The organism is Brevibacterium aurantiacum, assembly GCF_900169065.1.
In the GTDB taxonomy this organism is placed as follows: domain Bacteria; phylum Actinomycetota; class Actinomycetes; order Actinomycetales; family Brevibacteriaceae; genus Brevibacterium; species Brevibacterium aurantiacum.
This window is the reverse complement of record NZ_FXZB01000003.1, coordinates 1-112,614: the sequence shown is the minus strand read 5'-3', so window position 1 is coordinate 112,614 and position 112,614 is coordinate 1. Positions and strand designations below refer to the sequence as shown.

Here is a 112,614-nt window from a genome sequence, read left to right as displayed (position 1 = left end):
TTCTGCAACAGGTCCTGGTCGACGTCTGCGACGTCGTACTGGCCCTCGCCCATGATGCGGATGATCATTGCTTGTCCTCGCCTTCAAGCGACTGCTGCTGCTTGTTCGACGAAGCCGGCAGGGACTCACGCATCCGGTTGAGCTCCATCTCGACGTCGTTCTCGCTCGAGAGCGCATCGAGCTGCGAGCTGATGTCGTCCTTCGAGGAACCGGTGACATCTTCGAGGGCACCCGAAGCGATCAGTTCATCGACGGCACCGGCACGTGCCTGGAGCGAAGCGGTCTTGTCCTCGGCACGCTGCACGGCGAGTCCGACGTCGCCGAGTTCTTCGGAAATGCCCGAGAAGGCTTCGCCGATCTTCGACTGTGCCTCTGCCGCGTTGTACGTGGCCTTGATCGTTTCCTTCCGTGTGCGGAAGGCATCGACCTTGGCCTGCAGCCGCTGTGATGCCAGAGTCAGCTTCTGCTCTTCGCCCTGCAGCCCTTCGTGCTGTCCCTGCAGATCGGTGATCTGCTGGTCCAGGCCCGACTTCCGGGTCAGGGCCTCACGTGCGAGGTCCTCGCGGCCGACCTCCATGGCTTTCTGGGCCTGACCGCTGAGCTTGGTCTGCTGCTGTTCGAGCTGGGTCATCTGCAGTTCGAGGCGCTTGCGGCTGGTGGCGACATCGGCAACACCGCGGCGTACCTTCTGCAGCAGCTCAAGCTGCTTCTGATATGAATAATCGAGGGTTTCATTGGGGTTCTCGGCTTTGTCCAGTGCCTTGTTGGCCTTGGCGCCAAAGATCGCCGCGATCCTTTGGAAGATGCTCATCCGTAGTCGACTCCTGCATTGGTCTTGACCCGACGCTGCAGACCGATCGTCTCCGAACCTGGAGAAACCCGTCCAGCACCGCCGCGAACTATCGCTATCAGCCTACTAACAAAGGCTGACAATTTGCCAGACGCGGACAGAGAACTCTAACAGACGATCCGGGTGGGATTCGGCAGTCACAGTGTGCCTGTGACTCGAGCCGCCGACGGGTGCCGGTGACCTGTGCCGCCGGCTGATGTCGATGACTCGACGCTTACGGAGCGAAGAGCCGAGAATTCGCTGCCTCCACCTCCGAGTACTGCGCAGCTGCGGTGTTCAGGGCTCCGTGGATCGAGGTCAACGATTCGAGCAGCTGCTTCTGTGCGCCTTCCCACTCATTGATGACCGTCTGAAAATTCTGTGCCGCACTACCCTTCCAACACTCCTGCAAGGCCAAAAGATTCCTCAGCATCGTGTTTGATTCCGCGACAAGGGTGCGGGAGGTGCCTGCTGTGGCGGTGGCAGCGGACGATACGCGCTCGGCATCGACTTCGAAACTCATGACTTCTCCTAACGATGGGACACCGGAGCTCGGGACGAAGCGCCGGGATAGGCACTTAAGCATCGCGGTTGCCCTGCGCAGGCAGAAGCCCAGAGAAAGAGGGTGTGGATAGCGCTTGGCTGTCCACACCCTCAACGCACCCGAGTGAGATCGTCATCCACAGCGTTCTGCACTCAAGTCCGACGGATTCTCTACTGCGGGATCAATGTCATCACTTCAGGACCAATGTCGTCTTCAGCGTCTGTTCCTGACCGCCGCGCACGACCGTGAAGTCGACGGGGGTGTTCGTCGGCTGCGCACGGACGAGTGCACGCAGAGCGATGGCATTGTTGACCTTGGTTCCGCCCACGGCCACGATGTCATCGCCGTCCTTGAAACCCGCCTTGTCTGCCGGTGACCCGGACTGCACAGACTGCACTTTCGCGCTGCCCTGGGTAGCTCCGCCGCTGTTGATCTGTCCGTCCGTCAGCGTGATCCCGAGGAACGGATGCAGTGCCTTGCCGCTGGAGATGAGCTGGTCGGCAATCATCACGGCCTGCGAGGAGGGGATGGCGAACCCGATGCCGATCGATCCTGACTGGCCTCCTTCGCCGGCTTGGCTCAGCGAAGCCGCAGCGGAATTCACACCGATGAAGTTGCCATCACCGTCGACCAGCGGACCGCCGGAGTTGCCGGGGTTGATCGCCGCATCCGTCTGGATGGCGTTCGTGATCGTCATCTCCTTCTCCTGCGAGGTCGCGTCCTCGCCGATGTTCTCCGTAGAGACCGGCCGGTCGAGGGCCGAGACGATGCCGGTGGTGACCGAATCCGCAAGACCCAGCGGATTGCCCAGTGCCATCACCGGATCTCCGACCTTCATCTTCTTCGAGTCACCGACGGGGAGTGGACCTGCGTCCTTGGGAACTTGGTCGAGTTTGATGACGGCGATATCCGTCGAGGGATCGCGGCCGACGATCTCTGCTTTCACCGTCCCCCCGTTCTTCATCGTCACAGCGATCTCGCCGGAGGGTGTGTCGGCAGGAGCCACCACGTGGTTGTTCGTGATGACGTGACCCTGGTCATCGTAGATCGAGCCTGAGCCCAGTCCCTGCACCTGTCCACTTGTGCCGACCTGGATCGAGACGACACTCTGGGAAGTGTCCTTGGCGACCTCGGTCCAATCCGGGGTTTCGATGGTCTGATCAGCGACCTTGCGTGAGTCCTCGCCGCCGAGAGCGTTGACGGCGTAGCTACCGCCGAAGGCTGCACCTCCGCCCAGAAGCGCTGCGACCGCGGCGATCGCGATGGTGGCGATCCAGCCCGGTCCTCGCTTCTCTCGCCGAGGTGGTGCTTCGACTCCGTACGGTCCTGGACCGTAAGGACGGCCTGGACCACCGGGTCCATTGGGGCCACCGGGTCCGTTGGGTCCGTTGGGGTCGCCGGGGGCTCCTTGGCCGCCGGGGCCGGAGTAGAAGCCTGCGGAACCGGTCTGGGGGTAGCCGCCGTGATTCTGCTGGCTGCCCATGTGACCGTAGGCGGCTGCGCCCGCGGCACCCGCACCCGCACCCGCTGCGGCTCCGGCACCGGCTCCCACCGCAGCTGTACCTGCGCCTGGGCCAGACCCTGTCCCGGGCTGCCCGGCTCCCTGCGCATACGGCGTGCCGTAGGGATTCGTGGCAGTGGAGGAATTGGGGTCAGCCTGTGATGCGCCGTGGGTTGTATCGGTTCCGGGATAGGGATAGCCGGAGTGACCGCCGACGCCGTTGTCTGGGCCGCGATCATAACGCTGGGTGCTGCCGTAGCGCTGAGTGTCACCATAGGGCTGGGTGCCGTCGTACGACTGGTTCGCACCAGCGCCGGGACCCTGTGGAGGCTGGCCCTGCTGTCCCGACTGACTCTGCTGGCCTGGCTGCCCCTGAGGATTCTGATAACCCTGTTGGCCTTGATAGCCAGCTGCCCCTGATTGGGTGGGAATTCCGGATTGCGCGGTGTGGTCGGTCGACGCGTTCACAGGGGGTTGAGCACGAGTCGGCTGCACCTGGGAGGGATCCGACTCTTGGCTGCGCCTCGGGTCCTGGCCTTGCCACGGAGCCTGACGTTGTCTGGGATCCTGACCCTGCCACGGTGTCTGGCCCTGCTCAGAACTGTTCGAACGGGACGATGGCGCGACCGGAGGACTGACCCGCGCAGGACCACTCGAGCCAGTCGTGTTGTTCGGGAAGGTACGGGGGACCTCGGCAGAACGGCGGGACTTGTCTGCAGGGCTTTGGGATCCTGCTGCCGAGCTGCGGGGGTTGTCTGAGGATTCGCGTGAGCCATCGGTGGGGAACGTACGGTGATCCTGATCCCCGTGCCGGCCCCTGTAGTCGGAGTTGTTGCCCTGATTGTTAGGGTCGTTGCTGCTCATCGCTCGTCCTTTCGTGCGTCCGGAGCGCTGTCTTCAGTTTCTGAGATGGGCAGATCGATGCGGAACGTTGCACCGCCGCCCGGGGTCTGGTGCACTGATATCGCACCGTGGTGGTTCTCTACGATCGCCTTGACGATGGACAGCCCGAGACCCGACCCGCCGGTATCGCGAGTCCTGGACACGTCGAGGCGGTAGAACCTCTCGAAGATCCGGGGTACAACCTCGGGGTCGATTCCATCGCCGTGATCGCGAACTTCGATCCTGACTCGTCCGTTGGGGAATCCGCGCAGCGAATCGTCGACCGTGATCGACCCGGCCGCTGTCATATCCGGCACGATTCCTGCAGGCGCCTGGGCGTCGTTCTGATCGTTGCCGTTCGAGTCGCCTCGGCGGAAGATGCGTACGCCGCCGGTGACGAATCCGCGCTCGCGGGACTTGTCCTTGGCCGCAGCCTTGTTCGCCCCGGTCTTGTTGGCACCGGTCTTGGACTCGGTGTCCTGACCGTTCGACGCCTCTGCTGACTCCGCGCTCGCCTCGGCGCGGCCGCCGACGACGCCGACGGCGAACTCGATGGCGGTGTGCTCGGGGGTGTGGCGGACAGCGTTGCCGGCGAGGTTGACGACGACCTGGCGGATCTTCGATTCCGAGCCCCTGATCATCGGCACCGGCTGGGCGTCTTCCCCATCGAGTCCGATGAAGCTGATGTCACGGTCGGGGGCCTGAGCGGCTGCGTCGGCGGCGGCGTCGCGGGCGATCCGGTGGAGGTCGACTGGACCGATCTCAGCGGGTCGCTGCTCATCGAGACGGGCCAGCACTACGAGGTCGTCGACCAGGACGCCCATACGTTTGGCCTCAGACTCCATCCGCTCCATGGCATTTCCGATGTCATCGGATTTCGTGATCGCGCCCTGCCGGTAGAGCTCGGCATAGCCGCGGATCGTGACCAGTGGTGTGCGCAGTTCGTGCGAGGCATCGGAGACGAACTGGCGGATGCGCTTCTCCGACCGCGTCTGTCCGTCGAAGGAGTCCTCGATTCGCCCCAACATCGTGTTCAGTGCGCCCGACAGACGACCGAGTTCGGTGTTGCGGGGGAATGTCGGCACCCTCTGACTCAGGTCACCGGCGGCGATCCGTGAGGCGGTCGTCTCGATGTCGCGCAGCGGCCGGAAGGTGTTGTTGATCGCCCAGTATCCGACTCCTGCCACCATGGCCAGCGCCAGCAGTCCGATGCCGATCATCGTATTGCGAGCACGCTCATTGATGTTGTCGATCTCGCGGTCGAAGGGCACAGCGATCGAAACGAGCACGTCCGTGTTCTGAACTTTCATCGCCCGAGCGCGCCACTGCGAGGTGGTCCCGGGGACGGTGAATGGCTCTCCGCCCTGCGCATAGACCTTCGACTCGTTGATCTTCGGCAGAACCGGGCTGTTACCAGGCTCCGGAGCCACAGGATCGCTGAGCGGCTTGCCGTCCGTGTCATAGAACTGGACGTAGAAGCCACCAGGCATCAGAGTCTTGAGCTCGTCCCAGGAACTCGAATCGATGGTGGTGGGAGTCTCGGTGGAGGAATCCGACCCGTCGCTGCCGTCCGAGTCCGCTGACTCGTTCTTGTCCGACGACGAAGACGACTGCAGCTGGGCAGGCTGGAACACATCCTGGTAGGCCTGCTTGGCAAGCGTCTCCGAAGCATTGATGAGTCTCTCATCCGTGCGTTCGACGAGACTGTATCGAAGGTTCTCGAGTACCCAGGCGCTCGTTCCGGAGAGAACGAGCAGCATGAGCAGCATCATGATGGCCAGCAGCTTGGTGGTCAGCGACCATTCTTCCCAGAAGCCGGGTCGGGTGGGACGGGATTCTTTTGCCACGTAAGTAATCTAGCGCCTGAGCTTGTCCGACTACTTGGATTCCGGTGTGCGCAGCATGTAACCCACACCGCGCTTGGTCTGGATCATCGGCGTCCATTCCATCTCGACAGGGTGTCCGGCGGCGTCAGTCTCCGGTGTGACATCGATCTTGCGACGCAGGTAGGAGATGTAGGACTCGACGATTCCGGTGTCGCCGCCGAAGTCGTATTCCCAGACATGGTCGAGGATCTGGGACTTCGAGAGCACACGGTTGGTGTTGAGCATGAGGTAACGCAGCAGTTTGAACTCGGTGGGGGAGAGATCGATGAGGATTCCCGAGCGACGCACCTCGTGGGTGTCGTCATCGAGTTCGAGATCGCCGGCCATGATGACGGCGTTCTCTTCGTCCTCGAGGCTGCGGGTCCGACGCAGCACGGCGCGGATGCGGGCGACGACCTCTTCGAGGCTGAAGGGCTTCGTGACGTAGTCATCGCCGCCGACGGTCAGGCCGGTGATCTTGTCCGAGGTGTCATCACGGGCGGTGAGGAACACGACCGGAGCGTTCATGCCGATCTGGCGGAGGCGACGCGTGACGGTGAAGCCGTCCATGTCCGGCAGCATCACGTCGAGGACGAGGAGATCGGGGTTGGTCTGCTCGGCCAGACGAAGAGCTTCGGCGCCGTTGGCAGCCGAGACGACGTCGAATCCTGCGAAGCGCAGGCTGGTCGAGAGGAGTTCGCGGATATTGGGCTCATCGTCGACAACGAGGAGTGTGGCTTCGATGTCGGTATCGTTTGCTGTAGTCATGCATCCAGTCTGAAGCTCAATTCTGAGAGTGGCTTGACAGTTCCCTGAATGCGAATGTGACGTGAGTCACTAAAAAACTCTCAGAAAAGTCCCGTGGGGACCGAAGTGCCGCATGCGTTCACAGGAACGCCACCACAAATTGAGGGTTATATGTGCTCGCGCACGTCTATTGCACAGAAATGTCGATGCGTGCTCGCTGGCCATCGCCGAGGCGGGGCTCCGGCTGTCGTATTAGGACTCCGGTCGTTGTTCCAGGGGGCTGATCTCTCAGGAGTCTGCCTGCCGGGCGCGGAATGCGGCCACGTGCGTGCGGTTCGCGCAGTTGCCGGTATCGCAGAAGCGCTTCGAGCGGTTGCGGCTGAAGTCGGCCAGGTAGGCGTCGCAGTCCTCGGCGGCGCAGCGGCCGAGACGGTCGAGGTCTCCGCTGCGGATGAGGTCGATGAGGACGAGTGCGACGTCGGCGGCGACGCGATCGGCCAGGCTCGCCGACTCGCCCACCCCGTGCAGGTGCCAGTCCCATTCCCCGTGCTTGACGAGCAGGGGCAGTGCATTGGCCTCGCGGAGTGTGAGATTGACCTCATTGACGACGCTCTCTTCGCCCGCCGCGACCTCGGCAGGTGTCACAGCGTCGAGGCTCGCGTCGAGCGCAAGAGCGAATCTCTCCCGCAGGCGACGCGTCTCATCGACATCGGATTTCGTGGCCCGAATGGGGCCCGAGAAGTCGTGCCGGGCCGCGAATCGGCGGAGTCCGGCGGTTGTCGTCAGCTCGTCTCCGTCCTCGGCGAGTGCTCCGGAGGTATTGAGGAGGTCGACGAGCATCGTGAGATTCGAGCGAATGTCATAGGCAAAAGGCATGGTGGGCACATTCTGCCACAGCGATGTAAGGACCAAAATGCACTTGACTCATTTCACGGGCGTGTTCAATACTGGATTCAGGCGGCAGACCAACGTCAGAGTCCTCCGGGACTGGGCCCCACCTCGGCGAGGGTGCCGGCATGTGCCCCACTCCCACCGCACTCGGATCACATTTCCACCAGCGCGTCCATCATCGTTTCAGCAGTCATGCACTTCAGGAGGTCAAGAATGAGTCGTACCGTCGTCATGGGGTTTCTCCTCACGCTTGCCTCGGCATTCTTCTTCGCGGTCTCGGGACCGATCGCGAAGACGATGTATGAGATCGGGTGGACCCCGGGCTCGGTCGTGCTCATCCGACTGGCCGGATCGGCCGTTCTGCTGCTCGTGCCCAGCATCATTGCCCTGCGCGGACGCTGGGACGAGGTGCGCAGGCATTGGAAGACTGTGCTCACCTACGGCCTCGTGTCGATGGCCGGTGTCCAGGGCTTCTACTTCGTCGCCGTCGAGCATCTCACCGTGGCGGTGGCGCTGCTGCTCGAGATGACCGCACCGATGCTCATCGTCTTCTGGATCTGGGCGCGGACGCGGACTCGTCCGGCGACGGTGACCTTCATCGGTGTGGTGGTCTCGATGATCGGGCTCGTCCTCATCCTCAATCTCCGTAACTCCGATATCAGCATCTTCGGTGTCGTCATGGCTCTTGCAGCTGCGGTCTGCCTGGCCAGCTACTTCCTCGTCTCGGCGAAGGACTCCATCAACGTCCCACCGGTTGCACTGACCGGGTTGGGCATGGGCGTCGGGGCCCTGGCGATGTCGCTCATCGTCTTCACGGGAGTCATGCCGGCCGGTGCGGTCGCTGCCGATGTCGATTTCGGCGGCTACAAAGTTTCGTGGATCCTGCCTATGGCGATGATCGTCGTCTTCACCGTCGGCGCCTACATCACCGGCATCCTCGGCCTGCGCTACATCGGTGCCACGGTCGGCTCCTTCGTCAACCTCATCGAGGTGCCCTTCTCCGTCATCGTCGCCTGGCTGATCCTGTTCGAGATGCCCGCACCCATCCAGCTCTTCGGCGGTGTCTTCATCGTCGCCGGCGTCGGGTTCATCAAATGGGGCGAGGCGCGTCTGGCCCGCCGGGTCGCTTCCCGCGAGGTCGTCGTCACGTCCGAGGAGCTCGTCTCGGTCTGAGCCGCAGCAACCTGGCGCTCAGGTGCTGAGCCACGTGGCGCAGGCTGACTCAGCGGACCTCGATGTCGTAGCTGTAGCCCTGCTCGGTGAGGAAGCGACGACGCTGGGCGGCGAAGTGCTCGTCGACGGTGTCGGCGGCGACGACGGTGTAAAACGTCGCGGATCCGGAGTCTTCCTTCGGCCGCAGAATCCGCCCCAGGCGCTGGGCCTCCTCCTGCCGGGAGCCGAAGGCACCTGAGACCTGGATCGCCACGGAGGCCGCCGGCAGGTCGACGGAGAAGTTCGCGACCTTCGACACCACGAGAACCGGGATCGCGCCGGACCGGAAGTCGCGGAAGAGCTCCTGGCGCTGCGATTCCGGCGTCTGACCGGTCAGCACAGGAGCGTCGAGTTCGCGCCCGACCTCTTCGAGCTGATCGAGGTACTGGCCGATGACGAGGATCTGCGCCTTCGGGTGGTCGGCGACGAGCTCACGCACGATCGGCAGCTTCGCATCCGACGTCGCAGCCAGCCGGTACCGATCCTCACCATCGGCACGGGCATAGGCGGTGCGGGTTCCTCCGTCTAGGCGGACCCGGACTTCGTGGCAGGAGGCGGTGGCGATGTAGCCCATGCGCTCGAGTTCCTTCCACGGCACCTCGTACTGCTTGGGCCCGATGAGGGAGAACACCTCGTCCTCACGTCCGTCCTCACGGACCAGAGTGGCCGTAAGCCCGAGCCGCCGCCTGGCCTGCAGGCTCGCGGTCAGACGGAAGATCGGTGCCGGCAGCAGGTGGACCTCGTCATAGATGACCAGACCCCAATCCTTGGCATCAAGGAGCTCGAGATGCAGGTAGGAGCCTTTGCGGCGCGTGGTCAGCACCTGATAGGTAGCGATGGTGATCGGCCGGATCTCCTTCGTCGACCCCGAGTACTCACCGACCTCGTCCTCGGTCAGCGAGGTGCGCGCGAGGATTTCGTCCTTCCACTGCCGAGCGGCCACGGAGTTCGTCACGAGGATCAGCGTCGTCGTCTGCACCCGCGACATCGTGGCCACTCCGACGATGGTCTTGCCAGCACCGCAGGGCAGAACGACGACGCCGGACTCGCCGCTGAGGGAATGGTCGATCGCTTCCTTCTGATAGTCACGCAGGTGCCACTGCCCGCCATGGGCGTCATCGGACAAAGCGATCTCGTGGGCCTCACCGTCGACGTAGCCGGCATGGTCGGAGACCGGATGGCCCAGCTGCAGCAGCGCATGTTTGAGCTCTCCGCGTTCCGACGGGTGGACGAGGACGGATTCGGCGTCGAGGGTTTTGCCGAACTTGCCCACCAGGTCCGGCTGGGTGATGAGCGAGGCGAGCAGATCCGTGTCTGCCGAGGTCAGGGTCAGTCCGTGGATCGGATTGTCGACGAGGGTGAGCACGCCGAAGCGGTCCATGATGTCGACGATGTCGACGAGCAGCTCATGAGGCACCGGGTACTTCGCGAACTCGAGGAGGACGTCGACGACGGACTCCGCGTCATGGCCGCTGGCCCGGGCGTTCCACAGCCCCAGCGGGGTGATCGTGTACGTGTGGATGTATTCCGGGGTCCGCGACAGCTGCGCGAAGGGTGCGATCGCCACAGCCGCCTCGACGGCCAGGGGATGCCCCGACTCCAACAGCACAGTCCGGTCGGACTGCACGATCAACGGACCGTTCATATGTGTTCCTGCTTCTTCCCACGCCGAGGTGACTTCCGAGGGCACAACGCATGTGTCCTCAGGATTGTTCCTCCGCACCATCGGATTGAGCACCGGCCACATCGACACTGACGATGCGCGCGATCGACAGGGACGCCTCGGCGCCGGTGGTCTTGACCGTGCCCCGCACGCGGCCGCCGTTGACGGTGGCAGGGAGCATCTCGATGACGCGTTCCTTCCCGTGGGAGTCGGCGAGCGTGATCGTGACCTGCTGGCCCGCACTGGCGGCTTCCCGGAGACGATCCATGTGTCCCAGGGGTTCGTCGGTGCTTCTCACCGGGGCCGCGCGGGCCCCGGGGGAGCGGAGGATGCGGATGTAGTCGTCGAGGTGGTTATCTGTGACCCGGGCACGCTTGCGCAGATGCACCTCCGGCTCGGCCTGCGTGATGACCCTGCGTTTGCGCACCGGACCCGAGGGCGAGTGCAGCATGGCGTGGTGCTCGGCGGACTCTAAGAGATGCATGGTGCGTTCGGGGCCCAGCTGCCCGATCGCCACGGTCGGGGCCAATCGTTCCAGACCGGCCGGCAGCATGGCCTGGTCGGAGAGGATGACGTCGAGGTCGACGGGGTCATCGACGACGAGGACGGCGCGGGCACCTGCGACCTGGACCCGGCGCAGCTTCGACGCCGTGTTCTCGACGAGGAAGTTCAGGGTCGAGGGCAGAGCCTCGGCACTGATCTCTGCGAGTTGGGCCAGGGCATCCTCGGCATTGATGCCGGTCTGCATGCTCGCCTCGATCGTGTCGGCGTCGATGCGGTACACGGTGCCCTGCCCACGTGCCTCGACGACGGCGAACTTACGCAGAATATGGTGGACCCTGGGTTCGATGGGCCCGGTCGCCACGGCGGTGAGATCGGACTGGATGAGGACGGTGTCGACCTCGTCGACGAGCCCGCCCCGAACCTCGTCGACGACATCGCCGGGCACCTCGAGACTCTCGAGGCTGAAGTTCACAGGGGCGATCGAAGGATCCTGCGCAGCCTGGGCACGCATCGCCGAAGCCAGGCCTGCGGCGAGGAGGACGCCGAACCTGCTGGGGCCGAAATGCTCAGAGTTCTGCAGCGGCGTCGTCGCCAGACCGAAGGCGCCGGCGGTGTGCAGGATCGCCTCCGTCATTGCGAAGTCATGGGCGGGAATGAGCGGTCGCCTGGCCAGGACCTGCGCGTGGATCCACTGCGCCGAGCGCGAGGATCCCTGCCCGATGTCGTGGAGTATCTCCAGGATGGTGAAGCGCAGCAGCGGCATCGTCGGCTGCGACTGGCTGAACCCCTTGAACAGGGACTTCTTCGGCGAGGCGAGGACGGTGAGGCGTTCGTTGGCGCTGGCCCCTGCCGCCAGTTGGGTGACATCGAGAGGTTCACGCAGCCAGGAGGACACCAGTGCTGCCCACAGCTGCGCCCTGTCTCCTTCGAGGACATCGGCGGCGTCATCGCTGGCCGTCCACTGCGGATCCAGCGGGTCATCGAGGACGCCGATGAGGTTGAGCGATTTCGCCGCGAGCAGCAGGGTGATCGTCTGTTCGAGTCCCAGATCGATGGTCTTCCCGATCCGCGTGACATCGCGTTTGGAGATTCCGCCGCTGGTCAGACGGGAGATGGGGGAGCTGGCCAACTCATCGACGAGCCCGCGCAGGGAGGAGATGACCTCTGCCACGGCGGCTCGTTCGCTGTTGTGGATGAGCGACGTGGGGATGGTCTCGGTGCTCGAATCGAGCTCGGCCGATCCCGCCTGCCACGGAAGTGCCCGAGCGGATTCGGCCGCCGAGGTGGGCAGGAGTGTGATGGCCTCGGACTGGATCCGCCAGGTGGACTTCGGCGACGATGCCGTCTCGCTGGGGGCGGCCGAGGGCCAGGCCAGGCCCAGGTCGCGCAGTCGGGGGAGGACAACCTCGGCGAGGGCATCGTCGATATGACGATTCTCACCCACGTTGATGTCCGTGGTGGTGCGTGCGGCCTTGGCCAGGTCGATGAAGACGTCGAGCTCGGTGGCGCTGAGGGCTTCGATGCCCCGGGAGACGCCGATGCGCGAGGACGCGGCCGCGGCCAGCGAGGGAATCGTCGGGGACTCTGGTTGGAGGAGATCGCGACGGGTCCGGACGAGGGACTCGAAGTCGGTATCGGCACTGTGGGACAGCCACTGGCTGAAGGTCATTGACATCGCTGTTCAGTTTAGCGTGAGGGGTACAATAGGTGGGCAGAACAGGTTCGCAGATCTCGGAAAGGACGAGCATTGTCAGCCAAGCGTGTCGACTCGACCATCGTCGTCGTGGCCGTTGCCGCCGCCATTGTCGGAGCGGTCGCGCTGCTCGGCGTACTGGGGCAGGCCTGGATGGGCTACGCCCCCTCGCACCTGCTGACATACCTGCCGATGATCCTCCTCCCGATCGCCTTCGCCTTGGTCGCTGTGGCCCTGGTCAGAGCGGCACTGAGACGCAGACAGACCGAGGTGGGCCAGAGCTGAAACTCGGCCGCGGGCGCAGCCGACGGCACACGCACATCCGCTGAGGCAAACGCCTGAGACGGGGTGGCCGTTGAGTCAGCGTCGGGCACTTTCCCACCATGACGGCACCCACGCCGAGGTTGGCCGCAGTCAGCGTTCGTGTCCCGGGCGAATCGAGTGGCCACGGCCGGAATCTCGCACAGTATCGTGACGTTGAACCACTGAGATGGCACGCACGAGGACGGGCGCGGAGCAGGTTCCGGAGCTTGACCCGGATCGGATGCCGGATCGCGTCAGTGCAGGAGCGGTCGCAGACGGCGACGCGGACTCTGGGTCAGATGCAGGTCTTGGCGCGGTCACTGGTACAGGCGCCGATACAGGCGTCGGCACAGACGCAGACTTAGCCACAGACGCAGACGCAGACGCAGACTTAGCCACAGACACGGTCGAGCGAGGCCGCCGCACCACTGAGCATCACCGAATACGAGCTTGACCAGTACGAACAGCAACACCGACGAGCAACACCAACGACGAGCAGCAACAGGAAAGGACACCATGCCAACCGGACGCGTGAAATGGTTCGACGTCGACAAGGGCTTCGGCTTCGTCATCGCCGAGGACGGCTCCCAGGCCTTCCTCCACTCCTCGGTCCTGCCCGAGGACGCCGAGGTCACCAAGGGCACCCGCCTCGACTACGATGTGGTCGATTCCCGCCGCGGAGCCCAGGTGCTTAAGGCCAGACTGCTGTCGGGCCCGACCAAGGTTGCGAAGGTCCGCCGACGTCCGGCCGAAGACATGGCGGTTATGGTTGAAGATGTCATCAAAGTACTCGATGACCTCAACAACGGACTGCAGCACGGCCGCTACCCGGATCCTTCCCACGGGAACAAGGTAGCCTCGCTGCTGCGGGCAATTGCCGACGATTTGGAGTCCTGATGTCATCACTCTTCAGTGATTGGATGGCCGGCCAGAGTGCCGAGCCGACGAACGACCCTGCGCCCACAGAGGCGACGTCGGTTGCTGAAACGACGGCCCAGGCTGAGGCGTCTGCGGCAGCTGAGGCACCTGCTTCGGCTGACTCGCCGGTTCAGGCTGACTCGTCGGCGCCGGTGAAGCCGGCCAAGGCCCCGCGTGCGACGTCTGAGAAGGTCGTCCTCGACACCCAGCTGGCTGCGGCGATCGACACCGCTCGTTCCGCCATCACCGAGGTGGCCGGCAGCTCCGTGGTCGGAGATCACCTGGGGACACTGGCCGAGGGCACTCGCCTGGTCACCCATTACTTCGCATGCACCGACCCGACCTACCGTGGTTGGCGCTGGATCGCAGTGCTCGCTCGTGCGCCCCGGGCCAAGAAAGTCACGGTCTGCGAGACCGCACTGCTGCCCGGTCCTGACTCACTCGTCGCACCGGAATGGGTCCCCTGGGAACAGCGGCTCGAACCCGACGATCTGACTCCTCGTGACACACTGCCGAAGGTTGAAGACGATCCGAACCTCCAGCAGGGGTTCGAGCAGGTCGAAGAGACCTCTGACGGCAATCTGGATGAGATTCCGAATTTTGAGTTCGGGCTCGGCCGTCGTCGGGTCCTCTCAACCGAGGGCATCTCCTCGGCGGCCACCAGGTGGGCCGAGTCGGAGACCGGCGCGGAGTCTGAGTTCGCGGCGAAGGCCTCGGCGCACTGCTCCAGCTGCGGTTACCTGATGCCGTTGGCGGGATCGCTGCGGCAGAAGTTCGGCGTCTGCGCCAACGGCTGGTCCCCGGCCGACGGCAAGGTCGTCGCACTCGACTTCGGGTGCGGAGCCCATTCTGAGACCGACGTCAGCAAACAGAGCACAGAGCCTGCCGAGGCCGTTGTCGATGACTACTCCGTCGGCGAACTCGAGTTCCAGGAGGGCTGACACACTCGATGGCCCACACGTTCCGGTCACTGGCAGAACCGAACTACCGACATTGGTTCGCCGGTGCCCTGATCTCGAACACCGGAACGTGGATGCAGAGGACGGCCCAGGACTGGATCGTCCTCACCTACCTGACGAACAACAATGCCTCGGCCCTGGGCATCACCATGGCGCTGCAGATGGGCCCACAGCTCATCATGTTCCCCTTCGCGGGAGCGATCGCCGACAGGTTCTCCAAGCGCAGACTGCTCATGGTCACCCAGACACTGTTGGGGGCCGTGGGCCTGTTGCTGTTCGTGCTCGTCATCACCGACGCCATCGAACTCTGGCACGTCTACCTGACGGCTCTGGCCCTGGGCATCCTGGCCACCCTCGACAACCCCGCCAGGCAGGCCTTCGTCTCCGAACTCGTCGGTGAGAAGCTGCTCCCCAATGCGGTGAGCCTTAACTCCGCATCATTCAACGGTGCCCGCATGATCGGTCCCGCGGTCGCCGGTGTCCTCACCGCGGTCATCGGTGCCGGGCCGGTGTTCCTCATCAGCGGGCTCGGGTTCGCCGCGACCCTGACGGTGCTCATCCGGCTGGATCAGACCCGACTTCACCCATCGAGTCGCCGGGGCACGGGTGGGATCCTGGGCGGATTCAAATACCTGCGCCAACGTCCCGATGTGACGATCGTGCTCGTCGTGCTCTTCATCGTTGCGACCTTCGGGTTCAACTTCAACATCTACACCGCCACGATGGCCCGAATCGAGTTCGGCAAGGACGCCTCCGGCTTCGGTCTGCTCAACTCCGTCATGGCGATCGGATCGGTGACAGGGGCGCTGGCCTCGGCGAAGCGGGAGAAGCCGAGGCTGCGCTTTATCTTCGGTGCCGCAGGCGGCTTCGGTCTCGCAGTCGGGACAGCGTCCCTGATCCCCAACTACTACGTCTTCGCAGCCTCACTTGTGCTGGTCGGCTTCGCATCGCTGACGATGATGACCTCGGCCAACGCCTATGTGCAGACGACGACCCCACCGCACTATCGCGGTCGGGTCATGGCGATCTATGCCGCCGTCGTCATGGGCGGCACCCCCATCGGTGCGCCGCTGGCAGGGTGGGTCGCCGACCTGTACGGACCACGGATGGCGATGGTCGTTGGGGCCGCCTCGGGGATCATCGCCTTCGCAGTCGGGCTGGTGTGGATGATCGTGGCGAAGAACCTGCGGCTGCACTACGACCCCAAATCACGCATCCGTCTCCACGTGAGCTATCACGGACGGCCATGAGAGTCGGGCCGGACGCTCATGAAGGTCGGGCCGGACCCTCGTGAGGGGCAGGTCGGCAGGCGTCTGCCATCCTGAGTGCTGCGCAGAACTTGGTCCCTTAATATGAAAAACCCTATGAGCAACAGATCGGACACACAGTGAACGCGGACATTCTCACCTCGGTGCTGGTCGGATTGGCGATCCTCGTCGGCTGCCTCGGCATCATCTTGCCCGTGCTGCCGGGTTCCATCCTTATCGCGATCGCCGTGCTGGTGTGGGCCATCGTCATCGGTGGGCCGATGGCCTGGATCATCTTCGCCATCGTCGCTGTCTTCGTCGCCGCCGGTATGAGCGCCTCCCTGGTGCTCACGGGCAGGAAACTCAAGGCGATGAAGGTCCCCAACAAGTCCGTGCTGCTGGCAGGTCTCCTCGGCATCATCGGATTCTTCGTGATCCCCGTCGTCGGTCTGCCGATCGGCTTCATCGCCGGCCTCTACCTCGCCGAATACCTGCGGCTCAAAGAGGCGAAAGAGGCCCGGGACTCCAGCTGGGAATCACTCAAGGCGATCGGCATCGGCACCGCCCTCGAATTCCTGCTTGCGCTGCTGGCAGCCATCACCTTCGGCATCGGAAACCTCATCCACTTCCTCGGCTGAGGAGCGGGGGACGGGGGCCTCGTGCGGGTTCTTTCCACCGCATCACGCACCGGTCGTCGCACGTCCTCCCGTGAGCTGCTTCGCCTACAGATAGTTCAGCACCCCGCCCTCGCAGCTCTAAAACGCCTCGTTGCAACGGGGTGTTGAGACACTGCGGGTGCGGGGTGCTGAAAGCTATTGCCGGGAACGGCACCTAACCATTGGGCGCCGAAGCAGCTGGCGCCGAACCACTTGGTGCTCACCTAGCTGGCGCCTAAGCCGCCCGAGGTATCAGGCCAGGGCGTCGATGACGAAGTCGATGCTGGCCAACAGCGCCTTGACGTCCTCGGGATCGACGGAGACGAAGGTCGCGATGCGCAGCTGGTTGCGGCCCAGCTTGCGATAGGGCTCGACGTCGACGATGCCGTTGTTGCGCAGCACCGAGGCGACGAGGGCCGCATCGACCGAATCGTCGAAGTCGATGGTTGTCACGACCGACGAGCGATCCTCAGGGTTCTCCACGAAGGGATGAGCCACCTCGGCGGCATCGGCCCAGTCGTAGACGAAACCGGAGGTCTCACGGGTGCGAGCGGTGGCCCACTCGAGGCCGCCGTTGCCGTTGATCCAATCGATCTGCTCAGCCAGGAGCACCAGGGTCGTCACAGCAGGAGTGTTGTAGGTCTGGTCCTTGCGCGAGTTCTCGATCGCGGTCACGAGATCCAGCGATGCGGGAATCCACCGCCCCGAGTCCTTGATCTCCTGGGCACGGGCGATGGCCTTCGGCGACATGATCGCCACCCACAGGCCGCCGTCGGAGCCCATGTTCTTCTGCGGCGCGAAGTAGTAGACGTCGGTCGCGGTGATGTCGACGGGCAGACCGCCGGCACCCGAGGTGGCGTCGATGACGACAAGCGAATCCTCGTCGATGCCCTCGGGACGCGTGATCGTGGTGGCCACACCGGTCGAGGTCTCGTTGTGCGGCCAAGCATAGACGTCGGCCGTGACATCGGAATTGCCTGTCGCCTCGGCGAGGGCAGCAGGGGAGGGGACGGCGGAGGTGCCGGGCTCGGCCTTGAGGATGAGGGAATCCTGCAGATGCGGGGCCTCGTCAGTGGCCTTGGCGAACTTCTGACCGAATTCGCCGAAGGTCGCGTGGGCGGCGCGTTCGCGCACCAGCCCGAAGGCGGCGACGTCCCAGAAGGCGGTGGAGCCGCCGTTGCCCAGGACAACCTCGTAGCCGGAGGGCAGGTTGAAGAGTTCGGCCAGGCCGGTGCGGATGCGCCCGACCAGGTTCTTCACGGGTGCCTGGCGGTGGCTGGTGCCCAGCACATCGGCGGCGGCAGAATTCAGCGCCTCGATCTGGGCTTTGCGGATGCGGGCCGGACCGGCGCCGAAGCGTCCGTCGGCGGGCAGGAGTTCGTCTGGGATCTCTATATTCGTGGCAGTCACGCACGACAGTCTACGACGCACCTACCTGTGCCCGATGGCCGGCACCGTCATCTTGAGTCATGTCGGCCTCGGCGAGTCGGCATCGCCATGTCTGTATCTGCGCGAGCGTTGTGTCACTGGGTCGCCGTAGAGTGAAGGTATGAGTGAGCCAGTCGACCGATTGCCGCAGACGCGGAAGTCCTACGAGTCACCGACCTTCGACCATCCCCAGGTCTCGCCGCTGGAGCTGTTCAGACAGTGGTACGACGAGGCCGCCGGCCACGTGCGGGAACCGAACGCGATGACGGTCTCGACCCTCGACGAGTGGGGTCCTTCCTCGCGGATCGTCCTGCTCAAGGGCATCGACGAAACCGGTTTCATGTTCTTCACCGACTATGACTCTGCCAAGGGCCGGCAGCTGCGCGCCGATCCCAGGGTGGCCGTGAACTTCCCCTGGCAGGATATGGAACGGCAGGTCAGGATCAGGGGCCTCGCCGAGGTGGCCGCCCCCGAGGACTCCGACGCCTACTTCGCCGTGCGCCCCCGCGGATCACAGATCGCAGCCTCCGTCTCGAAGCAGTCCCAGCCGGTCAGCGGTCGGGAGCAGATGCAGGCAGAATACGATGCCGCCCTGGCGGAGTATGAGGACAAGGACGTGCCCCGACCAGAGCACTGGGGCGGGTTCAGGGTCCGTGTCTTCGAGATCGAGTTCTGGCAGGGGCAGAAGAACCGGTTCCATGACAGGTGGGTCTTCCGCCGTGCCGACGGCAGCCACGAACCTGCAGATCTCTCCCGGGCGGAAGAGTGGAGTCCGGTTCGCCTCTACCCCTGATCCGGGCTCCGTCTCGAGTGGGGTCTTAACCGGGGTCTTGCTGAAATATTCGTCGTGCCGCCAGCGTTATCCGGAAGACAGGGTGACTACGACAGGCGAGGCCGGCGGCAATGCACTGAATGAGGGCCTCGGATCACACGAGCCGGTGGACTTCAACTCTGCTTGAAGGCACGTGATCATGTGTACGCGGGATAGGATTGAGGCTGAGAACGCCTGAAATGGTCGAATGGGCCTGAAGACGAAGAGTGGAGTGGCTGGTCTGAAGTGAACGACCTCATTGATACAACTGAGATGTACCTCAAGTCGATCATCGAGCTTGAGGAGCAGTCGATCGTGCCGTTGCGAGCTCGCATCGCTGAACGTTTGGATCACTCCGGTCCCACCGTTTCACAGACTGTGGCGCGCATGGAACGCGACGGTCTGCTGCATGTGAGCAATGACCGACACCTGGAACTGACGGCAGAGGGGCGTCGTATCGCCACCGAGGTGATGCGCAAGCACAGGCTGGCAGAACGACTCCTCGCCGACGTCGTCGGACTCGAGTGGGAACTCGTCCACGACGAGGCATGCCGGTGGGAACACGTGATGAGCGAGCAGGTCGAACGTAAGCTCGTCACCCTGCTCCCCGAGATCGCCTCGGGCCCGTATGGCAATCCGATCCCCGGTCTCGACGTGATCGGTGGAAAGCTGAACAACGGCACGGAGGTCGTCGATCTGGCGACCGCAGTGGCTCGCGACGGAGCGAAGGAGCTTCGGATCGCCTGGTTGGCAGAACCACTCCAGGTCGACATCCATCTGCTGCAGCAGTTCCAGGTCGCAGGCGTCCTGCCCGAGAGTGATGTCGAGATCTCACGCAACGGTGAGTACATCACTGTTCAGGTCCCCGGTGCGCAGGACGTGCTCGATCTGCCGCTGGATACCGCCTCGCACGTATTCGCCTATAAGAAGTAAACCTGGCCAGGGAGTGAGCCCGGCCGAGATGTGAGCCCGGCTGCCGAGGCATTGCGGTGTCACGGTCACGAGACTGCGCGGTCACGGTCACGAAACGTTGCCGGTTACGGTCAAAGGTCTCGACTCGGGCCAGTTTGTTACAAAGCATCGCCGAACACGGCCCAGAGAGCGTCAGATCGCTCCCTGGGCCGTGTCGTATAACGAGCAAATGTTACGAAGATTTATCGGGAATTCACGCCTCTGACCTGCACCTTTATGGAAAACCTCAGGTGTTTCCCCCGTGGTTCGTGACAGAAACGTGACAATCGGTCACTGATTAGTTACAGTTGTGGAGGTCGTTCACGAAAGTGGCGACTTTGCATCGAGAGCCGCACGCCACGCTCGATGTGATATCTCTGAGGACCGAGAGTGGCGGTTGGGTTTCTTCCAATAGGTGACGAGAGGGAAACGTGGCAACTAAGCAGCATGGCCGCCGCGCCGCTGAAGCCAAGGTCAAGACACCATTGACCGAACTGACCGAAATCCTGAATGCCAACTCCGCCGTCTTCGGACGCCGTGCAGCCGTCGTTGCTGCCAGCGGTGGACTGCTCACCGCAGCCGTCCTTCCGGCAGCAGGACAGGGAGCCGACGAGAACGTCGCAGTCTCCGCCGAGTCAGAGGCTCACACCCAGGTTGAGTACAAGAACCAGACGGCGACCGTCACTGCTGGCGACGAAGACCAGGACAAGGACAAGAAGCAGGATTCATCCTTCAGCGCCGACGTCCAGACCGTCACCGCCAAAGCTGCACCAAAACCAGAACCAAAGCCCGTTGAGACCGCTGAAGACACTTCAGACGATGACTCCGCTGATGCTCCGACCGCCGGTTCCTCGGATTCCGGTGACAAGGACAAGAGCGAGAGCAAGGACTCCGGGTCCGACGATGCCGGCTCGATCGACGGCTCCAAGGCCGAGCAGGTCATGGGCTGGGCTGCCAAGGGCGTCGGCACTCCATATGTTTACGGTGGAACTTCGCAGAGCGGCTGGGACTGCTCCGGTTACACCTCGTGGGTCTATAGCAAGGTCGGCGTGAACCTGCCTCGCAGCTCGGGCGCACAGAAGGCCGCTGGCCAGGTCGTCTCCCAGTCGGAGGCCAAGCCCGGTGACCTCATCTGGCACCCAGGCCACGTCGGCATCTACGCCGGTGGCGGACAGATGTACGATGCCGGTTCCCCAGGTTCAGGCACCTCGAAGCGCAGCTACAGCTGGATGGGCAACGTCACCTTCATCCGCGTTCTCTGATCCAGTTCACACACAGAAACTCCCCGCCCGGCTCGACGGTCCTCGAGCCAGACGGGGAGTTTTTGCGTACCCGATTGCATCAACTTCCCGCAACGCACCTGTGGTGCCAGCCTCGACACCGGTCCTCACGGCCCTGAAAAGTGAACGACAGTGAAAGAATCCGTGACGCGAGCGGTATGAATTCGGTCACAGGGGAGAGTCGGCGTTAGTCTTAATAAGATTGAGTTTGGCGTAAGTGATGGGGAATCAGATGGGCCACAGTCGAATAGTACGAATAGCCGCTCCAGTTTCTGGCGCGGAGTACATATCTGTGTCTGTCCCTTCTTTCAAGGCGTTGTGCTGCGGCACAGCGCCTTTTGCGTTCCCAGGGCCCGTGTCGATCGACCGGAACCACACTCACACGAAGATGAGGGGCGGGATATGAAGACTCTTGTGCTGAATGCCGGGTACGAACCACTGTCGATCGTTCCGTTCACCAGGGCCGTAGTCCTGGTGCTGACGGGCAAGGCGACGGTTCTGGCCGCCGAGGACGTTCCAGTGAGATCCGAGCACCTGAACCTCGACCAGCCATCGGTCATTCTGCTCACACGGTATGTGCGGCCGCCCCATGACCGTCGAGTCTCACTCTCCCGACGGGGAGTGCTCCGGCGCGACAATCACCGCTGTGCCTACTGCGCGAAGCCTGCGACGACCGTCGACCATGTCGTTCCCCGCTCCCGCGGCGGAGTCAACAGCTGGGAGAACCTCGTCGCCTGCTGCCGCGAATGCAACAACCGCAAAGGCAACAGGTCACTGGCGGAGATCGGGTGGAAGCTCAGCTTCCACCCCCAGGAGCCGCGAACAGGTCAATTCTGGATGCGCGGGATCGACAAACCGGTCGAGCAGTGGCGACCGTTCCTGGAGCTCTCCAAAGCCGCCTGAGACAGGCATCGTTCCAGCTGGTCGTCGTGGTGTCCGCACTGAGACGCAATTCGGATAACGATGTGACATAGGCCCAGGCCTGCGATCGATTCTGATTTAGGGTGGAAGCGAGAGAAGTTCACTTCAAGATGAGGAGCTTGCTATGAACGAGCAGGACCGACCCCAGAACGCCGAAACAACACCCCCAGGGGAACCCGACGCCGTCATCGTCGGCATCGACGGTTCGCCACCCAGCCGCAATGCGCTGGCATGGGCGATCCGCGAAGCGAAATATCTGGACAAGCCGATCCGCCTCGTCGGTGCCTACACGATCCCCAGCGTGGCTGCGGCTGCGATCGACGTCTCCTATGTCCCGATCGATGACACCTCAATCCGTGCGGCAGTGACCAACACACTCAAAGAAGCCGCCGCCGAGGTGAAGGCCGCCGGTGTGCCCGTCGAAGCCGTCATTGAGATCGGCGACGCCGCCGGTGTCCTCATCGACGAATCGAAATCGGGGAGCCTGGCCGTCGTCGGCTCACGCGGACGCGGGGGATTCGCCGGACGCCTGCTCGGCACCGTCTCCAGCGCACTGCCAGCCCACTCCGCCTGCGCGACCGTGGTCGTTCCAGCCTCGTGGCAGCCAGATGTGGAAAGGACCGCTCACCCCACATCCTCCCGGCCCATCCGCCAGGACGGCATCGTCGTCGAAGAACCCGACCCCAATGTCGACGCCATCGAAGGGCTGCGTTTCGATGGCAAGGTCGTTGTCGGAGTCGATTCCCTAGGGGCTGAGTCTCCCGCGCTGTGGAAGGCTGCTCGACTGGCTGTGCGCCGTGGATCGCCGCTGCACATCGTCGCCGTCATCACCACGACAGTGATCGGCCCGGAATGGCTGCCCAGCACAGCGGACCTCGAGCGACTGGTCAATGAAGGAGCCGACAAGCTCGTCGTAGCCAAGCAGCGCCTGCAGGAGGAGTTCGCAGACCTCGACGTCACCTGGACCCTCTTCGACGGTCAGCCCGCCGAGGTGCTCGTCCGGGCCTCAGACACCGCCGAGGTGCTTGTCATCGGTTCTCGCGGACGCGGCGGCTTTGCGGGACTGCTCCTGGGTTCGACCTCGCAGTCGGTTCTGCCGTATTCGCAGTGCCCGACGATGGTCGTCCGCGTCACCCGCGACCATAACAAGCGTCGACACGATGGCGAGGTTCCCGAGCCGGGGCTGTGATACTGGGACCGCTGCCTCGCCTTTCGGCTCGGTTGGTCATCGCCGGTCAGCGATCGCCTCGATGACGACGTTGTCGGCTGATCGACCGGAGCTGCGCTGCAGGCACGTGAGAATGACGAGGCGGCCGGGTTCATCGGCCCACACACGATCATCACCGGAGATATCAGCCTTGGGCACAGTGTAGGCGTCGGTCACCGTGTAGTCGCGGTCCTGGAGAGTGATCGACTCACCCTTTTCGACAGTCGGCTCTCCTGCATCGACATCGATGAGTGTGTTTCCTGGCAGCTCGGCTCCTTGTACGGAGTGGATGGCGACATAGGTCGTGCCGCGTTCGGGGTGGTCGGGAGTGCCGTGATTACGCACAACGTAGCCATTGCGCAGCCCGGGGGGATTGATCGCACCGTTGACCTCGGACATTGTCTCCAGCCCGGTATCAAGTCCGACAGAAGGGATCTGGAATTCTCCGTCGAGGGCTTCGATCTGCATCGCCTCGACGTCGGTTTCGCTTGGGGGCTCTTCAAGCTGAACATCGGCCTGACTCCCGGCGGTGCTCTGTTCGTCGGTGAGGCCATGGGTGAGCATCCATGCACCTGAGCAGATGAGCGCAATGATGACAACTGCGGCGGGGACGGACCACCAGTCACGAAATATTCGTGCCGTCATGGGTTCCTTTCATATGTCGGTGGCGGCCACCGAAGCAGTGGCCGCCACCGAGTCATGACTGAATCGTCAGTTGCCCGTCATGCGACGCCGAAGTGCACCGATGATGAGTTCTCCGGCCACGGTCAGAAGTCCGATGCCGCCGAGGAGGTTCCAATTGGGTCCGGCGTCGGCCGAGTCAACGTACGCACCGGTTTTCACTACCGGGTTGTCGTCTGGCTTATCGGCCTCGGGAATGGCGATTTCCACGGTCTCCGAGGGCACACCGTAATCATGAGAGAAGGCTTCGTTCGATTCGGAGGCAGGAGCCGAGGCCACGAATGTCACAGACTTCTCTTCGCCGGGCTTCACGAAGTCGGCATCGAGTGTGAGCTCGTCGGTCTCGAAATCGACGGTCCCGTCTTCCTCACAGGTGACATCGGGAGTGAAGGTTTCAATCAGTTCCGCATCCTCGGGGGCAGTCTTGGACTGAGTGACGGTTCCGTCTTCGGCATACACCTCGACCTTGGCATCTTCGATGGTTTCACCCGGTGCACAGTGGTCCAGGCGAACCTTGTCAGTGACCTTGGCCGGGAGCTCAGTGATCTCTTCGACCGAGACCTGCGAAGATACCTTCGGGGTGTAGAGGCCCTGGTAGGAATCCGATGCCTGGACCGTTGTCTCCTGCCCCTCAACGACAGCTTGCAGGCTCGCACGATCATATTCATCAGCGTCGAAGTCCTTGGGGTTCCACTGGGTGACCGAACCAGTCGGCATTCCCGAGAAGGTCACTGATACAGAGACATCGGGAACGTCGTCGGTGAAATCGAGGGGCACCTCGACCGACGATGTGTCGGATGTGATTTCCGTCGTCTCAGGCTTGGCGCCGTCGACAGTGAGCTCACCGTGGAATCCGGGAACGCTGACGCCCTCGGAGTTGACCAGCGAGACAACCGCAGCCGATGAGTCCTCGTCAATGGTGACTTCGGCCTTATAGGTGCCGTCTCCGGCATACTTCGCGGCTTCGTCGCCCATGAGTGCCGAGAGGTCGTATGCGTCGGGAAGTACGTCATCGTAGAACGCGTCCGCGCCGATGTCCTTGAGATTCTGAGAGTCCTCGTTCCACCCGATGCCATCGGTGACCTCTTGCAGACTGCGGTCCTCGAGAATATCGCGGTGGTCTATTTCATCAGAGCTGTGTACGTGCTCGCCGATTGCCATGTCATGAGCCATCTGATCGGCCTGGTCGTCGCGGGGCTCGTCCCACTTCGCGAGGATATAGGCCAGCTCGGGGGCTTCGACCGATGATCTTCCACTTTCGTCGTAGCCGTTGCCCATGGGCTGGTTCAGGCCCCGGTCGATGCACCAGACACGGTTGCCGGAGAGGACACCCGACGATGGAATGTAGGCACCGTACATGGTGGCATTGTCGACGCCGCCCTGGTTGTCAGTCTCAGGGTTTGTGGTGACGCCGGTGAAGTCTGGTTCGCCCTCGTATGCGCTGAGCTGGGGGCCGAGTTCGGGCGCAGCCATTGCCGGAGACGAAAGGAGAGTGCTCCCGGCGATCAGTGCAATCGTTGTGCCGACTACGGGGAGTCGTCTGCGGAGTTGCCGCATGTTCTGGTCCTTCCTGGGGTGCGCCACGTGGTATCGGCCTTCGACTCCGCGTGGTTTGGCACAAGGCGGTTTGCCGTCGCTCGCTCCCACCTGGACAGCATAGACGCAGCAAGGATTATTGTCTTGTTGAGTTGACGATGTTCTCGGCATTCGGGTGCCGGTGGCCATTGTCGTTGCAGTTCAGGGGTGTACTCGGACATGCGACGGCGCACGCGGGCATCGCCGTATCGTCGATTACCAGGCGCAGATGAGTGAGGGTGATTGCCGCGGCGGGTCCGGGAATGCGATGCGATGAAGCAGATTGACCATGCCATGCGATGGGCCTGAGTGCAGGTGCGCAATGTGCGGCGATCGAAGGCGGGTATGCGGCCGAGAATCGGCCTGATCCGCAGTGGTGATGGCGCCCCCGGGCAGATTCGAACTGCCGGCACCCGCTTTAGGAGAGCGGTGCTCTATCCCCTGAGCTACGGGGGCGATGTGGCCTTCTTCAACCACGACCACCAAGTGTAGCGTAGAAGAAACCTGGATGTTTCACGGTGTGCCAGCACCTATTATGTGTAGTTTCTCGTTAGGGTCGAAGTGTGCCAGATTCCGTTGTTGACGATCAGTTCCCAGAACTCGACGATGTCTACGCCGAGTGGAAACAGCAGGCTGCCCATCTGGGCGGTCGCGACACCATGCTCCATTTCCGGGACTCGCGTGATGGCAGCATCGATCTCTCCGGAGCACATCCCTCTGGGCTAGCCCAGCTCCTGGCCGGTCGCGCCACGCGACTCTCCAGCCTGGTTCGTGACCACGAAGTCCTCGCCGACGCACGCCGCCGTGCGAAATCGATCCGATCGAAGGCCGAGCAGCTCGATAACGAACGCGGAATTCAGGCCGCACACCTGGCGATCGGCTTCGCCTCGTGGACGGAGAAGGACTCCACGTACAAGTTCAACGCACCGATCGTGATGCGTCATGTCACGCTCGTTCCCCGCGGTTCCCGCGTCGAGGACTTCGAAATCGTGCTCGGCGACGGGATCATGATCAACCCCGCCTTGGTCCAGCACCTGTCTGAGGTCTACGACCTCGAGGTACCCGTTGACGAATGGGTCGATGCCACGGGCGGACCACACGGCTTCGATCCGGGTCCTGCGCTTGATCGCCTCCGTGACCTTGCGCAGTCCGTGCCCGGTCTGCGCATCAACCACCGCTTCGTGGTGTCGACGTTCGCCAACATTGCGAGCCCATTCACCACCGACTATCTGCCCACTCAGCACCCGATCCTCCGCGCCCTCGCCGGGGACGAAGAGGTGCGCGGCGCACTGGGCGGCCCGTCCTACTCACCGACCCCACGCCAGCATGGCACCCGTCAGAGCGACGCTGCCGTCTCCGACGAGCAGGGTAGTCGAAACACTCAGGCTTCATCTGAGCATGATCCGGCGACTGCCGACGACGATGAGTTCTCACAACCCACGGTTCCGATCACGGACGGCTCCCTGCCAGGGGCTGCAGCGGATCGAACCGGAACCGCGACTGCGGGTGAGACTTCAGGCTCCTCCGCATCTGCGGCTGCGGCACCGAAGGACGCCAAGCCTGGCGTCACTCAGCCAGTCGATACCAAGTCGGGCGACGCTAAGCCGGAAGACACCACCTCCGCTGACGACGTTGCCTCGGGCGACACTAAATCTGCCAGCGCCACACCTGCCGACACCACGTCTGCTGGCGCCACACCTGCTGACGACACTGTGGCAATCGCCGATGACACGTCGACTGCCGTCGGCTCCGAGGCGAGCCGCAGCGAATCCGACAAAACACCGTCGGCCTCCACCAGCTCAACTGCTGAGAAGACTGCGAACGAACAGGCTTCGGCGAAGGCTGCTGAGAGCGATTCCGGCACCCCCTCAGACCTGGGCACAAGCAAGAGCACGGCCGAGAACAAAGGCACGGCCAAGAAACCTGAGTCTGCCGCAGCACAGGGCAAAGAAGCTGCCTCCGCGACCGCTCACGGGCCTACAGCTTCCGGACGTGAGGATGTCGCCAAAACCGGAACTGCGAAGTCCGAACCGACCGTCGATGCCGACACTGCAGATGCCGAGAAATCAGGCACCAAGCCGCCGGTCGCTGCCACTGCATCCGGCCTGGACAAGGACGCAGCCGCAGGTACAGAGACACCTGACTCCGACGAGGACGAGGTCGTTCCGGCTGCACTCAAGGAGCCCGTCACACCACTTCCTGATCGCAAACCTCAGGAAGAGTTCCTCGTCATCGACGTCGACGGTGATCAGCAGGCCGTCGTCGACGCCGCAGTCTCCGGACAGTCCGTCGTCGTTGACACCCCTCCCGGGACCGGTGCCACACAGGTCGCCGTCGCGGTCGCCACAACCCTGGCCCACACCGGCAAGAGCGTGCTCTTCCTGGCGCAGACCGCCGATGCTCTCGACGACTTCTCCTCCCGCCTCGGTGAGGTCGGGCTCTCTGAATTCGCCGTCGACACCCGTCAGGGCACCGGTGCGATCAGGAAGCAGCTCGTCGGCCTCATCGGTTCGGCCGAGAGAGCCGAGCGCCCGGACCTGTCCGGTCTGCTCAACGAACTCAACGAACAGCGCGAGACGCTCAACGAGCACGTGTCCTCACTGCATCGTCGTCGTGAGCCCTGGGACGTGTCGGTCTACGAGACGATGCAGCATCTGGCGGAACTGACCTCCGGCGAGGATTCTCCTCAGACTCCTGTCCGGTTCGGTGAGGACCTTCTCGGCGCCAGCGATGACCGTCGCGATGCGCTGCGCGGAAAGCTCAGCGAACTGGCGTCACTGGGTGCCTTCACCCTCGACGTCGAGGACACCGTCTGGTTCGGTGCCGACCTCAAATCTGTCGAAGAGGCCGAAGCTGCGCGCACTGTTGCCGAACGTCTCGGTCGGACCATTCCCGACCTGGTCAAGTCTGTCGAACCGGTCCTGTCCAAGGCCAAACTGAACCCGCGCCGCAACCTCAATGACTGGTCACGCGCCATCAAGGTGCTTCTGCGGGTGCGCACGACCCTCGATAACTTCGCCCCCGACATCTACGACCACCGCCTCGATGATCTCATCGCAGCAACAGGCAGCTCAGAATACCGCGCCGAGGCCGGCGTGGAGATGGGCATGCTCCAGCGCAAGCGTCAGAAGAAGGCCGCGAACGAGTTCCTCCGTCCAGGCGCTGACGTCTCCGACCTGCACGCGGCGCTGATCGACGTCCGTTCCCAGCGCATCGTGCTTGAGGATCTGGCTGGCCACGACGGTCGTCCGCAGATCCCGCGCGGCGTCCTCGAGGCCGATGCGATCCTGCAGACCGTTGAGGCCGACGTTGCCAAGATCGCACCGATTTTGGAGACCACCCCCGACGGCGGCGACCTGGGCCTCATGCTCATCGAGGAGCTGCAGGCACGCACCGAAGCCATGGGTCGTGACTCGGAGAATCTGGCCGAACTGCCGGAGCGGTCCCGACTCCAGCGTGAGCTGACCGACGAGGGACTGTCTGATCTGCTCACGGATCTGCGTCGTCGCAAGGTCGACACCACCTTGGTCGGACCTGAGTTCGACCTAGCCTACTGGGCATCGGTTCTGCAGCGGATGGCCAGTGAAGATCCACAGGTGGGCCGCCACGACGGTGCCGAACTGCATCAGGTGGCCGAAGGCTTCCGTGAAAACGACCGTGCCTTCGTCGCAGCGGGCGCTGGTCGCCTGCGTTACAACCATGCACAGGCATGGAAGCGGGGAATCGACAACGACCCGATCTCCGCTGGTGTCATCAAGCAGGAGCTGCTGTCCCCGCACACCTCGGTGCAGACCATGTCGACGCGGGCCCCAGAACTGCTCACCACTCTGGCACCGGTCTGGATGGCCAGCCCCTACACCGTGCCTGAGCTCTTCTCCGCACTGCCGCTCTTCGATGCCGTGGTCATCGCCGATGCCGGACGTCTGTCGGTCCCCGACGTGGTCCCGGCCATCACCCGCGCCCGACAGGTCATATCCCTGGGCGACTCCCGCCTGCTCGGACCGCGCCCGTTCTCAATCGCGGTCGATCGCTGGGGCATGGACGATGGGAATCATCCGAGCTCAGTCCAGGAGCGCCTCGGCGAGTTCCTGCCTCGTATGGAACTGTCGAACTCCTACCGGCAGTCACCGGTCGGACTCATCGATCTGGCGAACCGGCACTTCTACGATTCGACGATCACGACGATGCCGACCGCCCACACAGGCGAGGGCACCGGGCTCGAATTCTCCTATGTCGCTGACGGCAGAGGCCCAACCGATATCGGCACCGGCCGTGTCGAGAGCCCCGATGCCGAGGTCAAACGGGTCGTCGAGCTCGTGCTCAGACACGCACGCAACCGATCCCGCGAGTCCTTGGCCGTCGTCGCGCTCACCGCACATCAAGCCCAGCGCGTGGCCACCGCGATCTCCCGGGCCATGAAGGACCTGCCCTACGTGGCGGCATTCTTCAACGATTCGAGCAAAGAACCCTTCGTCGTCACCGATGCCGAGCGAGTCCAGGGCATGTCCCGCGACGCCGTGATCTTCACCTTCGGCTACGGACGGACCGTCCACGGCCGAGTCATCCACGACTTCGGGGCACTCTCGGGTCCCGACGGCGAACGGATCCTCGCAGCGACGATGACCCGGGCACGCAAACGTCTCACCGTGGTCTCGAGCATCGAATCCGATGACTTCGAGACGCACCGGCTCACCGGGGGAGCGGTCCTGCTCCCACGGATCCTCGACGAGGTCGCCGCCGGAGGCATGAGGCAGCCGGGGCCACACGGTGAGATCTACGACCCTCTCTTCAACGACATCGCCGACCGTCTGCTGCAGCTCGGCGTGGTCGCTCACGAACATTACAACGGCATCGATCTGGCCGTGGCGAACTCGACCGAGGACGAACACGGCATGATCATCGCCGTCGCCGGAGACGGGCCCGAATACGCTTCGGTCCGAAGCCTGCGCCAGCGCGATCGCGTCGTGCCCGAGCAGCTGGCCCGTCGCGGGTGGAAGTTCATGCGCGTGTGGTCCACCGATGCCTTCGTCGATCCGCAGACGGAGACTGAGAAGATCTTCGGTGCGTGGAAGTCCACGGTGGAGAAGATGAGCCCGCAGGCCGTCCTCAACGCGGCACGTGCGGCCTCCGTGGTCGTCGGCCGTACCGGCAGCCGACCCAAACTGGTGCCGGGCCTGCCCATGCACAAGTATTCGGACTCCGGCCTTGACGCAATGATCGACTGGGTTCAGTCCGATTCCGTCGTCCGCGGTGACGGGGAGATCAAGGATCTGCTCCGCACGGCACTGGCGCAGAAAGGCAGCTCCACCCGCGGTGACTCCCAGCTCCAGGCCGCCGTTGACCGTTACCGTCAACGGCATACACAGGCCAAGCGAGTCACCGGCGCCGAGGTGCTGGTGCCCGAATCTCAGCAGCACAGTCCCATGGAGGACGAGGTCGTGCCCACCTTCGACACGGGAAAGATCCGGGCCGATGAGCTGCGTCAGGCCGGTCTGATCGAGACCGCAAGCAACGATCAGGTGCCCGGCCCCGTCGAACGGGATGCCCTCGGAGACAGGACCCAGGCGCCCGCAGACACCGAGGATGCGTCCGCAGACACGACGACAAGCCCGCTGGAATCTTCCGAGCCCACCGCCGATGCGCACACGACGCCGACTCGTGACCAGGATGCGGAGAGGAAGCGTCCGCGTGCGGCCGATGTCGAGCCGCGCGAGGATGACTCACTGCGAGATGAGTGACGACGACCTCGAGACACCATCCGAGGGCGAGCACGAAACCGCTGAGCAGAAGGAAGCCCGTCTTGAGGCAGTGCTGCGCAAGTACCGGGCCACGCTGCGCAATGAAGCCGAGACCGAGGCCGGAGGCTTCAGCGCCGACTACTACAGATCGCAGAAACCTCCGCACTGGTGATCCGGCGGCAGTGTGCGCCCACCTTGAGGCGTGCCCACTTCGAGAAGTGAGCGGCTGAGGGACCTGAACTACTGCGCCCGACCATGACGAAGGCCCGCTTCCCCACGGGGGAAACGGGCCTTCGTGACGCTTGTGCGAATCAGTGGCGCGGGGGCTCGGTCGACTCGGTGTCGTCGAACGGGCCGGCCGTGCTGGCAGGGCCTTCGCCCGGGCCACCGGCGGTGGTGGCCGCCTGAGTCCGGAGGATTTCGCGGATGTCGCCGAGGAGGTCCTCGGTGGTCGGAGGAACTTCTTCCTCGGGTGCTCCGCGCTTGCGCAGTTCGTTGAGCTTGTTCATCGGGACGATGATGATGAAGTAGACGATGGCGGCGACGATCAGGAAGTTGATCGCTGCTGTGATCACGGCGCCCAGATCAATGGTCGTCTCGGGGACGTTCTCCTTGATCTGGAAGGACAGAGCAGGTCCTTCCGCACCGCCGACAGCGGCGATGAGCGGGTTGATGATCTTGTCGGAGAAGGCCGTCACGATTGCTGTGAAGGCGCCGCCGATGATCACCGCAGTTGCGAGTTCGACGACATTCCCCTGGAGAATGAAGTCTCTGAATCCTTTAAGCATTAGAGGCACCCTTTCGGCGTATTTGTAAACAATAATGCGATGTGAAAATCTTCTATTACCGTTACATGATACACACAGGTAACTCGTCTACACGCCGAAGACATGCACGCTATTCTGACGCGAAAGATCCCGGCGAATACGGCTCTAACCGGCATTGCGACGTCAGTCCCGCGTCATCGAGAAGTCATTGATGGGCCATCAGGGACCCACCAGAGAATCAGTCCGGAAGAATCGCAAAGCTGATCGGCATCCCGGCGAATTCTGCGATCCGAGCTGCATCACCCGAGGACAATATCACCGAAACAAGCTGCCCTGATTCTGCTGAAATGCCTTCGCCTTTGTCGACCAGCCGGGCTATTGTCACTTCCTTCACGACGATGTCAGAACCTCCATCGGGCAGGGAGCTGAACAGGCGGATTCTCTGTCCCGGCTGCAGCAGTGCCGCCGACGCATCGTCGGCCAGACGCACTGGCATGAGGAGGTCCGTACTGCCGTCGGGCAGAGCCTGCTGATCAAGGACCGCCGACTGTGTCAGCGGCGAACCTTTGGACAGGCCCGCCGAAGTGCGTTTGTGATCGGCATCCGAGACCGAGGTGAAGGCCTTGTCTGGCACGAGTCGTGCCGGAAATTCGACAAGGGTCAGGTCCTGAGTTCGCAGCTGCGATCCCGGCGGCAGATTCCGGTTGGCGACGACGATGGGTGTCCCACCCGGATCAGGGGTGAGCACCCACACCACGAGCGCGCATGCACACGCGAAGCAGACAGCGGCGATGATGCGCTGTGGTTTGACCCGTGAGGACTTCGACCAGGTGGAGATGCCGGCTCTGATGCGGTGAATGATTCCCATGCCCAGAGCTTTGCTGTGCTCACAGTCCTAGGCCAAGGGCACGGATTTGGCATGTGGATAGCCGGTGTGTGTCCACAGGGGAATCGCACACTAGTGAACGCAGAGTTCACAGGGAAGTGCGGTGAAGTCAGTCGGAAGAGGCGCTGCTGCTTGCCGCGGCACTCTTGGCCGGGGAGCTGGAAGTCTTTGAGGACGAATCCGATGAACTCGAGGATTCCTTCGAAGAACTCGATGACGAGTCGGAATTCGACGAGCTCGAAGAGGAGGGCACTGTGCTCGAATTGCTCGCGCGGGAGTCAGTGGCGTAGAAGCCTGAGCCTTTGAAGCTGATGCCCACCGTGCCGAAGACCTTCTTCAGGCGTCCCTGACATTCGGGGCAGACCGTGAGCGAGTCATCGCTGAAATCCTGGTGAATATCAAAAGCATGACCACAGCTCTTGCAGGCGTAGGAGTAAACGGGCATTCGAGACCTTTCTTCGACGAGAAGATTATAGTCCACTGGCCTCGCACACTGATAACGCACGGGGTCAGGTGCCCGCAACGCTGTCGTCCCATCCACAAGTGCGTACGCGCCAGTGACTCCAAGGAACTCGGTTCAGTCGAGAGTGTGGACGCCGTGATCGGTGACGGCTTGGGAGATCTGCAGATCCCACGGCTCAATGGTGAGGCCCGGGAGGTTGAGCTCGGAAGAGAAGCAGACACCGTAGATAGAGGCAGGCTCAGTGCGTTCACCATCAGTGCGAGCGCCGTCTGCCAGCGGCTCCTCGTCCTCCGCTCCGGACAGCGGCACCTCGCCCTGGGGGCCGAACGTACGGTCGTAGAATCCGCCGCCGTTGCCCAGTCGGGCACCACCGGGCCCGAACCCGAGGGCGGGGACGAATATCAGGTCGGGGGCCACCTCGGCGGCCAGAAGAGCAGACGCGGTCAGGGAAGGGGACGGTTCACGGATGCCCCACTTACCGCGAGGTTCGAGGGTGGACATGGAGCCGGTGACAGCACCGAACATGAGTGCGTGACCGACACTCGTGACCACGGGTAGGTAGACGGTGCCGCCGTGGGCGAGGAACCGGTCGATGGTCGGATCAAGATCGGGCTCGCCCGCCAGGGCGGCGTAGGCGAGCATCGAACAGCCTGTGAGATCGAGGTCCGGTCGCAGGCTCTTGACCACCTGCCACGCGGATTCGGCGATCGACGAGACGTACTCGGCGCCCGACGATTCGGCCTCCGCCGCAGCTCGGGCCGCACGTTCGGAACGTATGCGCTTCCGCAATTGCGCCTTTGAAGTTTCTGCATCCACACGCATAAGCTTAATCGGGGCCACCTTCCATGGTTAAGATGAACGACATGAGTGATGAATCGCAGCGCACAGTGCGCAAGGCCGTGATCCCCGTGGCCGGCCTGGGTACCCGTTTCCTCCCAGCCACCAAGGCGACTCCAAAGGAGATGTTGCCAGTCGTCGACAAGCCTGCCATCCAGTACGTCGTCGAAGAGGCGGCCGACGCGGGACTGCAGGACCTCCTCATGATCACCGGTCGCAACAAGCGACCCTTGGAGGATCACTTCGACCGGGTCGACGGGCTCGAAGCCGCACTGGCCAAGAAGGGCGATGACAAGAAGCTTGCCGCCGTTCGTCACGCTTCCGAACTCGCCGATATCCACTACGTCCGCCAGGGAGACCCCAAGGGTCTGGGCCACGCCGTGCTCAAGGGCCGCCAGCATGTGGGTAAGGAGCCGTTCGCGGTGCTGCTCGGCGACGACCTCATCGACGAACGCAGCCCGATCCTGCCGAAGATGATCGAAGTTGCCGAGGAGACCGGCGGCAGCGTCGTCGCACTCATGGAAGTCCCACCGGGGGCGATCCACCTCTACGGCTGCGCCGCCGTCGAAGCGACCGACGATGACGAGGTCGTCAAGGTCACCGGCCTGGTCGAGAAGCCTGAGACGGGGGAGGCCCCGTCGAATCTGGCGATCATCGGCCGCTACGTCCTGGCCCCGGAGATCTTCGATGTCCTGGAGACGACCGAACCTGGCCGCGGCAATGAAATCCAGCTCACCGACGCCCTCCAGGTCCTCGCCGAGCAAGAGGGCGGAAACGGCGTCTACGGCGTTATCTTCAAGGGCGCCCGCTACGATACGGGCGACAAGCTCGACTACCTCAAGGCCGTCGTGCAGATCGCCAGCTCTCGTGAAGATCTGGGGGCTGACCTCAACAGCTGGCTCAAGGAATACGTGGCGACGCTTCCCTGATGGAGCACCCAAGAGCGGAGGCAGCCGTTTGTGGCCAGTCATCCTGACTGATCAGCAGTCCGACATCGTGCTGCGCCCGCTCCACCGGCGCGACGAGAATCAGTGGCGAGAAGTCCGCAGGCACAACCGTGATTGGCTGCGCCCCTGGGATGCGACGCTGCCGATTCCCGGCCAGCAGCTGCCGGGCTTCCGCACCATGGTCCGCATGTATGACAAGCAGGCCAAGCGGGGACAGTCCGTGCCGTTGGCGATCGAGGTCGGCGGTGCCTTCCGCGGCCAACTCACCGTCTCCAGCATCAGCTGGGGGTCCATCCTCAGCGGCCAGATCGGCTACTGGATCGATTCGCGCGTTGCTGGCCGCGGCATCACCCCCATCGCCGTGGCCATGGCCGTCGACCACTGTCTTTTCGCCCTGGGCCTGCACCGCATCGAGATCAACATCCGCCCCGAGAACACGGCAAGCCTGCGGATCGTCGAGAAGCTCGGGTTCCGGGACGAGGGTCTGCGTGAGAAGTACATGCACATCGACGGCAGGTGGTGTGATCACCGCACGTTCGCCCTGTTCGCCGAGGAGGTCCCACAGGGAATCCTCGCCGCCTATCGACACAGCCTGAGAAAGTCGTGAACTTGACACCTGTTTGACCGACACACCACCGTCCTTCACGTCGTTGCTGATCCGGGCACTCTAGGGTTGCAGTGTGGACACCAGCATCATCGTCGTTATCGCCATCATCGTGGTCTTCGTCGTTGTCGTGCCCACAATGATCCGCAAATCAGCGACGGAGCTCTCCCGAGTCGAGATCGACACCGTCCCGGATCGGGCACAGGTCATCGCCGCCGACCCCCAGATCCCCGGCCACGACCACACCGAACGAGCGAGAGTCTTCCACTCCTCGGCCACCATCGAAGCGAGCGTTCCCCGACCCGCTATCGCACCGATGACCGAGGCACCGAAGCTCAGCCTCTCCGCCAAGGCCCCCGAATTCGCCGTCATCGACGGACACGCGAACTCCAGTTCGACGACCACAGATTCCGCCAGCGCCGAGGTGGACGAGACCCACCAGCGCGCCACCCTTCCCGTGGCGGTCGGTGAGACCCGCTCCACGTATCTCGACAGTCACAGTCGTCACGAGGCATCCACCTCGGCGATGGCCGACAACGTTCGGATGCTCCACCCGGCAGTCCACGCCGTGTTCAACCAGTCCCAGCAGGGATCGGGCGGCCACGGTTCGACAGGACGCGGTACCGGAATTTCCAGCCACCTCGGCGGGGATTCCGGGACGGTTCCGATCCGGCCGGGACGCACCCAGCCCCGGTCACCGCAGCGCCGATCCGGCGAGGCCGTCACCACAGGCACAGCAGAGACAGACAAACGAGGTACACAGATTCCCAATCCGACTTTCGGAGCCGATGAGGACCATTCGATGACTGAGAAAGCAACGACACTGCGCGAGTCGATGAAATCGCTGGGCACAATGACGCGAGGATTTGGCCTGCTCTTCCTCGCGTCTGTCTTCGGCGTGCTGGTGACGAGTGTGCTCGCGATGTTCTCCGTCGTCCACATCGCCCTGGCCGGAGTCTTCCTCGGGCTCGCGATCGTCTCCCTGGTCATCGTGCGCACCCTCAACCTGCGCAGGCGTGAACTCAAGACCCGCCTCCGGAAGATCGAGGGCCGGACCGCGAAGACCAAGACAGCTGCACCACAGACCAAGGCCGTACCACGGACGAAGGCTGCACCTCGGACCAGCAACGTGCCTCGGACCAGCAACGCGCCTCAGGCGAAGGCTGCTGCGAAGCCGGCCACCACCTCGGCGACTACGGCCTCGAAGACCGCAGGATCCGGGACTGCTGAGGCACGGTCGGCAAGCTCGACCAAGGCGGCCCGGGCGCGTGCGGTCATGGAGCGCAACGCGAGCGTGAAGCAGAGCAGGGAAGAAGCCGACACCGGCGAGATCCCGGTCGTGCGCATCCGCAACGAAGCCGCTGAGGGCCACACCACCCGGCAGGTGCTGCTCACCGGACCGATCCCCATCGTCGAAGAGGCCTCACCCGAGGGCACAGCCACTGGCGATGAGGAAGCAGTCGCAGCCAAGACCGACTCTGCCGAAACAGCATCGGCAGCCGAGTCGGCACCAGAGACTTCAGCCGCGACCGATGATGACTCTGCAACCGCGACCGAGGCTGAGTCTGCGGACAAAGACGACTCCGCAGACAAGGACACAGACACCACCGCCGAGGTTGTGGCGGCCGCGTCGAATGTCGACATCGTCAAGGTCAACGATCCGTTCATGCAGCGGCTGCAGGCACGCGGCGCATGGTCGCCGACACCCCTGCCGATCCCCAGCTACGTGGCCGCCCCAGAGGCTGAGCACCCGGTCCCCGAAGCGAAGGCCGCCGATGCGTCCTCCTACGAGACCGAGGCCCGCAGCCGCGAGGACATCGCCGCGCAGTTCGCCGCCGAACTCGGCTACCGTGCTGAGCTCAGCGACTCCGCCCGCGAGGACAGCCCGCTGGAACATGGCCGCAAGGCGATCCGGACCAACAAGGCTCCCGAGCTGGGCGCCGTCGACGACGTTCTCGCTCGCCGCCGCGCCTGAGCAGCGACAACTGTCCTTCGCCGCTCACCAGACTCAGTCAGTGTCGAAGACGAACCAGCAGATGGAATTGCGTCGGCGCTGATCGGCAAGCACGAGGCTGCGGACCTGATCGGGCAGCTGCGCTCTCTGCCAACCACGTTCCTTGTTTCCCGCAGCGGGGTCCTCGGGACTCGCACTGCTGGCGGCCTTGATGGCGTAGGCAGCCGCGCCGAGATCGTGTTCGGCAACGTGTCCGACGCATGCCGCCTGCCCTGCCGAATAGGCGGCGAACCGTGCAGCCCCTCGCAGAGGCCGGGCAGCACCCATGGCATGCCCACCGGCGGCGCGCGCCTGCATCATCGGCATGGTGCCGCCCGCCCATGCACGTGTGGCAGCGAGGGCATCGCGGACACGTGTATCCCCGGGGACCTCGGATTCGAAGAGATGCATGACGTGCTCGGCGCAGCCGGCTGCCCACAGCGCCAGCAGTCGGTGATCGTCATCGCTGAGAGTTCCACCCCGTCGCACGGTGACCATCGCCGGGTCGCGAACCTCGGGCAGAATCATGGTCGCTTCCCAAGCGGCTCGAACAGCCCGAACGGCTCAGGCGTCGTGCCGGCTCCGGCTGGCTCGAGCACTGTGCCTTTGACGCCGTCAGTCGGCGCGGCCACCGAAGTCCTCCGCAATCGAGGCCGCAACGCGCTGCAGACGGGGGACAAGGTCGTCTTCGACGGAGAGCCCGCGCAGATGAGACGTATGCAGGGAGACATTGAGCGCGGCAAGGGTGTTGCCACCTCGGCGAATAGGAACCGCTAGGCCGCGGAGGCCGTCATCGAGTTCCTGGGACACCAAGCACCAGCCCTGCTTGCGGATTCGGTTGAGTTCCTGGCCGAGTTCGTGAGCCGATGACACGGTGTGATCGGTGAACGGCGAGATCTCGACGCGGGCGAGGAACTGCTCCTGGAAGGACTCGGGCAGCTCGGCGATGAGCATCCTCCCCATGGACGTGGCCCAGGCAGGGAGCCGGTTTCCCAGATTGACGGTGACCGCATGAAGTCGGGGCGCTGCGGCCCGCGCGATATAGACGACGTCGTCGGCGTCGAGGATGCTCAGCGTCGCAGATTCGTCGAGGTCATGAGCCAGGTCGTTGAGGTGCGGTTGGGCGACCTTGGGCAGATCGAGGCCAGCGAGGAAGCCCGCTCCGATGTCGAGTACCCGAGGAGTGAGTGCGAAGTGCGAGCCCTCCGTCGACAGGTAGCCCAAATCGACGAGTGTCAGGAGGAAGCGTCGAGCCGCGGCCCGGGTCAGCTGGGTGGCGGCGGCCACCTCGGTGACGGTGCGATAGGGGGTCTCGGCGGTGAAGGCGAGGAGAACGGCCAAGGTCTTCTCCGCAGACTTCACATAGTGGGCGCCCTGCGACGGCTCTTCGGCGGGACTCATCTCTGACTTCACCTCTCCAGGGTAACGGTCGCAGCCACGCGCATCCTCCATGGAAGACGACAGCGACGACTCAGACAACGTCCGAGCGATCATATTCGTGTGCGCATAGTGCACATCTGTGCGATAAGCGTACAGCGTGATAATGTGATCTGCGTTAACCCGAACCGACAGCACTGCCGACGACCGACAGCTCCACCATTCGAAGGAGAATGACATGTCCACAGGACAGCCCCAGACGACAGCGAGCCCCGAGGCCATGAAACGCGCCCGCCGGGCAGCGGCGGGATCATTCGTCGGAGCCGTGGTCGAATGGTACGACTTCCTGCTCTACGGAATCATTGCCGCTTTAGTCTTCGGTGAACTCTTCTTCCCCGGCTACAGCGCCCACGCCGGCACCTTGGCCGCCTTCGCCACATTCGGAGTCGGCTTCATCTTCCGGCCCCTGGGCGGAATCATCTTCGGACACTTCGGCGACAAGCTCGGACGCAAGGCCATGCTCATCTGGACCATGATGATCATGGGCGTCGCCACTGCCGTCATCGGCATCCTCCCCACCTACGAAACGATCGGCTGGTGGGCTCCGGCCCTGCTCGTGCTCCTGCGCTGCATCCAGGGAGTCGCCGTGGGCGGCGAATGGGGCGGAGCTGCACTGATGGCCGTCGAAAGCGCTCCCTCGAAGCTGAAGGCCTTCTTCTCCAGCGGCGTCCAGATCGGATACTCCGTGGGTCTTCTGCTGGCCACCGGACTCGTGGCCTTTCTGAGCGGAAACTTCTCACAGGAGGCCTTCCTCGCCTGGGGCTGGCGAATCCCTTTCATCTTCAGCGCCGTCCTCGTTCTCGTCGGGCTGTGGATTCGTTCGGGAGTTGAAGAGTCAGAGGAATACCTTGAACGCGTCAAGAACGCCAAGGAGGACAAGGTTGCGAAGCTGCCGATCCTCGAAGCTTTCAAGCGCTACCCGGCACAGATCTTCCAGATCATCGGCATGCGGTTCATCGAGCTGCTGACGATGTACATTGTGACGACCTTCGCCCTGGCCTACTCCACCGACGAGCTCGGCTTCGATCGCCAGATCATGCTCAACATCACCCTCCTCGTCGGCGGGCTCGGCATCATCACGATCCCCATGTTCGCCTACCTCTCCGACCGGTTCGGGCGCCTGCGCGTCTACCTCACCGGCGGAATCGTCGGCCTCGTGTGCGCAATCCCGTTCTTCTTCGCCCTCGAGAGCGGCAATATCGTGGCCATCGTCATCTTCGCGGTGCTGCTGATCAACATCGCCCACGATGCCGTCGTCAGCGTGCAGCAGCCGCTGTTCGCCGAGATGTTCAGCCCCGAATTCCGCTACAGCGGTGCCGGAGTCGGATACCAGCTGGCCAGCGCCATCGCCGGCGGCTTCACCCCGTTCATCGCCACCTTCCTCGTCGGCGTCGGCGGAGGCTCCTGGTACCTCGTGGCCGCCTACCTGGCCGGCGGCTGCCTCATCTCGATCGCCATCGCCATGTACCTCGTCCACCAGTGGCGGGTGGAGCGCGATGCCGAGCGCGCGGCGACGAGCACCAAGACGGCAGCCCAGCTCTGATGCGCTCGGCGGAGATCACAGCACGCGGCCGCGTCGAGATCGTCGACCGCAGCCTGCCGCAGGGCCTGGTCGGCAGGGGCGATCTCCGCATCCGCATGCTCGCCGTGGGCATCTGCGGGACCGATCAGACCCTGGCCACCGGCCGGCGCACACCGCCGCAGCTTCCGTGGCGGCTGGGCCACGAAGGCATCGGTGAAATCGCCGAGGTGGGCCCCGGTGCCTGCGGATTCGCCGTCGGCGACCGGGTGGCCCTCGAGCCGAACATCACCTGCGGCCGGTGCGAATACTGCCGGCGCGGCATGACCTCCGCCTGCACCTCACGATTGAGCGCGGGAGTCCTGACGCAGCCCGGCTTCCTCGCCGAGGTGGTCGACCATCCCAGCGAGTTCTGCCACCGGCTCGATGCCCATATGAGTCTCGAGCGTGCGGTGTGCGCAGAACCGTTGGCCGTCGCTGCCTCGGCGATTCGCCGCACGGACCTCCAAGGGTCGGAGACCGTGCTCGTGCTCGGGGCCGGTGCCCAGGGGCTGCTGTCGATCCTCACCCTCGTCGCGCAGGGGCATCACCCGTATGTCAGCGAACCCGACGATGAGCGTCGCCAGTTAGCCGTCGAACTCGGTGCGCAGGTCTTCACTCCGGGGCAGAGGCCTGCGCCCGAGGTCGTCATCGACGCGGCCGGAGTGCCGGAGGCACTCGGTGCCGTCGTTGACCATCTGGCTCCATTCGCAGCCGTGACCCTGGTGGGGGAGGACCACCACCACCTCGGCGCCTCCAGCTTCAGCATTGTGCAGCGGCAGCTGCGCATCAAGGGCTCATTCATCTACGAGCACCCGCAGGACATGGCCGCGGCCGTGCATCTCCTTGAGGAGATGCCCACGGAGGCGATCATGGGTCCGGCGATGGCACTCGACGAGGTGCCCACGGTCTTCACCGCAGGCACCCGGCCGCGGGCCGGCGTCAAGCAGTGGGTCGATATGCGGCTGTGAGCCGCCGACAGCACCGACGGCCCTGGTAGAGGTGTTGTCTCAGGCGCGGGGCAGGGCCACGTACTTGACCTCGAGGAACTCCTCGATGCCCACGCTTCCGCCCTCGCGCCCCAGGCCGGACTTCTTCACGCCGCCGAAGGGCGCGGCAGGATTGGAGACCAGGCCGGTGTTGACGCCGACCATGCCGACCTGCATCTTGTCGGCCAGGTTCAGCGCCCGCTCGACGTTCTCGCTGAACAGGTAGCCGGCCAGGCCGAATTCGGTCTCATTGGCTAAGGCGATGCCCTCTTCGTCGGTGTCGAAGGTGACGATGGGGGCCACGGGCCCGAAGATCTCGGTGGTGCGGATCTCGGAGTCCAGTGGCACATCGGTCATGACGGTCGGGGAGTAGAAGAAGCCCTTGCCCTCGATCTTCGACCCGCCGGTGAGGACCTTCGCACCCTTGGACACGGCGTCGTCAACGAGACTGGCGACCTTGTCCAGAGAATCCTGATCGACCAGCGGGCCCACCTCGGTGCCCTCGTCGAGACCGTTGCCGACGGTCATCGAGCCGATGCGCTCGGTCAGCTTCGTTGAGAATTCCTCGGCGATCGAGGAATGGACGAACAGGCGGTTCGCCGAGGTGCAGGCCTCGCCGCCGTTGCGCATCTTCGCCTGGACCGCACCGGTGACGGCCTTGTCGATGTCGGCATCATCGCAGACGACGAACGGGGCGTTGCCGCCGAGCTCCATCGACGTCTTCATGACATTGTCGGCAGCCTGCTTGAGCAGACCGATGCCCACCTCGGTGGAGCCGGTGAAGGTGACCTTGCGGGCGATTCCGGACTCCATCCACGGGGTGACCACGCGGCGCGCGGATTCGGAGGTGACGACGTTGAGGACACCGGCGGGCAGGCCGGCCTCGACGAGCACGTCGACGAGCATGAGCGAGGTCAGCGGCGTCAGCTTCGCAGGTTTGAACACCATGGTGCATCCGGCGGCGATGGCGGGACCGATCTTGCGGGTGCCCATGGCCAGCGGGAAGTTCCAGGGGGTGATGAGGATGCAGGGCCCGACCGGTTCGCGAGAGACCATGACGCGGGTCTTGCCGTCGGTGGACTGAGTGTATTCGCCGCCCACGCGCACGGCCTCCTCGGAGAACCAGCGGAAGAATTCGGCACCGTAGGTGACCTCACCCTTGGACTCGGCGAAGGGTTTGCCCATCTCGGCGGTCATGACCGCAGCGATGTCATCGGCACGTTCGATGAGGAGCTCGAACGCGCGGCGCAGGATCTCGGCGCGTTCGCGTGGTGGGGTGGCGGCCCAGGATTCCTGGGTGTCGCCGGCGACCTTGATGGCTTCGGCGGCATCGGCGGCGGTTCCGTCGGCGACCGTGGTGATGAGGTCACCGGTCGCGGGGTTCAGGACGTCGATGGTCTTTCCGCCCTCGGCCTCACGCCACTGGCCATTGATGAACAGTCCGGTGTTGAGCTTGTCGATGATCGGGGCGATGTCCACGACAGATCCTCCCTTGGTTGTCGTTCGGTTATTGAAAAGATATGACTGCGGAGTGGCCGATGGGCACGGCAGAGAGCAGTCTTCACACAGTGTAGTGGTGATAACCGCTGCAAGTCATTCGAATTTCGTTGTCTCAGGTGCGCTATTCGGCGGGCTTCGTGGCATGGCGGACAGGGAGGCGTGGACGAGTGCGCTGGTCGTGATGAGCAGTCTGTTGTGCATCGTAATGCCGCGCATCACCTCGATGCAGATGCGATCTCTGCTCAGATCATCGGTGATCGGGCTGGTGTTCTTGCTGGCGACCTCGGCCAGGGATTAAATATGGCGACGAATCGTATCCGGTCCCACCTGGTATCCCGAGGCGCTGAGTTCATCGAGAACACCGGCCATCGAAGCCACTGCGGTCGGCGAGATGTCCGGCCATCCCAGTTCGTGAAGTACCCCACGAATATCGTTTTCGACGGATGAGGATTCAGGGGCGGGAGGTGAAGCCGGGTCAGCAGACTTCAGGACGTTGCTCGCCTCCAGAGCCAGCCTCTGACAGATGCCCATCAGTTCGATGTTCTCCAAGGACTCGTCATCGATGGACCGAGTCAGTGCGGCGATGGACTCGATCGGGGACCCGAGCTCTCGTCGCAGCCAGGTGATGAGGGCAAGGCGATCGAGATGGGCCTGGGAGTAGACGGCCGTGGTCGCATTCCGCTTCCGGCCGGGGGGGGAAGGATGCCGACGTGGATGTAGTACTTGATGCTGGCGGTCGAGACCCCGGACTCTGCGGCCAGAGCGCTGAGTTTCATGCGAATCCCCACATCCTCGAACGGGTTGGAGCGCCAGTGGTTCGGCGACTCAATCGGATAGCAGATCCGACTCTGCTATCTACGTTGCCGACCTTGGTTAGTGGAACTATCTTAAGTCTATGACAACGATGTTCATAGCAATCCACGCGCTGGCCGCCTCGGGTGTTGTGCTTCTGGCGCCGGTTCAGCTCATCCGACGAACCAAGGACCGCAAACACAGATGGATCGGACGGTCATGGGTCATCCTCATGTACTTCGTATGCATAAGCGGCATGTTCATCTACACCCTCAGCGGAAGCTTCACGGTCTTCCATGCGCTCGCGATCTTCACCTTCGCAACCACGACCATCGGCGTCATCTCGATTCGCCTCGGCAAGGTCCGCAGGCACGTGTCGATGATGGTCGGATCGTGGCTTGGGGCGTTGGCGGCGGGCACCTTCGCTGCGATCATCCCCAGCCGCGACATTCCGCAGCTGGCGGTGGCCGAGCCCGGTCTGCTGTGGGGCGCCGTCGCCTTCGTCGTCATCGCCGCGACGCTCTGGGTGGGCTACGTCCTCAGGTTCGTGCCTGCTCAGGCCCGCATCTCGTCGAACTCGGGGTTCTTGCGGAAGAAGTCCATGACATAGGAACAAGTCGTACGGAAGGCCAGATCCGCCTCGGCGCTGGTCTCCAGGGCATAACGCACCAGGTGGGCGGCGATGCCGCGGCCACCATAGGCGGGGGACACCTCGGTGTGGGTGAAGGTGCGCACCGCGGATTCGGACGTGTCGTCCGGGCCGGCCTCGCGGTCGATGTAGTCGACGTGACCGATGGACTTGCCGTTGTGGCTCACCGTGAAGCGGGCAGCCGCCTCATCCTGGGCGAAAGTGTACGTCTGATCCGAGATCACGAGGTCCATGCACGCTCCTCAAAGGCGAAGCTGCCGGTCATTTCATACCGGCAGGCGAATGTGTCAGTCCTGATACGTGAAACTATAGTTGTGTTCGCGCCCGAGCGACTAACCTGTTGAGCAACCCGTTCTTTCGGCCGTTCCCGGCGACGGTCAATCATCCTCAAGGAGCCGACCTATGTCCACCCATGCCCCCGCCACCATGGTCGATGCTCACACTCTGGTATTGAACGAAACAGGCTTCGATGTCAGCGAACTCGGCCCAGACGATATCGACGACTATGTCGCGTTGGTCGCCTCCGCGTACCGTGGCGAACCCTCGAAACAGGGGTGGACGACCGAAGCGGATCTGCTCAGCGGTCAGCGACTCGATGCCGATATGGCCCGCGAAATGCTCGCCGAATCCGACTCCTCGATGATCTTGGTGCGCTCGGCGGAGGGCTTGGCCGTCGGCAGCGTCTACCTGCGCGAACCCGTTGACGGTACCGCCTACCTCGGCGTGCTCGCAGTGTCCCCGGAAGGTCAGGGACAAGGTGTGGGATCGGCCCTGATGAACCTCGCCGAGGCATGGGTGGCCGAACGCTGGAACGCGCGCTGGCTGCGGATGAGCGTCATCAACAAGCGTGCCGAACTCATCGCCTACTATGAGCGCCGCGGCTACGAGCGCACCGGCGAGATCGAACCCTTCCCCTACGGCGACGACCGGTTCGGGGTGCCGCTGGTTGATGATCTCGAGTTCGTCGTCCTGGTCAAGGAACTGCGCTGACCTGAATGAAGCGACACACAAATGGTGCCCAGCGAATTTCGCTGGGCACCATTCGTATGTCGGTCGGCGGCTGCTGCGCTGACGTGATGAGAACTCTGTGGTTCGAGCGCCTCAACGGGCCCGGACCACAGATTCCTCAGAAGAACATGGCCGGGACGACGAGGCCGCCGACGAGGACGATGGGTCCGATGATGACCATCGACATACCGAACTTCACGAGGATGCGCGTGAGCCTGGCCTTGTGATCCTGCGGGGCGGTGGCCACGACAGTGGCACCCAGTGTCGAGAACGGTGAGACGTCGACGACGGCCGAGCACACACCGAGTGCCGCGATGAGCGCCCAACCGGGGACTCCGCCGGCGGCGATGAGAGGCAGCGCCAAGGGCACGAGTGCCGCGAGGATGCCTGTCGTCGAGGCGAAGGCGGAGACGAGTCCGCCGACGATGCACAGAACGAAGGCTGCGATGAGCGGCGAACCGATCGCTTCGGCACCCTCGCCGAGGAGGTCGACAGCGCCCATGTTCTGCAGAACACCGACGAAGGTGATGATGCCGCCGACGAGCAGAACCGTCGACCAGTCGATCTTGGGCAGAGCGGCCTTGCCTGTCTTGGGATCGGCGAGCGAGAGGATCGCACCGAAGAGGAAGCAGAGCAGACCGATGTCGGGTTCTTTGCCGAACGCGGCCAGAACCACGACCGAACCGATGAGGCCGACCATGAGGACCACTGTGAGGATCTGCACGAAGGTGAAGGGCCCCGACTCGGCACTTGCCGAGGAGTTTGAGGAGTCGAACAGGGCTTCGTCCTCGTCATCCTCACCGAAGGCCACATTCGTCGCCGAGGCGGATCCGCGGGAGATCGTCGAACCGGCAGCGTCGCCGGTGGTTCCGAATTCGTTCGTCGCAGTGGCGTGTGTACCGGAGTTCCCTGATCCTGCAGCGGCCATGGCGGACTTCCGGCCGAAGAGTTTGCGGCCGAACATGAAGTAGGCGACGGCGAGCATCACGAGGTAGACGACGACCGCGATGCCGAAGAGCAGGAAGGGAGACAGATCGATTCCCGCATCATGGGCGGTGCTGTAGGTGACGATGCCGTAGAGGCTGGTCGGGGCGAACCCGCCGGCGCCGATGGCGAAGCAGATCGCGAGACCCATCAGTGCGTAGTCGACTCCGTACTTGCGGGCCACCTGCATGCCGACCGGCATCATGACGAGGCCGGCCAGGGGTGCACCCATGGAGGCGATGCCTGCCGTGATGACGAAGAAGACGATCGGCAGGAGGACAGCAGAGGATCCGACCTTCTCCAGCGCCCAGTCGATGATCTTGTCGACGGTCCCGTTCTCCTGCGCAATGGCGAAGAAGTAGGTGACCCCGGCCAGCAGGATCATGATGGACAGCGGGAACTCCGCAATGATCTTTTCGACGGTCATATCTGTCAGGAACAGGCCGGTTCCGGCGGCGCCGACGAGCATGAGCACGCCGATCTGCACACCCCGGATCGCGCCGATTGCGAACAGGGCGACGAAGATCAACAACGCAATGATTTGTACGAGCATAATTTCCCATTCAGGCTGAAATTTCGCTGAGCGAAACTGGTTGACTCGCTGAGTGACACTACCAGTTCGGCAGGGTCAGTAGCGGTTGCCGCAGCCCGAATGTTCAGTATTTCTCATCTACCGGCACTCGCATGTGTTCAGTCGAGATCAGCCCATCACATTGCCGCTGGTTCCTGCTGGTGTGCGCAGGCGGGAGAAGGTGCCCAGGTCCAACTCTTCGCCCGTGAGATTGAGTGGTATCCGGACAGGATCATTGTCGTGATCGTGGCCGGCTTCGACGGCGTCGATGAGGCCTGCCATGAGCTCACCGACCATCGGTGCGTTCTTGAACTGATTGCCGCTGGTGCCGACGGCCTGATAGAAGCCATCTGCCTCTGACTGATCGTAGATGGGCGTCCAGTCCGCGGCGACGTCGTAGACGCCGACAACTCCGCGCGCTCGGTTCGGGATCGTGATGTCGTTGAATCGTTTGGCTGCGCGCAGGGACTGCGTCTCGAACTGCTCGGGTCGAACACTCATCGACACCTCGTCGGGGTCATCCACCCATTCGAGTTCGTCGCACTCGGGTTCTGAGCCTCCGATGAGCAGCTGCCCTCCTACCTCGGCGCGCATATAGGTGCCGATGCCGGCATCGAGGAGTGCAGGGATGCGGGAGCCATCGGCGCGGATGACGGTCGATTCAGCCGGCAGAGTGTGGACCTCCTGGCGCAGCGGAGTCAGCGAGACCCCGTGGTCCGATCCGACGCCGGCGAGCTCGTTGAGTCTCGAGGACCAAGGACCGGCTGCGTTCACCACCACAGCGGCATCGAGGACCCGGCCGTCGGCAAGGTCGATGCTCCAAGCGGCGCGTCCCTCGCTGGAATCGCCTCCTTCGTCAGGTGCGCCTGCTTTGCTAGGTACGCCCTCGGTCACGTCTTCGGGCGCGCTGCCGACAGTCTGCTGTCGGTCGAGGACTCGGTGGTCTAGGGCGATGACTTCGGCGTTGTAGAGGAACTGTGCGCCGTGTCGTTGGGCGGCGCGGACGAAATTCTCCGTGGCCAGGACGGGGTCGGAGATGTACCCGCCGTCCGGTGTGTACAGGGCATTCGCCTCCTCAGCACTGTCGTCGAGGAACGCCGGATCATCGGGACGCACGGGCGGGTGGTAGTTCGAGACGTCGATTCCGGGCAGCTCCCGCGAGAGCTCGACTGCGTCCCATTCGGCGTAGGGGATTGCGAGATCGTCGAAGTGGGACCGGAGGGTGGGTGGAAGCAGTCCGGGAATGTCGATGACGGCCATGCCGGTGCGGATGAAGTCCGCCACCGGCTCCGCTTCCGGTGCCTGGAGGTGGTCTCGGAGGTTCTCCCACAGATGCTTGGACTCCCAGGCCATGGCGATGGAGTCTCGCAGTGAATAGGTGAAGCGAACGATCGCACTCGTGGCCCCGGTCGATCCCTGGGCCGGTCCCGATTTCTTGTCGACGACGGTGACCGCGTATCCGCGTCTGGCCAGTGAATAGGCGATCGAAGCCCCCATCACGCCGCTGCCGATGACTACCGCGTCTGCGCTCATTGCTGCATCCTTCGCTCACCTAGGCGTCGATCGTGATCTCGGCCGACCTTTTGATCTCAGCCGTCCGCGGGATCGTCTCCCGATCCGACTTCTGCACATCGTATCGAGATCGGGCTGTCGGCAGGGCAGGCTTCCAGCATGTGTGCTCAGGTCAGTGCTCGCTCAGGTCAGCAGAAGGGCTCCGCCAAGTCCGATCACGGCAACGATGAGAGTCGTCGTCGCGGCCAGCCCGATGGGACCGGCGCCGAGGTTGCGCAGCGAACGCCATTGGACGCCGCGTCCCAGGGCGAACATGGCCATGGCCAGGCACACGGTCTGCAGCCAGCCCAGACCGGAGACTGCGAACTCGGGCAACAGGCCGAAGGTGCGCAGGCCCGCCATGAGAAGGAACCCCACGACGAAGAGCGGCACGATGGGCGGACGTTTCGTCGCTGGCGCCGGTGGCTTCCCACCCGAAACTGACTCCCCGGAGGAAGACTGGGCAGTCGACGCTGACTCAGCCGTTGACGAGGACTGCGGGGCCACCTCGGCGGGAGACGTCACCGAGGCCTGGGCCCGGCTCTCCCGGCGACGCATCACCATGCTGAGGACGGCGACGGTCGGGGCGAGCATGATGACGCGGGAGAGCTTGACGAGGACGGCGACCTGCAGGGCGGCGGGGCCGATGATGCCGCCGATCGCGACGACCTGGGCGACCTCGTGCGTCGAGGCCCCACCCCACATTCCGGCGGTGTCCGGGGCCAGCCCGAAGGCGATGCTCAGCGACGGGATCACGGCGATCATCAGCGTGCCGAAGAGGACCACAAGGCCGATCGCCGCTGCCACGTCCTCCTTCTTCGCCTTCAGCGTCGATTCGACCCCGGCGACAGCGGCGGCACCGCAGATGCCGAACCCGCACCCGATGAGCAGCGCCAGATTCGACTCGACACGGAACGGACGTGCCAGGAGCAGTCCGGAGACGATGCCGACGCCGACGACCACGGCGGCGAGGACGAGAACCAGCCAACCGAGTTCGAGGATGTCACCGAGAACCACCTGCGCGCCGAGGGCCACGATGCCCAGACGCAGGAGAGGCTTGGCTGCGAAGTCGAGGCCGGGTCGGAAGGTCGGCGGCAGCTCGGGGAAGACGTTGCCCACGACGATCCCCAGGACGATGGCGATGAGGAGTGGGGAGAGGACGGGTGCCAGCAGGGAGATGGGCCACGCGATCGCGGTGGCGGCTGCGGCAACCCCCAGGCCGGGGAGGAGACGGACAATGTGCTTCATGGAATCAGTCTGTCAAGCAGGCGCGGGAAGCGGTAGCCGCTAAAAGTCGAACAACCCATATCGGGATGATATGGCATAATCGGGCCATGCAGGAGCTCAGCAGGATGCAGGATTGGCCCGAGTTGCCGGCTCTCGGGCTGCTGGTGACGCTGAGCGCGAGCGCTCAATCCATCGGGCAGGCCGCCGAGGCGATGGGACTTGCCCAGCCGAATGCCTCGCGCAGTCTGCGCAACCTCGAGCGGGATCTCAAGGTGCCGCTGCTGCGGCGCTCGCCTCGAGGGACTCAGCTCACGGCCGAAGGCCACGCGGTTGCGCAATGGGCTTCGAAGGTCATCGACGCCTATGCCGATCTCAATGCGGGCACCCGCGCCATCCAGGATGCCCGGGCCGGCACCGTGCGCGTGTCCGCCTCCCTGACCGTGGCCGAATACCTGCTGCCGCGTTATCTGACGACGTTCACCTCGACGCATCCCGACATCGATGTGGGCCTGGCCGTCGAGAACTCCTCGGCAGTCATCGCGGCCGTGCGCGAGCAGCGCTGCGACCTCGGGCTCATCGAATCCGTGTCCCTGCCGGAGGGCTTTCCCGCCGAGGTGGTCGGTCATGACCGCCTCATGATCGCCTCCGCACCTACCTTCGCCGAGGCTTGGACCCACCCGATCAGCGCCGAGGAGTTGGCGACGGTGCCGCTTCTGGTCAGAGAGGTCGGTTCGGGAACGCGGGAGGTCCTCGATGCTGCGTTGGCACAGTTCGGCGGGGCGCGCGTGGCGGGGGAGTACGGGTCGAACTCGGCGCTGAAGATCGCCGCGGCCACTGGACTCGCGCCGGTCGTGCTCTCGGAGCTGGCCCTGCGCGATGACTTCAGCGCTCGCCGACTGGTGCCGCTGCCTGTCGAGTCCGGAGTCGCCCTCGACCGCGAACTGCACGCGGTGTGGTCGCCCGGGCGTCGGCTTTCAGTCGGAGCCACAGCATTGTTGGAGCACATGGTCAACGTGCACGACTGAGTCATCGATGCACCGCCGCCTGCGCACGACATATATTGGGCAAATGACCACACGAGATTCCTCCCACGCGCCAGAGACCGTCGTCGTCGAAGCGGGTCGTCCGCAACGCTCGAACGGGTCCTCGGTCAACCCTCCCATCGAACTGTCCTCGACTTTCGTCGGCAGCGGCGAGATCGATCATTCCGACTATGTCTACGGTCGGTTCTCGACTCCGGCATGGACTCCGTTCGAAGAGGCGCTGGCTGAACTCGAACATGCCGAACTGCCTGGACTGGTCTTCGGTTCGGGGCTGGCCGCGATCGCCGCGGCACTCAGCCTGGTCCCTCGCGAGGGCACACTGATCATGCCCCGGCACTGCTACCAGGGGTCCCTGGAATCCGCGGCTGAGGTCGCCGAGCGCAATGGATTCACCCTCACCACCGTCGACATCGCCGACACAGAAGCCGTCGTCAGCGCACTCGATGACGTGGCAGCCGCCTCGGCGGTGCTGTGGATCGAATCTCCGACGAACCCGATGCTCGAAGTCGCGGACACCCCCGCGCTCATCTCCGCCGCACGCGAACGCGGCATCCTCACCGTCGTCGACAACACCTTCGCAACCCCACTCCTGCAGACGCCACTGGATCTGGGCGCCGACGTCGTCGTCCACTCCGTCACCAAATACCTCGCCGGTCACTCGGACGTCGTACTCGGTGCTGCCCTGACCAGCAGGGAAGATCTGCACAAGCGGCTGCACAGCGAACGCTCACTGCGAGGAGCGATCGCCGGACCCTTCGAAGTCTGGTTGGCGCTGCGCGGCCTGCGGACACTGTCGGTGCGCATGGAACGAGCCCAGGCCAATGCCGCGCTGATCGCCGAACGCCTGAGCACGCACTCCAACGTCGTCGAGACCCGCTACCCGGGGCTGCCCACCGACCCCGGCCACAAGCGTGCGGCAGCCCAGCTCTCGGGATTCGGTGCGGTCGTCGCCTTCTGCACGGAGACCGCGGAACAGGCCACAGCCGTCGCCGAGGCGGTCCGGGTGTGGACTCCGGCCACGTCCCTGGGTGGGGTGGAGTCCCTCATCGAACGTCGTCGGCGCAATACCTCGGAACCGGAGTCGGTTCCCGACGGGCTGCTGCGTCTGAGCGTGGGCATCGAGCATGCCGAGGATCTGTGGGCCGATCTCGACGCGGCTATCAAGGCCGCTCACAGCGCCTGATGGCTGAGCCGTTCGTGCTTGACCGTCCGGGTCTTGAGGACCTGGATGAGATCTTCGAGATCTACGGCGACCCCCGCGTGTGGACGCACTTTCCCAGCGGCAGGATGATCAAGCGGGAAGAGGCCGAGGCCTACCTGCTGACGCGCATCGCTGATTGGGAGATCGACGGGCTCGGATCATGGATCGTCCGCGAATCCGAGGGCGGCCCGGTGCTGGGAATGTGCGGCTGCGGTGTCAGGCGCATGCCCTTGGTCGATGAATGGAACCCGGATCGGATTGAGGCCTATTGGAACTTGGGCTACCGCTTCCGTCCCGAGGTCCAGGGTCGCGGCTATGCCAGCGAGATCTCTCGTCTGGCCATCGCTCGAGCCCAAGAGGTCAAGCCCGAACTGCCGGTCATCGCCTACCTGCTCGAACACAATGAGGCCTCCCGAAAGGTGGCCGAGAAAGTCGGCCTGAGCCTGCAGTATCGCGTTCCAGATGCCGGCAACCCCGATCCGCAGGCCATGCGCCTGGTCTTCGCTGACCGCACCCTGACCGGGACGCAGCTGGCGGCCGCCCTGATCTGAGCGGGAGACGGTTGGCCTGAGTGTGAGACGGCTGGGTTGAACGAGGCGCTTCAGCGGCTGCGTGCGCCCGGTGAGACGTGTGACCCAGATCAACTTATCGTGCGTTAAGGTTGGGGTGAAACATCAGTCACCCAGCGCCAACTATGAGGAGTCGCTTTGACCTCGAGTGTTCTCACCGATCTGCAAGACGGGGTCGTGACCATCACGATCAATCGCCCCGAAAGCCTCAACGCGCTGACCAGGGAGGCCATCGAAGCGGTCGGGGAATCCGTCGCCGAGGCGGCTTCCACGGCCCGTGCGCTCATTCTCACCGGCAATGATCGCTCCTTCAGCTCGGGAGCCGATCTGCAGGGCTCGGTGCAGAACGGGGGCCTCGGCCTTGACCGGGCCAATGAGATCATCCGGTCGATCATCGACCTGCCGATTCCGACCATCGCCGCGGTCTCCGGGCCGGCCGCCGGCATCGGCTGCTCTCTGGCTCTGGCCTGTGACTACACCGTGATGAGCGAAGAGTCCTACCTGATGCTGGCCTTCACCAAGATCGGCCTCATGCCCGACGGCGGAGCAACGGCACTCGTCGCAGCCTCGGCGGGGCGGCATCGAGCCATGAAGATGGCGCTGACGGCACAGAAGGTCTGGGCGAAGGAGGCTGCGGATTGGGGCCTGGCGAGCCTGGTCACGCCGGCGGGCGAGCACCTGAACCGGGCGCAGGAGATTGCGGCGCAATGGGCGCAGGGTGCACCTCTGGCCTTCGCTGCTTCGAAGGAAGCCATCAATACCGCGACGCTGACCGAGCTCGACGATGCATTCGATCGGGAACTCAAGGGGCAGACGGACTTGCGAGCCAGCAAGGACTTCGCCGAAGGCGTTGCAGCGTTCATGGAAAAGCGCGGCCCGAACTTCACCGGCGAATAACCGATGGCCGGTGAGCGCACGGCCTACCCTCACCTCGGCGCCCACATGTTTCTAATTGGTAACGTTGCGGCAAAAGTTGTGAGCGGCATCACTTGCCGGGATAGTCTGACGATGAAAATAGTCCGGATACCTACACGCCCCCTCTGATGCAGCAACACGAACACATCCCAGCACGAATACACCCAGCACGACCATCATGACCAAAGGAGTCTCATGCTTACAGGCATTCCATCCACCCTCGGTGACAGCTACCAGCTCAACACCACAAGTCTGATCCGCCATGCCGCGACGGTCTTCGGCGAATCAGAGGTTGTCTACCGCCGGTCCGATGGCTCCTGGGGTCGATCGAACTATGCCGACGAGTACAAGCGGATGGCTCAGTTGGCACACGGGCTCGACGAACTCGGTGTGGGCGCGGGCTCCATGGTCGGCGTCATCGACTGGAACTCCCGTCGTCACCTCGAGCTCTACTTCTCGGTTCCCGGCGTGGCCGCGACCATGCTCCAGCTCAATCTGCGCCTGGCACCTGAAGACCTCGCCTACGTCGTCAGCCACTCGAAGTCCGACTGGATCTTCGTCGACGAGTCCCTCCTCCACGTTGCCGAGGCACTTGCCCCGAAACTCGACGTCAAGGGCTGGGTCGTCATGACCGACAAGCCTGCATCCGAGATCGAGACGAGCCTGAACAACGTCGTCTTCTACGAAGACCTCATCGCCGACAAGCCCGACACCTACGACTGGCCCGTCGTTGACGAGAAGACCGCTGCCTACGCCGGATACACGACCGGAACCACAGGCCGGCCCAAAGGCGTCTACTACTCCCACCGCTCGATCTACCTGCACACAATGGGCGGACTGGCAGCACTGCAGGCGACCTTCGATGACTGCGTCATGCCCATCACTCCGATGTTCCACGTGCTGTCCTGGGGCTTCCCGCAGAACGCGGTCGCAGCCGGCGCCAAACTCGTCCTGCCCGGCAAGTTCGCCGCCGAGGAGTTCGGCGCCATCAGTCAGGCCTTCATCGAGGAGAAGGTGACGCTGGCCAACGGTGCGCCCGCGATCTTCACCCCGATGCTGGCGATGATGAAGAGCATGCCGACCCCGCCGGACCTCACCGGAGTCCGTCTGGTCTCCGGTTCTTCGGAGCCGCCGCTGTCGATGATGCGCGGCTTCAAGGAGGTCACCGGCGCCGAGGTGATCCACGGCTACGGTGCCACCGAGACCACACCGCTGGCGACGACGAACTGGCGCATCAAGTCCGGCATGAACCTCAGCGACGAAGAGAAGTGGGACCTCAAGCGCTACCAGGGCCTGCCGATCATCGGCGTCGAGGTCAAGATCGTCGACCCCACCGGTGAGGAGATGCCTCGCGACGGCAAGTCGGTCGGCGAGATCGTCATGCGCGGTCCCTGGATCACCGAGTCCTACTACCAGCTGCCCGACAACGCCGACCGTTTCCTCGACGGCTGGTGGCGCTCGGGTGACGTCGGCGTCATCGATGCCCACGGCTATCTCAAGATCACCGACCGTCTGAAGGACGTCATCAAGTCCGGCGGCGAATGGATCTCCTCGATCGACATGGAGAACGCGATCCTCGACAGCCCCAACGTCAAGGAGGCCGCGGTCATCGGTGTCCCCGACGAGAAGTGGGACGAGCGTCCCGTGGCCTATGTCGTGGCCAATGACGGCGCCGAGGTGACCCGCGAGTCCATCGTCGAAACGCTCAGTGAGCGCTTCGCCAAGTGGCAGATGCCAGATGAGGTCTATGTCGTGGACGAGATGCCTCGCACCTCGGTGGGCAAGCTCGACAAGAAGCTGCTGCGCAAGAACTGGGAAGAGAAGTAAGAATCAAGTCCAGAAGTTGGGCTTAAGCCCGCGCGGCCTGGCTCGAGCTGGCTGCGAGATCGAAACAACGCTGGAGCGCCGAGGCGGCTGTGCACGCACAGTGGCCACGGCGCTCCAGCGTTGTCTCGCCGGGATCTCCTATGAGTCATTGATCGCTGAGTCGATGGCCCACTTGATCTGGGCGAAGATGTTTGGCCGGAAGAGGTCGCCAAACGTCAGGTTGAACACCTTGAATCCTGCATTGACGAGGTTCATATTGCGTTGGTGATTCTCACGGGCGGCGGCATTGGGGCCATTCGGATGCATGTAGTACTTGCCCACCCCATGAACTTCGACGATGACCTGCGCCGTTTCGTGTCGAAAGTCATTCCTGCCGATGAAGTTGCCTGTCGGCGAATAGGTATTGACCTGGGGCGTCATTCCAGTGACACCGTGGCGACGGAATTTGACCGCGCAGAATGCCTCCGCATTGGACTCGTAGGCTGCATTGGACAAGGTCAGCGCCAATTGAGCGCGCTTGAGACCCCGTGATCCTGCGGCGAAGTGGAGCTTGATCATCTCTCTGGTTGCGCGGCCCTCCCGCATTGCCTCCGATATCAGCGGAACCGATACCTCGAGCGAATGGTCATGCGCGATGTCCGCAAGCGTTCTGGGCAGACTAGTCACGGGGTAGCTGAGGCTGCGGTCGACATCTTCGCCGGCGATTGTGCGGTCATAGAGAGTCAGGTCCGGGTAACTGCGAGAGTATGCGCTCCTTGAGACCTCGACCTTTTTCGTCCCTGCGACAACAGGATCGAGTCCATGGATCAGTGCGGCGGAAATATGTGAGAAGACATCGCTCGGTAGCACCGAGTCTCTCCGTGATGCGATGCGAATCCGCAGCTCCTCGACCTCGTCCCTGATGTCGCCGTGGAACTGCGGAAACGTGATTCCGGGTTCGTGTGCCAGGGCCCGGATGAGTTCAAAGTGCGAGTGGGTGCAGTCCGCCATAATGATGTATTTGCCGCGGCGTACTCTGCGCAAGCAGCATTTCAGAGCCGCAGCGAGATCGGCGCGAGGCATATCGAGTTCGGCGAGGTCGCTTCTCGTCACGATCCGAAACATGCGACTATTATGCAATCATATGAATCCAAACGCAATCAAACTACATCAAAGCACATAACTGGAGAATGGGTGACACGGCTGGATGCTGTGAGATGAGCCCTGAGCCCTGAGCCCTGAGTGCTGAAGGTGGAGTACTGGACACTTTGGCTGACGCAGCTTTTGAGAGTAACTGCCCGTGTGGAAGCGCTGCTGTCAGGCGACGGAGGTTGGTGTCCTGTCCAGCCTCACTTTTGCGGGCCAGCAGTTCGTCCGCGGCAACGGTGGAGCGTCGAGACCACTTGGTGTGCACGGTGGCTCCGGCGCTCCAGCGTTGTCTCGACAGATGAAGGATATGGGAGACCTCGGCCCAGGTTCTAGCCAGGTTCTGTCCTGCTCGAACGCTGAGCGGCTGTCGTCAGTGGTTGCCCTCGGCTGCCGCTGATCGGGTCAGGCCGAGGGCACCATGATCCCGGAAAAGAAGTCGACGAGCTCGGCATGGGCATCGAGCGGCAGCACCTGGGCAACATACTGATCCGGGCGGACGATGACCAGGGCACCCGCACTGCGGTCGATGCCGCGGACGTCGAAGATGTCCGGACCTGTCCGCAGGTCCGCGCAGAACATCTTCTCGTAGTCGATGAGGCCGAAGCGTCCCTTGCGCGGCAGCAGGAACTGCGGCATCGCATCGACAGACAATTCGCGATGGCCCTGTTGGAAGATCGCGCGGACGTCGAAGACCGCGTCGGGGTCTGCCCCGGCAGGCGTGTAGCGGCGAACCGGGGACTCGGGTGACTCAGCGAGGAAGTCGCAGAGTCGGCGGATCGCCGAATTCGTCGAGGCCGGATCTGCGTCGTCGGCGAAGGCATAGAGTCGCCAGCGACCATCGGCCTGCGCCTGATGCCCGATTTCGAGGGGCTTGGCGTCGGCGAGGCGGATGGTGGGGGCCGAATGGAAGCGCTCGCCGATCGGGAAGCCAGTGGCCAGGTGTTCGTGGGCGTCGTCACCGGTGATCAGGTTCGGCGGATAGTCGGTGGCGAAGCCGGCAGTGAACCGTCCACCCGCGGTGAAGATCTCCTGCCGCTCGGCAGCGCTCATGCCACCCGCCTCGGGATCATTCGGATCGGCTGGCTTCGCGGCCATAGCCTCTGACCAGGTGAGATCGAAGTCGATGACCTCCTGGGCAATGGCCTGACGCTCCTGGGCGTAGGTGCCGAGGAGCGTGCTCGGGCTGCGGCCCCGCAGCACTGCGGCGAGCTTCCATCCCAGGTTGAACCCGTCCTGCATGGATACGTTCATCCCCTGGCCGGCCTTCGCCGAATGGGTGTGGCAGGCATCGCCGGCGATGAACACATGCGGTGAACGGGTGCCGCGCTCCGCCTCGGCGACGTCCTCGAAACGGTCAGCGATGCGCTGGCCCACCTCGTAGACCGACCACCAGGCGATGTCCTTGACCTCGAGCGAGTAGGGATGGAAGATCCGCTGCGCGGCTTCGATGATCATGTCCGAGGTGAACCGACTGCGGGCACCGGAGTCGTTGGGATCGAGATCGCCGAGGTCGACGTAGAGGCGGACCATGTAGCCGCCCTCGCGCGGGATGAGCAGAATGCTGCCGCCGGACGCGGACTGGATCGCCGACGTCGTCCATGCGCCCGGTGCGAGTGATCTGTGCCGGGTCAGCCTCTGCCGGCCCCCAGAAGGTCGTCTCGTTGACCCAATAGGCTTCGCGCACGAGGCGTTCGGCCAGGCCGAACGCGCCGAACATCTCTACCGTCCGGCAGGCGACCCCGTCGGCATGACCCAGCTCGAGTGGTCCCTCACGGCGTTCGATGACGCGAGTGGTGATGTCGGGGAACTCGGCCAGCTGTGCGGCGAGAACGGTTCCGGCCGGCCCCGAGCCGACGACGAGGACATCGACTTCCTCGGGGAGCTCAGGTGACTGTGCCGGGGTGCTCGGCGAAGCCTTCTCCGGGTCGCCGGGCTGGAATCCATTGAGGTAGAACTGCATGCTGCTCCTGTCGTCTGCAGAATCGTCATCGATCAGTGACGTGTCTGCTTCCACTGTGGTCGCCGTCACCATCAAGGAGCAAAAAGATTCTGCTATGTGGAAAAGCTGCCGTGGTGGGGCATTACGATGAGGGAATGGAACGTCGTGTGGTGGCCCAGGCGCCGGCTCATCTGCTCGGCTCGGTCGACAACGCGCTGCGTCTGCTGCAGACGCTGCGAGACACAGGGGCCGTCTCGATCACCGATGCCGCAGCCGATCTGCAGGTCAGTCCCTCGACCGCGCATCGACTGCTGAGCATGCTCGTCTACCGTGGCTTCGCCGTCCAAGACGAGTCGCGTATCTATCACCCTGGGCCGGGGATCGTGGCCAATGTCGAGGCCCAATCGGCCCATCGCAGTCTGCTGCAGATTCTGCGCCCGCATCTCGACTCGCTGTCAGAGACGACGGGAGAGACCTGCAATCTCCTGGTCCGCGTCGGCACCACAACGCGCTTCCTGGCCAGTGCTGAGGGCTCCGATCGATTGCGGATCGGCAGCAGAGCAGGGGAGATCCTGCCTGCGCGCCTGACCTCGGGTGGGCAGGTGCTGCTGGCCGACCTCTCGCCGCAGGTTCTTGCCGGTCTCTACACCTCGAACGCAGCCCGCACCTCGGGTGAATTCCTCGACGCCGAGGCGTTCGCTCGCTTTCGCCGCCAGCTCGACCACATTCGCAAGGTGGGCTCGGCGCTCAACCGGGAACGCACCGAACGTGGAGTCTCCGCTCTGGGGATGCCGGTGCGGGGACCCGAAGGTCCGATGGTGGCCGCGATCAGTGTGTCGGTTCCCAGCCCACGGGATGAGGCCCTCGGCTCGGAGAGAATCCGATCGGCGTTGAGTTCTGCCTGCCAAGCAGGAGCCGCCGACCTTGCGGGTGGTTGATTCGAAGCCAGAAAGTGATGCCGCCGGCTTCAGGGGTGGTGGAGCAGGTACGTTCCGCCCTTGAGGCAGGTGTCGAGGACCCAGCCGTCGGCGACCAGTGCGGTCAGCGAGTCACGCAGTGCCGTCCGCCACCGTGAGGCGAGATCGGCATCGTGGCCGCGCAGCGCCTCGATGTCGGAGGGAAAGTCGAGGGAGACCAGACTGGCTTCCTTGGGCACCTCGGCGACCAGCGGTTCACCGTTGTCGTCACTGCGCAGGCACTCGAAGGCGCCGTCCGCCTCGGCGAGAGTGGACCGGGCCGGCTTGTCGAGCGGCCAGGAGACGACCATACGGTCACTGGCCTGACCAGCGTTGACGCCGTCGCGCATCTGTCCGTAGAAGTCCTCGAGGTATTCGACCATTCCGACGCCCAGGCGCTGGAAGTTGAAGTAGGCGTTGCGTGCCACCAGCGGGTCGAAGGTCCAGGTCATCTCCGTGATGCCGAGGTTGAGGCACCACAGGCGCTGGTGCAGCTTCATCGCCGACCCAGCTCCGCGACCGATGACCTGATGGCGCACGCCGGCGATGTGAGAGTGCATGACCGTGCCCAGGGGCTGTCCGAAGAAGCCGATCGTCACTCCGATCATCTCGTCGGGTTCGTCGAGGCTGTAGGCGGCCGAGACGTAGTTGCCCGCGTGGGCGAAGGCGACGATGAGTCCGGGTTCGAGCACATTGGTGCCCGTCTCGTCGACGCTCCACACCTCGTCGAGCAGAAGGGCGGCTTCGGCGGCCTCGGCGGCGGTGTGGATCTCCCGCACCTCGATCCGCGCTGACTCGGCCGCGGCCGCGTACTCATCCTCGGCCAGGGCGATGATCTCCGAGTCCACTGTGGTCAATCCTTCTCGCGGTGTCATGGTGACATTGTGCCACCGAACCGAGCGTCTGGACGTGGCCGAACGTGGATATCTGGAGCATCAGTGCTGGTGTCGGCGTGCGGCATCGAGGAGCGATCGGCAGGTATAGCCTTAAGAATATGAGCTTCTGCGTTGCTGTCATCGGGGCCGGGACGATCGGCCGTTCATTCGCTTGGCTGTTCGCCCGATCGGGCTACCCGGTCCAGGTCTTCGACCCCAGACCCGACCTTGCCGAGGTGGTCACCGAGCTGCAGGCCGAGGTCAGTGCCGATGCTGCCGCCCACGACATGCTCGCCTCCGAGCTTGGAACCATCAGCCTCGCCGAGTCCGTCGAGACCGCCGTGGCCGGAGCCTCCTTCGTGCAGGAGTCAGGGCCCGAGGATCCGCAGGCCAAGCCGAAGCTGTTCGCCCAGATCGCTGCGGCGGCCCCGAAGGATGCCATCTTCGCGACCTCGTCGTCGACCATCCCCGCTTCATTGATCGCACGGCATCTGCCGCCGGAAGTCGCGGCCCGCGTCATCGTCGGACACCCGTTCAACCCACCTCACCTGATGCCCCTGGTAGAGGTGGTTCCGGCCCCGGCGACGAGTTCGGACACCGTTGAGCGCGCCCTCGAGTTCTACCGCAGCTGCGGACGTGAACCCGTGGCGCTCAATCGTGAAGTCCGCGGCTTCGTCGGCAACCGCCTGCAGAACGCATTGATGAAGGAAGCGATCTCACTGGTCGAAAACGGCGTCATCTCGGCACCCGACCTCGATTCGGTGATGAAGAATTCCCTGGGCCTGCGATGGTCCGCGGTGGGCCAGTTCGAGGCGATGCACCTCGGCGGGGGAGACAAAGGCATCCGCGGTTTCATGGACCACATCGGGACCTCGTTCGTTGAGATCGGCGAGCTTCCCCTCGATCTCAGCGAGGCGGGAATGGCCGATGTCTATGCTCAGGTGGAGCAGGCCTACGGTCAGACGCCGAGCCGAGCGGGTGCCCAGACTCGGGACCGTGCCCAGCAGGCTGTGCTCGAGGCGCGCAGGCAGCGTGACAGGCACACCCCCCCCCCGCAGTGAAGCCGGACCCTGACTGAGACTCCGGACGCTCAGACCGCGGCTTGGTAGAAGTAGGTGGTGCGTTCGGCGATGAGGCCCTCGGTGTCGAAGAGGAAGAAGTCGGCGAAGCCCACGGAGGTCTCGGTGCCGTCCTTGAGACGGCCGGTGAAGACCCCGCGGCTGGAGGCGCGATCGCCGTCGACGAGGATCTCGGTCAGGGAATGCGCACCCGATTCGATGACGCGTTCACCGTGGTAGAAATCGGTGATCTGCTGGCCCACCATGGTCGGATACCCGGGGCGATCGTAGTGGCCCTCGGCCGCGAACAGCGCCGAGGTGGCGCCGGCATCCCCAGCGTCGACGGTGGAGTAATAGCGCTTCACGAGTTCAGTCACACTGTTCATGGCAACACAGTAACAGCGATCACATTCGAGGCTGTGTTCAAGGGGTGGGACAGGGAATTGCCGCCGAGGTGATTGGGCCATAGCGTGGGAGATGAATCCACTCGTCGAACGGTGCCGGAGGCTCGGTTCCGCGCCGTTGGATCGGTGTCAACAACCCCTGCAGAAATGAGGCTCGACATGTCCACCATGTATCGCGTGACCAACCCGGCAACCGGCGAAGTGGCCGAAGAATTCGCCACTGCCACCGATTCGGAGATCCTGGCCGCACTCGACCGATCCGCCACCACATTCACCGAATGGAGCCAGACCAGCGTCGCCGATCGTGCAGCGATCCTCGTTCGCGTCTCCGAAATCTACGCGGAGCGAGCCGAAGAGCTGGCGAAGGTCATCCAGCTGGAGATGGGCAAGGCTGTCCCCGAAGGCAAGGGCGAGGTCGGACTGAGCTCGGCCATCTACCGCTACTTCGCCGACAACGCCGAAGCATTCATGGCCGATGAGCCGCTGCGCGGACCCGAAGATGGAACCGCAATGATCCGCCGCAAGCCGGTCGGCTCACTCCTGGGCATCATGCCCTGGAACTTCCCCTACTACCAGGTCGCACGCTTCGCAGCCCCCAACCTGGCACTGGGCAACACGATCCTGCTCAAGCACGCCCCGCAGTGCCCGCGCTCGGCTCAGATCATGGAAGAGATCTTCATCGAAGCCGGGCTTCCCGAGGGTGCCTACATCAACATCTACGCGAGCAACGAGCAGGTCGCAGACATCATCCTGCCCGACCCACGCAACCACGGTGTGTCCCTGACCGGTTCGGAGCGTGCAGGTGCGGCAGTGGCCGCCGAAGCAGGCAAGAACCTCAAGAAGGTCGTCCTCGAACTCGGCGGTTCCGACCCCTACATCCTCCTCGACACCGCCGATGTGTCGAAGAGCGCGAACACGTTCTTCAAGACCCGCATGGGCAACACCGGACAGGCCTGCAACTCGCCCAAGCGCATGATCGTCATGGACGACGTCTACGACGAGTTCCTGACCTCCATCACCGAGGCGGCCAAGAAGTTCACACCAGAGGCCCCCGATACCGAAGGTTCCCGCCTGTCCCCGCTGTCATCGACGGCGGCCGCTGACCGCTTCATCGAGCAGGTCCAGGACACCGTCAAGGACGGTGCCACCCTGCTTGCCGGCGGCAAGCGCTACGACGGTGGCGGCGCCTACGTCGAGCCAGTCGTCCTCGCCGATGTGGAGAAGGGCATGCGCGGCTACTACGAAGAGCTCTTCGGCCCCGCCGTCATCGTCTACAAGGTGAGCAGCGAGGAAGAGGCCGTCGAGATGGCCAATGACACCCCTTTCGGCCTCGGTGCCGCTGTGTTCTCCAACGACCTGGAGCGGGCAGAGCGCGTCGGGTCCCAGATCGACTCCGGCATGGTCTTCCTCAACGCCCCCGAAGGCACTCGTGAGTACCTGCCCTTCGGTGGAGTCAAGCGCTCCGGCGTTGGTCGTGAACTGGGACCGCTGGCCATGGATGAGTTCGTCAACAAGCAGATGGTGTTCACGAAGAACTGATCCACACACACTGACTGGTCAACAGTCGCTGGCCTTCAGGGCGCTGTCCGCAGTAGCGGTCAGCGCCCTGATTGTATGCTGAACCCATACACAGCTATTTCTCAGCAGGAGGATCTCATGTCGGCACAGAAGCCGTCGACCCAGGTAAACGCCGCCGCATCAAAAGGTCTCATGCGTCCGGTCAACCGCTTCCTCGAACAGTGGATTCCGTCAGCGCTGACGTTCGCCATTGTTCTCACACTCATCGTCGCCGTTCTGGCATTCATTCTCACCGATGCCAGTCCCACCGAGGTCGTCACCGGCTGGGGCGAAGGGCTGGCCGGGCTGCTAGCGTTCATGACGCAGATGTGTCTCATTCTTCTGCTGGGACACATGCTTGCGAACACAGGCCCGGTACGGAAACTGCTGACCAGATTGGCCAGCGTTCCAGGCAGCCCGGCATTCGCCTATGTCTTCGTCTTCGTCGTCGCCGCTCTTGCCAGCCTCATCACTTGGGGCCTGGGTCTCGTCGTCGGTGCTCTTCTGGCACGTGAGATCGCAGTGCAGGCACGCAGCCGCGGCCTTAAGGTGCACTTCCCGTTGCTTGTCGCCGCCGGTTACTCTGGTTTCATTGTCTGGCACATGGGATATTCCGGTTCTGGACCGTTGACGGCAGCCACTCCCGATTCCTTCCTGGCTGAGTCCCTCGGGGGAGAGATCATTCCTGTCAGTGAGACCATCTTCTCAACCTGGAACCTGCTGGCCATCCTCGCAGTCATCGTCGTCTGCGCCGTCTTGTTCTTCCTCGTCGCACCGAAGAAGGATGCCCCAGTCTACGAACTGCCCGAGTCGATCGCTTCCGAATCGAGAAGCACCGTCGACGAAGAGATCGTCACACCTGCCGACCGCATCGACGCATCACGGGTCCTGACCCTCATCGTCGGTCTGGCACTCGTCATCTACCTCGCCGTCCACTTCGCCCAGGGCGGGGGACTGACCCTCGACATCGTCAACTGGTCCTTCCTCGCACTCATCTTCCTGCTGGTGAAGAACCCTTTCGAGCTCATCCACTTGACGAAGGAAGCCGCCTCCAATGTCGGCGAGATCCTGCTCCAGTTCCCTCTGTATGCGGGAATCCTTGGGATGATGAGCACCACCGGTCTGATCGCGGTCTTCTCCGATGCGCTTGTGTCCATTGCGAATCCCACGACGTTCGGTGTCCTCGCTCTGATTTCGGCAGGCCTGGTCAACTTCTTTGTCCCCTCCGGTGGCGGACAGTTCGCGGTTCAGGGTCCGATCATGCTCGATGCCGCCAACCAGCTGGGAGTCGATCCTTCAGTTGCCATCATGGCAGTCTCTTATGGAGATCAGTGGACGAACATGCTGCAGCCGTTCTGGGCCCTGCCTGTCCTGGCCATTGCGGGACTCAAAATGCGCGACATCCTCGGCTATACCTCGGTGATTTTCCTTGGTGCTGGTGTGGTGATGGCCGCCGCGTTGATCTTCGTCTCATTGTGAGGTGCAGGTACGAGAATCGATCCGAGACGAGGAGGCAGATCTGAGCCAGGCACCCGGGGCAGTTAACGATGGTTACGTTATGGTAGCCTCCTTGGTTGGTTGCATCCGGTGAGGCCGGGTGCGGGGAAACAGTCAATTCGAGTCGGGCGCAGATTTGTCCGTTGAAGGAGAGAGCAGATGTCAGCCGCAATAGACAAAACCACAGATAAGCCGGAGAAGGGAGTGAAGAAGGTCCTCCCGCAGTTGAACAAACCAGTATTCATATCTGCAGCAATCGTGACATTAGCCGTTACGATGTGGGCATTCTTCGCGCCCACTAATGCCCAAGAGGTTCTCGGCAGTGTCGTGGGGTGGATCTCGACCTGGTTCGGATGGTTCTACGTCCTACTTGTCGCCGCCGTCCTGGTTTTCGTTATCTACCTGGCCGCCTCGAAGTACGGGAACACGAAACTTGGTCCCGAACATTCGAAGCCGGAATTCGGTCTCCTTGCTTGGGCTTCCATGCTCTTCGCCGCCGGAATCAGCACCGACCTCATGTTCTTTGCCGTGGCTGAACCGGTCACCATGTATCTTGATCCGCCCAGTACGCAGCCAGAGACAGTGGACGCGGCCCGCGAAGCTACCGCGTGGACGCTGTTCCACTACGGAATCAGTGGTTGGGGGCTGTATGCACTGATGGGCATGGCCCTGGCGTATTTCGCCTACCGGATGAATATGCCTCTGGCGATCCGGTCAGCGCTTGCTCCTATCTTCGGAAAGCGGGTGCAAGGAACTCTCGGCGATGGTGTGGACTTCGCCGCATTGGTGGGTACGGTCTTCGGCGTCGCCACCTCCTTGGGCATCGGCGTAGTCATGGTCAATGTTGGTCTCAACACTGTCTTCGGACTGCCGGTCAATGAGGTCTCGCAGATCGGCATTGTCGTCATCGGAGTCGTCGTGGCGACATTGTCCGCGGTATCCGGTGTCGACAAAGGGATCAAGTTCCTGTCGATGCTCAACGTCTTCCTTGCGATCGCATTGAGCCTGTGGGTTCTCATCGTCGGCAAGACGGAGTTCCTCCTCAACGCCATGGTCCTCAATGTGACCGACTTCGTCAGGCTCTTCCCCAATATGGCTGGTCAGACCTTCGCCTTTGAAGACACCGGCACATGGATGACTGACTGGACCCTGTTCTTCTGGGCGTGGTGGATCGCTTTCGCCTCATTTGTCGGTCTCTTCCTTGCCCGCATCTCTCGTGGACGCACAATCCGTCAGTTCGTGCTCGGGACCCTGACGATCCCGTTCATCTACATCTTCATGTGGATCTCGATCTATGGAAACTCCGCACTCGACCTCATTCGCAGCGGAGACAAGAAATTCGGCGAAGCGACAATGCTCAGCCCCGAAGGTGGATTCTACGACCTGCTGTCGAACTATCCGGGATTCTTCGTGATTGCAGCCTTGGCCACACTCACCGCGCTGCTGTTCTACGTGACGACAGCTGACTCCGCGGCTCTGGTGATGGCAAACTTGTCCTCTCGTCTGCCGACACCCCAGGACGATGGTCGACCAGGTCTTCGTATCTTCTGGGCAGCGCTCACCGGTGCATTGACCGTAGCCATGCTCATCGTCGGTGGGATTGGGGCGTTGCAGAGTGCCACGATCATCATGGGGCTGCCGTTCGCCTTTGTCGTTATTCTCGTGATGATCGGGCTCTACAAGGCACTGCGCGTCGAAGCACATCGAGTCGACAGCATCGATCAGAGCCTGCCGGCGTCGCTGGCGCGGCGCTCCCACACAGATACCGGACACGAAACCTGGCAGCGTCAGTTGGCGCGAGTTCTGTCCTTCCCCAGCGGCAGTAAAGCGCGAGACTTCGAAACCGATGTCCTGGTGCCCACTTTGAACGAAGTCGCGGCGGAGTTGGTTGAGAAAGGCGTGTCGGCACACTGCGGTCGAGTGGACGCAGAGGGGCAATCCGTCGAAGACGGGGAGCTCATCCAACTCGAAGTCGACGGGGAGGGACAGTTCCCCTTCCGTTATCAGGTCTGGCCGCACAAGGTGAACGTGCCTTCGTTCGGCGGACGTGTGCCGCGTGGAACGGAGGACTACTTCCGCATGGAGGTTTACCTCGACGGCGGTGCCGGGCAGGGCTACGACGTCATGGGCTACACCAAGGAGCAGCTCATCGATGATGTCCTCGACAAGTACAGTCGTCACCTTGAGTTCCTGCAGCTGCAGGAGAACATCGCCAACCCCGACGACTGACTGACGGCACCTGGAGACTGAGGCCCGGCACCTCAAGTCTGAGGCCTGGTACCTCACGGCTGAGGCCAGTCCATGCCGAAGGGTTCTCTGAGCCAGATATCCGATTTGCTGAGTCCGGCGCTTGCCCCACATAGGGCAGGCACCGGACTCAGTTGCGTTTGAGACCTGCCAGACATGTCCGCAAAGTTCGCGTGACTGACAGTGCAGTGAGGCCGCTGGTGGCAGGATTCTCAGGACTTGGCGTCGATGAGATTGAGAACTCAAAGACTCCCGCTGATCCTGCGGCCGTGATGTGATGGTGGGAATCCTCTTGGCTCAGGTCAGCCCGGATCTCGACTCGAGTGCGTTCGAGAGCTGTCTCCATGAGTTCGTCATCTGCTGCCGCGTCGACTCCGAGCCCCCGAGTCGCCCATGCCAACGCCACCGTGATGTTGACGTTGGCGGGGAACTTCACGATGGCTTCGGCCGGGGTCCCAGTGAAAATCGTCAGTGGTTCATCGGCAGCGCTCAGCTGATTCAGGCGACGGACCTCCTCGGCGTCCATCCACGGTTGCACGAGGCCACCGGGTGCCTTCGCAGTCGTGATGGACACAGAGTCAAGGGCGTGTGCCTGAGCGGCAGCTTCGAGGACGTCAAGCCCGCCGATAGCCCCGTTCGTCACGTGGAGGTCTCCGGGCCGGTCAAGGAGCGCTCGTCGGGTCGGACGATCGGCGAGAGCCCCGACGCTGGTGAGGACAAGTGGAATGCCAGCGGCTGTGGCTGCGGGGCCGTAGCTCTTGGCGGCTAAAACCCCAGCGCATTCGACTACGACATCGATGACGGACCCGGCCATGAGCTGGGCCCAGTTCGGGTCCTGCGGTCCCTCAGCCTGGACCAGCTCGGCCCCCAGATTCCGGTGACCAGCATGTTTGTCGAGGTCCCGGACTAAGGCGGTGAGTCTCAGCCGACCACTCGAGATCTCGGGGTGCAGCAGCGCGGCAACATGACGACCGATCGCCCCGAACCCGATCATCAGGACTGATTTCACTTCATCAACTGGCCTCATGAGATCAGGGTACACATCGACACGGTCATGCCATGTCAGCCCGCCGAGGTACTGTGACCATGTGGACGACCGGAGCAGGGGAGCAGCACAGATGACCGAGACCAAAGTAGGCGAAAGCCCCGATGGCGATGGTGCGGTGGTGGGTGAGGACGGGATCGCGCGGACCCCGTGGGCCTATGGCGATCCACTGCTTCTCAGCTACTACGACACCGAATGGGGTATACCTGTTCGCGACGAATCCGGGATGTTCGAACGCCTGAGCCTCGAAGGCTTCCAGGCGGGTCTGTCATGGTTGACGATCCTGAAGAAACGCGAGCGTTTTCGTGAAGTCTTCAAACAGTTCGACGCCGAGGCGGTCGCTGAGTTCGGCGAGCCCGAGATCGAATCGCTGCTCGATGATCCGGGAATCATCCGGCACCGAGGAAAGATCGAAGCCTGTATCGGCAATGCCCGAGCAACATTGGCCCTGCGTGACGAGGGCGGTTTGGTCGACTTCATCTGGAGCTTCCAGCCCGAAGATACGCCTCGACCTCGCACGCTGAGTGAGGCGCCCACAACAGGGCCTGAGTCGACGGCACTGTCGAAGGTGTTGAAGAAGAAGGGGTTTCGGTTCGTTGGGCCGACCACCATGTACGCGCTCATGGAGGCGGTCGGTATGGTTGACACGCACGTCCTCGGATCCCATCGCCGAGGTGCGTCCGGAGTCTGGCACGACTGACCCTTCCGACGACTGCCGTGATGACGGACCGAGTTTACCGTCTGCGCGCAATGACCACGCCGATGAGAGGCTGAAATGAACGATATTCGAGTCAGTGCACTCGCCCTGCTGCACCCGTTTGAACCGCTTTTGCTCATGGTGCGCAAGGAGGGCACGACGTCGTTCATGCTTCCCGGTGGTAAGCCCGAAGCTGGGGAGACCGCCGAAGAGACGATCGTCCGGGAGATCAGCGAAGAGCTCGGGCTCAGCCTCGAGACCAATCGTCTGTCCCCATTGGGAACCTTCGCTGCAGATGCAGCTAACGAAGCAGACCACCAGGTGATCGGGGACGTGTTCCGCTATGACGGGCTGCCCGCCGAACTCAACGTGGATCGCATCAATCATCAGGCCGAGATCGCTGAGGCTGCGTGGTTCCCGTATGCGCCTCTGCCTGCAGACACTGATTCTAGACAGTTTGCTCCACTGACGCGGCTGCAGGTCATACCGGCACTTGCAAAGCACGGTCTGCTCACTGAGTGAACGAACGTGGTGTTCTCATGGGGTGACGATCAGACGCCTCGGCGCTGGAATGCCAGTTCCATGATGAACAGGTGGACTCCATGCCCGAGGGCCAACCCTGCCGTGAGGAAGCTGAGCACGATATCGAATACCCCGACGTCCGTGTAGGGCGGAGGATCGACATGACCAGGTGACTGCAGCAGTGTGGATCCGACGACGGTGGCTGCCATGAGGATCGTAATCAGACCGCTTGTCGGGATTTTCCGACGGCGGCAAAGGCCAGCAGCACTGCGGCAAGCAGGAGGACCAGCAACGCCATGAAGTCATAGCTCGGATCATCTGTTCGGGCAGAGTCTTGCCTTGGCTGTCCTTACTGTCCGTCATTGGGATTCAACTTCCGTGGCTTCTGCTTCACGACGGCTGTTGCTGCTGCAATGACGACAAGCGCGAGCAAGCTCAGTCCCACACCGGTCCTCAAGTGCATGAGGCGGTCGGTTCCTGGGCGAGGGTGCTGGACATCCATTACAGTCCCGTTTTCAAGGACCATCGGCGTGACTGCTTGCCGGAGGCATCGAAGTATCAACACCTGGTCCACGAATACGGACTTGTTGATCGTTACGATTCGGAAGAAGCACGGATCGCGCTCAACCATCTGTGGAGAGCTGTCGATGATCGATTGAACTTCTTCACGCCGACGCGGAAGCCGGTCACCTGGGTCAAGGACTCTTCAGGCCAGCGCAAACGGATCTATGACGAACCGGCCACACCCTTGGATCGTCTGAGTGAAGCGGGTGTGATGTCACCCAGCCAGGAGTCAGAGCTGATCACGTACCGCAACAGCCTCGACCCTGCTCAACTTACGTCTGAGATCGGCCATTGGCAGGAACGGCTCAAGTCGATTTCGACGCTCTGAGTGTGACCTCGGCGTAATGGGTTGGACTGACGGTCGACAGCCCGCAGGGTGGCTCGACGGGCACCCCACAGGCGATTGTAAAAATTTCAACTTTAGCAGGGGTGCCTGCTATAAATCCACCCTTGATCGAACTCCGAGACGGGAGATTCTCTGGGGGTTACATTCGCGTAACTTCCAGGTACAGTGAGTACCGATTGTGATCTGACGAACCTTCTGAGCTACGACACAACGATATGTGTCGCCCCACGCCTGAGACGCATTCGCACGTGTGTGGAGTGGTACTTCAGTGGGGATTCACCGGGGTTGGAGACGACCACCATCGCTGAGGGTGTCGGTGTGCAGCCAGGCCATCCTCAAGCACCGGAAGAACTGGAACGTCAGAACAGCATCTTGGGGGATGGATATGGAACTGTGCGCACTGATGGAAGAGACTGACTGGTGAGGGCAAGCGGAAGTGCCCTGCGGCGCGGCCGCTGGGAGCGCTCATGATTCAGATCATTGCAATTTCCCTGATCGCCTATGCAGGGATCGCCATGTTCATCATCATCTTGCTGTTGTCGAAAGCCGATTACGGGCGATCATGGCGTGATCGCAGAGACGCTGCGCGCATGGGATTCTTCGTCCCAGTCTGGCCGCTTCTGGTGCTCTATCTGATCTACCGCGCTGTCTCACGACTATGGCACTTGGCCGAATGGAACATGCCCGCTGATCGGCAACACCGCTGAAGAAATGGGGAGCGGAAAAACGGGCACGTTGAAAGTCAGACGGGCTGAAAAGCAGGCACGCCGACGGTGCGATGCGCCTTGGGATAGACGGGCATCAACGCCCAACCGCCTCACCTGAGATTGCCCACCCGCTCCCTCTTTCATGTCAGGTATTTGGCTGGCGTGAATAGGCGATGAGAGCCCGATACAGATCGAGTGGTGCGCAATTGGCGCCCTTCGCCAGTGATTTCACGAGTTTCCGATAGGACTGGTAGTCCGTCTGGTTCGGGTTGGCCGAGTCGAGCAGGTTGTACTCGTGGAGGACACCGGTGGCGCGAGAATCCATGATGGAGTACTTTTTCGGGTTGAACACTGTCAGCAGGGTGCTGGCCAGTGGCCCGCCGACCCCGGGAAGTACTTTGAGGAACGGCAGTCGCAGGTGATTGGGTGTGTCCTCGTCGAGGGCCACAGCGGTCACATACTCGATGTCATCGGAGTTGATGTTTTCGAATGTCGCCTGCGCCGCGATAGCCTTCCACTCGGCAACTTTGAGGAATTGCTTGTGTTTGTATGACTCACGTTTGACGACCTTGGGCCCGAGGGAATCAAAGATCTCTGCTTCGGTGTCCGTGACCGTGTACTGAGGCTCGAATCGCAACACGAATGCCGTGTCGATGACGCCGCTGGAATTGTTTTCGTGAGAGGAGGTCATGTCGTGATTGTACAGAGGAGGCCTGACTTGAAGATGAATACTTGAGGCCGCAGCGTCGCCCAGCACCCCGGCGATGAGCATGGCTTCCATCGTTGAGACCATGGCCTCAGAGTGCAACCGTCGGATCACCTCTCGCCGGGATTGAATGTGAGTCTCGCGTGGTGTTGTGGCAGCGCCGGGCAGTGACTCCGAGCAGTTACGATGTCTTCGTATCGCACTGTCCCCAGCAGAGTTCCCCAGCAGCAGTTCCTAGCACCGTTTCCCAGCAGCAGATCCCCAATGGGTGATTCGAGAATCCAGGAGATTGTCATGGCAGAGAATATCCCCACTCGCGCCGAGTCATTCGCAGCTGAAGACGGGTCGTCGGCCCCAGCCGGTGCCTCTGCCAGGCGCGATCGGGCACTGAGTCACCGCCTGCGGACGCCGGAGCGAGGCAAGCGGCACATTCTCACCAACACGATCCGTCACGTGGTCAACGACGAAGGCCTTGACCTGGCAGCGGGACTGGCGTTCTACGCACTCCTGTCGATCGCGCCCGCGGCCCTCGCTCTTGTATCGGTGCTTGGTGTGCTGGGTGAGGCGAAGTCCACCACCGAGGCAGTCCTGGCCCTGGTCTCGGATCTGTCGTCTGAGGTCGCCGAGGCGATCCGTCCGATCGTCACCGACCTGGTGTCGACACCGGCGGCAGGTTTCACCCTCGTCGTCAGCCTTATCGTGGCGATCTGGTCTTCCTCGAAATACGTCGGTGCCTTCGGCCGAGCAGCGAACAAGGCCTACTCGGTTCAGGAGAGCCGGCCACTGTGGAAGCTCAAGCCGACGATTCTGCTCATCACCCTGGGATTGCTGCTGCTGATGGTCGGACTGGGACTGCTGCTGGTGGTTTCGGGCCCCATAGCTGAATATATCGGCAAGCTCGTCGATCTGGGGCCTGTGGCGGTGATGATCTGGAGTATCGCCAGGTGGCCGGTGGTGATCGTCTTCGTCATGCTCGTGATCGCCATCCTCTACTATGCGACCCCGAACGTGACGAAGTCGCGGTTCCGCTGGTCGAGCCTGGGAGCACTGATCGCGCTCATCGCGCTGGCCCTCGTATCCGTGGGTTTCGTCATCTATATCAACAATTTCGACAACTACAACGCCACCTACGGTGCCATCGGAGGTGTGATCGTCGGATTCGTCTGGCTCTGGATGGTGAACCTTGCCCTCATCTTCGGCGTCGAGCTTGATGCTGAGATCGAAAGATCCCAGCCGTCTGACTGACAGCACCAACAGCACCAACAGCACCAACGGCACCGACAAGACTGCGACGCCCGAGAGGACCGGACTTCGGCCCCCGGTGCCGCGTGCCGTATGGTCACAGCATGAGTTCTGACCGGTCTGCTGCTTCGACGTTCACGCCGGCCCTGTTGGGGCTGGTGTGGACGGCCATGTTCGGATTCTCGGCCTTCTTCTTCAGCTATTCGACGATGGTCTCGATCGCTGCCGTCGACGGGCTCTCCACAGTCACCGGTGGTACGGTGCTGACGACGACGATGATCGGTGTCATCGCAGCTCAGCCTTTCGCCCCGTGGGTGGGGCGGGCTATGGGACTCAAAGGCGCTTTGTTCTTCGCTCTCGGGCTGCAGCTGTTGGGCCAGATCCTCGGGCTGACGGTGCCTGCGCCGCTGCTTGGTCTGGTGTTGGCGGGGCTGTGCGGGGGAGTGGGCTTCGGGCTCTTCGTCGTCTTGGCCAATGCCGCCGTGCCGTCCACGACAACGCCGGGCCGCATCGGCAAGGCCTTGGGATTCTTCGGCGGCATCACCTCCTTGGCCGCGGCGATCGGAGCTCCACTCGGACTATGGCTGGTCGGAGCGGTTCCCGTATGGACCTTCCGGGTGATTGTGTGTCTCTCACTTCTTCTCGCCGTACCGACTGTCATCAAGTATCTGCCGGGTCGTGAACCCAAAGCAGAGAAGCTGTCCGATGGTGACTCCGGGGCCACAGTCCACGGCCGCACGGAGGACCGAGGGCGAACGGAGGGAACACCTCCACGCCAGACACAGCGCCGAGGCGGGCGCAGCCTCGGCGAGGTCCTGTATTTAGTCATCATGCTCTCCCCGTTTCTCATCGGCATGATCGTCTTCGGCGTCATCATCGGGTTCGGGCCGGGCGAAGATGTCGCTGGTGCCGCCCTGTACATCGGTGCGATGCAGATGTCGGCCGTGGTCGGACGGTTCGCGGCCGGGGCCATCGCTGACCGTTTCTCCCCATTCGCCCTCAATCTTCTGGGTTTGGCCCTGGCGATCATCGGACTGGTCGTCACCGTCATCGTGTCCGGCGGCATGCTCTTCCTGGCCATGATGATCATCGGACTGGGATTGGGCACTCTGCAGTCAGCGAGCTTGGTGATGGCGTTTTCCAATGTCAGCACACCCGCGAAGGCCAGCGTTGCTTGGAACATGAATTTCGATATCGGTTTGGCCATCGCCGGAGTTCTCGGCGGGCTCGGCTTCACCTACCTCGGCGACTCTGCGACGTTCCTCGTCTGTGCCGCATTGCTGCTGCTCACTGGTGTCCTCTCCTTGATATTGCGTGCTCTGCGACGCTCACGGTGAGCGCAGGGTCTGTTCCTTTCGTCCCCCGCAGGTGGTAGGAATGCCACATGAGCGATGAACAGAGCACGAAGAATGCGCCACTGGACGAGTTGTCCTTCACGGTCATGGGCTACATTTCGAAGTCTCCACATGAGACCTTTGAAGCCGTGGCCGAGCCCAAGCAGCTCTCGAAGTACTTCACCACGGGAGGTGCGCACGGACGACTGGCACCCGGCGCCGAGGTGACGTGGGACTTCGCGGATTTCCCGGGCCGGTTCCCGGTCGAGGTCATCGATTCGGTTCAGGATGAGAAGATCGTCGTCGCGTGGGCCGGAACTGAGCACGCCACAGCCGAGAACACGACGACGACCTTTGAGTTCTCGCCCGTCGACGATGGGACCCGGACGCTTGTGACCGTGACCGAGCAGTCGTGGAAGACAACCGTCGGGGGAGCCGAGGGCGCTTTCGGAAACTGCATGGGCTGGACCGGCATGCTGGCCGCGCTGAAGGCCTGGATCGAATACGGCATCGACCTTCGCGAAGGCTTCTACAAGTAATCAGCCCGGCGTATTCTGCCCGTGCGAGTTCTTGATGAAGAAGGAACCGACGATGCCGAAGATGCCGACGACCGCGGCAACGAAGAACGCGACGTCGGCGCCGTGAACCAGCCCCTCGACTCCGTAGACTTCGGGATCGCGCGTCGTGGAGACCATGATGGTGACCAGGACTGCGGTACCCACCGAGGCCGCGATCTGGCGGAAGGTGTTGTTCAGTGCCGTCCCGTGTGGGATGAGGCTCTGCGGCAGCTGATTGAGTGCGGCCGTCGTCACCGGCATCATCACCATGGCCACCCCGAACATGCGAATCGTGTTGACCACGGCGAGGTAGGTGAACGAGGTGTCGGCCGAGAGGTCGGCGAACATGAACGTGGTGACGGTGAGCAGTGTGAACCCAGCGACGGCCAGCCACTTGGCACCGATGGCGTCGAAGATGTGTCCGGTGACCGGCGACATCAGCCCCATCACCGCTGCACCCGGCAGAAGGACCAGGCCTGATTCCATGGCGGTGAAGTCGTTCATGTTCTGCATGTAGAGCGGCAGGATCATCATGCCGCCGATCATGACGATGAACACGCACATGCCCAGGGCGGTGTTGAGAGTGAACATGCGGTAGCGCAGCACCCGGAACTCGAGCATCGGCTGGTCCAACTTGAGCTGGCGTGGAATGAAGATGGCCAAGGCGATCACGCCGATGGCGAGGGGGATGATGACTTCGAGGCTCAGCCATCCCGCGTCTCCGGCAGTTCCGAAGCCGAAGAGCAGTCCGCCGAAGCCGAACGTTGAGAGGATGATCGAGGCGACATCCAGCTTGGGATACGTGCGCTCGGTGACGTTCTTGAGGATGAAGTAGGCGACGATGATGTCGATGATCGCAATCGGCAGCATCATATAGAAGAGAACCTCCCAGGGGAGGTGGTCGACGATCCAACCCGAAAGGCTTGGCCCGATAGCCGGGGCGAAGGCGATGACGAGACCGAAGGTGCCCATTGCCGTGCCGCGCTTCTCCACCGGGAAGATGGCGAAGAGGATGGTCTGCATCAGCGGCATGATGATGCCACCGCTCGACGCCTGGATGACGCGTCCGAGAAGAAGGACGGGATAGGTCGGTGCCAACGCGCAGACCAAAGTGCCGACGATGAACAGCAGCATCGCGGTGAGGAAGAGGCCTCGGGTGGTGAAGTTCTGGATCAGGAAGGCCGTGATCGGAATCATGATGCCATTGACGAGCATGAAGCTCGTCGTCACCCACTGCGCGGCGCTGGCCGTGATGTCGAATGACTGCATGAACGCAGGCAGTGCAGTGTTGAGCAGGGTCTGGTTGAGGATGATGACGAAGGCCCCGGAGACGAGAACCGCGAGGACTACATTCCGATTGATCGGTGTGCCATCGGCAGTTGTGTAATGGCCCTTGTCCTCGTCTGTCACCGAGATTCCTGCTTTCCCTCAACCGCCTGTGTGCACCGGCGCGGTCGGAAGGCAAAGCGAATCTGTCCGCTTGCACTGTCTGTGTGCCTACCGCGCCGTGCGAGTCTACTCTCAAGGACTCGCGCTGTGTGAACAGGGTATCGGCACGTGGCAAGCGGGGAGTGGCGCAGAGGTGTCCTTGAGTCGACGGTTCATCCACCGCCGAGCCGACCCCTGAGATCATCAGTCTCGCCTCCGGGGCGATTCCTGAAATCCTCAGCAATGGCTGACACGGTAGGTTGCAATCGTAGAAAGGGGCGCCAGATGATCTTCGGCAGATGGGGGACGTTCGCTCGGTTCGTTATGCTCACGACCGGTATCGGTTTGGCCACCAGTCTGACGTGGTCTCTGTTCACCCTCGAAATCGGCGGGTGGGACCGGAGTGGCGACGACGTGACAACCTTTTCATTGATCGCTGCCATCGGCGCGGGGCTCGGCCTCGTCATGGGATTCCCCTCCTATTGGGTGGTGCGGCTATTCGTGCGCTGGATGACCTCGCGGGCAGGAACTGTGCTCTTCTTCTTCCTGCTTGCCGTCGCCTCGGTGATGGTGGAAGTCGTTGTGGTGGTCATAGTGGCTGGAGGCGACGTCGGTGAAATCGCATCATTCTTCGTCATCCGTGGTGCAGGAGATCTGATGGGCCTACCCGGGATCGCACTTTCGGCGGGTGTGTTCGCCGCTGTTTGCGCTCCGCTCGTGCTCCGGCCCATGCCAGATTCGCTGCGAGAGGCGGATTCTCCGCGGCCCGCTGGAAGTGGAGTTGCTGGATGTGGGGCTGCTGGTGCTGATGAAAATTGACAAGCTAGATCACAGGTGCAGAAAGGGTGTGCAGGATGGTTCTCGGCAAATGGGGTTCGTTCGGACGATTCGTGTTGTTGACGACAGGTGTCGGTGCCGTATCCGCACTGGGGATGTATGTATTCAGTTCGCCTCCCGCAAGCTTCTTCGAGGTGTTGGAGGGTGCGGCGTTTAGTCTGTTCTTCCTCGTGCCGGGTGCCGGGCTGGGGCTGGTTGTCGGAGTACCGGCCTATGGGGCGCTTCGTCTCTGTCTTCATGCGTTGCCCGGTCGGAAGTCGGCTCTCGCCTTATTCTTCGCTCTTGGCATCTTTTCGGCGCTGACCGCCTTCGTCGTGGTCCTCGTCCTGACAGGAGGCCCGTCAACGTATACCTATACATCGGTAGGGGATCTGGTGGCGGCACTCGGGTGGCCGGCCTTGACGGCTGGAATTCTCACCGCTGCTGCCTCATTCCTCATAGTTGAGCCAGCAGGCAACGAAGCACGGCCGGCCCCGCTGCCCAACTGACTCAACTCAAAGAAACAGTCACACGATCCGGGTCGGCGGCGACTTCGTCTTCGATGGATCCGTGACAGGCCGATCACCGAGGGCATCATCGATGCGCGCGAGCACCTCGGCGTCGAGTTTCACGCCGGCTGCGGAAACATTCGACTTCACCTGCTCGGGACGCGAGGCACCGACGAGCGCGGTCGCCACATTGTCGTTGGCAAGCACCCAGGCGATGGCGAGCTGGGCCATTGTCAGCTCCAGGTCGGCCGCGATCGGCTCGAGCTTGGCGACGGCGTTGAGAGTTTCGTCGTTGAGATAGCGGTCGGTGATCGTCTCCTTGCCGCCGTTCTCATCGGTCGCACGCGAGCCTGCGGGAGCGGGCTGGCCGACCTTGTATTTGCCGGTGAGCACACCCTGGGCGATCGGGGACCAGACGACTTGGGAGATGCCGAGTTCCTTCGACGTCGGAATCACTTTGGGCTCGATGACGCGCCAGAGCATGTTGTACTGCGGCTGGTTCGACACGAGCTGGATGCCCAGGTCGCGGGCCAGCTGGTGTGCGGCACGCAGCTGGTCGGCGTTCCACTCGCTCACGCCGATGTAGAGCGCCTTGCCTGCGCGCACGATGTCCGCGAAGGCCTGCATGGTCTCTTCCAGCGGAGTCTCGTAGTCGTAGCGATGCGCCTGGTAGAGGTCGACGTAGTCGGTGCCCAGGCGGGACAGCGAGCCGTTGATGGACTCCATCATGTGCTTGCGGGACAGCCCAGTGTCGTTGTGACCCTTGGGCCCTGTCGGGAAGTACACCTTGGTGAAGATCTCCAGGGATTCGCGACGCTGACCCTTGAGTGCATCGCCGAGGACCTGCTCGGCCACGGTGTTCGCGTACACGTCGGCGGTGTCGAAGGTGGAGATGCCGTTGTCCAAGGCGGCATGCACACACTTCGTTGCGGTGTCGTTCTCCACCTGGGAGCCGTGCGTGAGCCAGTTTCCGTACGTGATTTCCGAGATCTTCAGGCCACTGTTTCCAAGATATCTGTGCTCCATGGACCCAGCCTACTGCGGGGAGGCAAGCCCTGTCAGTGGTTCCCGAGCATCGTCGATTCGAATGCCGTCGATGTCCTCGCCGAGGTAGCCGTGGGCGGTGCGTTCTCCGCTAAGTGTCCGCGCAGGGTGTTTGCAAACCCGGTGGAGTCTCCCGTACGCAGGTGTTCGACCAGAGAGGCGTGCTCGGCGATGATCTCCTCGCACCGGTCCAGGAGCCTATCGCCGGAGGCGAAGAGGATGAAGCGATGTCGGTCGGAGAGCTGTGAGTACAGTTCGAGCATCACCTGGTTGTCACCGGCTTCGACGAAGCCGCGATGGAACTGCAGGGTCAGATCGATGAAGGCGGCGATGTCACCGGCGTCAAAGGCCTCACGCTGAGCATGAATCGAAGTGTCGAGTGCATCGGCCAGCTTCTGTCGCAGTGCATCCGGGGCCCGGTCGACTGCGGTGGTCTCAAGCACGAACCGGGCATCGGCGAGCTCGGCGACGGTGCGCTCATCGACTCCTTGGACGATGGCTCCGCGCTTTGGGTAGATGATGATCCACCCCTCATCCTGCAGCCTGGCAAGAGCCACTCGCACCGGAGTGCGGCTGACGTCGAGATCGGCTGCCAGGCCAGCTTCGCCCAGCATGGTTCCCGGCTGGTGAGTCCCATTGAGGATCTGAGCGCGGATGAGCCGATAGGCACGCTCGGCTGCGCTGGTCTTCTCGTTGCTGCTCGTCATAATCGCACGCTCCTCTCCTGACTTAGCTTTCCTGATGTCACAGGTGGACTCGTCGCCCGCAGTTGGACCCGTGGCCCACAGACGGACTCGCGATCCACCAGGTCGATCATCTCACTCAATGCATCTGCGAGGTCTCCGCAGCGTCATCCTTAGTCGCCGTTGGTGTGTGGTGCCGGCCCGGCCAGTGCATGAGCGGCACGGCCCGGATCGAGAACGCCAGGGTGATGAGAAGGACGACGGTCGCCATCAGATTGATCCACAGGAAGCCGCCTGCCTGCAGCACCGTTCCGGCCATCGCGGCCATGAGTGCACCGCCGAGGTTCATCGCCGCATCCGAGGCTCCTTGGAGAGTGACCTTCGCATGCTGCGGCACCGAGGCAGTCAGCAGGGCCGATCCGCCGATGAGGAACATCGACCAGCCGATGCCGAGGAAGATCAGCGCAATGCTGAGCAGGACCATGGACGACACCTCGGCCGTGGCATCGATGACGCCGAGGATGATCGCCGTAGCGAAGACGAGGACGCCACCGGCGATCACGGTTCCCGGTCCCCACCGGTCGGCCATCCAGCCGAAGACAGGGGAGAGGGCGTACATACCAGCGATGTGCACGCTGACGACGATGCCGATGGCCCCGAGGGAGAACTCCTGGTGGTCCATGTGCACGGGAGTCATGACCATCACGTTGGTCATCATCATCTGCCCGGCGATGATCGTGACCATCGCGAACAGCGGCACCGGGCGGGCAAGCGCGAAGCGCAGTGCCGGGCCCAGCTTCATCGTCGGCGGTTCGACGGCGGAGTCACCGGACTCAGCGGACTCCGTGGACTCGGGGACAGCCTCGGCGGCACCGGGTTTGATCTTCTTGGTCAGCGTCGACGCGACCAAGGTCGCCAGCCCGAAGGCGGTCATCGAGATCAGGTATGGCCCGGCCAGTTCGTTCATGCCCAGTGCCGCGCCGAGGTGCGCGCCCGGTGCCGTGAAGCTGGGCCCGAGCACGGAGCCGACCGTGGTCGCCCACACGACCAGCGACATGGCCCGCCCGGCATTCGCGGGATCGACGAGGTCGACTGCGGCGTAGCGGGCCTGCAGGCCAGAGGCCGTCGCGGAGCCACACAGCATCATGCCCAGCATGAACAGCGGCAGGAACTGCAGGGCGACGCCGAGGAGGACGACCGTCGCACCGATTGTGCCGATGCCGAATCCCAAGGTCAGGGCAGTTCGCCGGCCAGCTTTGCCAGCCAACACCGCCAGCGGGTAGGCGATGAGACCGGCGCCGAGGATGACGCTCATCTGCGCGATGCCCGCCATCGAGGTCTTGCCGGTGATCTCCTCGGCCAGCAGACCGCCGACCGCGTAGCCGGAGGCGATTCCGGCACCGGAGAGCAGCTGTGCGGTGATCAGCTTGGCCTGTGCACGCGTGCGGGTCTTCATCGACGCCTTCCGTTGTCTCAGTCGTGTACCCACACAACGTATCTTGGATCCATCTTGGATACAAGATGATCTCAGGGCCGCCGAGGTGGCTCCGAGGCGATCGTGATGTGGCGGTCCGTGCCCGGGGACTCGAGTTCGTCGATGACTGCCACTGCGAGGTCCTCGGCGCTGATGTGCGATCGCCCCTCGTGATCGGTCAGCAGCGTCGTCGTGCCGCGTCGGTAGGAGCCGGTGCGAACTCCGGGTTCGAGAACGGCTGGAGGACTGAGATAGGTCCAGTTCTCATTCGAGTGTTCGCGGCAGGCCGTAAGTTGGGCGACGCTGGCGGCGGCAGTGGTCCGCCACCTTGCGGGAACGAAGGCGGGGTCGTCGACAACGAGCCGATCAGGATCCTTGGGTGAGTGCAGCGGCCCGGCGCCTCCGACGACGAAGAGGGGGATGTCGGCGCTAGCGCTGGCGGCAAGGACCGCCTCGATGACGGTGATGAAAGCATCCTCCTCACCGGGCACGACACGGACGGTGAGTACGGCCGCATCGGCAGGCTCCAGCACAGGGGCGAGGTCGATGGCATTGCTCGCATCTGCCTGCGTCGACGTCACCCCGCTTCGGGGTTGGTGAAGGGCTGTGCGTGAGGCTGCGATGACGTGATGGTCACGGTCGGCCGCCTCGGTGACGATGCGAGACCCGACCATTCCGGTGGCTCCGATGACAGCGATTCTCATTTTCGTTCTCCATTCTCAGTGCGTGGGCTCAGCTGACCGCAGAACAAGGCGGCCAGGGCGAGGGCGAATCCGGCGAGCTGGACGAGGTTGAGCGACTCCCCAACGAAGGCGACGCCCACGGTGGCTGCGACCAAGGGCGAGAGCAGGCCGAGCAGGGCCGTTGCCGTGACGCGGAGTCTGCCCAGCCCCCGAAACCACAGGGTGTAGGCCAGGAGTCCGCCGATGAGGCCCAGCCACAGGTAGCCGAGGAGGCCGGCGCCGTCGATGGTCTCGGGAACTCCCTCGATAAGCAGGGTCGGGACCAGTAGGACGAGGCCGCCGGCGCTGAGCTGCCAGCCGGCGAAGCCCACCGCGCTGACCCCGGCTGGTCGACCCCAGCGTTTGATGAGGATGACCCCGGTGCCCATTGATGCCGCCCCGCCGATGCCTGCGAAGATCCCGACCGGGTCGAAGCCGGCACCCGGACCCAGCACTACCATGCCCACGCCTACCGCACCGACGAGTCCCCAGGCCAGGCGCCACAGAGAGAGGGCCTCGCCGAGGACGATGACTGCGAGGAAGGTGACGAGGATCGGCTGCGTGGCGCCCAGGGTAGCGGCGACCCCACCGGGCAGACGCTCGGCGGCGACGAAGAGCAGTGGGAAGAAGATCCCGATGTTCAAGGTGCCCAACACGAGGGTCTTCCACCACCAATCTCCGTGGGGCAGTCGACGGGCGATGAGCAGACCCAGGAGCCCTGCGGGGAGGGCGCGCATGAGCGCTGCGAACAGAGGATGATCGGCGGGCAGGAACGCTGTGGTCACAAAGTAGGTCGTGCCCCAGACGGCCGGGGCCAGTGCCGTCACCGCAGTCACCAGGGCCGCCCCACCTGTGGCCTGGCCGGTGACCGGAGCAGGAGAGCGTGTCGTTGTCATGACTCCAGCATCGAACGCGGCAGGTCTATGAGTCCAACACATAGTTTTCATCCCAACGATCATCTGTCACGATAGATGAATGGAATTGCAGCAGCTGCGCTATGTTCTCGCCGTCGCCGAGGAACGCAACTTCACCCGCGCGGCCGCGAAATCGCATGTCGTGCAGTCCGCGCTCAGCCACCAGATCAAGACCCTCGAACACGAACTCGGCGTCCAGCTCTTCGCCCGAACCAGCAGACGCGTCGAACTCACCGAAGCCGGTGCGGCCTTCCTGCCCGCAGCCCGGGCCACTCTCGACGCGGCCCAGCGTGCCATCGCCGAGGCGACCTCGACCATGGGCGACCTCCGCGGTCGGCTGCTCATCGGGGCCATCCCGACCGTGACGACCGTGGACGTCACCGCCGCGCTCGGGGTCTTCCATCGCGCCCACCCGAACGTGGAGATTGGACTGACGGCCGGTGGCAGCCTCGACTTCGTCACCGCGATCCGAGAGTCATCCATGGACGTGGCGGTGCTCGGACTCCCCGATGCCACAGCCCCGACGGGGGTGTCGACCGAGGTGCTCGCGCACGAGCGCCTCAGCGCAGTGATGTCACCCGAACACCGGCTGGCCTCGCGTCGCGGACTTCGCTTGGAGGACCTGGCTGCCGAGACCTTCGTCGACTTCCCGTCAAGCAGTCCGGGCCGGTCCCAATCCGATCGAGCCTTCGCCGCTGCCGGACTGAGCCGATCCGTGGCCTTCGATGTCATGTCGACCGAGGTGATGCTCGATCTCGTGGCCCAGAACCTGGCCGTGGCCCTGCTGGCACCGGACGTCGTGCCCGAAGACAGCGGGCTTTCGACTGTGCCGATCACCGATGGTCCGACGCGGATAGAATATCTCGCTTGGAGTGAATTCAACCCGAGTGCAGCGGCGCTGGCCTTCCTCGACATCCTTCGCGCCACCTCGGCGCAGAAAGTGAGCCCTTGATGATCCGACGCACCCGCAGCGACGATGGGATCCTCACGATCACGATCGACAACACCACCAGTGCGAATGCGCTGCGCCCGGGCATGCTCGACGCGCTCATCTACGCCTTCGAAGCGGCATCGGACAATCAGGAGCTGCGCGGAGTTCTGCTCACCTCGGCGGGTCACAAGGGCTTCTCCGCGGGAATGGACACCTCGCAGTTCAAGCATGCGAATGCCTCTCTTGCCCACGTGACGATCACTCGGCTGGGGCAGGTGTGCGAGGCGATCAAGAACTGCGATCTGCCCGTGGCCGTCGCCATCGAAGGCTACCGCATCGGGGGAGCGGCCGAGATCGCTGCAGCAGCCGACTTCCGGGTCGGCGGCACCAACTCCTGGTACTCGATGCCCGAGGTGCGCATCGGCATCCCCTCGGTCCTCGAATCTGTCAATCTGCACCGACTCATGGGGTGGACGAAGGCCACCGAGCTCATCCTCACCGGCAGCCGTTTCACCGCGGCTGACATGGATCGATGCGGCTTCCTCAACACAGTCGTCGAGGACAATGCGGTCGAGACCCGAGCGCTGGAGTACCTGCACGAGACGATGAAGGCCGACCGCGCGGTCATCGCCCAGCAGAAGCGCCTGCACCGGACGTGGAAGAACAGCTTCGAACGCGAGGCGCTCGCCGACAGTCGCAAGGAGTTCGCGCTCGCCTTCGCCCGGAAGAACGACTGACCGACGAGGCCCCAGGGGTTGCCCGCCGAGGTGACGGTGGGGTGAGATAGGCGAGTGGACTTTCTGGGGTTGGTGCTCGTCGGCGTTCTGGTCGGATTGACCACTGTGCTGTTCGGATTCGGCGGCGGCTTCGTCACCGTCCCGATCATCACCCTCGTCCACGCCGACCTCGGCAGTGACACGGCACAGGTGGCCGCAGCCACCTCGGCGCTGGTCATGCTCGTCAACGCCGTCGTCTCCACGCTCTCCACGAAGCGCGAAACCCTGGCCCACCTCAAAGGGGAGTGGTGGCTGTTCATCCTCCTTGCCGCCGGTGGGGCCTTCGGGGCATTCTGCGCCAAATTCGCTCCCGAGCCCCTGCTGAAGTGGGGCTTCGTCATCTACATCGCAGTGACCGCCATCGACCTGCTCGCCCGTCCCGGTTTCTTCCGCCGAGGTGGTGCGAAGGTCCGCGATGAGAACCTGAGCGACGGCGGTCGCGGCATCGCCGCCCTGTTCGGATTCCCGATCGGTGGCCTGGCGTCATTCCTCGGCGTCGGCGGCAGCGTCATGACGGTGCCGATGATGCGCCGATCCGGGTCGACGATGACCGTGGCGACCACCCTGGCCAACCCGCTGACCTTGGTGATCATGCTGCCAGCGGTCCTCGTCACGATCACGACCCATGCCTCCACTGCGGTTCCGGGGATGGTCGGCTCGGTGGACCTGCGTTCGGCGTTCGCCCTGCTCATCAGCGCGATCCCGCTGATCGTGCTGCTGCGTCGCCGAGTGCCGAAGATCCCGGAGATCATCCACGCCTGGGGCTACTTCATCCTGCTCATCATCGCCGGAGTCGTCGTCGCGGTGTCGTGATCAGTTGCCGTCTTGACTAGGCCGCCGTCTTAACCAGGTTGCGGAGTCTTACGCGTCCCGGCGACGGCTGCGCAGTACGTCTGGAAGTCCGAAGTAGATCGGCGGGCGGGTTGCTGCACTGTCCGAATCGCGTGGAGCTTCAGTCTTGCTCAGGTTGTCAGAGGTGTCGCTGAGTGCCCATGCGCTTTCCCAGCTGATGAGCTCGCCGGCGTGGCAGACGGGATCGCCGCCGCTCGAGGGAGGCTCGGCCCATAGCCAGAGGTTGATCCCGTACTCGATGAGGGTGAGCTTCTCAGCCCGTTCCCGGACCGTGTTCTCTTTGACCAATGCCGCACGCACCCTCGCCGAGGTGGTCTCGAGTTCCGTCCACCCGTCCTGTCGGTGCGGGAGGAAGACCCACGTCCCCGCGGCGACGTCGGCAGGCACAACCTCCTCCGCGGTCATGATCGTGATGAACTCGTCCGTGGCACGGGTGCCGGTGACTGGGTCAGCGCTGTCAAGGAGATCGGCGAAGCAGGTGCGGGCCACCTCGGCGGTGGGGGAGACTATGAGGATGTGAGGCGCTTCGGCCCGGACCTCGGCAAGACTGAGGCAGGTGAAGGCATTTGCGCGCATCGTCGCCAATACCTGGATCCAGAGACCTGGGATTGGGGCACCGGTGATCAGACGATTCGACTCAGGACGTTCTGCATCGTGTCGCACGATCAACTCCCTTCCTTCGTCACCGACGAATTCGTTCTATTCCACCATGGCACGAGTCAATGCTGAGTGACGTGGGCCAATAACGAATCCGTCTCATTGTCCCCAGCCAGCGTGCTTTCGGTGCGGCGCCACCATATTATGACTGTAGTGGATCGCGACGCGGCATCTTGGCCGCGCACGGTCCACGACCACGTTCTCACCCTTTTTGCACGACTGGACACCCATGACTCATTCCGCCTTCCTCAACCATGCCACGACACGTTTCCGTGCAGGCATGGTCTTCGTCCTCATCGCCTTCCTCAGCCTCACTCTCCTCTCTGCCTGCGCCGACGGCGGAGATGTCGAAGCCAGTGCTGACGATGCTTCCTGGAGCTCAGAGACAAAGGCGGCAACCGAAAAGACTGCGCAACCCGAAGCCGAGCCCAAGACCACGGCCCCGAGCGAGGATGCCGAGAGCAGCGAAGGCCAGAATGAGTCGGGGGAAACCGAGCAGGGCAGGGCTGGCGGTGCGACTGCCGGTACAGCTCTGGCGATGCTTGAGGAGTTGGAGGTCAAGGGGCGCGCACCCAAGACCGGCTACGACGCGGACCTGTTCAAATGGCGATCCGATGCCGACCACAACGGCTGCGACACCCGCAACGACGTGCTGCGCCGGGACCTGAACGACATCACCCTCAAGGCAGGGACGAAGGGCTGCGCCGTCATCGCCGGCGACCTGGACGACAGATACAAGGGCGAGACCTACGCCTTCGACCGGGACCCGAACAACATCGACATCGACCACATCGTTGCCCGCTCCAACGCCTGGCAGACCGGTGCCGCGAAGTTCGACGAGGACACTCTCAAGGAATTCGGCAACGACCCGCTCAACCTGCTTGCCGTGAGTTCGAGCCTCAACCGGCAGAAGGGCGACGGAGATGCCGCGACCTGGCTGCCGCCGGCCAAGAGCTACCGCTGCGAATACGTCTCCCGCCAGATCGCGATCAAGCACAAGTACGACCTGTGGGTCGTGGCAGCGGAGAAGTCCGCGATGAAGCGAATCCTCGGCGCGTGCGATGACCAGCCCGCGTTCACGAAGAACGTCGCATGGCCCGATCCCGGTGAGGGCGACAATGCGAAGACGGCAGAGGACACCTCAATGAAGAAGAAGTCGAGCTCCGGTTCGGAGTCGTCGTCGGGGTCGAAGTCGGGCTCCGGTTCGACGAGCGATTCGGGCCAGAAGTCGACGTCTTCCGGCTCAGGGTCCTCGGGTTCGGTCTACTACAAGAACTGCACCGCCGTCCGTGACGCCGGAGCCGCACCCGTTCGCCGAGGTGACCCGGGGTATGCGTCTCACCTCGACCGTGATGGTGACGGAATCGGCTGCGAATAGTCGCCGAGGTGGCTCAGCGTCCACGGTTTATGACAGTTTCGTTTTCAACTTATAACGAATCGATTACCGATTGGTCAGCCCCGTTCCCTATAGTGACAACCTGCCCTAACATTTCAAGCGTGCCCAATTCGATGAACTCCGCAGTCGCTACTCGCAGCACTCGAATTCGGGCAGTGTCCCTTCTCGCCATAATCGTCTTCGCATTGCTCTCCGGATGCGGAAGCGACGGCACGAGCCAGATCAACGGAAACGATGTGGCATGGTCGACCGGCGGAGGCGGAACCGCGGACTCCGACCCGGTACCCTCACGACCGTCAGCCTCGGCGGCACCTGCCCCGGGACCGCGATCGCACAACGACTCGGAGGCGCCCGCAAATTCCGGTCCTGATGTCTCCACGCAGAACGAGTCGAAGCCCGCAGCAGACGGTGAAGACGGCAGCGATTCTCCACAGCGCGGCGCAGACGGCGCGGAATTGGGCGCGGCACGGTCGATGCTCGACGAACTCGAGGTCAAGGTCAAAGAGCACAGGACCGGTTACGACCCGGAACTCTTCGACTGGAGCGCCGATGTCGATGACAACGGCTGCGATACACGCAACGATGCGCTCAGGCGTGACCTCAAGGACCTTGAGATCGAGGCGGAGACCAACGGGTGTGTAGCCATCGCGGGGGAGCTCGATGACGACTACCTTGGCGAGTCGTATGCCTTCGAGCGCGGATCCGCCAATGTCGATGTCGATCAGATCGTCTCCAGCTCAAATGCCTGGCAGACCGGGGCCTCAGACATGTCCGTCGATGAACTCCGCGAGTTCGGAAACGACCCTCTCAACCTGCTGACCGTGAGTTCGAATGTCATGCGGCAGAAGGGCGGCGGGGACGCGGCCGCATGGCTGCCGCCGAACGAAGCCTTCCAGTGCGAATACGTCTCCAGGCAGATTGCCGTCAAGCACAAGTACGGGCTGGCGGTGGCCTCCGCGGAGAAGGACGCGATGGAGGCCGTGCTCGGCACGTGTGCGGATCAGCCAGCCTTCACCGAGGATGTCGCCTGGCCGGAACCGGGTGAGGGCGAGACCGCCAGGGCCGAATCGGCCACCGAGAAGAACTCGACGGAGTCGTCGGGTGAACCTTCGGAGACCAACTCATCAGAAACCCCAACGAGCCCGAACGACGGCGACACGAGCCCGACTGACGGTGGCGCCACCTCGGCGGACGGCGACACCAACTCGGCGGACGGCGACGAGGATGGCTCGACCGGCGACTCATCGTCGCCTGAACCGACGGAATAGTCCGCGAACAATCGCCGAGGTGGTCGCCGGGCAGCCGACGATCACGTCGTCGATCACAGCCGCAGGGCCTCGCCTACTTAGTCTCCAATGGGAAGGCGAGCAGGCTGCCCGATGCGGTGGCGACCGTCTTGCCCTTGTTGTCGACGACTTCGCCTTCGGAGAAGATCACTCGGCGACCAGGCTTGACGACTCTTCCTGTGGCGACAAGGGGTCCGCTGTCCTTGGTGACGGGGCGCAGGTAATTGACCTTGATCTCAATCGAGGTATAGCCGGTGCCCTTCGGTAAGGTGGTCTGTGCGGCGCACCCGAGCACCGAGTCGAGGAGGGTGCAGACCAACCCTCCGTGGACCATGCCGATCGGGTTGTAGTGGGACTCATCGGGATGGCAGTGGAACGTGACCGTCCCCTCACCCACCTCGGCGATCTCCATACCCATATGAGATCCGATGGGTGCTCCGGGGATGTCGCCGGCGGCGATCTTGCGCAGGTAGTCGATGCCGTCCAACGTCGGCAGGAGCGCCAGACCCTCTGAAGGGTCGCTCCAGGTCACCGTGGTTTCGCGAGTGCTCGAATCAGTGCCCATCTCAGTTGGCCTCCTTCGGCATGGGGACGTTCTGCAGGCGCAGCTGGCCGCGGGCCAGGACCTTGTCCGATGAGGTGTCGGTGATGATGACCTCCCACAGCTGCTGGGTCCGGCCCTGATGCAGGGCGGTGCCCTCGACTGCAACGCGGGCGCCGGCGGTCGGGCGCAGAAAGTCGGTGGCGTTGTGGATGCCGACGGCGAACTCGCCGCGCTCGCCCACAGCGTGGCTGGCACCAATGCTTCCCGTGCTCTCCACGAGCGTTGTGTACACGCCGCCGTGGACGACGCCCCAGGGCGTGTGGTGGTCGCTGCCCAGATCGGCATGGCCGCGGACGCTTGTGTTCGTGACCTCGTCGATGACGAGCCCCGAGGCGGCGACGAAGTTGCTGGCTGAGGCAAGTGAGACATTCGGAAGTGCGTCCGACTGCGGATTCATGAGTTCCCCTTCGAGCTGGCTGAATAGTTTGAAGTTAGCCTACAATGGATCAGGCGGTCAAACGAAGGAGCGCATATGGACTGGTTGGGATTCGACACTGCCGAATGCTCGATCCAGAAGACCATGGATGTCATCGGGGAGAAGTGGACCGTGCTCATCCTCCGAGAGGCGTTCAACGGAGTGCGCCGGTTCGACCAGATCCGTGACCATGTCGGAGTCTCGGACCCAGTGCTCTCCGACCGGCTGCGCAAGCTCGTCGCCGCTGGTGTCCTTGAGGCCACGCCCTACCGCGAACCCGGCCGGCGAGCACGCAAGGAATATCGACTCACGGGCAAGGGGATCGACCTCTACCCGGTGATGATCTCTCTGCTGCGCTGGGGCGACAAGCACGGCGCCGGCCCCGACGGCGGCACTGGCCCCGATGGCGGTTCGGGTGGCCACGACTTAGGCTCAAGCAGCCCGCCGCTCGAAGTGCTGCACCGTGACTGCGGCGAACCGGTCAAGGCTGTCGTCGAATGCGCCGCGGGCCACGCCATCTCCTCACCGCGGGAGAGTCTGACCCGTGCAAATACCTCAGCCAAGACGCGCGGAGACTGAGGTAGTCGCCACCATAAAAGGCCGAGAAAGAGTCAGGGCACCGAAGCGCCCTCCCTCCTCACGAGAAGAGCGTGATCCCGAAGATCGCGAACACGACGAGGTGGGCCGCACCGTGGACGGCTGTGACCTTCTTCGCCGCGAACGTCGTCACCGACAGCAGCAGCGTGACCGCGAACAGAAGCAGATTGGCTGGGGATTCCGCGAGCACGATCGGCTGATCGGTGAGCAGCCCGATGAGCAGCACGGTCGGAATCGTCAGCCCCACCGTTGACACCTGCGCCCCGTGACACAGATTGCTCACCCGCTGGATCTCACCCTGCCATGCGGCCCTGATCGAGGTGATCGTCTCCGGGAGGAAGACGATGAGCGCGATGACGACACCGGACAGAGCCACAGGAGCGCCGAGGCGGCCCAATCCGTCATCGAGCAGCGACGCCATATCGTGGCTGAGCAGCACGATCGGGGTGACCGTGGTGATGAGCAGAGCCAGACGCACGATGATCTCGGCGCGGTGGGCGGAGATGATCGCAACGATGCCCTGCTTCTGCGTGGTCGCGACTGTGGTCGAAGCGGACTCCGGAGCCACCTCGGCGGGCTTGGTCAGACGCGGATCGACCTCGTGGAAATCGGCGGCCTGAGCACCCATCTGACGGTAGAGGAAGAAGGCATAGATGCCGATCGTCAGCACGATGATCGGGATCTCCTGCCACGTTTGGTAGCTGCCATTCGTGCCGATGAGTGCCGGCAGGGCGAAGGCGAGGGCGGCGAGGACGATGATGAGTGACAGATACGTTGAGACGCCCGTGCGATTATGGGCGAGACTCCCGTGCCGCAGCCCCGCGACCAGCAGGCACAGTCCGATGACGGCGCCCAGGATGATCATCGACACGGCCATGACCGAGTCGCGGGCGATCGTCGCGTGCTCGCCCGGGCCTAAGAGGACGGCGCCGATGAGCACCACCTCGATGAGCACGATCGAGAGGGTGAGCACCAGCGAACCATAGGGATCGCCGAGGCGGCGGGCCAGATGCTCGGCCTCGTGGACGACTCCGAAGGCGCAGATGAGGATGACGCCGACGATGGCGATCAGGGCAGTGACGAGGAGTGGGCCTGCAACGGGCGGAGCCAGCAGAGAGCCTGCTAAGAGGAGTGCTGCGAAGGCGCCCCACCCGAGGACCAGGCGAATGATGGCAGTGGGAGTGAGAATGCTGCGAACGGCGGCAGTCATGACGGGAATTCCTGTTCTTCGAGGCCGTCCTCATCGTGACTGATTGCGTTCGGGTCGTCCCGAGCGTTTCTTGCTACTGTTGCTTACTTCCCAGGATATCGGGCCGAGCTCATGGGGGACAAACAGTGGCCCGGCTTGTCCGAATGACTCAACGAAATTGTTCGAAGAACGGAGTCTGCTTGCGCTGCGTGCGAGTCGCTTGGGGATTCAGCGACGTGGACCAAGGCGGGTAGAGACGGAAGCCTCGCTTCCCTGTCGAGCGTTGTGACGAGTAGATTCCCAACTTGATCAGGTCCGCGGTGGGAAACTTGAAGAGGCCGAAGAACCCTTCGTCTGAGACGAACACGAGAAGCCCCGCACAGGTATCGTCACCGGAGAATGGCGCAGTACTCCCCTCTGGGGTGCGTTCCCAGACGGCTACGAAGGCACCTGGTTTGGTCGGTGTGATGCGTGCTGTCCGGACTCGCCACCAGGTTCCCTCGAGCTTGGCGCATCCCGACTCATAGTCGCTGTTCTGTTCCTCGGGGACCACCGCTGCCACAGTCAAGCCCACGGTTTCTGCGTAGTGTTCCAAAGCCCCGAATCCCATGAGTGTCAGCGTAGGCGATGTCCTTATGTGTGCGTGCAAGAGGGTGCATCGGCATACGTGCCAGGTCGAAGCGAGTCGTTATTGACCTTGACACGACCTCAGTGCAAACGGTCATGCCTCAACCACAGTCACGAGACGACAGTGATCACGAGACGATCGAAGCATCAATGAGCACCGGTCCGGTCGCGTCGAGTGCCTCCCGATAGGCGGCCGCAAACTCGGCACGGGTGGACGTCTGCTTTGCGGGGACCCCGTACCCCTTGGCCAGGGAGACGAAGTCGATGCTGCCCAGTGCCAGTCCGGGAACTTTGGGCACGCCCATGCGCTGGGCGAAGCCGGCCAGGGCACCATAGCCGGAGTTGTTGATGATGACGAACACGGTCCGCGTCTGCAGTTGGGCCGCCGTGTACAGTGCGGTGATGCCGTAGTTGGCCGAGCCGTCGCCGACGGTCGCCACGACCGTATTCTCTGGTGCACCGATCGACATTCCCACGGCGACAGGCAGCCCGAAGCCCAGGCCGCCAGAGGCAGGGAAGCTGTACATTCCAGGCCGGTCGATCGCGACCCGTTCGAGGTAGTCAAGGTCCAATGTGGTGGTCTCGTTGACGTAGGACACCGAGTCGTTGACGTGCTCATTGAGCACCTCGAGAATTTCGCCACCCGTCATCCCCTCTGCCGAGGTGGCCGCTGGGCTCATGATCCGTGAACCGCGCTCGCCGCGCCGGGTGCCACGATCGGTGACCCCATCAGCGAGAGTCGCAGCGGTGCTGGCGACATCGGTGATGACGGCCCTGCCGAACGGCGCCCGAGTGGCCTCGCGCGGATCCTGGGTGATCTGAATGACCTCGGTGCCGGGGCTCAGATAGTTCGAAGGCTCCCACCGGTGATACCTGAACACGGCAGCACCCAACACGAGGACGACATCATGGTCGGCCAACCGGTCACGCACCGACCCGATCCCAGGGACCATCACACCCTCGAAATTCGGGTGGGTCGTGGGGAAGGGGCAGCGAGTCGGAGACGGTGCGACATAGACAGAGGCATCGAGCTTCTCCGCCAATGCCTGCACTGCTTCTAAGACCTCGGGATCAGATACAGCGGCGGCATCCACCTGGGGTCCGACCACGAGCGCGGGACGCTTCGCCCCATCAAGAGACGCGAGGAGCTCTTCCTGCAGCTGCGGGTCGAGACCACGCCCGGTCGACACTGTCCGAGTCGTCAGCAGGTCATCGTCATCGAGCGCCTCCTCATCCCAATCATCCAAGGGAACGGAGACATAGACAGGTCCGCTGGGCTGAGTGGTCGCTTCGAAGGCGGCTTGGGACAGAGTTCGCGGGACGTCCGTGGCAGACAAGGGCTCGTGGGAGTACTTCACCAACGGTGTCGGCAGGGTGGCAGCATCGGCGCTGGCCAGCATGGTCTCCTGACCCACCGTCCGACGGACCTGCTGCCCGGCGAGGACAACCAGGGGAACGTGGCCGTAGTGAGCGTTGGTCAGCGCTCCCATCCCGTTGCCGGACCCGGAAGCGGCATGCAGGTTGACCAGGACCGGACGTCCGGTGGCGCGAGCAAAGCCTTCAGCCATGCCGACGACGACCTGTTCATGCAGGCCGAGGACGAAGCGGAAGTCATCGCCGAGTCCTGCCAAGAACGGCAGCTCGTTCGATCCCGGATTGCCGAAGATCGTCGTCATTCCATGGGTGCGGAAGACATCCAGACTTGCCTGCAGGACAGTCTTGCCAGTCGCAGTCATTGACCTCACTGCTTTCGTCGGGGGGAGTGGCGCGGTCTCATTTCGGAGCGTACCCCGATCCTGTCCGGCGGTGCGAAGCCTCTCGAAGCGCGGTCGCAGTGTGCACGGCGCCAGACGGTGGAACTATGCAGGGGACAGGAACGCCGCGATGCGCTCCAAAGTCTCTTCTGCCATTGAGTAATACGACCAGATGCCGCGCTTCTCACGGTGGAGGACCCCGGCGTCGACGAGGATCTTGAGGTGATGTGAGACCGTGGGCTGGCCCAGCCCGACCGGGTCGATGAGATCGCACGCGCAGGCCTCGTTGTCCTCGTGCGCGGCAATGAGTGAGACCAGGCGCAGGCGAGTCGGGTCGGCGAGTGCCTTGAGGATCCGGGCGAAGTCCTGTGCCTCGTCCAGGCCCAAAGGCTCAGCGGTCAGAGGAGTGCAGCAGGCCGCCGAGGCGGGTGCGGGCAATGTCTGTTCAGCAGTCACCTCTCCATTATGCCCACATATTGACAGTTGTCGATATGTGGTGGTTGAATTCGTATCGATACCCATCGATGTCTCAGGAGTCAGATGAGCACCCCCGCCCCAGCCGCCACCACCAGCGAGCCTGCCCAGGCCAAACTCTCGACCCTCGACCGTTTCCTGCCGGTGTGGATCATCGCAGCGATGGTGCTCGGCCTGCTGCTTGGCCGCCTCGTGCCGGGACTTGGTGCGGCGTTGGACTCGATCAAGATCGCCGACGTGTCGCTGCCGATTGCTCTGGGGCTGCTGGTGATGATGTATCCGGTGCTGGCCAAGGTCCGCTACAACGAGACCGGCCGGGTGCTCGCCGATAAGAAGCTGATGATCACCTCCCTGCTTATCAACTGGCTGGCAGCACCAGCATTCATGTTCGCCCTTGCCTGGATCTTCCTGCCCGACCTTCCCGAATATCGGACGGGACTGATCATCGTCGGCCTCGCTCGCTGCATCGCCATGGTCCTCATCTGGAACGACCTCGCCTGTGGTGACCGCGAAGCCGCCGCAGTCCTCGTCGCGATCAACTCGGTGTTCCAGGTCCTCGCCTTCGGTCTTCTCGGTTGGTTCTACCTGCAGTGGCTGCCGAACCTGCTGGGACTGCCGACGACCAGCGGCGAATTCTCCTTCTGGGCGATCACGCTGAGCGTCCTCGTCTTCCTCGGCATCCCGCTGCTTGCCGGCTTTCTCACCCGCACCATCGGTGAGAAGACCAAGGGACGCACCTGGTACGAAGACCGATTCCTGCCCAAGATCGGGCCCTTCGCACTCTACGGTCTGCTGTTCACCATCGTCCTGCTCTTCGCTCTCCAGGGTGATGAGATCACCTCGAATCCATTGAATGTCGCCCGCATCGCGCTGCCACTGCTCATCTACTTCATTGTCGTCTTCGCCGTCGGCATGATCGTGGGACGTGCCCTGCACCTCGGCTACGAGAAGACGACCACGCTTGCGTTCACCGCTGCCGGAAACAACTTCGAACTCGCCATCGCCGTGGCCATCGGCACCTACGGAGTCGCCTCCGGGCAGGCTCTTGCCGGTGTCGTCGGCCCCCTCATCGAGGTCCCCATCCTCGTCGCCCTCGTCTACGTGGCCCTGTGGTCACGACGCCGCTTCTTCCCCGAATTCGCCGGAGGCCAGATGGCCCCGAACCGACAGGAATCGCACTCATGACCTCAACCGAAATGAAACCCACCGTCCTCTTCGTCTGCGTGCACAACGCCGGCCGGTCACAGATGGCTGCCGGTTTCCTCCGCGAGCTCGGGGCCGATCGAGTTGAGGTCCGCTCCGCTGGCAGCGAGCCGAGGGACATGATCAACCCGACCGCCGCCGAGGCGATGGCTGAGGTCGGCATCGACATCACCGACCAGCAGCCGAAGATTCTCACCCCGGACACGGTGAAGACCTCGGATGTGGTGATCACCATGGGCTGCGGCGATGCCTGCCCCATCTTCCCCGGCAAACGCTACGAAGACTGGGAACTCGACGACCCGGCAGGTCAGGGAATCGAGACCGTGCGCATCATCCGCGACGACATTCGCGCTCGAACTAAGGCTCTGCTGAACAGCCTGGAGGATGCATCATGACTGAGTCCACGCCGCTGGCTGAACTTCCGGTTGTCATCATCGGTGCTGGCCCTGTCGGGCTTGCCGCCGCAACGCACGTCGTCGCTCGCGATATGGAGCCGCTCATCTTCGAAGCTGGTTCGAGGCCTGCCGCGGCGGTGAGTCAGTGGGGCCACATCGGTCTCTTCTCACCATGGAAGTACAACATCGACCAGGCCGCCCGCGCCCTACTCGATCCGACAGGATGGGTCGAGCCCAATGGCGATTACCTGCCGACCGGGGCTGAACTCGTGGCCGAGTACCTCGCACCCTTGGCCGCGACGCCACAACTGAGCAACACGATTCGCACTCAGACACGAGTCATCGCAGTCAGCCGCGTAGGCAAAGATCGCACGCGGACCCCGGGCCGTGGTGATACTCCGTTCCTCGTTCGCACCCAGAACGTACAAGGGGAGATCGAAGACCACCGCGCACGTGCCGTCATCGACACCTCCGGCACTTGGGAGTCGCCGAACCCTCTCGGCCAAGCAGGACTGCCAGCCATCGGGGAACCAGCGGCCCGAGAAGCTGGGCTCGTCACCTCGCCGTTGCCCGACGTCCTCGGCCGAGATCGAGCACAGTTCGCTGGCCGGCACGCACTTGTCGTCGGGGCCGGCCACTCGGCAGCCAATACTCTGCTGGCACTGGGGGAGCTCCGCGAGGCTGAACCGTCCACTCGCATCAGCTGGGCCATTCGCGGAACTGATCCTGCCAGTGTCTACGGCGGTGGCGACCAAGACGGGTTGCCCGCACGTGGGGCGCTGGGCACGCGACTGCGCAACCTCGTTGAGGCCGGAGCCATCGAGGTTCACACCTCGACGACCATTACGGAACTGCGCATCGCGGCGCAGACGAACTCTGACTTCAGCACCACCTCGGCGACGGATATCCCAAGCGCACTCACGATCACCGGGACCACCTCGGCGGGCGCTGCCTCGCTCGACGCGGACCTGGTCGTTCCGACCACAGGTTTCCGGCCAGACCTCAGCTTCCTGCGCGAGATTCGACTCGATCTCGACTCGATCGTCGAGGCGCCTACGGGTCTTGGGCCACTGATCGACCCGGAGCACCACAGCTGCGGAACCGTCGCACCACACGGCGCTCGCCTCCTGTCCCACCCAGAGAAGGATTTCTACATCGCAGGGATGAAGTCCTACGGGCGAGCGCCCACATTCCTCATGGCTACCGGCTACGAGCAGGTTCGTTCGATCGTTGCCGCCATCGCCGGTGACCAGGCGGCCGCCGATAAGGTCGAGCTCGTGCTTCCGGAGACCGGAGTCTGCTCGGCTGACATCGGTTCCTCGTGCGACGTTCCATCGGCTGCCTCTGTGGCTGACGATGATGGCGGATGCTGCGGACCAGCGCCGGTGGGCGAGGCTGAACCTGCGGCTGAAGGCTCCGGCTGCTGCGGCTCGACCCCGCAACCGGTCACACTGGGCATTCCCACCGGGCTGGAACACGGTCGCGGCGCACACCAGGATGCACGATGAACTCACCGGGAGACACGATGAAAACACCACCTCACGTCCTCTTCGTCTGTGTGAAGAACGGCGGAAAATCACAGATGGCCGCCGGCCTCATGAACAACATCGCCGGCGACTCGGTCGATGTCGCCTCCGGCGGCACCAAGCCCGGCACCTCGCTCAATCAGCTTTCGGTGGATTCTCTGGCCGAATTGGGCATCGACATCAGCGAAGGAAGCCCGAAGCCGGTCACCCCAGCCGATCTGGAAGCAGCCGATGTCGTCGTCACCTTGGGGCGAGAAGCGAAAGTGCACGCGCCCGACGGAACCAGGCTCGAGACCTGGGACACCGACGAACCTTCTGAGCGCGGCATTGACGGAATCGAGCGCATGCGTTTGGTCCGCGATGACATCAGCGAACGCGTCAAGGACCTGCTGAGCCGCCTGCAGTCATAGCTCAGCTCTGCCCTGCCTTCTGCGCACCGGTGACGGCCGAGCTGCCCAGGTCTCCCTTCGGCAGAGGCTCCTGAGCACTGAGCGCTTGGCTCCAGGCATCAGTCGTCGCCACGGCGGCCCAGTTCGAATGCAGAACCGCCATCAGGGTTGTATGCACGGTCTTGGCATCGGCGAAGCCGGCATCATTGGCGATGTTGATAGCACCGGTCGCGTCCGAGAGCACTTCCGTGGTGAAGCCAAGCACCTCGGCACTCGCCGCTGAGGAGAGGATGCAGTTGTTCGTCATGTACCCGACCAGCGTCACGGTGTCGACGTCTTTCTCGCGCAGCCATGATTCCAGGTCGGTGTCGGCATAGACGGAGCCGTACTCCTTGACCACTGACTTCCAGGAATCAGTCTGGCGCTGTGCGACCTCGGGGTGGAGTGCGAAACCGGGCTCGTTCGGATTGAACACGGGCGACTCAGTGCCCATGGTGTGCTGAATGACGGCGACGGGGATGTCCGCGGCAACCGCGGCGTCGATGGCCGCAGTGATCTTCGGCAGTGACTGGTCATGGCTCGGGTACTGGATCTCCAGCGGGCCGTCGAAGTACTGCTGCTGCACATCGACGAGGACAAGGGCACGGCGCGCGGTAGGCATAGCGAAGCTCCAAAGTTGTGATGAGTGAAGAAGTGGCGCGAATCCGCGGCACATCTCCAGTGTGCAAGAGCCGACCGAGGGCTGCCAGCAGCATAAATGCTCATCTACGATGGAATTACGCCAAACTGATTCCAGCCAATCAGTAAGCAGTCATCGGGAGGAGCCTGCCGTGCGCATCGCCATCTACGCCTTCACCGGCATCACCATGTTCCACCTGTCCGTGCCGCAGATGGTCTTCGATGAGGTTGCCCGCCAAGGCCTCGCCACGTGGGAGACGATTCTGTTCTCCGACGACGCCGAGCCGATCACGACGGCGGAGGGATACCAGATCACCGGGGTGAGTGGGCCGGAAGCGGCATCCGGCGCCGAGGTGGTCGTGGTCCCGTCCTGGTACGACGATGGTCGCCCGGCTGGGCAACCCCTGCGAGAGCTGCTGGTTGCCAGCCATGACCGGGGTGCTTCCATTGCCGGACTGTGCCTGGGCACGTTCCCCATCGCGGATGCTGGTCTGCTCGCCGGCCGCAAGGCGGTGACGCACTGGCAAGGGTTCGACCAGCTCACGGCTCGGCATCCGGATCTGGAGATCGATGATTCGGTTCTCTACATCGATCACGGCGATGTCATCACCTCGGCTGGCACCGCCTCGGCGCTGGATGCCTGTCTGCACATGGTCCGGACTCGACTGGGTGCCGCCGCGGCCAACCAGGTGGCGCGCAGTCTGGTCATTGCTCCGCATCGCGACGGTGGGCAGGCGCAGTACATCCAGCGACCATTGCCTGAGCGTGCCGATGATGATTCGATCTCGGCGGTGCTCGATTGGGCGGCGTACCACCTGGACGAAGACCTGTCGGTCGAGAGATTGGCCGAGGTCGCACATATGAGCCTGCGGACCTTCATCCGCACCTTTCGGGCATCGACTGGGGCGACACCTGCTTCATGGGTGCGGATGCGCCGCCTCGATGAGGCCAGGCGGGCACTGGAGGCTACGAGCCTGTCGATCGATCAGATCGCCGTGAATTGCGGCTTCGGCAGCGTGGTCACGCTGCGGCAGAACTTCGCTGCCGCGTTCAATGTCACGCCGTCGGAGTATCGACGTCGCTTCGAAGCGCAGCCGTCTTCCCCTTGAATAGGAACCGGTCGACGCTGAAGCGGCCCGGACCCGTGGCAGCCAGCAGCAGAGCGCCTGCGGCCAGAGCGGCGACAAGTTCCCAGCCGCCCTGATCGACGAACGGCACAGGGGTGAGGTGGACGATGACCAATGCGCCGATGAGGTTGGCGGCCAGCAGGATGCCGACGATGGGAGTCAGAGCGCCGAGGATGAGCAGCGCTCCGCCGATGAGCTCGACGAAGGTCGCGAACGGTGCCGCAATGTCTGGCAGCGGCACACCCATCTGAGCGAAGGACTGCGAGGTACCCGAGACGGTCCACTCATTGAACTTCTGCCAGCCGTGGGCAATGAAGATGACGCCGAGGGTGATCCGGGCGAAGACGGTGATGATGTCGCGGGCGATGGTCGGGAATCCAGTCGTGGCGTACACAGCGATCTCCAAAGTTGGTTGAAATTGCAACTACAGAGTATTCGCCGCGTTTGGCAGAACCCTGGCAACAGCCTCACTTGTCGTCTGGGACAATCGCGAGCGCTCAGAACCCGTAGGCGGCGTCCTTGGCCTCCCGGATCGAGGCATAGGTCTGCGTGAGCACGAGAGTGTCCTCGACGAGCCGGTCGAGGCGCGCGATGACATCGTTGTTGACGATCTGGCCCCGCAGCAGGTCCTTCTCCTCGATGAACACATAGGGCTGGACGACCTGCGCCTTCATATAGGTCAAGATCGGCTGCAGCTGCTGTTGGGGAACCATATAGTGCTTGGCCGAACCCGCGGTCGCGACCATGGCCACGACCTTGTCCCGGAAGGCATTGACCGGCAGCAGGTCGAAGATGTTCTTCAAAGTCGCCGGTATCGAGGCTTGGAAGATCGGGGTGCCGATGATGATCACATCAGCGTCCATGAGAGCCCGGGTCACGCGACCGGTATCGCCGGTGTATTCGGTGAAGTTGCGGCCGTCGCTGAAGACCATGTCGACCTCGGCGAGGTCGATGAGTGTGGCCTCGACGTTTGGGTCCTGGACCATCACCGTCTGGGTGAGGTGTTCCATGACCGTGCGCGTCTTCGTGCCTACGTTCGAACCGGATAGAGCGACGAGCTTCATCGGGCAACCTCCTCGGCTGTGTTCGCATTCATCGCCGAGGTGGCCTGGGGAGTCGACGAGACCGTGTACTTCTTCACGGCGGGAATGACCTCAGAGCCGAGGATCTCGATCTGCTTCATCACCTTCTCGTAGGGCATGCCGCCGAAGTCGATCTGACCGAGGTAGCGCTGATGACCGAAGACCTCGTGCTGGTGCAGGACCTTCTCCACGATCTGCTGCGGGCTGCCGAGGTTGACGATGCTGTGCGGGTCAACGGCCTGGGCGAAGAGCTGTTTGGGCATGCCCTGCCCATTCGAGCGCTTCATCCCCTCATTGATGTGCGGGTAGAGCCCGCGCAGCGCCTCCTGCGAGGTTTCGGCGACATGGAGGAATCCGGCGTTCGCGATCGGCAGGGTGGCGGGATCGAAGCCCCGGTGACGTGCCGCTTCCCGGTAGGCATCGACCGTCGGCTTGAACGACGAGGTGGTCCCGCCCAGGTGGGCCATGACCATGGGCACTCCGGCCAGGCCCGCCTTGATCGCACTTGTCGGGGCGCCGCCCACGGCCCGCCAGATCGGCAGCGGGTCCTGTGCGGGACGGGGGAGCACCTCGGCGCTGTTGAGCGGGGCGCGGAACTTCCCGCTCCAGGTCACCCGCTGCTCCCGATTGATCCGGCCCAGCAGCTCGAACTTCTCCTCGAACAGCTCTTCGTAGTCACGCAGGTCGTAGCCGAGGAGTTCGAACAGGCCGATCCGGGAGGCGCGGCCGGCGACGAGTTCGGCGCGACCGTTTGAGATGTGATCGATGGTGGAGAAGTTCTCGAACACGCGCACCGGATCCGAGGTGCTCAGGATCGTCGAGGTACTGCCGATGCGAATCGTGCTTGTGGCCTGGGCGATCGCGCCGAGGATGACGGCATGGGCCTGCGAGGCGAAGTACTCCTGATGGCTCTCACCGACGCTGAAGAAATCGAAGCCGGCATCCTCGGCCGCCTGGGCGTAGCCGATGAATTCGCGGATGCGCTCGCCGGCGTCCACCCTGGACCCGTCGGCCGGATTCGGCAGATGATCGCCGAGGCTGTACATCCCGAACTGCAGTCCCTGACCGGAGGTGAATCCGAGGTGATCCATCATGTTCGTGGCTTGGGCCTGCTCAGTGGGCGCTGTCTGCTCAGGAGGTGCAGTCTGGCCGGTGGTTTCGCTCAATTTCTCTCCTCAGTGAAATGTCATTTGCCATGTCAACTGATAGTGCCGGAGAAATATTCCCTAGGACTGCGAATCGTCCTCGCGACGGGTGATGCTGTGCTCGTAGAGCTTCTTCATCAGCGCATGCAGCTGCGTCTTCTCGTCCTCATCGAGGACCTCGTCGAAGAGTGAAGCCTGCTGCTCAAGCTGGGAAGGATAGGCCCGCTCGAGGAGCTCGGTGCCCTTGTCGGTCAGCGAGATGTGCTTGGTCTTCCAATCCTGCTGCCTCGAGATGAGCCCCTCGGATTCGAGACGGGAGAGCATTCTGGAGATGCCACCTCCCGTGACGGTGAGACCACGGGCCAGGTCGGTCTGCGTGATCGGCTGAAAATTGCGGATATGGGCCAGCGCTTCGAATTGGGCCAGGGTGAGATCGAACTGCCGCAGATGGTCATTGGACAGCTGATTGCTGTTCTCGACGAAGCGCACCATGCGCAGCCAGACCAGCGTGCTCAGCGACAGATCCTCCATCGCGCCTCCTCCCTGCGGGGTGTCTCTACTTTACTGGGTATGTGCTGAGGTCATCACCTAGCCACCGATAGGAAAGAGTTGTAAGAACGAGGCAGTCGCAGACGTGAATATCATTGCCATGGCATCTGGCTGTCAGGAGTTCCTGTGGAGGACAAGGGAGTCCGTCCAATGAACTCTTCTGGCGTTCCTGATTCAGTATGCGAGTTGTAGAAGCCAAGGTGAAAGCTGATTTCGAACGCGTCGTGATTGAGGTCGTAGAAGGCCCGCCATATCAATGCGAGCTGCTGAAAATCTTGGTCGTCGACCTCGGTGTACACCTCCGAGGGCTGCGTTCCTTTTTTGTGTTTGAAGACCTGACCGGTCGGATGGCCGTCGGCTCCAGTGCCTCTGATGCCATGAGTGGCAAAATTCCGCTTGTCGTACCAAGCGTAGTATCTTTCCCCGAGCTTGCTGAAAATCGGGCTCTTGCAGTGCTCGCCGATCTCGGTGAGCTTATCCTTTAGTGCCTTTCCGCTTTGCCCGTGTATCTTTTCCGGCGAACGGCCGAGGATGAGGTACGCCGTCGTCGCCAACCCAGCGAGTGCGACGTCGCACTTGGCGGCCTCCGTTACGACGCGGCCCACATAGTATGCGTACTCCTCTTCTCGCCATGGAAGTGAGTTCAGTTGTGGTCCAGCATGATTGAGGGGGAAGAGGTCGAGCCAGAGGTTTTCGAGGTACTGCGCATCTTCCACGGATATGTAGTGGGGCCACCTGGTCCGGAAGTTCTCCGTTGCGACATTGGTTGTGGTGCACAGTTGAAGACCGCCCGTGTTTACCGACCGTAGCGCACGGATATTTCGGCTTCCCACGTCCAGGACAACTTTCCCCTTCTCGTTGACTAGCTGGATATTGTTGAACCCGATCACAAGCACCTGTGGGTGGCCGTCCTCGTCCAGTCCTGCTGAGGCGGTCAAGGTCTTGTCAATATTGTGACCAATTCGTCTGAGGAAGTTCGTGCCGGCTAGGAGGTGATCGTCTTCATCACCGAATGCTTCATTAGAGTCTGATGGCATACGCAGATCATATGCACGATGACTGACATCAAGTCGCTGAGCAATTCAAGGGCCAGTTAAAGACCGTTGACCTAAGTCACCGCTATGCAGCTACCTTCCTGTCCGACGTACGATGGCATCGTGAGCAGTGAAACGAATGGGGCAGCACAAGCCCAGGCGACATCCCAGGCCGATGACCTCCTCGGCGCGGGTCGGTCTGCTGCCGTCATCATCGCCTCCACCTCGGCGGCCAGGGGAGAGGCGGCCGATACGACCGGCCCGATCCTCGTCGACTGGCTGCGCACGCGCGGCTATGAGACGCCCGATGCCATCGTCGTCCGCGACGGCGAACCCGTCGGCCAAGCCTTGCGCGCCCTCCTCATCGACACCCCGGAAGACGAACGCCCTCGCATCATCGTCACCAGCGGCGGCACAGGTCTGGCCCCCGATGACCGCACCCCGGAATTCACCGCCGAACTCCTCGAACGACAGTCCCCGGGACTCGTGTACGCGATGTGGCGCAAAGGACTCGAATCGACCACCTCGGCGGTGATGAGCCGTGGGGTCGCCGGGGTACGTGGCCGCAGCTTCGTCATCAACTTCCCCGGGTCGAAGGGCGGGGTCAAGGACGGCATCACCGTCATCGACGACCTCCTCGAACACATCCAGACCTCGATCGAGGACACCACCGACCACGGACCACGGGTCTGATCGGCATGGTGCAGCGCAGAGCCGTCCGTGCCCGGGTCCATAAATTCGACGCCACCGGTGAGATCTCCGCGGGGCCGGACTCCTTAGCCGGCGAGGAGCCGCTGGAGATTCAACTCAACGGCGAGCAGTTCTCCGTCACGATGCGCACACCCGGCAATGACGTCGAGCTCATCGCCGGCTATCTGCTGTCCGAGGCGGTCATCACCTCGATGGACGACATCGAAGAGATCGACTTCTCCGCCGGGCTCGCCCCCGACGGGTCCCGGAACTACAACGTCGCCAAAGTGCGCCTGCGACCCGGAATCTGGAGCGCCGAGGCGGCCCCCGCCCGATCCGTCTACACCTCGTCCTCGTGTGGGATCTGTGGAACCGCGGCGATCGACGCGGTGACGAAGACCTCCGCCTATCCTCTGATCCCGGCGTCGTTCCCGGTCGACCTCGACGAGGAGTTCCGATTCCCGCAGCTGCTCTCGGCCGCCCGGATCGGTGAGCTGCCGGATCGTCTGCGCACCCAGCAGGAAGTCTTCGACAAGACCGGGGGAGTCCACGCCGCCGCGCTCTTCGCCGTCGGCGACGACCCTGCTGCTGAACCCGAACTCCTCATCGGACGCGAAGACGTCGGCCGCCACAACGCTGTGGACAAGGTCATCGGTTGGGCCATGGCTAATCGGGGGCTGCCGCTGAACCGCACAGTCCTCCAGGTCTCCGCCCGGGCCTCATTCGAACTCGTGCAGAAGTCAGCGATGGCAGGCATCCCGATGATGTCGGCCGTCAGCGCACCCTCGGCGCTCGCCGTCGACCATGGCAAGAGCCTGGGGGTCAGCGTCATCGGCTTCAACCGCAGGGGCCGCTTCAATGTCTACTCGTACCCAGAACGGGTGGCCTAAGCCCAGAGCGCATCGCCTGAGCCCGGAGCCCATCGCCTCAGCCCGAGGGGCGTGTGAAAAGCCGAAGGCTGACTCCGCCGCACGGCGGACCGGGAAGTCGATCCTCAGGGGGACGCGGACGAAGACTGGTCGCGAATACGCTGAGACAAGGGCCTCCTGCCCTCCTTGAGCGAAGGAATCAGCATGACCGCAGTCACCGTCAACAACAGGCATCTGACAATTATCTTTCCCGGGTGGGAACGGCTGATGACCCGACGCCGCTTTTATTCTGTTCCGCTTGAGGCGATCAGCGCGAGGCAGGTGACCGAGTGGACGTTCGAGTTCCTCGGGCTCCGATATGGGTTGGCGATCCCAGGAGTCCGCACTCTTGGCACTTATCGGCATCCGGACGCCGCCGAGGTGGAGTCTGAGCTCTCGGTCTGACTTGCTCCAGCCGGACCTTTTGCTCGAATGGTTCGTGGCCACCAGTCGGACTCATCCCACTTCAACCTCGCCAGGGCCTAACATGCTGGAGTGGGATGCGAGGAGGGTGGCAGGTGAACGCGAGCGAGCAACGGGGACCGGGTCTCGGGCTTCTGACCGTCCTCACCGGTGCCGTCGGTGCCGGACCGCTGCTGCTCTACGGGCTGAGCGCGACGAGTGATCGGATCATCTCCGACCTGGGCATCACTGAGGCGCACTTCGGCCTGCTGGCCACCGTCTGCTTCGGGTGTGCCGCGATCGGCAGTGCGACCTTGGCCCGCCTCGCCGACAATCGGTCCGACCTGCTGCTGATGTCGTCGATCTTCCTGCTCGCAGCCGCGAGCTTCGTGTTGGCGGCGCTGCCAGCGGGGTTCGGGCTGCTGCTGGTCGCCGCAGGCCTTGCCGGAGTCGCCCAGTCCTTCCCGAACGGTGTGACGAATCGGATTCTCCTCGAGCGTGTTCCCGGCTCCCGCCGGATCGGCTGGGTCGGCATCAAACAGTCTGGGGTCCAGGTCAGCCAGCTGGTCTCGAGCCTCGCCTTCCCCGCGTTGGCGTTAGTCATGGGGTGGAGGGGCGCGGCCCTGGCCATCACCGTCATCCCGATCTTCCTCCTGGTGATGACCTGGCGCTCACTGCGCTCGACCCCGCTGTTGGCGGTGGCGGCTTCGCCGACGACCGATAGCGCCGAGGCTGCTGCTGGCACTGGTGCGCAAGATCCGGAATCCTCGCGCCCCTCACACCCATCGAAACCTCCGCGCCATCCGGGCATGGTGTGGGCCATGGCGGCGTTCGGTCTGCTCAACGGCATCAGCGTCCAGGCCACGAACGTCTACATGCCGCTCTTCGCCGTGCGTGAGCTTCACTTCTCACTCGTGCTCGGCGGTGCCACTGCTGCCCTGGCCGGAATCATCGGCGTCATCGCCCGAGTGAGCTGGGCGAGGCTCATGGCCCGTGGTGCTTCTGGGCTGCGACTGCTGCTCGTCCTCGCGCTCATCGCACTGGCAGGGGGAGTGCTGTTCTTCATTGCCGATGTCAGCGGTCGGGCCTGGCCTCTGTGGGTTGCAGTCGCCTTGCACGGAATCTCGGCGCTCGGCGTCTCCGTGGTGCTCATGAGCGCGCTCATGCGATCGATCCCTTCGGCATCGATGGCCTCGGCCAGCGGAATGGTCACGGCAGGCATGTTCACCGGATTCGCCCTGGGACCGTTGGGCATGGGACTGCTCATCGGCTCGGCCGGTGGATTCCGTGCGGGCTGGATCGCCGTCGCGGTGGTGTATCTGCTCTGTGCCGTTCTGGCTGCGATCCTCATTCAGAGGGTGCGCGGACAATCGCGATCTGCATAGGAACACAGATCTCAGCTGGCGACGCCGCGCGGATGCCGGCCGCAGCCATGCCGACAGTGCTGTTGGCTGAACGGCCTCCCCTTGAAGGGGTACCATGTCAATACTTTTTGCTCTTGTAGCTGGCACACTGACGTGCATAGACTTCCAGCAGCAAGTCGTCGAGGCGATACAGCGAGGTGTCTGGTGAACAGAGATATCGAACTCGGAACCATCACCACAGACGTTCCGGCACGCATTGACCGACTCCCGTGGGCGCGATTCCACTGGATGGTCGTTGTCGGCCTGGGCAGCGTGTGGATCCTAGACGGTCTCGAAGTCACCATGGTCGGCAATGTCGCCGCCCGGATGACCGAGGACGGCAGCGGAATCTCAATGACTGCCGGTCAGATCGGCACCGCGGGAGCGATCTATGTCCTCGGAGCCTGTGTCGGTGCGATTGTCTTCGGCCAGCTCACCGACAGGTTCGGGCGTCGAAAGCTATTCCTCATTACCCTCATCCTCTATCTCGTCGCCACTGTGGCCACCGCGTTCTCCTTCTCGCCCTGGTACTTCTTCCTGGTCCGTTTCCTCACTGGAGCCGGAATTGGCGGCGAATACGCGGCCGTGAATTCGGCGATCGATGAACTCATCCCCGCACGAGTGCGCGGTCGTATCGACCTCATCATCAACGGCTCCTACTGGCTCGGTGCTGCGGGAGGGGCGGCGACGACGCTGTTCTTCCTCAACACTGACATCCTGCCGCAGATGATCGGTTGGCGACTGGCTTTCGCTGTCGGTGCGCTGCTGTCGATCTTCGTCTTCGTCGTCCGCAAGAACGTGCCCGAAAGCCCGCGCTGGCTGTTCATCCACGGGCAGCAGGACGAAGCCGAACGCATCGTCGAAGGCATCGAGTCCGACATCGAGGAGACGACACGTCAGAAGTTGCCCGAACCGGATCGGACCATCACGATCCGACAGCGCAAGACGATCTCCTTCGCCGAACTCGCGAAGGTCGCTTTCAAGGTCTACCCGAAGCGTGCGGTCCTCTGTCTCGTGCTCTTCGTCGGCCAGGCGTTCCTCTACAACGGAATCACCTTTAACCTGGGTACGATCTTTCACGGGTTCTACGGCGTAGCTGCCGGGACTGTGCCGATCTTCATCATCCTGTGGTCGCTGAGCAACTTCGCCGGACCGGTCGTCCTCGGCAGGCTCTTCGATACGATCGGTCGCAAGCCGATGATCTCGTTCAGCTACATAGGTTCGGCTGTCGTAGCAGTCGTCCTTGCGTTCGTCTTCAACGCTGGCATCGGCAACGCCTGGCTCTTCCTGATCATCCTCGCCGCCTGCTTCTTCCTTGCCTCATCGGGTGCCAGCGCTGCATATCTCACGGTTAGTGAGATCTTCCCGATGGAGACCCGGGCACTGGCGATCGCATTCTTCTACGCCATCGGCACCGCCGTCGGCGGCATCGCCGGACCGTTGCTCTTCGGCGAGATGATCGAATCCGGCAACCGCTCCCTGGTCGCCATGGCCTTCTGCATCGGTGCCGGAGTCATGGCATTGGGTGGCATCGCGGAGATCTTCCTCGGCGTCAGGGCCGAAGGTGCCAACCTCGAGGACATCGCCCGCCCCCTCACCGCCGATGATGCCGATGAGACCAAAGGGGCGGTCGAAGCGAAGAAGACCGCCGAGGCGGGTGCCAGCCAAGGCATGGGTGCCGACGGCAGCGTGGAGCCGACGACAGCGGTAGGGGATCGGCAGACGAGGAAACGCGACCGGCTGCGCCCGGGGCCGGGATCGGCCGGAGGTTATGCCCCGTGGCCTTCAGTCTCCTCGCGCGACGTCCCATCGGAAGTCTCGGCCAATGAGGTGCAGGGTATCATCGACTATGTCCGCGACTTGCAGCCGGTCTCCGAGACTAAGCTCTATCGCGCTATCGGTGCCCGTCAGTGGGGCCCCGGACGTTTCCGCTCGTCGGTTCGCGAAGCCATTCGGCTGGGACACATCAAACGCAATCGCCGCGGCACACTGGAGTCGACCGACCGGTGATCCGAGACGAAGACACGACCCAGACATCCCACGTAGAATGGGGAGTATGCTCAAACGCGTCCTCGTCATTGCTTTGGCCGTCATCGCGGTGCTCGGCCTAGTCGCCGCTATGCTCAGCGGCACTCCATAGCGCACACGGTCACAGTCTCGGACACAGTCGCAAGCACACTGTGAGAAGTGATTCATGCGAGCAGGAACGCACGATTTCGCTGTAGTCTTCCGTGCAGTCGGAAAGCAGGGTGGCACACATCGTCGTCAGCCGATGAGAAGTTCCGACAGATCTGTTGAGATGAGAGGCAGACGGTCGGCACAGCTCAACGCGGCTGCATGAGATGGTGGACAGGGGATGATCGCCAGACTCAGCCGGTTGAGTTCGGGATGTACGGCAGCTCTGATCGATGCCGCCCAGTACTCCGAGCTCGGAGCACAGTCGGTTCGAACGACCTCGAGATCGCTGGGTTCCACACTCAGACCGTCACCGGTTGCCTTCAGCGCAGCTTCCTTGGCTGCCCAGAGCTCGATGCGTCTGCGGGTGGTGTTCGCACCGGGGGACAGGGATTCGCCTGGTTCCAGCGCATAATCGTCGAATCCCGCGAAGACTTCGCTCGGAATGCATTCGATATCGACGCCGATATGAGACGGCGAAGGCGCCGAGGCGACCGCCACCATGTCACCCGAACGTGACAGACTGAGCTCCGCCCCCGCGATCTGCGGTTTTCCGTGGGGGCCGCCGCAGCTGCGGCAGGTGCGAGTGAACCTCAGACCTGCTGCGTCTCGCGGCTCGATGCCCAGCCGTCGGGCAGCCATGAGCCGGAACAGGATATGCGCGCTCCGATAGGCAACCTTGTTCGTCGTCTGTCGAAGACGGCTCTCTTGCGCCACTTCGTCAGGCGAGAGAACGGAGTCCAGCCAGCGGTGTTCCTCACGCGCACGGCCCACCGAGCTGACATCGCAGAGCAGGTATTCGATAGTGTCCCGGGTCATCTCCTGCTGATTCTCCGGTACTGGGATACGGCAAGGGTGGAGAAGATCGCAATCACTGCCACGCAGCTGATCACCGCGTAGAGAATCGGGTTGTCTGCCGCCCAGCCCGTGCCCGAGGTGTACCCGGCCGGAGAGACATTGCCGAACAGCTCGCGGACGCTCGCCGGGAAACGTACTCATTCAGTCTAGTCGCTGGGTTTCAGTGGCATCAGGCGAATGGCAGGAAAGGGGCTCCGTAAGTCGAATTCCAGTGCTGAACTCCACCGTCAGGACTTCCCGCCTGGTTTATAGGAGGATCGCCCCATTCTGACGGCAGGTGCTTTGAGGGGTGGTCTAGAGATCCGAAAGTCTGTCGAGGCTGACGGAGATCATGTCTTTGATATGGGGCTGAGCCCCGGATTCGATCGCTTTGCCCACGAGCGGCAGGGAACAAACCGTCTCGATCACTGCGAGAACATCGGTGAAATTGTCGTCCTGACGGAGCATGGTGATTTCCACGTGGACCTCGAGGGGTGCGCCAGGGATCTCAGCGTCGATGTTGAGACTGGCAACTGCGGCCGTGTCTGCAACAGGGGCGGAACGCAGGCGCTGGATGAGTTTAGGATCAGTACCCAGAAATCGCTGTGCTGCAGTCGGCACTCCGTTGTCGGACAGAGGCGTTGATGCAGTCAGATCGAGCCCCTCAACTCGGTGGGAGTGGACCGTTAAAGTTGCTCCGTCTGTGCGCCACGTTCCCTCGTCGGCGATGCGGTCGAGAATCTCTGCCGGCCACATCGCCGCTCGGCGTTTCAAAGTCGCACGTTGCATGATGGCAAGTATCTCACGGGGCAGTTTCGTCGCGTCACGCCGAGGACAGTTTTTGATTTCAGCTGATCGCCTACTGATGCTAGTTCAATGCGCAGTCAAACGGAATCATTGGACGTAGAGGCTTACACTCTCAATATGATTGCTGAGGATGCCGTGAATCCATTTCACCATGATCGGTGCGTGCCGGAGTGACTGGAGAATCTCAGCCGGAAGGCGGCATCCCGAAAGTGCAGCACCCACGACGAGTACTGGTTCTTGGGGCAACCGGGTATGTTGGCGCACGCTTGGTCCCAAGGCTCCTGCGGGCCGGTCATGCAGTCAGTGTTGCCGTGCGCTCGCCCGAGAAGCTCGCCGAGATGCCGTGGTCGACCGACGTGACGATCTTCACGGTCGATCTCGACGATGGTGACGGTCTGGTCGAAGCGATGTCAGGTGTCGACGTCGTCTTCTACTTGGTTCATTCGATGAATTCTGGAATCGTCTTCGAGTCTCGTGAAACGCGCTCCGCCTCTCGTGTCGCTTCCGCTGCAGAATTCGCTCACGTCAATCGGATCATCTATCTCGGGGGACTTCACCCTGACTCTGGTGAACTCTCAGCGCATATGCGCTCACGAGCGCATGTTGGGCAGATATTCATCGAGGCTCCCGTCGACGCGATCGTGTTCCAAGCCGGGATCATCATAGGGGCGGGATCGGCATCATTCGAGATGATTCGACATTTGGCAACAGAATTGCGTTGGATACCTGCACCGAACTGGGTGTCGAATCGGGTTGAGCCTCTGGCGATCCGTGATGTCCTCTACTACCTGGTGTCAGCTGTTGAAGTCCTGGGTCGCGTGAATAGGTCCTTCGATATCGGATCAGGTGACGTTCTGACCTACGCCGAGGTCGTGAAGTCCTTCAGCCGAATCGCGGGTCTCAAGCCAAGGCACGTGTTCAATCTGCCGATTCCTGCACCCCTTCTGTCGGGGCTGTGGGTGGGGCTGGTCACTCCTCTGCCCTTGACGCTCACTCTGCCGCTTGTGCAGTCTTTGCAGGAAGACGCGGTTGCCGACGAACACGCCATAGACTCCCTCATACCTCCTCCTGCCGCTGGGCTCCTCACCTACGAGCAGGCAGTCGAGCTGGCGCTCTTCCGGGCAGCGGAGACGGAAGGGGCAATCGGTACGGACTGGGAGGCTGATATCGATGAACTGAGCGAAGCCGCTGACTCGCTGCCTATTGATCCGCACTGGGCAGGGAGTCAGCTGATCGAAGATGGCCGAGCCTTTGTCTTTCCCGATCTTCGTGCCGATCAGCTGTGGACTATCGTTGCCAGCATCGGTAGGGAGCGCTGGTGGAATTCACAGCCTCCGGCATCAAAGCTGAGAAGACTGCAGGACCGTATCTTCGGGAGTGCCGGTCCCAGCCGTGGTCCTCGCTTTCTCACTGGTGTGAGGGAAGGCGACCCCATCGCCTGTTGGACGATTGTGGAGATGGAACCGACGTCTCGGGTGCTGCTGCGTGCAGAAATTGAACACGCGGGGGATATCTGGCTTGAATTCACTATGACGGACCAAGCAACGGGTTGCTCGTTTCGGCAGCGAGCCATGTTCAACCCGTCAGGGGTGCGAAGCAGAATCTACTGGGCAGCTGTTACGCCGCTTCGCAGGAAGATCTTTCCCCATCTGGCGCAGAACATCGCAAAGGCCGCGAGAAGATTGACATGACCGGCAGCGAGCAGTTCGCGGGCAGATTCACAATCACCTCACCACAGATGCATAATAGAACGTATGACCGAATACAGCCGGCCGGAATGGCTCTCCCGGTATCAGGACTTCAAGTCGCTGTGCTCAGACGTCTGCGGTGAGTTCATTCGCTTCTACCTCACGACAGGCTGCGACCAGATCAGCTATACGCATTCGCAGAACACTGAGGGGCTGCCGACGTATTCGTGCCGGCTCTCATCTGACGACGGCGCGGTGCTCCTGCTCCCGCTCGACGATTGGCGGGAGCGGATGGATGAAGTGCCCGAGCTGGTGCGGGCCTGGCTGGTCGAGCATTCGGATCTCAAGGGCTTCAAGCCCTCCGAGTCGCACTACCAAGGGGACCGGTACTGGTTCGAGAAATGGCAGCTTGCGAACCCGTGGTGACGCTTGCGCACTTGCCTTTCTCGTCGAGGACTCTGTTGACCTCAGGTGACCGGGATTCTAGGGCGTGTCTCCTTTATTGACCATTCCAGGACTGGCACGGTGGAGACGTGACTACACAGCAACGACACCGAGTCTTCACTGATGAGCAGTGGGAGAAGATCGAACCACTTCTGCCCTCAAACGTCGGCAAAAGAGCCCGACCGTTTGAGAACAACCGGCGAATCGTCGAAGGAATCGTCTACCGCTACCGCGCTGGCATCGCCTGGCGTGACCTGCCGCGCGAGCATTTCGGGCCGT

At 63.1% G+C, this 112,614-nt stretch carries 110 protein-coding genes, 1 tRNA gene and 2 pseudogenes (1 of these 113 only partly in view); 59 read left to right on the top strand and 54 right to left on the bottom strand.

Annotated elements, in window-relative coordinates:
• The 7 genes from pspAA to BAUR9175_RS03150 form a co-directional block, all read right to left on the bottom strand.
• Positions 1-68, bottom strand: partial view of a PspA-associated protein PspAA gene (gene pspAA, locus BAUR9175_RS03190; RefSeq protein ID WP_009881884.1) — the start only. It extends 217 nt beyond the left edge of the window; the window shows 68 of its 285 coding nt (coding positions 1-68); the start codon lies at positions 66-68; the stop codon falls past the left edge of the window.
• Positions 65-811 carry a PspA/IM30 family protein gene (locus tag BAUR9175_RS03185; protein ID WP_009881885.1) on the bottom strand — a complete coding sequence of 249 codons (747 nt, stop codon included), beginning with the start codon at positions 809-811 and terminating at the stop codon, positions 65-67. Before BAUR9175_RS03185 ends, pspAA begins: the two co-directional genes overlap by 4 nt.
• Positions 812-1,064: 253 nt before the next feature.
• Entirely contained in the window at positions 1,065-1,352 is a 288-nt protein-coding gene (locus tag BAUR9175_RS03180; RefSeq protein WP_009881886.1) for a WXG100 family type VII secretion target, read from the bottom strand.
• Positions 1,353-1,563: 211 nt separating this feature from the next.
• Positions 1,564-3,738 carry a S1C family serine protease gene (locus tag BAUR9175_RS19310; protein WP_180959199.1) on the bottom strand — a complete coding sequence of 725 codons (2,175 nt, stop codon included), beginning with the start codon at positions 3,736-3,738 and terminating at the stop codon, positions 1,564-1,566.
• A complete protein-coding gene (locus BAUR9175_RS03160; protein WP_101582966.1) occupies positions 3,735-5,603 on the bottom strand; it encodes a sensor histidine kinase in 1,869 nt (622 codons plus the stop codon). Before BAUR9175_RS03160 ends, BAUR9175_RS19310 begins: the two co-directional genes overlap by 4 nt.
• A 30-nt stretch (positions 5,604-5,633) precedes the next feature.
• A complete protein-coding gene (locus BAUR9175_RS03155) occupies positions 5,634-6,389 on the bottom strand; it encodes a response regulator transcription factor (RefSeq protein ID WP_009881891.1) in 756 nt (251 codons plus the stop codon).
• 267 nt (positions 6,390-6,656) lie between these two features.
• Positions 6,657-7,244: a CGNR zinc finger domain-containing protein gene (locus BAUR9175_RS03150; protein ID WP_101582964.1), complete on the bottom strand. Its 588-nt coding sequence runs from the start codon at positions 7,242-7,244 to the stop codon at positions 6,657-6,659.
• A gap of 228 nt (positions 7,245-7,472) precedes the next feature.
• On the opposite strand from BAUR9175_RS03150, the gene BAUR9175_RS03145 reads away from it, so the two are divergent.
• Positions 7,473-8,432, top strand: coding sequence for an EamA family transporter (locus BAUR9175_RS03145; RefSeq protein ID WP_035278244.1), 960 nt, complete (start codon positions 7,473-7,475; stop codon positions 8,430-8,432).
• Between the two features lie 49 nt (positions 8,433-8,481).
• On the opposite strand, the gene BAUR9175_RS03140 is transcribed toward BAUR9175_RS03145, so the two are convergent.
• Positions 8,482-10,116 (bottom strand): DNA repair helicase XPB, encoded by a 1,635-nt coding sequence (locus BAUR9175_RS03140; protein WP_009881894.1) that lies wholly within the window; start codon positions 10,114-10,116, stop codon positions 8,482-8,484.
• 58 nt (positions 10,117-10,174) lie between these two features.
• On the bottom strand, positions 10,175-12,313 hold the full coding sequence (locus BAUR9175_RS03135) for a helicase-associated domain-containing protein (protein ID WP_240513706.1): 2,139 nt from the start codon (positions 12,311-12,313) through the stop codon (positions 10,175-10,177).
• Positions 12,314-12,385: 72 nt separating this feature from the next.
• On the opposite strand from BAUR9175_RS03135, the gene BAUR9175_RS03130 reads away from it, so the two are divergent.
• From BAUR9175_RS03130 to BAUR9175_RS03110, 5 genes are all read left to right on the top strand, one after another.
• Positions 12,386-12,616 (top strand): hypothetical protein, encoded by a 231-nt coding sequence (locus BAUR9175_RS03130; protein ID WP_009881896.1) that lies wholly within the window; start codon positions 12,386-12,388, stop codon positions 12,614-12,616.
• Between the two features lie 534 nt (positions 12,617-13,150).
• Positions 13,151-13,531, top strand: a complete 381-nt coding sequence (locus BAUR9175_RS03125; RefSeq protein ID WP_009881897.1) for a cold-shock protein — start codon at positions 13,151-13,153, stop codon at positions 13,529-13,531.
• On the top strand, positions 13,531-14,493 hold the full coding sequence (locus tag BAUR9175_RS03120) for a DUF3027 domain-containing protein (protein WP_101582963.1): 963 nt from the start codon (positions 13,531-13,533) through the stop codon (positions 14,491-14,493). The genes BAUR9175_RS03125 and BAUR9175_RS03120 overlap by 1 nt, the downstream gene beginning before the upstream one ends.
• 8 nt (positions 14,494-14,501) lie before the next feature.
• On the top strand, positions 14,502-15,761 hold the full coding sequence (locus BAUR9175_RS03115) for an MFS transporter (RefSeq protein WP_101582961.1): 1,260 nt from the start codon (positions 14,502-14,504) through the stop codon (positions 15,759-15,761).
• Between the two features lie 137 nt (positions 15,762-15,898).
• Positions 15,899-16,396, top strand: coding sequence for a DUF456 domain-containing protein (locus tag BAUR9175_RS03110; protein ID WP_009881900.1), 498 nt, complete (start codon positions 15,899-15,901; stop codon positions 16,394-16,396).
• A gap of 270 nt (positions 16,397-16,666) precedes the next feature.
• On the opposite strand, the gene serC is transcribed toward BAUR9175_RS03110, so the two are convergent.
• On the bottom strand, positions 16,667-17,824 hold the full coding sequence (serC, locus tag BAUR9175_RS03105; RefSeq protein ID WP_009881901.1) for a phosphoserine transaminase: 1,158 nt from the start codon (positions 17,822-17,824) through the stop codon (positions 16,667-16,669).
• A gap of 139 nt (positions 17,825-17,963) precedes the next feature.
• On the opposite strand from serC, the gene pdxH reads away from it, so the two are divergent.
• The 5 genes from pdxH (at position 17,964) to BAUR9175_RS03080 (ending at position 22,994) form a co-directional block, all read left to right on the top strand.
• Positions 17,964-18,635, top strand: coding sequence for a pyridoxamine 5'-phosphate oxidase (gene pdxH, locus BAUR9175_RS03100; RefSeq protein WP_009881902.1), 672 nt, complete (start codon positions 17,964-17,966; stop codon positions 18,633-18,635).
• A 264-nt stretch (positions 18,636-18,899) separates the two neighbouring features.
• Positions 18,900-19,586 (top strand): metal-dependent transcriptional regulator, encoded by a 687-nt coding sequence (locus BAUR9175_RS03095; RefSeq protein ID WP_009881903.1) that lies wholly within the window; start codon positions 18,900-18,902, stop codon positions 19,584-19,586.
• A gap of 449 nt (positions 19,587-20,035) precedes the next feature.
• Positions 20,036-20,866, top strand: coding sequence for a C40 family peptidase (locus BAUR9175_RS03090; protein ID WP_009881904.1), 831 nt, complete (start codon positions 20,036-20,038; stop codon positions 20,864-20,866).
• A gap of 420 nt (positions 20,867-21,286) precedes the next feature.
• On the top strand, positions 21,287-21,787 hold the full coding sequence (locus BAUR9175_RS03085; protein WP_009881905.1) for an HNH endonuclease: 501 nt from the start codon (positions 21,287-21,289) through the stop codon (positions 21,785-21,787).
• 142 nt (positions 21,788-21,929) lie between these two features.
• The gene (locus BAUR9175_RS03080; protein WP_009881906.1) at positions 21,930-22,994 is read left to right on the top strand and encodes a universal stress protein; all 1,065 of its coding nucleotides are present in this window, start codon (positions 21,930-21,932) and stop codon (positions 22,992-22,994) included.
• A 36-nt stretch (positions 22,995-23,030) separates the two neighbouring features.
• On the opposite strand, the gene BAUR9175_RS03075 is transcribed toward BAUR9175_RS03080, so the two are convergent.
• The 3 genes from BAUR9175_RS03075 to BAUR9175_RS03065 all read right to left on the bottom strand — a co-directional run bounded on the left by BAUR9175_RS03075 (position 23,031) and on the right by BAUR9175_RS03065 (position 25,724).
• Positions 23,031-23,657: a class F sortase gene (locus BAUR9175_RS03075; RefSeq protein WP_101582959.1), complete on the bottom strand. Its 627-nt coding sequence runs from the start codon at positions 23,655-23,657 to the stop codon at positions 23,031-23,033.
• 66 nt (positions 23,658-23,723) lie between these two features.
• Entirely contained in the window at positions 23,724-25,166 is a 1,443-nt protein-coding gene (locus tag BAUR9175_RS03070) for a hypothetical protein (RefSeq protein ID WP_101582957.1), read from the bottom strand.
• Between the two features lie 482 nt (positions 25,167-25,648).
• A tRNA-Arg gene (locus tag BAUR9175_RS03065) sits at positions 25,649-25,724 on the bottom strand.
• Between the two features lie 107 nt (positions 25,725-25,831).
• Between BAUR9175_RS03065 and BAUR9175_RS03060 the strand changes: the two genes are divergently transcribed.
• Together BAUR9175_RS03060 and BAUR9175_RS03055 are read left to right on the top strand one after the other, a co-directional pair.
• A complete protein-coding gene (locus BAUR9175_RS03060; protein WP_101582955.1) occupies positions 25,832-31,006 on the top strand; it encodes a PDDEXK-like endonuclease domain-containing protein in 5,175 nt (1,724 codons plus the stop codon).
• Positions 30,999-31,178 (top strand): hypothetical protein, encoded by a 180-nt coding sequence (locus BAUR9175_RS03055; RefSeq protein ID WP_009881910.1) that lies wholly within the window; start codon positions 30,999-31,001, stop codon positions 31,176-31,178. The genes BAUR9175_RS03060 and BAUR9175_RS03055 overlap by 8 nt, the downstream gene beginning before the upstream one ends.
• A 139-nt stretch (positions 31,179-31,317) precedes the next feature.
• Here BAUR9175_RS03055 and mscL read toward each other — a convergent pair whose 3' ends face one another.
• Positions 31,318-31,794, bottom strand: a complete 477-nt coding sequence (mscL, locus tag BAUR9175_RS03050) for a large conductance mechanosensitive channel protein MscL (protein ID WP_009881911.1) — start codon at positions 31,792-31,794, stop codon at positions 31,318-31,320.
• A gap of 217 nt (positions 31,795-32,011) precedes the next feature.
• Positions 32,012-32,641 (bottom strand): SAF domain-containing protein, encoded by a 630-nt coding sequence (locus BAUR9175_RS03045; RefSeq protein WP_101582953.1) that lies wholly within the window; start codon positions 32,639-32,641, stop codon positions 32,012-32,014.
• A 164-nt stretch (positions 32,642-32,805) separates the two neighbouring features.
• Between BAUR9175_RS03045 and BAUR9175_RS19855 the strand changes: the two genes are divergently transcribed.
• Entirely contained in the window at positions 32,806-32,949 is a 144-nt protein-coding gene (locus BAUR9175_RS19855; RefSeq protein ID WP_307722855.1) for a hypothetical protein, read from the top strand.
• Positions 32,950-32,963: 14 nt separating this feature from the next.
• Here BAUR9175_RS19855 and BAUR9175_RS19850 read toward each other — a convergent pair.
• Positions 32,964-33,104: pseudogene (locus BAUR9175_RS19850) on the bottom strand (FmdB family zinc ribbon protein); the annotation flags it as partial.
• A 132-nt stretch (positions 33,105-33,236) separates the two neighbouring features.
• A complete protein-coding gene (locus tag BAUR9175_RS03035; RefSeq protein WP_009881914.1) occupies positions 33,237-33,944 on the bottom strand; it encodes a 5-formyltetrahydrofolate cyclo-ligase in 708 nt (235 codons plus the stop codon).
• A gap of 41 nt (positions 33,945-33,985) precedes the next feature.
• Here BAUR9175_RS03035 and galU point away from each other — a divergent pair, with 41 nt between their 5' ends.
• The 3 genes from galU (at position 33,986) to BAUR9175_RS03020 (ending at position 37,485) form a co-directional block, all read left to right on the top strand.
• Complete coding sequence (gene galU / locus BAUR9175_RS03030; RefSeq protein WP_101582952.1) at positions 33,986-34,888, top strand: UTP--glucose-1-phosphate uridylyltransferase GalU; 903 nt, start codon at positions 33,986-33,988, stop codon at positions 34,886-34,888.
• A 28-nt stretch (positions 34,889-34,916) separates the two neighbouring features.
• Positions 34,917-35,513: a GNAT family N-acetyltransferase gene (locus tag BAUR9175_RS03025; protein WP_009881916.1), complete on the top strand. Its 597-nt coding sequence runs from the start codon at positions 34,917-34,919 to the stop codon at positions 35,511-35,513.
• A gap of 73 nt (positions 35,514-35,586) precedes the next feature.
• Complete coding sequence (locus BAUR9175_RS03020) at positions 35,587-37,485, top strand: hypothetical protein (protein ID WP_009881917.1); 1,899 nt, start codon at positions 35,587-35,589, stop codon at positions 37,483-37,485.
• A 33-nt stretch (positions 37,486-37,518) separates the two neighbouring features.
• Here the strand turns inward: BAUR9175_RS03020 and BAUR9175_RS03015 are convergent, their stop codons facing one another.
• A complete protein-coding gene (locus BAUR9175_RS03015; RefSeq protein ID WP_096162980.1) occupies positions 37,519-38,031 on the bottom strand; it encodes a putative immunity protein in 513 nt (170 codons plus the stop codon).
• An 87-nt stretch (positions 38,032-38,118) separates the two neighbouring features.
• Entirely contained in the window at positions 38,119-38,916 is a 798-nt protein-coding gene (locus BAUR9175_RS03010; protein WP_240513708.1) for an IclR family transcriptional regulator domain-containing protein, read from the bottom strand.
• Between the two features lie 202 nt (positions 38,917-39,118).
• On the opposite strand from BAUR9175_RS03010, the gene shiA reads away from it, so the two are divergent.
• Together shiA and BAUR9175_RS03000 are read left to right on the top strand one after the other, a co-directional pair.
• Complete coding sequence (gene shiA / locus BAUR9175_RS03005) at positions 39,119-40,483, top strand: shikimate transporter (RefSeq protein WP_096162979.1); 1,365 nt, start codon at positions 39,119-39,121, stop codon at positions 40,481-40,483.
• On the top strand, positions 40,483-41,469 hold the full coding sequence (locus BAUR9175_RS03000) for a zinc-dependent alcohol dehydrogenase (RefSeq protein ID WP_101582950.1): 987 nt from the start codon (positions 40,483-40,485) through the stop codon (positions 41,467-41,469). Before shiA ends, BAUR9175_RS03000 begins: the two co-directional genes overlap by 1 nt.
• A 39-nt stretch (positions 41,470-41,508) precedes the next feature.
• Here BAUR9175_RS03000 and BAUR9175_RS02995 read toward each other — a convergent pair whose 3' ends face one another.
• From BAUR9175_RS02995 to BAUR9175_RS19910, 3 genes are all read right to left on the bottom strand, one after another.
• The gene (locus BAUR9175_RS02995; RefSeq protein ID WP_101582948.1) at positions 41,509-42,966 is read right to left on the bottom strand and encodes an NAD-dependent succinate-semialdehyde dehydrogenase; all 1,458 of its coding nucleotides are present in this window, start codon (positions 42,964-42,966) and stop codon (positions 41,509-41,511) included.
• A gap of 315 nt (positions 42,967-43,281) precedes the next feature.
• Complete coding sequence (locus tag BAUR9175_RS02990) at positions 43,282-43,536, bottom strand: thioredoxin domain-containing protein (protein ID WP_101582946.1); 255 nt, start codon at positions 43,534-43,536, stop codon at positions 43,282-43,284.
• A 23-nt stretch (positions 43,537-43,559) separates the two neighbouring features.
• On the bottom strand, positions 43,560-43,763 hold the full coding sequence (locus BAUR9175_RS19910) for a MerR family transcriptional regulator (protein WP_371860643.1): 204 nt from the start codon (positions 43,761-43,763) through the stop codon (positions 43,560-43,562).
• A 119-nt stretch (positions 43,764-43,882) separates the two neighbouring features.
• On the opposite strand from BAUR9175_RS19910, the gene BAUR9175_RS02985 reads away from it, so the two are divergent.
• Complete coding sequence (locus tag BAUR9175_RS02985) at positions 43,883-44,389, top strand: DUF2306 domain-containing protein (RefSeq protein ID WP_035278249.1); 507 nt, start codon at positions 43,883-43,885, stop codon at positions 44,387-44,389.
• Here BAUR9175_RS02985 and BAUR9175_RS02980 read toward each other — a convergent pair.
• Positions 44,335-44,661 (bottom strand): GNAT family N-acetyltransferase, encoded by a 327-nt coding sequence (locus BAUR9175_RS02980; RefSeq protein WP_009881926.1) that lies wholly within the window; start codon positions 44,659-44,661, stop codon positions 44,335-44,337. The two genes, BAUR9175_RS02985 and BAUR9175_RS02980, sit on opposite strands and share 55 nt — an antisense overlap.
• Positions 44,662-44,830: 169 nt before the next feature.
• Between BAUR9175_RS02980 and BAUR9175_RS02975 the strand changes: the two genes are divergently transcribed.
• Positions 44,831-45,418 (top strand): GNAT family N-acetyltransferase, encoded by a 588-nt coding sequence (locus BAUR9175_RS02975; RefSeq protein ID WP_101582944.1) that lies wholly within the window; start codon positions 44,831-44,833, stop codon positions 45,416-45,418.
• A 136-nt stretch (positions 45,419-45,554) separates the two neighbouring features.
• Here BAUR9175_RS02975 and BAUR9175_RS02970 read toward each other — a convergent pair whose 3' ends face one another.
• The 3 genes from BAUR9175_RS02970 to BAUR9175_RS02960 all read right to left on the bottom strand — a co-directional run bounded on the left by BAUR9175_RS02970 (position 45,555) and on the right by BAUR9175_RS02960 (position 49,790).
• Entirely contained in the window at positions 45,555-46,973 is a 1,419-nt protein-coding gene (locus tag BAUR9175_RS02970) for an SLC13 family permease (RefSeq protein ID WP_101582943.1), read from the bottom strand.
• A gap of 147 nt (positions 46,974-47,120) precedes the next feature.
• Entirely contained in the window at positions 47,121-48,524 is a 1,404-nt protein-coding gene (locus tag BAUR9175_RS02965; RefSeq protein ID WP_009881929.1) for an NAD(P)/FAD-dependent oxidoreductase, read from the bottom strand.
• A gap of 162 nt (positions 48,525-48,686) precedes the next feature.
• Positions 48,687-49,790: a YeiH family protein gene (locus BAUR9175_RS02960; protein WP_101582941.1), complete on the bottom strand. Its 1,104-nt coding sequence runs from the start codon at positions 49,788-49,790 to the stop codon at positions 48,687-48,689.
• Between the two features lie 86 nt (positions 49,791-49,876).
• Between BAUR9175_RS02960 and BAUR9175_RS02955 the strand changes: the two genes are divergently transcribed.
• From BAUR9175_RS02955 to BAUR9175_RS02935, 5 genes are all read left to right on the top strand, one after another.
• Positions 49,877-50,794: a LysR family transcriptional regulator gene (locus BAUR9175_RS02955; protein WP_101582939.1), complete on the top strand. Its 918-nt coding sequence runs from the start codon at positions 49,877-49,879 to the stop codon at positions 50,792-50,794.
• 43 nt (positions 50,795-50,837) lie between these two features.
• Positions 50,838-51,995 carry a trans-sulfuration enzyme family protein gene (locus BAUR9175_RS02950; protein ID WP_101582937.1) on the top strand — a complete coding sequence of 386 codons (1,158 nt, stop codon included), beginning with the start codon at positions 50,838-50,840 and terminating at the stop codon, positions 51,993-51,995.
• Positions 51,995-52,564, top strand: coding sequence for a GNAT family N-acetyltransferase (locus BAUR9175_RS02945; RefSeq protein WP_101582935.1), 570 nt, complete (start codon positions 51,995-51,997; stop codon positions 52,562-52,564). Before BAUR9175_RS02950 ends, BAUR9175_RS02945 begins: the two co-directional genes overlap by 1 nt.
• A 156-nt stretch (positions 52,565-52,720) precedes the next feature.
• On the top strand, positions 52,721-53,479 hold the full coding sequence (locus BAUR9175_RS02940; protein WP_096157523.1) for an enoyl-CoA hydratase: 759 nt from the start codon (positions 52,721-52,723) through the stop codon (positions 53,477-53,479).
• Positions 53,480-53,692: 213 nt separating this feature from the next.
• Entirely contained in the window at positions 53,693-55,324 is a 1,632-nt protein-coding gene (locus BAUR9175_RS02935; RefSeq protein WP_101582934.1) for a long-chain-fatty-acid--CoA ligase, read from the top strand.
• 138 nt (positions 55,325-55,462) lie between these two features.
• On the opposite strand, the gene BAUR9175_RS02930 is transcribed toward BAUR9175_RS02935, so the two are convergent.
• Both BAUR9175_RS02930 and BAUR9175_RS02925 read right to left on the bottom strand, forming a co-directional pair.
• Complete coding sequence (locus BAUR9175_RS02930; protein ID WP_009881936.1) at positions 55,463-56,428, bottom strand: hypothetical protein; 966 nt, start codon at positions 56,426-56,428, stop codon at positions 55,463-55,465.
• 426 nt (positions 56,429-56,854) lie between these two features.
• Positions 56,855-58,412 (bottom strand): annotated as a pseudogene (locus BAUR9175_RS02925) (FAD-dependent monooxygenase).
• Between the two features lie 134 nt (positions 58,413-58,546).
• Between BAUR9175_RS02925 and BAUR9175_RS02920 the strand changes: the two are divergent.
• Complete coding sequence (locus BAUR9175_RS02920) at positions 58,547-59,329, top strand: IclR family transcriptional regulator (protein WP_009881937.1); 783 nt, start codon at positions 58,547-58,549, stop codon at positions 59,327-59,329.
• 29 nt (positions 59,330-59,358) lie between these two features.
• Here the strand turns inward: BAUR9175_RS02920 and BAUR9175_RS02915 are convergent, their stop codons facing one another.
• On the bottom strand, positions 59,359-60,222 hold the full coding sequence (locus BAUR9175_RS02915) for a hypothetical protein (RefSeq protein WP_101582929.1): 864 nt from the start codon (positions 60,220-60,222) through the stop codon (positions 59,359-59,361).
• Positions 60,223-60,341: 119 nt separating this feature from the next.
• Here BAUR9175_RS02915 and BAUR9175_RS02910 point away from each other — a divergent pair, with 119 nt between their 5' ends.
• Positions 60,342-61,283 carry a 3-hydroxyacyl-CoA dehydrogenase NAD-binding domain-containing protein gene (locus tag BAUR9175_RS02910; RefSeq protein WP_101582928.1) on the top strand — a complete coding sequence of 314 codons (942 nt, stop codon included), beginning with the start codon at positions 60,342-60,344 and terminating at the stop codon, positions 61,281-61,283.
• Positions 61,284-61,312: 29 nt separating this feature from the next.
• Here BAUR9175_RS02910 and BAUR9175_RS02905 read toward each other — a convergent pair whose 3' ends face one another.
• Complete coding sequence (locus BAUR9175_RS02905) at positions 61,313-61,666, bottom strand: nuclear transport factor 2 family protein (protein WP_009881940.1); 354 nt, start codon at positions 61,664-61,666, stop codon at positions 61,313-61,315.
• 177 nt (positions 61,667-61,843) lie between these two features.
• Between BAUR9175_RS02905 and BAUR9175_RS02900 the strand changes: the two genes are divergently transcribed.
• The 3 genes from BAUR9175_RS02900 to betT all read left to right on the top strand — a co-directional run bounded on the left by BAUR9175_RS02900 (position 61,844) and on the right by betT (position 66,967).
• Entirely contained in the window at positions 61,844-63,223 is a 1,380-nt protein-coding gene (locus BAUR9175_RS02900; protein WP_096167673.1) for an NAD-dependent succinate-semialdehyde dehydrogenase, read from the top strand.
• 117 nt (positions 63,224-63,340) lie between these two features.
• Positions 63,341-64,720 (top strand): short-chain fatty acid transporter, encoded by a 1,380-nt coding sequence (locus BAUR9175_RS02895; protein ID WP_096146368.1) that lies wholly within the window; start codon positions 63,341-63,343, stop codon positions 64,718-64,720.
• Positions 64,721-64,897: 177 nt separating this feature from the next.
• Complete coding sequence (betT, locus tag BAUR9175_RS02890; RefSeq protein ID WP_096146369.1) at positions 64,898-66,967, top strand: choline BCCT transporter BetT; 2,070 nt, start codon at positions 64,898-64,900, stop codon at positions 66,965-66,967.
• 148 nt (positions 66,968-67,115) lie between these two features.
• On the opposite strand, the gene BAUR9175_RS02885 is transcribed toward betT, so the two are convergent.
• Positions 67,116-68,012 carry an aspartate dehydrogenase domain-containing protein gene (locus tag BAUR9175_RS02885; RefSeq protein ID WP_180959198.1) on the bottom strand — a complete coding sequence of 299 codons (897 nt, stop codon included), beginning with the start codon at positions 68,010-68,012 and terminating at the stop codon, positions 67,116-67,118.
• 91 nt (positions 68,013-68,103) lie between these two features.
• On the opposite strand from BAUR9175_RS02885, the gene BAUR9175_RS02880 reads away from it, so the two are divergent.
• Positions 68,104-68,730: a DNA-3-methyladenine glycosylase I gene (locus BAUR9175_RS02880; protein WP_101582924.1), complete on the top strand. Its 627-nt coding sequence runs from the start codon at positions 68,104-68,106 to the stop codon at positions 68,728-68,730.
• A 75-nt stretch (positions 68,731-68,805) separates the two neighbouring features.
• Positions 68,806-69,249, top strand: a complete 444-nt coding sequence (locus BAUR9175_RS02875; protein ID WP_096146370.1) for an NUDIX hydrolase — start codon at positions 68,806-68,808, stop codon at positions 69,247-69,249.
• Between the two features lie 29 nt (positions 69,250-69,278).
• Here BAUR9175_RS02875 and BAUR9175_RS02870 read toward each other — a convergent pair whose 3' ends face one another.
• Positions 69,279-69,458, bottom strand: a complete 180-nt coding sequence (locus tag BAUR9175_RS02870; protein ID WP_101582922.1) for a hypothetical protein — start codon at positions 69,456-69,458, stop codon at positions 69,279-69,281.
• 20 nt (positions 69,459-69,478) lie between these two features.
• Here BAUR9175_RS02870 and BAUR9175_RS19125 point away from each other — a divergent pair, with 20 nt between their 5' ends.
• Both BAUR9175_RS19125 and BAUR9175_RS02860 read left to right on the top strand, forming a co-directional pair.
• Positions 69,479-70,141, top strand: a complete 663-nt coding sequence (locus BAUR9175_RS19125) for a hypothetical protein (protein WP_141322625.1) — start codon at positions 69,479-69,481, stop codon at positions 70,139-70,141.
• Positions 70,142-70,626: 485 nt separating this feature from the next.
• Positions 70,627-70,866, top strand: a complete 240-nt coding sequence (locus BAUR9175_RS02860) for a hypothetical protein (RefSeq protein WP_096146373.1) — start codon at positions 70,627-70,629, stop codon at positions 70,864-70,866.
• Between the two features lie 145 nt (positions 70,867-71,011).
• On the opposite strand, the gene BAUR9175_RS02855 is transcribed toward BAUR9175_RS02860, so the two are convergent.
• Positions 71,012-71,557, bottom strand: coding sequence for a hypothetical protein (locus tag BAUR9175_RS02855; RefSeq protein ID WP_180959197.1), 546 nt, complete (start codon positions 71,555-71,557; stop codon positions 71,012-71,014).
• 309 nt (positions 71,558-71,866) lie between these two features.
• On the opposite strand from BAUR9175_RS02855, the gene BAUR9175_RS02850 reads away from it, so the two are divergent.
• The 3 genes from BAUR9175_RS02850 (at position 71,867) to BAUR9175_RS02840 (ending at position 74,687) form a co-directional block, all read left to right on the top strand.
• Positions 71,867-72,817, top strand: coding sequence for a YihY/virulence factor BrkB family protein (locus tag BAUR9175_RS02850; RefSeq protein ID WP_096146374.1), 951 nt, complete (start codon positions 71,867-71,869; stop codon positions 72,815-72,817).
• A gap of 101 nt (positions 72,818-72,918) precedes the next feature.
• Complete coding sequence (locus BAUR9175_RS02845) at positions 72,919-74,151, top strand: MFS transporter (protein WP_101582920.1); 1,233 nt, start codon at positions 72,919-72,921, stop codon at positions 74,149-74,151.
• Between the two features lie 47 nt (positions 74,152-74,198).
• A complete protein-coding gene (locus BAUR9175_RS02840; RefSeq protein ID WP_096146376.1) occupies positions 74,199-74,687 on the top strand; it encodes an SRPBCC domain-containing protein in 489 nt (162 codons plus the stop codon).
• On the opposite strand, the gene BAUR9175_RS02835 is transcribed toward BAUR9175_RS02840, so the two are convergent.
• Positions 74,688-76,115, bottom strand: a complete 1,428-nt coding sequence (locus tag BAUR9175_RS02835) for an MDR family MFS transporter (protein WP_096146377.1) — start codon at positions 76,113-76,115, stop codon at positions 74,688-74,690.
• Between the two features lie 261 nt (positions 76,116-76,376).
• Between BAUR9175_RS02835 and BAUR9175_RS02830 the strand changes: the two genes are divergently transcribed.
• Positions 76,377-76,952 carry a hypothetical protein gene (locus BAUR9175_RS02830; protein WP_096146378.1) on the top strand — a complete coding sequence of 192 codons (576 nt, stop codon included), beginning with the start codon at positions 76,377-76,379 and terminating at the stop codon, positions 76,950-76,952.
• A 35-nt stretch (positions 76,953-76,987) separates the two neighbouring features.
• Positions 76,988-77,458, top strand: a complete 471-nt coding sequence (locus BAUR9175_RS02825) for a hypothetical protein (RefSeq protein WP_096146379.1) — start codon at positions 76,988-76,990, stop codon at positions 77,456-77,458.
• A gap of 18 nt (positions 77,459-77,476) precedes the next feature.
• Here the strand turns inward: BAUR9175_RS02825 and BAUR9175_RS02820 are convergent, their stop codons facing one another.
• The 5 genes from BAUR9175_RS02820 to BAUR9175_RS02800 all read right to left on the bottom strand — a co-directional run bounded on the left by BAUR9175_RS02820 (position 77,477) and on the right by BAUR9175_RS02800 (position 82,277).
• Positions 77,477-78,484: an aldo/keto reductase family protein gene (locus BAUR9175_RS02820; RefSeq protein ID WP_096162970.1), complete on the bottom strand. Its 1,008-nt coding sequence runs from the start codon at positions 78,482-78,484 to the stop codon at positions 77,477-77,479.
• 32 nt (positions 78,485-78,516) lie between these two features.
• Complete coding sequence (locus BAUR9175_RS02815; RefSeq protein ID WP_069600811.1) at positions 78,517-79,209, bottom strand: GntR family transcriptional regulator; 693 nt, start codon at positions 79,207-79,209, stop codon at positions 78,517-78,519.
• Positions 79,210-79,324: 115 nt separating this feature from the next.
• Entirely contained in the window at positions 79,325-80,641 is a 1,317-nt protein-coding gene (locus tag BAUR9175_RS02810; RefSeq protein ID WP_101582915.1) for an MFS transporter, read from the bottom strand.
• A gap of 71 nt (positions 80,642-80,712) precedes the next feature.
• Positions 80,713-81,363, bottom strand: coding sequence for an NAD(P)-dependent oxidoreductase (locus BAUR9175_RS02805; RefSeq protein WP_101582913.1), 651 nt, complete (start codon positions 81,361-81,363; stop codon positions 80,713-80,715).
• Positions 81,360-82,277, bottom strand: coding sequence for an EamA family transporter (locus tag BAUR9175_RS02800; RefSeq protein WP_101582911.1), 918 nt, complete (start codon positions 82,275-82,277; stop codon positions 81,360-81,362). The genes BAUR9175_RS02805 and BAUR9175_RS02800 overlap by 4 nt, the downstream gene beginning before the upstream one ends.
• Positions 82,278-82,356: 79 nt before the next feature.
• Between BAUR9175_RS02800 and BAUR9175_RS02795 the strand changes: the two genes are divergently transcribed.
• From BAUR9175_RS02795 to BAUR9175_RS02785, 3 genes are read left to right on the top strand one after another with little or no spacing between them, the layout of a single operon-like run.
• Positions 82,357-83,247, top strand: a complete 891-nt coding sequence (locus tag BAUR9175_RS02795; protein WP_009884862.1) for a LysR family transcriptional regulator — start codon at positions 82,357-82,359, stop codon at positions 83,245-83,247.
• Complete coding sequence (locus BAUR9175_RS02790; protein WP_009884863.1) at positions 83,247-83,963, top strand: enoyl-CoA hydratase/isomerase family protein; 717 nt, start codon at positions 83,247-83,249, stop codon at positions 83,961-83,963. Before BAUR9175_RS02795 ends, BAUR9175_RS02790 begins: the two co-directional genes overlap by 1 nt.
• A 54-nt stretch (positions 83,964-84,017) precedes the next feature.
• On the top strand, positions 84,018-84,815 hold the full coding sequence (locus tag BAUR9175_RS02785; protein ID WP_096162969.1) for a sulfite exporter TauE/SafE family protein: 798 nt from the start codon (positions 84,018-84,020) through the stop codon (positions 84,813-84,815).
• Between the two features lie 48 nt (positions 84,816-84,863).
• Here the strand turns inward: BAUR9175_RS02785 and BAUR9175_RS02780 are convergent, their stop codons facing one another.
• Positions 84,864-85,517, bottom strand: a complete 654-nt coding sequence (locus BAUR9175_RS02780) for a hypothetical protein (protein ID WP_101583002.1) — start codon at positions 85,515-85,517, stop codon at positions 84,864-84,866.
• Between the two features lie 223 nt (positions 85,518-85,740).
• On the opposite strand from BAUR9175_RS02780, the gene BAUR9175_RS19305 reads away from it, so the two are divergent.
• Complete coding sequence (locus BAUR9175_RS19305) at positions 85,741-86,889, top strand: GmrSD restriction endonuclease domain-containing protein (protein WP_009884866.1); 1,149 nt, start codon at positions 85,741-85,743, stop codon at positions 86,887-86,889.
• Between the two features lie 173 nt (positions 86,890-87,062).
• Positions 87,063-88,175, top strand: coding sequence for an HNH endonuclease family protein (locus BAUR9175_RS02770; protein ID WP_180959196.1), 1,113 nt, complete (start codon positions 87,063-87,065; stop codon positions 88,173-88,175).
• A 73-nt stretch (positions 88,176-88,248) separates the two neighbouring features.
• On the opposite strand, the gene BAUR9175_RS02765 is transcribed toward BAUR9175_RS02770, so the two are convergent.
• Positions 88,249-88,758: a PaaI family thioesterase gene (locus BAUR9175_RS02765; protein ID WP_009884868.1), complete on the bottom strand. Its 510-nt coding sequence runs from the start codon at positions 88,756-88,758 to the stop codon at positions 88,249-88,251.
• A 1-nt stretch (position 88,759) separates the two neighbouring features.
• Positions 88,760-89,194, bottom strand: coding sequence for a PaaI family thioesterase (locus BAUR9175_RS02760; protein WP_101582907.1), 435 nt, complete (start codon positions 89,192-89,194; stop codon positions 88,760-88,762).
• A gap of 75 nt (positions 89,195-89,269) precedes the next feature.
• Between BAUR9175_RS02760 and BAUR9175_RS02755 the strand changes: the two genes are divergently transcribed.
• Positions 89,270-89,791 (top strand): winged helix-turn-helix transcriptional regulator, encoded by a 522-nt coding sequence (locus BAUR9175_RS02755; RefSeq protein ID WP_101582906.1) that lies wholly within the window; start codon positions 89,270-89,272, stop codon positions 89,789-89,791.
• Positions 89,792-89,849: 58 nt separating this feature from the next.
• Here the strand turns inward: BAUR9175_RS02755 and BAUR9175_RS02750 are convergent, their stop codons facing one another.
• The 4 genes from BAUR9175_RS02750 to BAUR9175_RS02735 all read right to left on the bottom strand — a co-directional run bounded on the left by BAUR9175_RS02750 (position 89,850) and on the right by BAUR9175_RS02735 (position 93,835).
• Positions 89,850-91,019: a calcium:cation antiporter gene (locus tag BAUR9175_RS02750; protein WP_101582904.1), complete on the bottom strand. Its 1,170-nt coding sequence runs from the start codon at positions 91,017-91,019 to the stop codon at positions 89,850-89,852.
• Positions 91,020-91,167: 148 nt separating this feature from the next.
• A complete protein-coding gene (locus BAUR9175_RS02745; RefSeq protein ID WP_009884872.1) occupies positions 91,168-91,608 on the bottom strand; it encodes a MepB family protein in 441 nt (146 codons plus the stop codon).
• A gap of 145 nt (positions 91,609-91,753) precedes the next feature.
• Entirely contained in the window at positions 91,754-93,361 is a 1,608-nt protein-coding gene (gene mdlC / locus BAUR9175_RS02740; RefSeq protein ID WP_096178657.1) for a benzoylformate decarboxylase, read from the bottom strand.
• A 123-nt stretch (positions 93,362-93,484) separates the two neighbouring features.
• Positions 93,485-93,835 (bottom strand): ArsR/SmtB family transcription factor, encoded by a 351-nt coding sequence (locus BAUR9175_RS02735; RefSeq protein WP_009884874.1) that lies wholly within the window; start codon positions 93,833-93,835, stop codon positions 93,485-93,487.
• Positions 93,836-93,919: 84 nt separating this feature from the next.
• Here BAUR9175_RS02735 and arsB point away from each other — a divergent pair, with 84 nt between their 5' ends.
• The 4 genes from arsB to BAUR9175_RS02715 are packed head-to-tail and all read left to right on the top strand — an operon-like array spanning position 93,920 to position 97,387.
• Complete coding sequence (gene arsB, locus BAUR9175_RS02730) at positions 93,920-95,038, top strand: ACR3 family arsenite efflux transporter (protein WP_009884875.1); 1,119 nt, start codon at positions 93,920-93,922, stop codon at positions 95,036-95,038.
• On the top strand, positions 95,035-95,451 hold the full coding sequence (locus BAUR9175_RS02725; protein WP_009884876.1) for an arsenate reductase ArsC: 417 nt from the start codon (positions 95,035-95,037) through the stop codon (positions 95,449-95,451). Before arsB ends, BAUR9175_RS02725 begins: the two co-directional genes overlap by 4 nt.
• Positions 95,448-96,959 (top strand): NAD(P)-binding protein, encoded by a 1,512-nt coding sequence (locus BAUR9175_RS02720; protein ID WP_009884877.1) that lies wholly within the window; start codon positions 95,448-95,450, stop codon positions 96,957-96,959. The genes BAUR9175_RS02725 and BAUR9175_RS02720 overlap by 4 nt, the downstream gene beginning before the upstream one ends.
• Positions 96,960-96,976: 17 nt before the next feature.
• On the top strand, positions 96,977-97,387 hold the full coding sequence (locus BAUR9175_RS02715; protein WP_083248953.1) for an arsenate-mycothiol transferase ArsC: 411 nt from the start codon (positions 96,977-96,979) through the stop codon (positions 97,385-97,387).
• 1 nt (position 97,388) lies between these two features.
• Here BAUR9175_RS02715 and BAUR9175_RS02710 read toward each other — a convergent pair whose 3' ends face one another.
• Positions 97,389-98,027: an isochorismatase family protein gene (locus tag BAUR9175_RS02710; protein WP_096162962.1), complete on the bottom strand. Its 639-nt coding sequence runs from the start codon at positions 98,025-98,027 to the stop codon at positions 97,389-97,391.
• 169 nt (positions 98,028-98,196) lie between these two features.
• Here BAUR9175_RS02710 and BAUR9175_RS02705 point away from each other — a divergent pair, with 169 nt between their 5' ends.
• A complete protein-coding gene (locus BAUR9175_RS02705; protein ID WP_009884880.1) occupies positions 98,197-99,153 on the top strand; it encodes a GlxA family transcriptional regulator in 957 nt (318 codons plus the stop codon).
• On the opposite strand, the gene BAUR9175_RS02700 is transcribed toward BAUR9175_RS02705, so the two are convergent.
• The 5 genes from BAUR9175_RS02700 to BAUR9175_RS02680 form a co-directional block, all read right to left on the bottom strand.
• A complete protein-coding gene (locus BAUR9175_RS02700) occupies positions 99,101-99,565 on the bottom strand; it encodes a DoxX family protein (RefSeq protein WP_009884881.1) in 465 nt (154 codons plus the stop codon). The two genes, BAUR9175_RS02705 and BAUR9175_RS02700, sit on opposite strands and share 53 nt — an antisense overlap.
• 103 nt (positions 99,566-99,668) lie before the next feature.
• Entirely contained in the window at positions 99,669-100,235 is a 567-nt protein-coding gene (locus tag BAUR9175_RS02695) for an NADPH-dependent FMN reductase (RefSeq protein ID WP_009884882.1), read from the bottom strand.
• A complete protein-coding gene (locus tag BAUR9175_RS02690; protein ID WP_009884883.1) occupies positions 100,232-101,419 on the bottom strand; it encodes an LLM class flavin-dependent oxidoreductase in 1,188 nt (395 codons plus the stop codon). Before BAUR9175_RS02690 ends, BAUR9175_RS02695 begins: the two co-directional genes overlap by 4 nt.
• Before the next feature lie 60 nt (positions 101,420-101,479).
• Complete coding sequence (locus BAUR9175_RS02685; RefSeq protein ID WP_009884884.1) at positions 101,480-101,929, bottom strand: MarR family winged helix-turn-helix transcriptional regulator; 450 nt, start codon at positions 101,927-101,929, stop codon at positions 101,480-101,482.
• A 110-nt stretch (positions 101,930-102,039) separates the two neighbouring features.
• Positions 102,040-102,984, bottom strand: a complete 945-nt coding sequence (locus BAUR9175_RS02680) for a hypothetical protein (RefSeq protein ID WP_069600795.1) — start codon at positions 102,982-102,984, stop codon at positions 102,040-102,042.
• Between the two features lie 120 nt (positions 102,985-103,104).
• Between BAUR9175_RS02680 and BAUR9175_RS02675 the strand changes: the two genes are divergently transcribed.
• From BAUR9175_RS02675 to BAUR9175_RS02655, 5 genes are all read left to right on the top strand, one after another.
• Entirely contained in the window at positions 103,105-103,674 is a 570-nt protein-coding gene (locus BAUR9175_RS02675; protein WP_101582903.1) for a MogA/MoaB family molybdenum cofactor biosynthesis protein, read from the top strand.
• Positions 103,675-103,679: 5 nt separating this feature from the next.
• Positions 103,680-104,561, top strand: a complete 882-nt coding sequence (gene fdhD / locus BAUR9175_RS02670; RefSeq protein WP_101582901.1) for a formate dehydrogenase accessory sulfurtransferase FdhD — start codon at positions 103,680-103,682, stop codon at positions 104,559-104,561.
• A gap of 183 nt (positions 104,562-104,744) precedes the next feature.
• Positions 104,745-104,984, top strand: coding sequence for a hypothetical protein (locus tag BAUR9175_RS02665; protein ID WP_101582899.1), 240 nt, complete (start codon positions 104,745-104,747; stop codon positions 104,982-104,984).
• Positions 104,985-105,097: 113 nt separating this feature from the next.
• Positions 105,098-106,366 carry an MFS transporter gene (locus tag BAUR9175_RS02660; protein WP_101582898.1) on the top strand — a complete coding sequence of 423 codons (1,269 nt, stop codon included), beginning with the start codon at positions 105,098-105,100 and terminating at the stop codon, positions 106,364-106,366.
• A 183-nt stretch (positions 106,367-106,549) separates the two neighbouring features.
• Positions 106,550-108,394: an MFS transporter gene (locus BAUR9175_RS02655; RefSeq protein WP_241211294.1), complete on the top strand. Its 1,845-nt coding sequence runs from the start codon at positions 106,550-106,552 to the stop codon at positions 108,392-108,394.
• Between the two features lie 255 nt (positions 108,395-108,649).
• Here the strand turns inward: BAUR9175_RS02655 and BAUR9175_RS02650 are convergent, their stop codons facing one another.
• Together BAUR9175_RS02650 and BAUR9175_RS02640 are read right to left on the bottom strand one after the other, a co-directional pair.
• Positions 108,650-109,378 carry a 4'-phosphopantetheinyl transferase family protein gene (locus BAUR9175_RS02650; RefSeq protein WP_101582896.1) on the bottom strand — a complete coding sequence of 243 codons (729 nt, stop codon included), beginning with the start codon at positions 109,376-109,378 and terminating at the stop codon, positions 108,650-108,652.
• 333 nt (positions 109,379-109,711) lie between these two features.
• Positions 109,712-110,185, bottom strand: a complete 474-nt coding sequence (locus tag BAUR9175_RS02640) for a DUF2505 family protein (RefSeq protein ID WP_083248826.1) — start codon at positions 110,183-110,185, stop codon at positions 109,712-109,714.
• Positions 110,186-110,361: 176 nt separating this feature from the next.
• Here BAUR9175_RS02640 and BAUR9175_RS02635 point away from each other — a divergent pair, with 176 nt between their 5' ends.
• The 3 genes from BAUR9175_RS02635 to BAUR9175_RS02625 form a co-directional block, all read left to right on the top strand.
• The gene (locus BAUR9175_RS02635; protein WP_307722853.1) at positions 110,362-111,894 is read left to right on the top strand and encodes a DUF2867 domain-containing protein; all 1,533 of its coding nucleotides are present in this window, start codon (positions 110,362-110,364) and stop codon (positions 111,892-111,894) included.
• Positions 111,895-111,957: 63 nt separating this feature from the next.
• Positions 111,958-112,317, top strand: a complete 360-nt coding sequence (locus BAUR9175_RS02630; RefSeq protein ID WP_069600789.1) for a hypothetical protein — start codon at positions 111,958-111,960, stop codon at positions 112,315-112,317.
• A gap of 107 nt (positions 112,318-112,424) precedes the next feature.
• Positions 112,425-112,614 (top strand): transposase (locus BAUR9175_RS02625; RefSeq protein ID WP_135810593.1); only part of this gene is annotated, 190 nt, incomplete at its 3' end.

Bases quoted from the DNA above. Each gene is read 5' to 3' on its own strand.
- BAUR9175_RS02825 (WP_096146379.1), top strand. From the start codon at position 76,988: ATGGTTCTCGGCAAATGGGGTTCGTTCGGACGATTCGTGTTGTTGACG.
- BAUR9175_RS03055 (WP_009881910.1), top strand. From the start codon at position 30,999: ATGAGTGACGACGACCTCGAGACACCATCCGAGGGCGAGCACGAAACC.
- BAUR9175_RS02970 (WP_101582943.1), bottom strand. From the start codon at position 46,973: ATGCTCGTACAAATCATTGCGTTGTTGATCTTCGTCGCCCTGTTCGCA.
- fdhD (WP_101582901.1), top strand. From the start codon at position 103,680: ATGGTGCAGCGCAGAGCCGTCCGTGCCCGGGTCCATAAATTCGACGCC.
- BAUR9175_RS02695 (WP_009884882.1), bottom strand. From the start codon at position 100,235: ATGAAGCTCGTCGCTCTATCCGGTTCGAACGTAGGCACGAAGACGCGC.
- BAUR9175_RS02985 (WP_035278249.1), top strand. From the start codon at position 43,883: ATGACAACGATGTTCATAGCAATCCACGCGCTGGCCGCCTCGGGTGTT.
- BAUR9175_RS02910 (WP_101582928.1), top strand. From the start codon at position 60,342: ATGAGCTTCTGCGTTGCTGTCATCGGGGCCGGGACGATCGGCCGTTCA.
- BAUR9175_RS02715 (WP_083248953.1), top strand. From the start codon at position 96,977: ATGAAAACACCACCTCACGTCCTCTTCGTCTGTGTGAAGAACGGCGGA.
- BAUR9175_RS02960 (WP_101582941.1), bottom strand. From the start codon at position 49,790: ATGAAGCACATTGTCCGTCTCCTCCCCGGCCTGGGGGTTGCCGCAGCC.
- BAUR9175_RS03015 (WP_096162980.1), bottom strand. From the start codon at position 38,031: ATGATTCTGCCCGAGGTTCGCGACCCGGCGATGGTCACCGTGCGACGG.
- BAUR9175_RS03120 (WP_101582963.1), top strand. From the start codon at position 13,531: ATGTCATCACTCTTCAGTGATTGGATGGCCGGCCAGAGTGCCGAGCCG.
- BAUR9175_RS02855 (WP_180959197.1), bottom strand. From the start codon at position 71,557: ATGACCTCCTCTCACGAAAACAATTCCAGCGGCGTCATCGACACGGCA.
- BAUR9175_RS03085 (WP_009881905.1), top strand. From the start codon at position 21,287: ATGAAGACTCTTGTGCTGAATGCCGGGTACGAACCACTGTCGATCGTT.
- arsB (WP_009884875.1), top strand. From the start codon at position 93,920: ATGAGCACCCCCGCCCCAGCCGCCACCACCAGCGAGCCTGCCCAGGCC.
- BAUR9175_RS02765 (WP_009884868.1), bottom strand. From the start codon at position 88,758: ATGGGCACTGATTCGAGCACTCGCGAAACCACGGTGACCTGGAGCGAC.
- BAUR9175_RS02840 (WP_096146376.1), top strand. From the start codon at position 74,199: ATGAGCGATGAACAGAGCACGAAGAATGCGCCACTGGACGAGTTGTCC.
- BAUR9175_RS02750 (WP_101582904.1), bottom strand. From the start codon at position 91,019: ATGACTGCCGCCGTTCGCAGCATTCTCACTCCCACTGCCATCATTCGC.
- BAUR9175_RS02710 (WP_096162962.1), bottom strand. From the start codon at position 98,027: ATGCCTACCGCGCGCCGTGCCCTTGTCCTCGTCGATGTGCAGCAGCAG.
- BAUR9175_RS03150 (WP_101582964.1), bottom strand. From the start codon at position 7,244: ATGCCTTTTGCCTATGACATTCGCTCGAATCTCACGATGCTCGTCGAC.
- BAUR9175_RS02790 (WP_009884863.1), top strand. From the start codon at position 83,247: ATGATCCGACGCACCCGCAGCGACGATGGGATCCTCACGATCACGATC.
- BAUR9175_RS02895 (WP_096146368.1), top strand. From the start codon at position 63,341: ATGTCGGCACAGAAGCCGTCGACCCAGGTAAACGCCGCCGCATCAAAA.
- shiA (WP_096162979.1), top strand. From the start codon at position 39,119: ATGTCCACAGGACAGCCCCAGACGACAGCGAGCCCCGAGGCCATGAAA.
- BAUR9175_RS03000 (WP_101582950.1), top strand. From the start codon at position 40,483: ATGCGCTCGGCGGAGATCACAGCACGCGGCCGCGTCGAGATCGTCGAC.
- BAUR9175_RS02965 (WP_009881929.1), bottom strand. From the start codon at position 48,524: ATGAGCGCAGACGCGGTAGTCATCGGCAGCGGCGTGATGGGGGCTTCG.
- BAUR9175_RS02955 (WP_101582939.1), top strand. From the start codon at position 49,877: ATGCAGGAGCTCAGCAGGATGCAGGATTGGCCCGAGTTGCCGGCTCTC.
- BAUR9175_RS02900 (WP_096167673.1), top strand. From the start codon at position 61,844: ATGTCCACCATGTATCGCGTGACCAACCCGGCAACCGGCGAAGTGGCC.
- BAUR9175_RS03180 (WP_009881886.1), bottom strand. From the start codon at position 1,352: ATGAGTTTCGAAGTCGATGCCGAGCGCGTATCGTCCGCTGCCACCGCC.
- BAUR9175_RS02875 (WP_096146370.1), top strand. From the start codon at position 68,806: ATGAACGATATTCGAGTCAGTGCACTCGCCCTGCTGCACCCGTTTGAA.
- BAUR9175_RS02685 (WP_009884884.1), bottom strand. From the start codon at position 101,929: ATGGAGGATCTGTCGCTGAGCACGCTGGTCTGGCTGCGCATGGTGCGC.
- BAUR9175_RS02665 (WP_101582899.1), top strand. From the start codon at position 104,745: ATGACCGCAGTCACCGTCAACAACAGGCATCTGACAATTATCTTTCCC.
- BAUR9175_RS03125 (WP_009881897.1), top strand. From the start codon at position 13,151: ATGCCAACCGGACGCGTGAAATGGTTCGACGTCGACAAGGGCTTCGGC.
- BAUR9175_RS02945 (WP_101582935.1), top strand. From the start codon at position 51,995: ATGGCTGAGCCGTTCGTGCTTGACCGTCCGGGTCTTGAGGACCTGGAT.
- BAUR9175_RS03045 (WP_101582953.1), bottom strand. From the start codon at position 32,641: ATGGGAATCATTCACCGCATCAGAGCCGGCATCTCCACCTGGTCGAAG.
- BAUR9175_RS03140 (WP_009881894.1), bottom strand. From the start codon at position 10,116: ATGAACGGTCCGTTGATCGTGCAGTCCGACCGGACTGTGCTGTTGGAG.
- BAUR9175_RS02820 (WP_096162970.1), bottom strand. From the start codon at position 78,484: ATGGAGCACAGATATCTTGGAAACAGTGGCCTGAAGATCTCGGAAATC.
- BAUR9175_RS03070 (WP_101582957.1), bottom strand. From the start codon at position 25,166: ATGGCTGCGCCCGAACTCGGCCCCCAGCTCAGCGCATACGAGGGCGAA.
- BAUR9175_RS02680 (WP_069600795.1), bottom strand. From the start codon at position 102,984: ATGCCATCAGACTCTAATGAAGCATTCGGTGATGAAGACGATCACCTC.
- BAUR9175_RS02815 (WP_069600811.1), bottom strand. From the start codon at position 79,209: ATGACGAGCAGCAACGAGAAGACCAGCGCAGCCGAGCGTGCCTATCGG.
- pdxH (WP_009881902.1), top strand. From the start codon at position 17,964: ATGAGTGAGCCAGTCGACCGATTGCCGCAGACGCGGAAGTCCTACGAG.
- mdlC (WP_096178657.1), bottom strand. From the start codon at position 93,361: ATGACTGCGACTGGCAAGACTGTCCTGCAGGCAAGTCTGGATGTCTTC.
- BAUR9175_RS02805 (WP_101582913.1), bottom strand. From the start codon at position 81,363: ATGAGAATCGCTGTCATCGGAGCCACCGGAATGGTCGGGTCTCGCATC.
- BAUR9175_RS02800 (WP_101582911.1), bottom strand. From the start codon at position 82,277: ATGACAACGACACGCTCTCCTGCTCCGGTCACCGGCCAGGCCACAGGT.
- BAUR9175_RS02630 (WP_069600789.1), top strand. From the start codon at position 111,958: ATGACCGAATACAGCCGGCCGGAATGGCTCTCCCGGTATCAGGACTTC.
- BAUR9175_RS02980 (WP_009881926.1), bottom strand. From the start codon at position 44,661: ATGGACCTCGTGATCTCGGATCAGACGTACACTTTCGCCCAGGATGAG.
- BAUR9175_RS02760 (WP_101582907.1), bottom strand. From the start codon at position 89,194: ATGAATCCGCAGTCGGACGCACTTCCGAATGTCTCACTTGCCTCAGCC.
- BAUR9175_RS03075 (WP_101582959.1), bottom strand. From the start codon at position 23,657: ATGACGGCACGAATATTTCGTGACTGGTGGTCCGTCCCCGCCGCAGTT.
- BAUR9175_RS02745 (WP_009884872.1), bottom strand. From the start codon at position 91,608: ATGGGATTCGGGGCTTTGGAACACTACGCAGAAACCGTGGGCTTGACT.
- BAUR9175_RS02920 (WP_009881937.1), top strand. From the start codon at position 58,547: ATGGAACGTCGTGTGGTGGCCCAGGCGCCGGCTCATCTGCTCGGCTCG.
- BAUR9175_RS02860 (WP_096146373.1), top strand. From the start codon at position 70,627: ATGATTCAGATCATTGCAATTTCCCTGATCGCCTATGCAGGGATCGCC.
- betT (WP_096146369.1), top strand. From the start codon at position 64,898: ATGTCAGCCGCAATAGACAAAACCACAGATAAGCCGGAGAAGGGAGTG.
- BAUR9175_RS02850 (WP_096146374.1), top strand. From the start codon at position 71,867: ATGGCAGAGAATATCCCCACTCGCGCCGAGTCATTCGCAGCTGAAGAC.
- BAUR9175_RS02725 (WP_009884876.1), top strand. From the start codon at position 95,035: ATGACCTCAACCGAAATGAAACCCACCGTCCTCTTCGTCTGCGTGCAC.
- BAUR9175_RS03145 (WP_035278244.1), top strand. From the start codon at position 7,473: ATGAGTCGTACCGTCGTCATGGGGTTTCTCCTCACGCTTGCCTCGGCA.
- BAUR9175_RS02830 (WP_096146378.1), top strand. From the start codon at position 76,377: ATGGCTGACACGGTAGGTTGCAATCGTAGAAAGGGGCGCCAGATGATC.
- BAUR9175_RS02950 (WP_101582937.1), top strand. From the start codon at position 50,838: ATGACCACACGAGATTCCTCCCACGCGCCAGAGACCGTCGTCGTCGAA.
- mscL (WP_009881911.1), bottom strand. From the start codon at position 31,794: ATGCTTAAAGGATTCAGAGACTTCATTCTCCAGGGGAATGTCGTCGAA.
- BAUR9175_RS02640 (WP_083248826.1), bottom strand. From the start codon at position 110,185: ATGCAACGTGCGACTTTGAAACGCCGAGCGGCGATGTGGCCGGCAGAG.
- BAUR9175_RS03185 (WP_009881885.1), bottom strand. From the start codon at position 811: ATGAGCATCTTCCAAAGGATCGCGGCGATCTTTGGCGCCAAGGCCAAC.
- BAUR9175_RS03080 (WP_009881906.1), top strand. From the start codon at position 21,930: ATGAACGAGCAGGACCGACCCCAGAACGCCGAAACAACACCCCCAGGG.
- BAUR9175_RS02915 (WP_101582929.1), bottom strand. From the start codon at position 60,222: ATGACACCGCGAGAAGGATTGACCACAGTGGACTCGGAGATCATCGCC.
- BAUR9175_RS02880 (WP_101582924.1), top strand. From the start codon at position 68,104: ATGACCGAGACCAAAGTAGGCGAAAGCCCCGATGGCGATGGTGCGGTG.
- BAUR9175_RS02810 (WP_101582915.1), bottom strand. From the start codon at position 80,641: ATGAAGACCCGCACGCGTGCACAGGCCAAGCTGATCACCGCACAGCTG.
- galU (WP_101582952.1), top strand. From the start codon at position 33,986: ATGAGTGATGAATCGCAGCGCACAGTGCGCAAGGCCGTGATCCCCGTG.
- BAUR9175_RS02845 (WP_101582920.1), top strand. From the start codon at position 72,919: ATGAGTTCTGACCGGTCTGCTGCTTCGACGTTCACGCCGGCCCTGTTG.
- BAUR9175_RS19310 (WP_180959199.1), bottom strand. From the start codon at position 3,738: ATGAGCAGCAACGACCCTAACAATCAGGGCAACAACTCCGACTACAGG.
- BAUR9175_RS02720 (WP_009884877.1), top strand. From the start codon at position 95,448: ATGACTGAGTCCACGCCGCTGGCTGAACTTCCGGTTGTCATCATCGGT.
- BAUR9175_RS02930 (WP_009881936.1), bottom strand. From the start codon at position 56,428: ATGTTTCGGATCGTGACGAGAAGCGACCTCGCCGAACTCGATATGCCT.
- BAUR9175_RS02755 (WP_101582906.1), top strand. From the start codon at position 89,270: ATGGACTGGTTGGGATTCGACACTGCCGAATGCTCGATCCAGAAGACC.
- BAUR9175_RS03115 (WP_101582961.1), top strand. From the start codon at position 14,502: ATGGCCCACACGTTCCGGTCACTGGCAGAACCGAACTACCGACATTGG.
- BAUR9175_RS02975 (WP_101582944.1), top strand. From the start codon at position 44,831: ATGTCCACCCATGCCCCCGCCACCATGGTCGATGCTCACACTCTGGTA.
- BAUR9175_RS02870 (WP_101582922.1), bottom strand. From the start codon at position 69,458: ATGGCAGCCACCGTCGTCGGATCCACACTGCTGCAGTCACCTGGTCAT.
- BAUR9175_RS02650 (WP_101582896.1), bottom strand. From the start codon at position 109,378: ATGACCCGGGACACTATCGAATACCTGCTCTGCGATGTCAGCTCGGTG.
- BAUR9175_RS03135 (WP_240513706.1), bottom strand. From the start codon at position 12,313: ATGTCAATGACCTTCAGCCAGTGGCTGTCCCACAGTGCCGATACCGAC.
- BAUR9175_RS03155 (WP_009881891.1), bottom strand. From the start codon at position 6,389: ATGACTACAGCAAACGATACCGACATCGAAGCCACACTCCTCGTTGTC.
- BAUR9175_RS02935 (WP_101582934.1), top strand. From the start codon at position 53,693: ATGCTTACAGGCATTCCATCCACCCTCGGTGACAGCTACCAGCTCAAC.
- BAUR9175_RS19305 (WP_009884866.1), top strand. From the start codon at position 85,741: ATGACTCATTCCGCCTTCCTCAACCATGCCACGACACGTTTCCGTGCA.
- BAUR9175_RS02885 (WP_180959198.1), bottom strand. From the start codon at position 68,012: ATGAGGCCAGTTGATGAAGTGAAATCAGTCCTGATGATCGGGTTCGGG.
- BAUR9175_RS02795 (WP_009884862.1), top strand. From the start codon at position 82,357: ATGGAATTGCAGCAGCTGCGCTATGTTCTCGCCGTCGCCGAGGAACGC.
- BAUR9175_RS02905 (WP_009881940.1), bottom strand. From the start codon at position 61,666: ATGAACAGTGTGACTGAACTCGTGAAGCGCTATTACTCCACCGTCGAC.
- BAUR9175_RS19910 (WP_371860643.1), bottom strand. From the start codon at position 43,763: ATGAAACTCAGCGCTCTGGCCGCAGAGTCCGGGGTCTCGACCGCCAGC.
- BAUR9175_RS03035 (WP_009881914.1), bottom strand. From the start codon at position 33,944: ATGCGTGTGGATGCAGAAACTTCAAAGGCGCAATTGCGGAAGCGCATA.